General features: G+C 45.6%; 75 protein-coding genes and 1 tRNA gene (1 of these 76 running past the window's edge). 47 read left to right on the top strand and 29 right to left on the bottom strand.

What is annotated here, in order from left to right; translation table 11 throughout:
- Together sthA and N480_RS10510 are read right to left on the bottom strand one after the other, a co-directional pair.
- Positions 1-85 carry the 5' portion of a Si-specific NAD(P)(+) transhydrogenase gene (gene sthA / locus N480_RS10515; protein WP_063372454.1) on the bottom strand. 1352 nt of this gene lie to the left of the window's left edge, so the window shows 85 of its 1437 coding nt (coding positions 1-85); its start codon is at positions 83-85; its stop codon lies beyond the left edge, outside the window.
- A gap of 44 nt (positions 86-129) precedes the next feature.
- Positions 130-1263: an acyl-CoA desaturase gene (locus tag N480_RS10510; RefSeq protein ID WP_063372453.1), complete on the bottom strand. Its 1134-nt coding sequence runs from the start codon at positions 1261-1263 to the stop codon at positions 130-132.
- 111 nt (positions 1264-1374) lie between these two features.
- Here N480_RS10510 and fabR point away from each other — a divergent pair, with 111 nt between their 5' ends.
- From fabR to N480_RS10480, 6 genes are all read left to right on the top strand, one after another.
- The gene (gene fabR, locus N480_RS10505; protein WP_063372452.1) at positions 1375-1995 is read left to right on the top strand and encodes an HTH-type transcriptional repressor FabR; all 621 of its coding nucleotides are present in this window, start codon (positions 1375-1377) and stop codon (positions 1993-1995) included.
- 410 nt (positions 1996-2405) lie between these two features.
- Positions 2406-3953 carry a 2-isopropylmalate synthase gene (gene leuA, locus N480_RS10500; protein ID WP_063372451.1) on the top strand — a complete coding sequence of 516 codons (1548 nt, stop codon included), beginning with the start codon at positions 2406-2408 and terminating at the stop codon, positions 3951-3953.
- Positions 3950-5026 (top strand): 3-isopropylmalate dehydrogenase, encoded by a 1077-nt coding sequence (gene leuB, locus N480_RS10495; protein ID WP_063372450.1) that lies wholly within the window; start codon positions 3950-3952, stop codon positions 5024-5026. The genes leuA and leuB overlap by 4 nt, the downstream gene beginning before the upstream one ends.
- A 49-nt stretch (positions 5027-5075) precedes the next feature.
- Positions 5076-6479 carry a 3-isopropylmalate dehydratase large subunit gene (gene leuC / locus N480_RS10490; protein WP_063372449.1) on the top strand — a complete coding sequence of 468 codons (1404 nt, stop codon included), beginning with the start codon at positions 5076-5078 and terminating at the stop codon, positions 6477-6479.
- On the top strand, positions 6476-7075 hold the full coding sequence (gene leuD, locus N480_RS10485) for a 3-isopropylmalate dehydratase small subunit (RefSeq protein ID WP_063372448.1): 600 nt from the start codon (positions 6476-6478) through the stop codon (positions 7073-7075). The genes leuC and leuD overlap by 4 nt, the downstream gene beginning before the upstream one ends.
- Positions 7076-7163: 88 nt before the next feature.
- Positions 7164-7766 carry a hypothetical protein gene (locus tag N480_RS10480; protein ID WP_063372447.1) on the top strand — a complete coding sequence of 201 codons (603 nt, stop codon included), beginning with the start codon at positions 7164-7166 and terminating at the stop codon, positions 7764-7766.
- 60 nt (positions 7767-7826) lie between these two features.
- Here the strand turns inward: N480_RS10480 and N480_RS10475 are convergent, their stop codons facing one another.
- Entirely contained in the window at positions 7827-8189 is a 363-nt protein-coding gene (locus N480_RS10475; protein ID WP_063372446.1) for a hypothetical protein, read from the bottom strand.
- An 83-nt stretch (positions 8190-8272) separates the two neighbouring features.
- Here N480_RS10475 and N480_RS10470 point away from each other — a divergent pair, with 83 nt between their 5' ends.
- Positions 8273-8731 (top strand): TerB family tellurite resistance protein, encoded by a 459-nt coding sequence (locus tag N480_RS10470; RefSeq protein WP_063372445.1) that lies wholly within the window; start codon positions 8273-8275, stop codon positions 8729-8731.
- A gap of 7 nt (positions 8732-8738) precedes the next feature.
- On the opposite strand, the gene N480_RS10465 is transcribed toward N480_RS10470, so the two are convergent.
- On the bottom strand, positions 8739-9263 hold the full coding sequence (locus tag N480_RS10465) for a sigma-70 family RNA polymerase sigma factor (protein WP_063372444.1): 525 nt from the start codon (positions 9261-9263) through the stop codon (positions 8739-8741).
- 281 nt (positions 9264-9544) lie between these two features.
- On the opposite strand from N480_RS10465, the gene N480_RS10460 reads away from it, so the two are divergent.
- From N480_RS10460 to N480_RS10405, 12 genes are all read left to right on the top strand, one after another.
- Entirely contained in the window at positions 9545-11977 is a 2433-nt protein-coding gene (locus N480_RS10460) for a penicillin acylase family protein (protein ID WP_063372443.1), read from the top strand.
- A gap of 56 nt (positions 11978-12033) precedes the next feature.
- Entirely contained in the window at positions 12034-12237 is a 204-nt protein-coding gene (locus tag N480_RS10455; RefSeq protein WP_063372442.1) for an MbtH family protein, read from the top strand.
- Between the two features lie 184 nt (positions 12238-12421).
- Positions 12422-17677: a non-ribosomal peptide synthetase gene (locus N480_RS10450; RefSeq protein ID WP_063372441.1), complete on the top strand. Its 5256-nt coding sequence runs from the start codon at positions 12422-12424 to the stop codon at positions 17675-17677.
- A 2-nt stretch (positions 17678-17679) separates the two neighbouring features.
- Positions 17680-22053 (top strand): type I polyketide synthase, encoded by a 4374-nt coding sequence (locus N480_RS10445; protein ID WP_063372440.1) that lies wholly within the window; start codon positions 17680-17682, stop codon positions 22051-22053.
- Between the two features lie 330 nt (positions 22054-22383).
- The gene (locus N480_RS10440; protein ID WP_196761473.1) at positions 22384-34548 is read left to right on the top strand and encodes an amino acid adenylation domain-containing protein; all 12165 of its coding nucleotides are present in this window, start codon (positions 22384-22386) and stop codon (positions 34546-34548) included.
- Positions 34549-34860: 312 nt separating this feature from the next.
- Entirely contained in the window at positions 34861-38031 is a 3171-nt protein-coding gene (locus tag N480_RS10435; protein WP_231102249.1) for an amino acid adenylation domain-containing protein, read from the top strand.
- Positions 38032-38099: 68 nt separating this feature from the next.
- On the top strand, positions 38100-43691 hold the full coding sequence (locus N480_RS10430) for a non-ribosomal peptide synthetase (RefSeq protein ID WP_063372438.1): 5592 nt from the start codon (positions 38100-38102) through the stop codon (positions 43689-43691).
- A complete protein-coding gene (locus N480_RS10425) occupies positions 43688-47491 on the top strand; it encodes a non-ribosomal peptide synthetase (protein ID WP_063372437.1) in 3804 nt (1267 codons plus the stop codon). Before N480_RS10430 ends, N480_RS10425 begins: the two co-directional genes overlap by 4 nt.
- 196 nt (positions 47492-47687) lie before the next feature.
- Positions 47688-49202: a PepSY-associated TM helix domain-containing protein gene (locus N480_RS10420; RefSeq protein ID WP_063372436.1), complete on the top strand. Its 1515-nt coding sequence runs from the start codon at positions 47688-47690 to the stop codon at positions 49200-49202.
- The gene (locus N480_RS10415; RefSeq protein WP_063372435.1) at positions 49202-49510 is read left to right on the top strand and encodes a hypothetical protein; all 309 of its coding nucleotides are present in this window, start codon (positions 49202-49204) and stop codon (positions 49508-49510) included. The genes N480_RS10420 and N480_RS10415 overlap by 1 nt, the downstream gene beginning before the upstream one ends.
- Complete coding sequence (locus tag N480_RS10410) at positions 49507-49782, top strand: hypothetical protein (protein ID WP_063372434.1); 276 nt, start codon at positions 49507-49509, stop codon at positions 49780-49782. The genes N480_RS10415 and N480_RS10410 overlap by 4 nt, the downstream gene beginning before the upstream one ends.
- Before the next feature lie 203 nt (positions 49783-49985).
- On the top strand, positions 49986-52091 hold the full coding sequence (locus N480_RS10405; protein ID WP_063372433.1) for a TonB-dependent siderophore receptor: 2106 nt from the start codon (positions 49986-49988) through the stop codon (positions 52089-52091).
- 229 nt (positions 52092-52320) lie between these two features.
- Here N480_RS10405 and dhbA read toward each other — a convergent pair whose 3' ends face one another.
- From dhbA to N480_RS10380, 5 genes are read right to left on the bottom strand one after another with little or no spacing between them, the layout of a single operon-like run.
- Positions 52321-53085 carry a 2,3-dihydro-2,3-dihydroxybenzoate dehydrogenase gene (gene dhbA, locus N480_RS10400; protein ID WP_063372432.1) on the bottom strand — a complete coding sequence of 255 codons (765 nt, stop codon included), beginning with the start codon at positions 53083-53085 and terminating at the stop codon, positions 52321-52323.
- A gap of 10 nt (positions 53086-53095) precedes the next feature.
- Entirely contained in the window at positions 53096-54409 is a 1314-nt protein-coding gene (locus N480_RS10395) for a condensation domain-containing protein (RefSeq protein ID WP_063372431.1), read from the bottom strand.
- On the bottom strand, positions 54409-55275 hold the full coding sequence (locus N480_RS10390) for an isochorismatase family protein (protein WP_063372430.1): 867 nt from the start codon (positions 55273-55275) through the stop codon (positions 54409-54411). The genes N480_RS10395 and N480_RS10390 overlap by 1 nt, the downstream gene beginning before the upstream one ends.
- A gap of 8 nt (positions 55276-55283) precedes the next feature.
- Positions 55284-56885 (bottom strand): (2,3-dihydroxybenzoyl)adenylate synthase, encoded by a 1602-nt coding sequence (locus tag N480_RS10385; RefSeq protein WP_063372429.1) that lies wholly within the window; start codon positions 56883-56885, stop codon positions 55284-55286.
- Between the two features lie 5 nt (positions 56886-56890).
- Positions 56891-58120: an isochorismate synthase gene (locus N480_RS10380; RefSeq protein ID WP_231102248.1), complete on the bottom strand. Its 1230-nt coding sequence runs from the start codon at positions 58118-58120 to the stop codon at positions 56891-56893.
- Between the two features lie 336 nt (positions 58121-58456).
- On the opposite strand from N480_RS10380, the gene N480_RS10375 reads away from it, so the two are divergent.
- Together N480_RS10375 and N480_RS10370 are read left to right on the top strand one after the other, a co-directional pair.
- Entirely contained in the window at positions 58457-60082 is a 1626-nt protein-coding gene (locus N480_RS10375) for a cyclic peptide export ABC transporter (RefSeq protein ID WP_063372428.1), read from the top strand.
- 277 nt (positions 60083-60359) lie between these two features.
- Positions 60360-62729, top strand: coding sequence for a TonB-dependent receptor (locus N480_RS10370; RefSeq protein WP_081231824.1), 2370 nt, complete (start codon positions 60360-60362; stop codon positions 62727-62729).
- Positions 62730-62782: 53 nt separating this feature from the next.
- Here the strand turns inward: N480_RS10370 and N480_RS10365 are convergent, their stop codons facing one another.
- The 5 genes from N480_RS10365 to N480_RS10345 all read right to left on the bottom strand — a co-directional run bounded on the left by N480_RS10365 (position 62783) and on the right by N480_RS10345 (position 67177).
- The gene (locus N480_RS10365) at positions 62783-63469 is read right to left on the bottom strand and encodes a 4'-phosphopantetheinyl transferase family protein (protein WP_063372427.1); all 687 of its coding nucleotides are present in this window, start codon (positions 63467-63469) and stop codon (positions 62783-62785) included.
- Between the two features lie 111 nt (positions 63470-63580).
- Complete coding sequence (locus tag N480_RS10360; protein WP_063372426.1) at positions 63581-63970, bottom strand: hypothetical protein; 390 nt, start codon at positions 63968-63970, stop codon at positions 63581-63583.
- Positions 63963-65585: a S41 family peptidase gene (locus N480_RS10355; protein ID WP_063372425.1), complete on the bottom strand. Its 1623-nt coding sequence runs from the start codon at positions 65583-65585 to the stop codon at positions 63963-63965. Before N480_RS10355 ends, N480_RS10360 begins: the two co-directional genes overlap by 8 nt.
- A 199-nt stretch (positions 65586-65784) precedes the next feature.
- Positions 65785-66405 carry an endonuclease gene (locus tag N480_RS10350; protein WP_063372424.1) on the bottom strand — a complete coding sequence of 207 codons (621 nt, stop codon included), beginning with the start codon at positions 66403-66405 and terminating at the stop codon, positions 65785-65787.
- Between the two features lie 64 nt (positions 66406-66469).
- A complete protein-coding gene (locus tag N480_RS10345) occupies positions 66470-67177 on the bottom strand; it encodes a PepSY domain-containing protein (RefSeq protein WP_063372423.1) in 708 nt (235 codons plus the stop codon).
- Between the two features lie 190 nt (positions 67178-67367).
- Here N480_RS10345 and N480_RS10340 point away from each other — a divergent pair, with 190 nt between their 5' ends.
- Together N480_RS10340 and N480_RS10335 are read left to right on the top strand one after the other, a co-directional pair.
- Complete coding sequence (locus N480_RS10340) at positions 67368-67748, top strand: hypothetical protein (RefSeq protein ID WP_063372490.1); 381 nt, start codon at positions 67368-67370, stop codon at positions 67746-67748.
- A gap of 619 nt (positions 67749-68367) precedes the next feature.
- Complete coding sequence (locus N480_RS10335; protein ID WP_063372422.1) at positions 68368-69552, top strand: DUF3103 family protein; 1185 nt, start codon at positions 68368-68370, stop codon at positions 69550-69552.
- 189 nt (positions 69553-69741) lie between these two features.
- Here N480_RS10335 and N480_RS10330 read toward each other — a convergent pair whose 3' ends face one another.
- Positions 69742-71379 (bottom strand): endonuclease, encoded by a 1638-nt coding sequence (locus N480_RS10330; RefSeq protein ID WP_063372421.1) that lies wholly within the window; start codon positions 71377-71379, stop codon positions 69742-69744.
- A 270-nt stretch (positions 71380-71649) separates the two neighbouring features.
- Here N480_RS10330 and N480_RS10325 point away from each other — a divergent pair, with 270 nt between their 5' ends.
- From N480_RS10325 to N480_RS10310, 4 genes are all read left to right on the top strand, one after another.
- Positions 71650-73467: an assimilatory sulfite reductase (NADPH) flavoprotein subunit gene (locus N480_RS10325; RefSeq protein ID WP_063372420.1), complete on the top strand. Its 1818-nt coding sequence runs from the start codon at positions 71650-71652 to the stop codon at positions 73465-73467.
- A 54-nt stretch (positions 73468-73521) separates the two neighbouring features.
- Complete coding sequence (gene cysI / locus N480_RS10320) at positions 73522-75246, top strand: assimilatory sulfite reductase (NADPH) hemoprotein subunit (protein WP_063372419.1); 1725 nt, start codon at positions 73522-73524, stop codon at positions 75244-75246.
- A 36-nt stretch (positions 75247-75282) separates the two neighbouring features.
- Positions 75283-76023: a phosphoadenylyl-sulfate reductase gene (locus N480_RS10315; RefSeq protein ID WP_063372418.1), complete on the top strand. Its 741-nt coding sequence runs from the start codon at positions 75283-75285 to the stop codon at positions 76021-76023.
- 184 nt (positions 76024-76207) lie between these two features.
- Positions 76208-76720, top strand: a complete 513-nt coding sequence (locus tag N480_RS10310; RefSeq protein WP_063372417.1) for a DUF4124 domain-containing protein — start codon at positions 76208-76210, stop codon at positions 76718-76720.
- A 52-nt stretch (positions 76721-76772) separates the two neighbouring features.
- Here N480_RS10310 and N480_RS10305 read toward each other — a convergent pair whose 3' ends face one another.
- From N480_RS10305 to N480_RS10295, 3 genes are all read right to left on the bottom strand, one after another.
- Positions 76773-77882 (bottom strand): NAD(P)/FAD-dependent oxidoreductase, encoded by a 1110-nt coding sequence (locus N480_RS10305; RefSeq protein WP_063372416.1) that lies wholly within the window; start codon positions 77880-77882, stop codon positions 76773-76775.
- A gap of 111 nt (positions 77883-77993) precedes the next feature.
- Positions 77994-78440 carry a PaaI family thioesterase gene (locus N480_RS10300; RefSeq protein ID WP_063372415.1) on the bottom strand — a complete coding sequence of 149 codons (447 nt, stop codon included), beginning with the start codon at positions 78438-78440 and terminating at the stop codon, positions 77994-77996.
- Between the two features lie 18 nt (positions 78441-78458).
- Positions 78459-78842 carry an RNA-binding S4 domain-containing protein gene (locus N480_RS10295; protein ID WP_063372414.1) on the bottom strand — a complete coding sequence of 128 codons (384 nt, stop codon included), beginning with the start codon at positions 78840-78842 and terminating at the stop codon, positions 78459-78461.
- 163 nt (positions 78843-79005) lie between these two features.
- On the opposite strand from N480_RS10295, the gene N480_RS10290 reads away from it, so the two are divergent.
- Positions 79006-79278, top strand: a complete 273-nt coding sequence (locus N480_RS10290) for a hypothetical protein (RefSeq protein ID WP_063372413.1) — start codon at positions 79006-79008, stop codon at positions 79276-79278.
- Between the two features lie 93 nt (positions 79279-79371).
- On the opposite strand, the gene N480_RS10285 is transcribed toward N480_RS10290, so the two are convergent.
- Complete coding sequence (locus N480_RS10285; RefSeq protein ID WP_063372412.1) at positions 79372-80352, bottom strand: extracellular solute-binding protein; 981 nt, start codon at positions 80350-80352, stop codon at positions 79372-79374.
- A gap of 51 nt (positions 80353-80403) precedes the next feature.
- Between N480_RS10285 and N480_RS10280 the strand changes: the two genes are divergently transcribed.
- Complete coding sequence (locus N480_RS10280; protein ID WP_081231829.1) at positions 80404-83133, top strand: putative bifunctional diguanylate cyclase/phosphodiesterase; 2730 nt, start codon at positions 80404-80406, stop codon at positions 83131-83133.
- An 80-nt stretch (positions 83134-83213) separates the two neighbouring features.
- Positions 83214-84035 (top strand): arylamine N-acetyltransferase family protein, encoded by an 822-nt coding sequence (locus N480_RS10275; protein WP_063372411.1) that lies wholly within the window; start codon positions 83214-83216, stop codon positions 84033-84035.
- A 26-nt stretch (positions 84036-84061) separates the two neighbouring features.
- Here N480_RS10275 and N480_RS10270 read toward each other — a convergent pair whose 3' ends face one another.
- Positions 84062-84724 (bottom strand): DUF2959 domain-containing protein, encoded by a 663-nt coding sequence (locus tag N480_RS10270; RefSeq protein ID WP_063372410.1) that lies wholly within the window; start codon positions 84722-84724, stop codon positions 84062-84064.
- Positions 84725-84810: 86 nt separating this feature from the next.
- Here N480_RS10270 and N480_RS10265 point away from each other — a divergent pair, with 86 nt between their 5' ends.
- From N480_RS10265 to dtd, 3 genes are read left to right on the top strand one after another with little or no spacing between them, the layout of a single operon-like run.
- On the top strand, positions 84811-85683 hold the full coding sequence (locus N480_RS10265) for a virulence factor BrkB family protein (protein WP_063372409.1): 873 nt from the start codon (positions 84811-84813) through the stop codon (positions 85681-85683).
- 8 nt (positions 85684-85691) lie between these two features.
- Positions 85692-86642 carry an alpha/beta fold hydrolase gene (locus N480_RS10260; protein ID WP_063372408.1) on the top strand — a complete coding sequence of 317 codons (951 nt, stop codon included), beginning with the start codon at positions 85692-85694 and terminating at the stop codon, positions 86640-86642.
- A gap of 1 nt (position 86643) precedes the next feature.
- Positions 86644-87081, top strand: a complete 438-nt coding sequence (gene dtd, locus N480_RS10255; protein WP_063372407.1) for a D-aminoacyl-tRNA deacylase — start codon at positions 86644-86646, stop codon at positions 87079-87081.
- On the opposite strand, the gene N480_RS10250 is transcribed toward dtd, so the two are convergent.
- Positions 87078-87773 (bottom strand): spermidine synthase, encoded by a 696-nt coding sequence (locus tag N480_RS10250; RefSeq protein WP_063372406.1) that lies wholly within the window; start codon positions 87771-87773, stop codon positions 87078-87080. The two genes, dtd and N480_RS10250, sit on opposite strands and share 4 nt — an antisense overlap.
- 164 nt (positions 87774-87937) lie before the next feature.
- On the opposite strand from N480_RS10250, the gene N480_RS10245 reads away from it, so the two are divergent.
- Complete coding sequence (locus tag N480_RS10245; protein ID WP_063372405.1) at positions 87938-88834, top strand: bifunctional GNAT family N-acetyltransferase/hotdog fold thioesterase; 897 nt, start codon at positions 87938-87940, stop codon at positions 88832-88834.
- A gap of 45 nt (positions 88835-88879) precedes the next feature.
- Here N480_RS10245 and N480_RS10240 read toward each other — a convergent pair whose 3' ends face one another.
- From N480_RS10240 to cysG, 7 genes are all read right to left on the bottom strand, one after another.
- A complete protein-coding gene (locus N480_RS10240) occupies positions 88880-89899 on the bottom strand; it encodes a phospholipase A (RefSeq protein ID WP_063372404.1) in 1020 nt (339 codons plus the stop codon).
- Between the two features lie 182 nt (positions 89900-90081).
- A complete protein-coding gene (cysQ, locus tag N480_RS10235) occupies positions 90082-90852 on the bottom strand; it encodes a 3'(2'),5'-bisphosphate nucleotidase CysQ (RefSeq protein WP_063372403.1) in 771 nt (256 codons plus the stop codon).
- 12 nt (positions 90853-90864) lie between these two features.
- A complete protein-coding gene (gene cysC, locus N480_RS10230; RefSeq protein ID WP_063372402.1) occupies positions 90865-91461 on the bottom strand; it encodes an adenylyl-sulfate kinase in 597 nt (198 codons plus the stop codon).
- An 11-nt stretch (positions 91462-91472) separates the two neighbouring features.
- Positions 91473-93167 (bottom strand): SLC13 family permease, encoded by a 1695-nt coding sequence (locus N480_RS10225; protein ID WP_063372488.1) that lies wholly within the window; start codon positions 93165-93167, stop codon positions 91473-91475.
- A 64-nt stretch (positions 93168-93231) separates the two neighbouring features.
- A complete protein-coding gene (cysN, locus tag N480_RS10220) occupies positions 93232-94647 on the bottom strand; it encodes a sulfate adenylyltransferase subunit CysN (RefSeq protein WP_063372401.1) in 1416 nt (471 codons plus the stop codon).
- Positions 94647-95546, bottom strand: coding sequence for a sulfate adenylyltransferase subunit CysD (cysD, locus tag N480_RS10215; protein ID WP_063372400.1), 900 nt, complete (start codon positions 95544-95546; stop codon positions 94647-94649). Before cysD ends, cysN begins: the two co-directional genes overlap by 1 nt.
- Positions 95547-95581: 35 nt before the next feature.
- The gene (gene cysG, locus N480_RS10210; protein ID WP_063372399.1) at positions 95582-97003 is read right to left on the bottom strand and encodes a siroheme synthase CysG; all 1422 of its coding nucleotides are present in this window, start codon (positions 97001-97003) and stop codon (positions 95582-95584) included.
- 398 nt (positions 97004-97401) lie between these two features.
- On the opposite strand from cysG, the gene deoC reads away from it, so the two are divergent.
- The gene (deoC, locus tag N480_RS10205; RefSeq protein WP_196761472.1) at positions 97402-98163 is read left to right on the top strand and encodes a deoxyribose-phosphate aldolase; all 762 of its coding nucleotides are present in this window, start codon (positions 97402-97404) and stop codon (positions 98161-98163) included.
- 43 nt (positions 98164-98206) lie between these two features.
- Here the strand turns inward: deoC and N480_RS10200 are convergent, their stop codons facing one another.
- The gene (locus N480_RS10200; protein ID WP_063372398.1) at positions 98207-99004 is read right to left on the bottom strand and encodes a hypothetical protein; all 798 of its coding nucleotides are present in this window, start codon (positions 99002-99004) and stop codon (positions 98207-98209) included.
- Positions 99005-99420: 416 nt separating this feature from the next.
- Here N480_RS10200 and N480_RS10195 point away from each other — a divergent pair.
- The 12 genes from N480_RS10195 to fusA all read left to right on the top strand — a co-directional run bounded on the left by N480_RS10195 (position 99421) and on the right by fusA (position 115265).
- A tRNA-Trp gene (locus N480_RS10195) sits at positions 99421-99497 on the top strand.
- A gap of 127 nt (positions 99498-99624) precedes the next feature.
- The gene (gene secE / locus N480_RS10190; protein WP_023400589.1) at positions 99625-100002 is read left to right on the top strand and encodes a preprotein translocase subunit SecE; all 378 of its coding nucleotides are present in this window, start codon (positions 99625-99627) and stop codon (positions 100000-100002) included.
- Between the two features lie 4 nt (positions 100003-100006).
- On the top strand, positions 100007-100564 hold the full coding sequence (gene nusG / locus N480_RS10185; RefSeq protein ID WP_023400588.1) for a transcription termination/antitermination protein NusG: 558 nt from the start codon (positions 100007-100009) through the stop codon (positions 100562-100564).
- Between the two features lie 186 nt (positions 100565-100750).
- Positions 100751-101179 (top strand): 50S ribosomal protein L11, encoded by a 429-nt coding sequence (gene rplK, locus N480_RS10180; protein ID WP_010387320.1) that lies wholly within the window; start codon positions 100751-100753, stop codon positions 101177-101179.
- 6 nt (positions 101180-101185) lie between these two features.
- The gene (gene rplA, locus N480_RS10175) at positions 101186-101890 is read left to right on the top strand and encodes a 50S ribosomal protein L1 (protein WP_063358452.1); all 705 of its coding nucleotides are present in this window, start codon (positions 101186-101188) and stop codon (positions 101888-101890) included.
- A gap of 335 nt (positions 101891-102225) precedes the next feature.
- The gene (gene rplJ, locus N480_RS10170; protein WP_023400586.1) at positions 102226-102720 is read left to right on the top strand and encodes a 50S ribosomal protein L10; all 495 of its coding nucleotides are present in this window, start codon (positions 102226-102228) and stop codon (positions 102718-102720) included.
- Between the two features lie 72 nt (positions 102721-102792).
- The gene (gene rplL, locus N480_RS10165) at positions 102793-103155 is read left to right on the top strand and encodes a 50S ribosomal protein L7/L12 (RefSeq protein ID WP_023400585.1); all 363 of its coding nucleotides are present in this window, start codon (positions 102793-102795) and stop codon (positions 103153-103155) included.
- Positions 103156-103418: 263 nt separating this feature from the next.
- Positions 103419-107444, top strand: coding sequence for a DNA-directed RNA polymerase subunit beta (gene rpoB / locus N480_RS10160; RefSeq protein WP_063372397.1), 4026 nt, complete (start codon positions 103419-103421; stop codon positions 107442-107444).
- A 104-nt stretch (positions 107445-107548) separates the two neighbouring features.
- Positions 107549-111730: a DNA-directed RNA polymerase subunit beta' gene (rpoC, locus tag N480_RS10155; RefSeq protein WP_063358451.1), complete on the top strand. Its 4182-nt coding sequence runs from the start codon at positions 107549-107551 to the stop codon at positions 111728-111730.
- A 446-nt stretch (positions 111731-112176) separates the two neighbouring features.
- Positions 112177-112551, top strand: a complete 375-nt coding sequence (gene rpsL, locus N480_RS10150) for a 30S ribosomal protein S12 (RefSeq protein ID WP_010387308.1) — start codon at positions 112177-112179, stop codon at positions 112549-112551.
- A 101-nt stretch (positions 112552-112652) separates the two neighbouring features.
- Positions 112653-113123, top strand: a complete 471-nt coding sequence (gene rpsG / locus N480_RS10145; protein WP_063372396.1) for a 30S ribosomal protein S7 — start codon at positions 112653-112655, stop codon at positions 113121-113123.
- Positions 113124-113150: 27 nt separating this feature from the next.
- The gene (fusA, locus tag N480_RS10140; RefSeq protein WP_063372395.1) at positions 113151-115265 is read left to right on the top strand and encodes an elongation factor G; all 2115 of its coding nucleotides are present in this window, start codon (positions 113151-113153) and stop codon (positions 115263-115265) included.
- Positions 115266-115343: the final 78 nt, after the last annotated feature.

Genomic DNA, 115343 nt, shown 5'->3' with positions numbered 1-115343 from the left:
CACCTGGGCCTGTACCGATGATTATGGCGTCATATTGATATGACTTTGCGGGAGTGTCTGTTGGTTTATCTTTTGATTTTGTCACGGCCTCGCCTTACTTGCTATTGGGAGGCCGTAGGCAGCATAGGGCTAACTTGCTGCGCCTTTTAACAGCCTCGAGTTAAGTGCTAACCACGCCTGTTTTTGTGTATGCCAAGCCTGTTCTAACTCCAAATATTGTTTATGGAGTGCAGATTGCTCGCATTGTTCTAACACGGCATGCTTTTTCGCTTCCAGTACTTGCTTCTGTATTGCACAGAAGTGCTGAAGCTTTTTCAGAAGTAAATCATATTCTTGTTGTAACAATGTAAGCTTATCTTGAGCTAAAGGCAATTTTGCTAGCGTAACTTTTGTTTTGTTCAGCAGTGTTTCTGCCTTGGCTTTTTCAATTCGCTCGACAGGTGTACGTTTTAATTTGCTGGCTAAACCAAGATAGGCTAATGCGCGGATCATCCACTTGGTTGGATCGTAATGATACCAGCGAATACCATTGCGATAGTCACTGGCAAAAATATGGTGGAAGTTATGATACCCCTCGCCATATGTTAGTAGTGCTAAGAAACCATTGTCTCTGGCGGTATTTTTTTCAGTGTATGGGCGGCTGCCCCAAATGTGTGCCAAAGAGTTAATAAAAAAGGTGAAATGTTGGCTTAGAACTAAACGTAGTACACCAGCAAGTAGCAGCATGCCGAAGATATCGCCAAGTGCTAGACCTAAAAGAAGCGGGATACCAATGTTCGTTAGCAGAACCAATTTTAAATAATGCTTGTGTTGCCACATCACAATTTTATTGCGCTGTAGATCTCGCGCGTTGTTATAGTCGCCGTAGTTGTCGCCTTGATAGTCTCTTAGCATCCAACCAATATGGCTATACCAAAAGCCGCGCGTTGCCGCATAGGGGTCTTTAACTGGGTCGTCAACCTGACCATGATGAACTCTGTGATCACTACTCCAGTGCAAAATACTATTTTGCAGGGCAAAAGCGCCACCCAGCGCAAAAAAAACTTGGATGATGGGATGTGTTTCATAGGCTTTATGGGCCCAAAGACGGTGGTAGCCAGCGGTAATAGACATACCTGCGTAAAACATGCAGGCAACAAAGGCAACCCAGTGGGTCAGGGTATAACCATACTCATACCCATACCATGGAACGAGGGTGACAGCGGCTAAAAAAGACAGACTAAAAAATATTACATTAGTCCAAATAATCGGCGGTTTATTCATTTTATAAAATCTCAGCGTACACTTGTACGCTAAAATAGTATTTCATTCTTGCGCCGTCAAGTATTAGACTGCCCAAAGAGCACAATAGAGCGAATTTAGTAGGGGGCATTCATGTCGGGTGTGCGTGCACAACAAAAGCAAAAAACGCGACAGGCGCTAATTGAGGCGGCATTTAACCAACTAAGTGCGGAACACAGTTTTTCAAATCTGAGTTTACGTGAGGTGGCACGTGAGGCGGGTATAGCGCCAACTTCTTTTTACCGTCACTTTAAAGACATGAATGAACTTGGCCTTACATTGGTTGACGAGGCTGGCCTGACCTTGCGTCAGCTAATGCGTCAAGCTAGGCGTCGCATTGCAAGTGGAGGAAGTATTATCAATACCTCGGTATTGACCTTCATGGAGTTCATTGAAACTTCCAGTAACCAGTTTCGGTTGTTGTTGAGAGAGCGCTCAGGTACGTCACCGGCCTTTCGCGCCGCCGTCGCACGTGAAATTAAACACTTTATTCTGGAGTTAGCACATTACCTAGAATCGGAAACAAAAATGGAAGCGCACCATGCTTATATGCAAGCTGAAGCTATGGTCACCATTGTATTTAGCTCAGGTGCAGAAGCACTGGATCTAGACCTACAACAGCGAGAAGAACTAACCGAACGCTTGATATGGCAATTGCGTTACATTGCCAAAGGCGCATCTGGGTATCAAAAAGAGTCTGATAAAAGCTTATAGCGCGTTCTGTGTTTGATTGAAAAACCGCCTAATGGCGGTTTTTTTTCGTCCACAATTTTTAACCACATGATGTCCAATATTGATCAAATTAAAATCTAAAAGAAGGAATATGGAAGAAAATAAAATTTAATATTTATTTGGAATGTGGATTTTATTTTCTTTTTGATCCTGCTTTTTGGTGTTGGTGTGAAAAAATTATGCTTGATCTGTTGTTTTTTCACGTGTTAAAACATAGTCAATTCATCAACAGGTATGATTGCTCAAATGAAAAACATCACGCTACTGTCAATTTTGCTTAACCTCTTACTGATTACTTTAAGTAAGGGCGGGGCTTAGTTGCGTGTCGTGAGCAACCAAATAGCAAACCCCGCCATTGAGCGGGGTTTTTTATTTTGCGCGAGGAAATAGGAATGCAGGACAAGGTCTGGATTTTTGATACAACATTAAGAGATGGCGAGCAGGCTTTAAAAGCCAGTCTAACCGAAGAAGACAAGATTCAATTAGCGCACACCATTAGTCGACTCAATGTTGATGTGATGGAAGTTGGTTTTCCAGTATCTAGCCCTGCGGACTTCAGAGCGGTACAGCGCATAGCTAATGAGGTTAAAGGCCCTGCTATTTGTGGGCTAGCACGTGCGATGCCAAAAGATATTGAGGCCTGTGGCTTGGCGTTAAAAGGCGCTGACCAACCACGCATTCATACGTTTATTGCAACCAGTCCATTGCACTTAAAACACAAGTTACGCAAGTCGTTAGACGACGTGATAGAAATGGCAGAGCGCTCGATAAAGCAAGCACTTCAGTATACCGATGATGTTGAGTTTTCTTGCGAAGATGCAGGGCGAACTCCTTTCGATGATTTATGTAAAGTCGTCGACCGTGCGATTAGTGCGGGTGCAACAACCATCAATATTCCAGATACAGTGGGCTACACCACGCCAGATGAATACGCAGCAATCATTCATCACTTGCGTAACAATGTCGCGAATATTGATAAAGCGCGTTTGAGCGTACACTGTCATAACGATTTAGGCTTAGCTGTGGCCAACTCTATTGCTGCAGTGCAAGCCGGCGCAAGACAAATTGAATGTACCATCAATGGTATTGGTGAGCGCGCGGGCAATTGTTCGCTAGAAGAAGTGGCGATGATCATGCAAATGCGCCAAGACCACTTGAAGGTGCACACTGATATCCGCAGTGAAGAGATTTATCGCGCATCTAGGCAGGTTGCAACAATATGCAATATGCCAGTTCAACCCAATAAGGCCATTGTTGGAGAAAATGCGTTTGCTCATAGCTCTGGAATTCACCAAGACGGTGTTTTAAAAGCGCAAAATACCTACGAAATTATGGCACCCGAAACAGTGGGTGTACCAAACAACCAACTTAACATGACGTCTCGTTCGGGACGTCACGTTATCGAACATCGCTTGTCAGAATTGGGTTATCAAGCTGACGATTACGATATGGATCAGCTCTACACCAGTTTTCTTGAGTTGGCAGATCAAAAGGGAACCGTGTACGACTATGACCTTGAAGCCATGATCCACTTCAATAAGTTAGCCGAACAGGATGAGTTTTATCAGCTGCAATTTGTTAACGCATCGTCTAACTCTCAATCTATTGCCAGTGCAACGGTGGGCATGAGTTTAGGCGATGAGTTGTGCCAAGAAGCTGCGACGGGCAATGGCCCAGTTGAAGCCGCGTTTTTAGCCATTGAGCGCATTACAGGACAAGCGGTTGAAGTGATTGAATACAACTTAGAAGCAACAGGTCAAGGTGCAAGTTCGCTGGGCCAAGTAAATATCATTGCAAAATTTGATGGCCGCCAATATCACGGAGCAGGTCTAGCTGCTGATGTTGTTGAAGCATCAGTAAGAGCAATGATACGTGTATACAACTTAATTGATAGGGCACGCAAAGTGTCGGATCTAAAGCAACAAAGGAAAGCAGGATGAGTCAGAAAAGTTATCAGGTCGCAGTTTTAGCGGGGGATGGCATTGGCCCTGAAGTGATGGCAGCTGCAGAGCTGGTGTTAAAGCGAGTAAGTGAAGAATTTTCATTTAACTTAGATATGGCACCTCAAGCTATTGGCGGTGCTGCGATTGATGAATTTGGACAAGCACTACCTGCTCAAACGCTAGCAGCATGTGAAGCAGCAGATGCGATTTTGTTCGGCTCAGTAGGTGGACCAAAGTGGGCTGATTTACCACCAGAGCAACAGCCTGAGCGTGCGTCATTGCTTCCATTACGTAAGCACTTTGGTTTGTTTTGCAACCTTAGACCAGCACAGCTGCTTCCCGCTTTGAGTGCAGCATCACCACTGCGTGCTGATATTAGTGCACAAGGCTTTGATATTTTATGTGTTCGAGAACTGACCGGTGGTATTTACTTTGGTGACAAAGGGCGTGATGGCAGTGGCGCAGAAGAGTATGCGTTTGATACGCAAAAATATAGCCGCAAAGAGATTGAGCGTATTGCGCGATTTGCCTTTGAAGCTGCAAGATTACGCAGTAATCATGTGACATCGGTAGATAAATCTAACGTCTTGGCGTCCAGCGTATTGTGGCGTGAAGTAGTTGTTGAAGTGAGTAATGATTACCCAGATGTCACTTTAGATCATATCTATATTGATAATGCAGCGATGCAGTTGGTGAAACAACCCAGCCAATTTGATGTGTTGCTGTGCGACAACTTGTTTGGTGACATTTTATCGGATGAATGCGCCATGATCACCGGCTCAATGGGGCTGCTACCTTCTGCCAGTTTGAATCAATCTGGTTTTGGTTTGTATGAGCCTGCGGGTGGTTCGGCTCCTGATATTGCAGGACAGGGGATCGCCAACCCCATAGCTCAAATTTTGAGTGCAGCATTAATGCTACGGTATTCACTTGGTGAAGATGAAGCAGCTAGGCGTATCGAAAAGGCAGTAGCTGAAGCGGTAGCACAGGGGATTGGTACGCCCGATATTTACCCGCAAGCGGCTTATACGACCCTTGATGTTGCTCAAGCGATTGTGAATCGCATCTAGTCATAAACCATGAATGCGTTATTTAGCGTTTAAAGGAAGGATGTAGCAAGTGGCACAAACTTTATACGACAAAATATGGCAAGCCCATGTGGTTGCCAAAATTAACGAGCAAACCGACTTACTTTATGTGGATAGACATTTAGTCCACGAGGTTACCTCTCCACAAGCATTTGCAGGATTGCGTGAAAAGAATCGCCCGGTGCGTTGTCCAGAAAAAACCTTTGCGACAATGGATCACAATGTATCGACAAAAAGCCGCTCGATTGATGCCGCCAGTGAAGTGAGTAAAAACCAACTGCAAGCGTTGGCAGAAAACTGCAAAGAATTTGGTGTGCGACTGTACGATTTGGAGTCAATAAATCAAGGAATTGTGCATGTTATGGGGCCTGAGCAGGGGATCACTTTGCCGGGCACAACCATTGTTTGCGGAGACAGTCACACTTCAACTCATGGCGCTTTTGGGGCATTAGCGCATGGTATAGGTACCTCAGAAGTTGAACATGTGTTGGCAACCCAAACGTTGCAGCAGAAAAAAGCGAAGTCTCTAAAAATCCAAATAAATGGTCAATTGCGTCCAACCGTCACTGCAAAAGACTTAATCATGGCGGTTATTGGTGAATTGGGTACTGCTGGTGGTACTGGGTATGTGGCTGAGTTTTGTGGTAGTGCCATTGAATCTTTATCAATGGAGTCTCGCATGACGCTGTGCAATATGAGCATCGAAATGGGCGCTAAAGCCGGTTTAATTGCACCAGATGAAACCACTTACGCATATCTTGAGGGACGCCCATTCGCGCCAAAAGGCGAAGAGTTTGCTCAGGCGGTGACCTACTGGAAAACACTCCACTCAGATGAAGGGGCGAAGTTCGATCGTGTGGTTGAAATGGCCGCAGAAGATATTCAGCCACAAGTGACGTGGGGCACAAGTCCAGAGCAGGTGATAGGCATTGATGAACCTATCCCAGATCCTGATAAAGAACAGGACTTAATTAAAGCTGACTCAATGCGCTCAGCCTTGAAATATATGGGCCTGGAAGCTGGGCAAAAACTATCCGATGCCAAAGTAGATACGGTATTTATTGGTTCTTGTACCAATAGTCGTATTGAAGATTTGCGCGCAGCAGCAGAGATTGTAAAAGGTCAAACAGTGGCTGATGGCGTAGAAGCTTTAATTGTGCCTGGCTCTGGCTTGGTCAAACAACAAGCCGAAGAGGAGGGGTTAGCTGATATTTTTGTCGCCGCTGGGTTTGAATGGCGAGAACCTGGTTGTTCGATGTGCCTAGCTATGAATGACGATAGACTGGGCGCTGGAAAACGCTGCGCCTCAACTTCAAATCGAAATTTTGAAGGGCGTCAAGGGCGCGGCGGACGCACTCACTTAGTGAGCCCAGCCATGGCAGCGGCGGCGGCAATTGCGGGACGTTTTACTGATATCCGAGGAGCGCAAGCATGAGTATTTATCACACTGGATTAATGGCACCTTTGGATAAAAACAATGTAGATACCGACCAGATTATTCCAAAACAGTTTTTGACTTCGACCAGCCGGGACGGGTTTGATGAGGCGCTATTTTATGATTGGCGCTATTTGGATAGTGGAGATGCAGACCCTGAGTTTGTTTTAAATTATCCGTGCTATCAAGGTGCGACGATTCTATTGACCCGTGATAATTTTGGTTGTGGGTCGTCGCGTGAACATGCACCGTGGGCTTTAAAACAGTATGGTTTTACGGTTATTTTGGCGGAAAGCTTTGCAGATATTTTTTTCAATAACTGCGGTAACAACCAAATGCTGTGTATAGCACTAGATACCCAAACGTTAGATAGCCTATTTGAAGTGTGTGAACAGCATGAGCAAGTGCATGTCGAGATTGATCTTGAAAGTCAGCACATTATTAGCGACCAATTTGCACCAATCCCATTTTCAGTTCGCCCAGATATTAAAGCCAGATTATTAAGCGGACTGGACTTTATCGGTGAAACAGAGCAACTTAATCAGCATATTGATGCATTCGAGCAGCAATTAGCAGCCGCTAGGCCTTGGCAGTAATCTTAGCAGACGCTGCAACCATCGCATTTTTTTGCCATTAAGCCAAAGGCCATTTAGCCTTTGGCTTTTCATATTTAGGAACACTTCAATGAATAAGTTCTCTGCTTCTCTTATGGCTGCGGCAACCTTAGTTGCTAGTAGCACAGCTATTGCTCGACCTGCACCACTGGTGTCAATCCCTACGCATGATGCATTTTTCGATAAAATTAAAGCGCACTGCGGTAAAGCTTACGAAGGCAAAGTGACGGTTGATAACCAAGGTCCAAGTTCATTTAGTGAAGCGCGACTTGTGATGCATGTTCGTCGTTGTAACGAACGTGAGCTACAAGTGCCATTTCATGTTGGGAAAGATGCATCGCGTACGTGGATCATCACTAAAACTGGCAGCGGGCTAAGCTTAAAACATGATCACCGTCATAAAGATGGTAGTGACGACGCGTCAACGATGTATGGCGGTCACACTGTCGATGCGGGCTTTGACACTGTTCAGTCATTCCCTGCTGATCAGTATTCAAAAGAACTCTTTATTGCCCAAGAGATCCCTCAATCGATTGGTAACACTTGGCAAATGTTTATCTATGACGATAAGTTTACTTATCGATTAGTACGTGAAGGTCGCGAATTTAGAGTCGACTTTGATTTAACGAAACCGGTTAAAGCGCCAAAAGCACCTTGGGGTTACAAAGACTAAGGTCAGATGTAATTTATGAGCGCACAGCATTTCAACGCAGTGCGCTCGCCGCATTAATTATTATTGGTTGCCTTTAATGCAGGTAACTTCAACGCTTAAGTCCGGCTCATAGGCACGTGGTGTTGTTGGTAAGCGATCAAATTTTTGTACGCCTCCGTGCAATAATAGTTGTGGTTTTCGACCTTGGCAGAGTGACTGACTATGGCGTAATAAAAACACACTTTGTTGCAAAAAATGATTGTAAGAGTCTGACTTTATCTTCAAATAATAATGGTCATCGCTATACTTTATTTGTTCGTAATGTACTTTATGATCAAAGTCATAGTATTTTTCTGAGACACCAATTTTCCCAGGTGTAAATTGACAGGCGCTGAGTAGCATAGCAGAGAGAAAAGTCAGCAGGGTGAAAACACGTTTAAGCATGTATGAAGCCTTGAAATGCTTGGGTCATATGAATAAAAACCACTGTTTGAATGATACCTCAAGTGTATCAAAAGGAGCGACAATTGTTAGAACGAGTTAAAGAGTTTTTAGCGAGCTTAAATAATTCTCAAGAAGAACAAGCGTCTATGAGCTTTGCTACAGCACTGGCGGCACTGATGGTTGAAGTGATGCGTGCAGACAATGAGGTGATGCCGCAAGAGTTAGAAATGGTCGCCAAGCTGCTTCAACGTCAATGTCAGCTAAGTGCGCAAAGTAGTGAATTAATTCGCTCAGAGGCACAGCAGTTGGTAGATACGGCAATTGACCTGCATCGCTTTATCAAAGTTGTCAATGAACATACTGACGAGCTCGCACGCATCGAAGTCATTGAGCTGATGTGGATGGTGGCCTTTTCGGATGGAAAGTTAGACCCACAAGAAGATTACACGGTGCGTAAAATTGCGGGGTTGATGTATGTTGCTCATGGTGATTTCATTTCGGCTAAACTGCGCGCCAAAGACGCGCTAGGTCTAGCTGAATAAGGCGCTATCAGTGTGCGACAGCACCAGCTTGCAATTCATTCTGACAAGACTGAATGGCTTCTTTAATCATAAAATTCACTAAAGTTGGAGAAATATGATACATCTTGGCGATTTCTTTTTGCTTTAAACGACCATCACGATAGAAGCTAACGACATTTTGATGGCGTTGTGAGAGCTTACCAATGGTATTATTCACCTTATCTGACAACTGTGCATCAATGTACTTTTCTTCAATGTTTGAGCTTTCGTCGTCAAATTGTTCCGTTTGAACAGATTCTAAATCAACAAGAGATTCTCTATTTTGTTTACGGATCATATCAATGGCGATATTCCTTGCGACTTGATAACAGTAACTCTTGGTATTCTTAACTTGGCAATCCTGACATTTTGACATCCCTGATAAACGAATGAATGTGTCTTGTAATGCGTCCTCGGCTAGATAAGGGCAGCGTAAAATATTGTTCAAATAAGCAAGTAATTTAGCTTCATTTTCAGCAATAACCTTTGACCACTTAACACAGAGCTGCTGCACTGTTTTTACTCCTATTTGTCCTGAATGTTGATCCGTAATAGAGAATGATAATAATTATCACTATTATGTTATTTTGATCTTGCATTAGCAGTCAAGTCTTTTGTGCGCCTTTGCTAATTAAACTGTCATTAACTTGTAATTAAACAAGCTTTCTTTTTACTTACTTTTGTTCTGTTTTTAACAACAGTGTGAGGTGTTATTTTCAGTTTTTTTTTTCTGTTTATATCCGTCATGTCTGCACGGGTTTGAATTTTTAACAGCGTAAAAAATTAAGGAAAGCTATGAAGTTAAAATCTACGGTAGTGCCTGTACTGGCCGCATTTGCCATTTCTGGGTGTCATTTCATCGCGCAAGCGAGTACCTCTAATAAGAGCCTAAGTGAAGATGTTAAAATTACGCGCACAGAGCATGGTATCCCGCATATTCAGGCTAAATCTTTGTATGGACTCGGGTATGGTAACGCCTACGCGCAAGCACAAGATCATGCGTGTATCTTGGCTGATGGGTATGTTCGTGTCAGAGGTGAGCGTGCTAAATACTTGGGACCGCATAAAAATGGTCAGGATAACTTTTTTGTAAGTTTAGACTTAGGTTATAAAATCATCGACCTCCATGGCAGAGTTGCCCGAGAGTACGCTAATTTGTCAGCAGATACTCGCGCATTGGCTGACGGATTCGCAGCGGGGTATAACCAATATCTGCAAGATGTACAGGCGGGTAACGCTGAATTAGCACCTGCTTGTAGTGGCAAAGCATGGGTAAAACCAATCGATGGTGTTGATGTGGTTGCATCGGTGCTGGCGTCTGCGACACAAAACAGCATTGGGCGTTTACTCGTCCAAATCTTACAGGCCAACCCTGGGACCGGTAACGAGTGGCTACCGACAATTGCAAAACAAGCGCAGCAATCTGAAAAACCATGGCTAATGGCCAGCAATACGGATTACAAACCCAAGCAGTTAACACAAGGTTCAAATGGCTGGGCTTTAGGTCATGAAGTGACCAGTAATGGTCGCGGCTTATTGCTCGCAAACCCGCACTTCCCATTCAATGGCAATTTACGTTTTTGGGCTAACCATGCCAGTGTTGAAGGTGACTTTAGCACGATGGGGGCGTCGGTCATTGGTGTACCTGGCATCGTGAATATCGGTTTTAATGAAGATTTAGCTTGGACACACACTTATTCTGCTTCAAGGCACGAAGTGGTTTATCAGTTGGAATTGAACCCGCAAAACCCGCTGCAATACAAGTTTGATGGCCAGTGGGTAGATATCGAGAAAAAACAAGTCAATGTTGAAGTACTCACCCCAATGGGTGTACTCACCATGAAAAAAGACTACTTTACGACCCCAATTGGTTACGTCATCGAAGATCAGAAAAACTTTCCTTGGGATAGCAAGAATGCCTACGTGGTCCGTGACACCAATATTGATAACTTAGGCGGTATCGATCATTGGTTGGCAATGAACCGTGCAACAAATCTAGATAACTTTATCGAGACCTTCAAAAACCACGATGGACTTGCGTTTAATAACACCCTAGTGGCCGACAAGCTTGGTGAAGTGTTCTTTGTTGACGACTCAAATGTGCCAGATGTGACCCCTGTTGGCGAGGAGCTACTGCGCAACCACCCGTTGATTTCAGAGGTTTATAAAAAAACCAAACTAGCTGTGTTACCGGGCACTAATAGCGCATTGGTATTTCAGCAAGAAGTACCGTATGAACGTGCCCCTAAACTGCGTCGTCAAGATTATGTGCAAAATGCTAATAACTCATACTGGTTAACGAACTTACACAGCAAGCTGAGTGGTTATTCGCCGCTTTATGGCCACGTTGATTACAAACAAACACGCCGTACGCGATATAATATTAACCTTATGCGTTTTGCCCGTGGTGCAGATGGTAAGTTTGACCGTCATGAATTGGAAAGCATTGTGACCGGTACTAGCGCATCATTCGAACTATATAAACCTACGGTGATGGCGACTTGTGCATTGTATGCGGGGCAAACGTTGGCAGTCACTGACACGCTGAGCATGCCAGTTAACCCAGCTTGTCAGGCATTTGCAAAGTGGGATGGTAAGTTCAATGCCAATTCTAAATCGGCGCCCCTTGCCAAAGAGTTTTTTAACTTGCTAACGGATGAGGATCTTGTTGTGCAGTTCAATGCTGCGTTCCCAGCGGTGACGCCGAGCATCGTTAAAGCTGAAAAGTCGACCCTGATTAAATTACTCGCTGCGAGCAAGCAACTTGAGAATGCTGGTTTTGCCATTGATGCGACATTGGGTGAGTTGCAATATTTACAGAAAGGCGAGCGTCGTATCCCATGGCCGGGCTCTGATCACCACAGCGGTGGATTCAATATCTTCTCAACGACCAATGCGATGGACTTAACATCATTCGCACCGACCATGGCTGCACCAATTCGTGAAGTTTTAGACCCAACTTGGCCAACCAGAACGGGCCTGAGCACAGATGGTTACCCAATTAACTATGGATCTAGCTGGATGATGGTGGTTGGCTTCAATGAGCACGGTCCACAGGCACGTGGCTTATTGACTTATTCACAGAGTAACAACCCTAATTCGCCGCACTTTACCGATGCCAGTGAGCACTATGCCGCAGGTAAAGGTCTGATTGATTTGCCGTATACCGATGCGCAAATTAAACAGGGCAAAATTAGTGAAATGACACTTACTGTGAAAAAAGACTAAAAATCTTAGACTGTCGCGCGTCACAGTGGCGACAGTCTAAATTTTGGAAAAATGTGATGAGTTTCGATAACGAAAACGGCACTTTTAAAGTGATCATGAATCACGAAGAACAGTACTCTTTGTGGCCAAGTTACAAATCAGTCCCCGGCGGTTGGCAAGACACGGGTGTGAGTGGTGACAAGGCTACGTGTCTTGAGCATATCAAAACACATTGGACAGATATGCGTCCCTTGAGCCTCAGAAACGCAATGGCTCAATAAAACGTGTACGCGACAATTGAGCGTCTTGCAAGCAAGCCGCTCTTTTTCAACGCCTCACTTCATAAATCCGAATCGTGGGCAGCACCCATTTAATCAAGCGCATCAGCTTGGCGTAATCAGACAAAAAATAGCCAAAATTAAATTCAGCATGCGCAATTGCTAGATAACTTTCATGGAGTAAATCATGACCGCCATCACCATTATGGATCACTTAGCGCGGCACGCTGCGCAGCAGCCGGACAACATCGCGCTAGTCTGTGTGGATAAAAAAGCACAGACGCCATGGAGCTTTGGGGAGCTATATGCTCAGAGCTTGATGGTTGCCAGCCATTTGAAAAATCACGTGGTGGCAGGCGACAGAGCGCTGATCTTAATGGACACCGGTATTGAGTATGTGACGAGCTTTTTAGCATGTCAGTACCTTGGTGTAACGGCCATTCCAAGCTTTCCACCTGAGTCAACCAAAGCACAGCATATTGCGCGTACGGTAGGTATTGCAGAAGATTCAGAAGCCGCTGTGGTGCTCACCACGGCACGATTTACCTCGACCGTGGAAGCGCTGGTTGAGCAAGTTGATGGCAGCAAAATGCTGGTGATTGATGAGTTCTGTGAACAACATGAAACAGTCGAACGCCACTCAGCCAAGTCTGAAGAAATCGCGTTTTTACAATACACGTCAGGGTCAACTGCGAAGCCCAAAGGCGTCATGGTCAGTCATGGTAATTTACTTGGTAATGAAAAAGCCATTGCAGAGGGCATGAATATTACCCAAGATGATGTGCTCGTGAGCTGGCTACCTCTGTTCCATGATATGGGGTTAATTGGTGGGTTGCTGCAGCCGATTTATACGGGATATAAACTCGTACTGTGCTCACCTAGGTACTTTATGGAGCGCCCAGCGCGATGGTTACAACTGATATCTGAATACAAAGCCACTATGAGTGGCGGCCCTGACTTTTCGTATCGCTTGTGTATTGAGCGCGTGAAAGATAAGCAGGTCGCCGATTTGGATTTGAGCAGTTTACGGGTATTTTTCTCTGGTGCTGAGCCTATTCGCCACGATACCTTACTAAGTTTTGCACAAAAATATGCGGCGCAAGGGTTTAAACCAACTGCGCTCTATCCATGTTATGGCCTCGCCGAAGGCACTCTATATGTTACCGGTAGCATACCATCGCAAGGTGCAGTGATTGAGGCGTTTGATACGCGTGAGTTGGCAGCGGGTAAAGCGGTATTGCAGCACGCTAAAGACTTGCGCGATAGTGACGAATATACCCATCAGGTTGGGTGTGGCGTTGTCGCCAGTGAACACCAAGTGCGTATTACTTGCCCAACCAGTTTTGATGAGATGGCACCGGGTCATATTGGTGAGATTTGGGCGAGTGGTCCAAGCATTGCGGTAGGCTACTGGCGCAATGAGCAAGCAACCCAAGAAACCTTTGTGGAACATGATGGGAAACGCTGGTTAAGAACGGGCGATGTGGGCTATATCCACGGTGGCCAGTTGTTTATATCTGGTCGTCAAAAAGACCTGATTATCATGAATGGCCATAACGTCTATCCACAAGACATCGAGCGTGCCATTGAAGGGGCACTGAGTTTTGTGCGTCAGGGTCGCGTGTCTGCTTTCCCTGTCCCAAGTGAGCAAAGCGGTGAGGGCATTGGTGTGGCGATTGAAACCGCCAATGTATATCGCAACGACGTGCCCGCTGAACAAACGGCATTGATTGTCAGAGATTTTATTATTGCGCAATTTGGCAATTGTCCAGAGCTTGTGGTGTTACTGGACCAAGGTGGACTGCCCAAAACCTCCAGTGGTAAATTGCAGCGCAGCGCGTGTATGAAGTTACTGCAAGCCGAGAAATTGGCAACTTATGGGGTATTTAACCTGACACAATTGCAACAGCTTGCAGTGAGTCATGGCGGTGATGACCAACACACATGGGATGAGGTGGCGCAACGTTTAGCTGTATTGTGGCAAAGCGTGTTGCACTACCCAGTCAATAGCGATAACGCGGACTTCTTTGCCTTGGGTGGCAGCTCGATCAAAGCAGCTCTGCTGTTGGCAAAGGTACAAGCAGCGTTTAACTGTCAGATTGAGCCAACGGCGGTATTTGCCGCCCATAAATTTGGCGACTTTTGCCAGTTGGTGCGCGAAAGTATCGCAACTAACCAAGAACAGACGTTTATCCCCGCGCTAGAGCAAGCAGCTTACCCTTTGAGTGCTCAGCAACAAAGACAGCTATTTTTGTGGCAGTTAGAACCATTGAGTAGTGCTTATCACATCGGTGCCAGCTTGACACTCAAAGGGGAGATCAATGCAACGTATTTGCACCGCGCCGTGGCCCATATCTTTGCGCAGCAGGGCATTTTACGTCACGCCTATGGCAAAGATGAATCAGGGCAGTGGCAGCAACAGTTAAGCGCACAAGCACTCAATTGGCAACAGGCCGATTTTAGTGATAGCTCAGATCCAGACGCCGCAGCTAAAGTATGGCTTAAAACCTTCTACAAGCAGCCCTTTGCATTAGAGCGCGGTGAAAACTTTAGAGCCGCACTGATTCAGTTGCCAGATAGTCGTACGCAGCTGGTTTTAGTGATGCACCACATCGCCAGTGATGCGTGGAGTTTCGATCTGGTCTTGGCAGATATTAGCCGTTATTACGCGGCATTGGTTGGCACACAGCCCTTACCTAGCACCGACCATACCGTGAATTATGGTGACTTTGCGGCTTGGCAGCAGCAGTGGCTTTCAAGCTCAGAGGCTCAAGCACAATTAACCTATTGGCAGCAACAATTACAGGCCAATGATGACGAAGAGCTGCTTGCGCCTCAGCATCCAAGGCAACCTGATATGCCAGCGCCTATGCAAAGCGAGGTTTTAAAGCTATCTTATCAACAGGTTGAGCAATTACAGGCCTTAGCACATCAGCATGGCGCAAGCTTATTTATGCTATTGCTCAGTAGCCTACAAGTATTCTTCTATCGCTTTTCTGGTAAGCGTACCCCACGAATTGGTGTGCCAGTGGCGAATCGCCGTTTTTCGCAAGTACATTCACTGATGGGCTTTTTCATCAACACGCTGGTACAACGTAACGCGCTGTCAGCGGAGCAAAGCTTTATTGAGGTGTTGTCGTCTACAAAAACACACGCCATTGAGGCGCAAAAAAATCAGGATTTACCGTTCGAAAAACTCGTCGAGGTGATGAACCCAGATCGTAGTCTTGGACAAAACCCGTTATTTCAAGTCATGTTCAATCACCTAGAGCAAGACGTTCAGCAGGCGCTCGAATTACCGGGTGTTGAGGTTGAGCAAGTTGAAGCGCTACAACAGCAAGCGCAGTTTGATTTAAGTATCGACTCTCGGTTATTAAACGATGGCGCCTTATTGCTAGAATTCCAATACAACGCAGCTTTGTATGACGCCGATTATATTGCGCGTGTGGCGAGTGCCTTTAATACTCTGTTGAGTGGCATTGTGAATGCACCAAAGCAAGCCATTGGCAACTTTGCGCTGCACACAAAGCAAGTTGAATCTGCTCAGTTAGGGCGTGGCGAAGACATTGATTTGCCTGCGACACCTTGGCTGCATACAATCAGCGAGATTGCAGCGCAAACGCCAGCGCGCACAGCAGTGATTTATAACGACCAGCACTATAGTTTTGAATGGTTAGAGCAGACTGCAAATCGTTTGGCCCATGGGCTAATTGCCAATGGTTTTGGCACCGAATCTGTTATTGGCGTGATGCAAAACAGAAAGCCGCTGATGTTGGCAAGTACGCTGGCGTGTTTAAAAGCAGGCGCGGCTTATTTGCCTCTAGATAAACAATTCCCTGCAGACAAATTACAGCATATGCTGCAAGACAGCGGGTGTGGCGCGATCTTAAGTGATGAAGCGGTATTGCCGGTGACCTTTGAAGGTGCACTCTTGTCTCCTCAAACTCTGTTGAGTGAGCAGCACCTCAATACCGCATCGCCAAAGGTGCACCATCACGACAATCAAACCGCGTATTTAAATTACACCTCAGGTTCGACTGGTAAAGCGAAAGGCGTGGCCATCGAGTTAGGCGCATTGTCGCGCTACATTGAGTCAGCTAAACGCTTTATCAACCTACAAGCCGATGACGTTGTGTTGCAGTTTGCAACCGCCAACTTTGATGCGTTTGTTGAGCAGCTGTTCCCAACTTGGGCGGTTGGGGCGGCCGTGCTGTTGCGCGGTGATGCGTTGTGGGATGCTGACACACTCTACGCACAGGCACAAAAACACCATGTGGCCGTGATGGATTTAAGCGCCGCTTACTGGCGCAGTATCAGTGCGAGTTGGGCACGAAAAGCACAGCAAGCACCGCTCAATCTACCTAAATTAAGGCAGGTGCATTCGGGCGGTGAAGCCATGTCTGTAGCTGGGATCCAAGATTGGCAAAACACAGGCCTTGCTCAGGTGAGATTGCTCAACACTTATGGACCAACCGAAATCGTGGTGGAAGCGGCGATCCATCCATGCCAAGACATGAATGTCAGTGATGACGGGCAACAGTCCGTGCCGCTTGGGCACGCATTGGCTGGTCGTCAGCTTTACATTTTAGATGACAACCTCGAGACAGTCCCTCCTGGTTATGTGGGCCAGCTCTACGTGGGCGGCGATATTCTGGCCCGTGGCTATTGGGCACAGCCTGACATGACGGCGACTCGTTTTATTGCCGACCCGTTCAGCGACACTGGCGCCCGCATGTATGCCACGGGTGATTTAGTCAGCTGGCAAGGTGGCGAGTTGATGTATCACGGTCGTAACGATCACCAAGTGAAAGTACGTGGCTTTAGAGTCGAGCTTGGTGAAATTGAACAGCAGTTCAGTCAGCTACCTGATGTTGACACGGCGGTGGTCGTCACCGAGCAGCAGAGTCATGGTCTCGGTTTAATTGCCTACATACAAAGCCCCAAGTTCAGTGAGCCAGCATTTGCCGACAAGTTAAAACGCGCGCTAGGCGAGCGTATGCCCGCTTATATGGTGCCAAGTGATATCGTCGTGATGGAAAAACTGCCCATCAATGCCAGTGGCAAATTGGAGCGTCAGCAGCTGCCAAAAGTGGCGCGTGTCGCCCAGCCTGTTTCATTGGCAGAAAATGACACGGAGCGTGCCATTGCTGAAATTTGGCAAAAACACTTAAAGACTCAAGAGATTGACCGTCATGCCAATTTCTTTGACGTTGGCGGCCACTCCCTGTTGTTAATGGCTGTTTATGAAGAGCTAAAAGTGCAATACCCCAATTTACAAATGACAGAGCTGTTTGCGCACCCAAGTATAGCCAGTTTGGCGACTTTACTGGGCAGTGCACAGGCAAACGCAGCGCCTGTTACCTCGAATAAACCAAGTGGCGCGAAACAAAAACGCGGCATGGGCGCGATTGCCGCGCGTAAAAGAAAAGCAAGAGAATCATAACAATGTCAGAAAACAATTATAGCGAATTAGATATTGCCATTGTGGGCATGGCGGGCCGTTTCCCAGATGCCGACAACGTTGATGCGCTGTGGCAAAATGTACGAGACGGCAAGTGCGCCGTGCAAGATTTAACGGATGCAGAGTTGCGCGCTGCGGGTGTCAGTGAAGATGACTTGGCGCACCCTGATTATGTAAAACGCGGTGTGCCTTTTACGGGCATGGCGCAGTTTGATGCGGCATTTTTTGGTTACACGCCAAAAGAAGCGGCGCAACTTGACCCACAGCAGCGGGTCTTTTTGCAAACCTGTTGGCATGCTCTAGAGCATGCTGGCATCACGACCAATAGCAGTAATTTTACTGGGGTGTTTGCAGGATGTGGCGTCCCTGCTTATTTATTACAAAACCTGCTGACAGATAGCCAACAAGATATCACCAGTTTGCTGGCACTTACCAATGGTAACGATAAAGATTCGTTGGCGACACGTGTCAGCTACGAGCTAGACCTAACGGGTCCTGCTGTGACGGTGCAAACGGCATGTTCAACCTCGCTCGTGGCTGTGCATATGGCGTGTCGGGCTTTGCAGAACTACGAATGTGACTCGGCGCTTGCCGGTGGTGTTTGGCTCAATCTGAATAATGAGCAAGGCTACCATGCACCAGCGGGGGGGAGCTTGTCTCCTTCAGGTCAGTTAAGCGCGTTTGGTGAGCAAGCCGATGGCATCTTGATTGGCAGTGGCAGCGCAGCGGTGGTACTCAAGCGCGTTGACGATGCCATTGAAGAGGGTGACCATATTCTTGCGGTGATCAAAGGCTCTGCTATCAACAACGATGGTAAAGAAAAAGTTGGGTACACGGCACCGAGTGTGACAGGTCAGGCGGGCGCGATAGAAGCAGCCCTTGAGTTTGCTGACATTGACCCGAGCTCGGTGGGATATATTGAAACACACGGTACGGGCACAACGCTTGGCGACCCTATTGAAATCGCAGCATTGAGCCGAGCATATGGGGCGTGCGACAAGCAGCAAATCGCCATTGGCTCAATAAAGGCCAACATTGGCCACTTGGACTCGGCAGCAGGGGTAACTGGGCTTATCAAAGCCGTTCAAGCCCTGCGTCATAAAACGCTTCCACCCAGTTTGCACAGCAGCCCGTTGAACAGCAAAATCGACTTTGCCAATAGTCCGTTTTACGTGAATACCGAACTTAAGTCTTGGCAAAGCGATTCAGTGCGCCGTGCAGCGGTTAGCTCATTGGGTATGGGCGGCACAAATGCCCATGTCATTTTAGAAGAGTACGTCGCACCTGAGGTGGCGTTCAATCAGGCTGCACCTTGGCACATTTTACCGCTGTCAGGCAATAGTCAATCCGCGTTGGAAGCACAGCGTCAGGCATTGGCAATTAAGCTCCAACAATCACCAGAGCAGCTCCCTTTGATTGCTGCACAGTTGCAACATAGCCGCACGGCGCAAGCCATTCGTCATGCGGTTGTGGTGGACAGTGCTGAGCAAGCACAGCAACTCCTTGTCCGCGATATCAGTGGTGACAAGGCAAGCAATCATAAGATTGGCTTGATGTTCTCAGGTCAGGGGTCGCAATACGTGACGATGGCACAGCCACTGTTAAAACATATACCCGCATTTAAGGCGCATTTTGAGGCTGTGACGGCGTTATTCAACACAGAGTTACAGGATGAATTGCGTCGCGTGTTTACCCCAAGTGACGATGAGCTATTGGCGGCTAACCAGTTGCTTGGCCAAACGCGAGTGACGCAACCAGCCCTGTTCGTGGTGGCCTATGCTATGGCCAAGAGTTACGAGAGTCACGGTGTTCACATCGAGGCGATGTTGGGACACAGTATTGGTGAATACGTGGCGGCCTGTTTGAGTGGGGTGATGAGTTTAGAGACGGCTGTTAAGCTGGTCACGGCACGTGGTGAGGCGCTACAAAACATGGCTCCGGGCGCGATGCTTTCGGTGATGAGCGATGCGCAAAGCCTGACTCCTTATTTGAATGAACAGTTAGATATTGCGGCATGCAACAGCCCTAGCAATACGGTGGTTGCGGGCACCAAAGAAGCAATTAAAGCCCTGCAAGGTGAATTGAAAGCCGCTGATATCAGTGTGACGCGTTTACACGTGTCTCATGCATTCCACAGTCATCTGACAGAACCGGTACTCAACGAATTTGCTGAGGTTCTTGCGCAAGTTCAGTTAAATGCGCCTAGCACGCCTTTCGTTTCTAACCTCTCGGGGACTTGGATCACTGCTGAGCAAGCAACGTCAACGCAATATTGGCTGGATCATATCCGCCAAGCCGTTAATTTTGTCGAGGGCGTGAACACGCTAGCGCAGCGCTGTGATGTGTTAATCGAGGCAGGCCCTGGCGATACGTTGCAAAAGCTTGCCAAACAATCGGTATCTGACACCGTGACCGTGCTTAATTCCATTGCACATGCACGCGACCTCAAAGCGCCTATTCCTCCTTTTGTGAAGACCTTGGCAAAGCTTTGGCAGCTGGGTGTGCAAATCGAGTGGTCACAGGTGAGCGAAGTTGTACAGGGCGCTGAAACGGCATTCCCGGCGTATCAATTTGATAAAACGGAATTTTGGGTGGATGCCAAAACGGTTAGCGCTGCAAACACACGTGTCAGTGAAGATACTGGCCCTGAGTTATTAGAGCCAATTTGGCAACAACAGCCTATTACTGCCTTGTCATCTATTGATTTGCAGGGCCAAAAGGTGGTGTTGCTTGCCTCGGATGCACCGCTGACAGCACAATTAAGCTCTGCGCTGGCTGCAAAAGGCGCGACGGTTATCCAAGTTTGGCAAGGCGACGCATTCTCTGCCCTTGACCAAAATCAGTATCGGTTAGATTGCCATGATGCGGGCCAATTAAGCATGCTTCACGAGCAAATCGACGGATTTAAGCGCATTGTTGATTGTCGTCTATTGGATCAGCACGCCTGTGGCTATCAATTGTTGTTACCACTGTCGAAGTGGTTACTAGGGCAAGATCAAATTCATTGGACTGTGGTGGCAAGTGAGTTGTTTAGCGTCTTGGGTGATGAAACAGTATCTGCCGAAAAAGCCACAGCCCTTGGTATGACGCGTGTTGTCGCCATGGAACAATCGACAATTCACTGTCAGTTGCGTGAAGTATCACACACCCATCGCGATAGCAGCCAATTGCAATTTGCCAATCAGTTAGTGGCTGATATGGCAATTGATGTGCAAGAAATCGCCTATCGTGGTCGCCAGCGTTTTGTACTGACGCAGCAAGCTTTACCTGCAATCGCGGCGCAGGTAAATGCAGCATCGTCATCCGCTGTAACCTTTATTACCGGTGGTTTAGGTGGCGTCGGTTTAGTCCTTGCCAAGCTTTTAGCTGCCCAAGGTCATGCCTTGGTGTTACAAACCCGCAGCGCGCTGCCAGCAAGCGAACAATGGGCTGCATTGATTGCGGATGAGTCCAGTGACGCTAAGTTGGTGGGCCAATTAAGCGCACTACAAGCATTGCAAGATGCTGGTGCACGTATCGCGGTCGTGCAGGCAGATGTATTAGACATTGCGAGCTTAAATGTGGCTATTAGTCACGCTGAGCAATCATTGGGACGAGTTACTCAAGTGATCCATGCAGCGGGCCTGCCGGGTGGGGGGATGTTGGCGCAGGTTAACGCAGAGCAGGCGGCACAAAGCATGGCTGCGAAAACCCGAGGTACTGATAACCTCTTGGCTGCGTTTAAATCTCATCAACTTGAGCGCATGATCCTATGTTCGTCATTGGCTTCGGTACTCGGTGCACTGGGTCAAAGTGATTATTGCGCGGCCAATAGCTATTTAGATGCGGTGGCCATGCAGCCACAGCCTTTCTTGGTACAGTCGGTTAACTGGGATGCATGGGCAAACATCGGTATGGCTGCGGGGCACAGTGTGGGTGAAGAGTTTGGTATTGATGAAGCCGCTGCACGAACTTTGCTTGCGGGTATTGGTCAATCTCAAGCACCGCAATTGTACGCTGCGAGCTTGTCTTGGCAAGCGCGTGCGGACAAAGTGGCAGAGCTAACTGAGCGCTTGATGCAGGCTAAATCGCCAGTACCTAAAGGCCACAAGCGACCTGATCTAGATACGGAGTTTGAAGCGCCAGAGAGCGAACTCGAATTGCAGTTGGCTGCAATTTGGAGTGAATTCTTGGGCTTTGACGAAATCGGTATTTTCGATAACTTGTTTGAGCTTGGTGGTGACTCACTGATAGCAATTCAAATGCTGGCAAAGGTGAAGCAGCAGTTCGCAGTTGAAGTTGAACCGGCAACCTTCTTTGAAGATCCGAATCTAGATAACCTGATCTTCCTAATTGAAGAGCAGTTACTGAGCGAATAACGTCGCGCTACCTATCCTATCATTGAATTTTTTGGAGGCCATTGCGGCCTCCTGCTTTATTTTTTTCATTTCCCAACGTCTAGCTGGCATCAAGGGCAAATTTACCAACACATCAAAATCATAAACGATGTACAAAACTCAGTCATAAAACTCATTTAAGCAAATTAAAACAGCACCTTACTTTCATGTAAGCCGCGTAGTTTTGTGTCTGCCAGTAGGTAGAGAATGCCAAATAATTGCGATGTGGTGGAACGGAGAAACGTTGAACTCCATTTCACTCAATCAACCAGATTAGCAGTGCATAATAATCGAGATCCAGGTGGAATCAGCATGAGCGAGCAAAAGCGCAGAAGAAGACGCGAGCGCGGTGGCGCATTAACTGAAGAACAACAGCTAAAACTTAAAGCCAAATTGGCTGACAGTCAGGCCAGAGCGCAACAAAATCAGTTGGCAGTGCGTCAAGATAGAACGGCCAAAGTGCCTTTAACGCCCGCCCAGCAACGTCTTTGGACTGCGTGGCAATTGGACCCACAAGACAGTGTTTATAACTTGGCGGGCACGCTGACGTTTCAGGGGCAACTGAACAAGGCGTGGGTGCAAGCTGGCTTTGCGCACTTGGTCGCGAAACACGGGATCTTGAATAGCCGTTTCAGTGAAGAAGCAGGCACCACCGTACAGCAATTGCAAAACGACAATGCATTTACCTTTATCGATATACCAACGCAAAGTGATATAGCGCAGCAGGCGTTTGAAATTGCAGACAAACCCTTTGATTTAACGGCTGAGCCTTTGCTACGCGTGGCCTTATTAGAAGTCCAAGGCGAGTGTACCTTGCTGGTGGTGATGCATCATATCGTCACTGATGGCACGTCGATGCAGCAGTTATTTAATGAATTTATTCAAGCGTATGCGCTGTTGCAATCTCAGCAAGATTTACCAGCAATTGAATCTAAAGCTGACTATTTAGATTATGCATTATGGTTGGACAAGCAAGACCATTCAGAGTTATTGGCCAAGCAATTAACGGACTGGCAAGGCGCACTTGGGGATGATTTTGAACCACTGCGCTTGCCTGCGAATAGCTTGGCGAGACAAGGGGGTAACTACCCAATTAGTACGCAGTCCTTGGCGTTACCAAACGCATTGTGGCAACAAGTGCAAGGGCTGACCAAGCAGCATCAAGTGACACCATATTTGGTGCTACTGAGCGCCTTTCAGTACTTATTACACCGTTATAGTGACCAAAACGATGTCAAAGTAGGGGTCCCAATTGCCAATCGCCACCATGCACAAACCCATGGTCTCATCGGCTTCTTTATTAATACTCAAGTAGTGCGGCTAGAGGTTGCGCCAGAGGACTGTTTTGCCTCACTGTTGGAAAAAGCCAAAGCGTTTTCACAATTTGCACAGGCTAATCAAGATTTGCCGTTTGAGCACCTTTTGGATGCCATTAAACCTGAGCGTAGCACTGGCAGTCACCCACTTTTTCAGGTCATGTTTAACTACTTGAAACGTGATAAAGGTGCCATGGATGCCTTGCAAGGCGTATCACTCAAAGATACCCAAGCGCTGCGCTTTTCGATGCCGTTTGATTTGCAATTAGATGTGATTGAAGAAGTCACGGGGGATACCACACTACATTTATACTTCGCCAACACACTTTACAGCGAAGCCTTTGCCAAACACTGTTTAGATGAACTTGCGGCCTTATTGTCTGCGGTTGCGAACAACCCTCAGTCGCCGTTGCAATACTTAGATTGGTATCCGCAGCAGCGTCAACAGTGCCTAGAAGCATTTTCCAAAGGTGCGGAGGCATTTCCATGGCAACGATCTATTGCTGATATCATCAGTGAACAAGCCAAGCAAACACCGCAGCACAGTGCCCTGATATTCGCAGGTGAGCACCTGAGTTATGGAGAGTTTGAACAGCGCACCAATCAGTTGGCAAACTGGTTGATTGCCCAAGGTGTTGGCGCTGAAGACCAAGTAGGCGTGTATTTCGACCGCAGTTTCGAGATGGTGATAGCGTTGATTGGGGTGATGAAAAGTGGCGCGGCGTATGTGCCCCTTGACCCTAATTTACCGGCCGATCGGGTTGAATATATTGCACAGAATAGCACCTTCAAACTGGTGCTGGGCAATCGCGAAAATAGTGCGTTTTCGGTACCTTATTATACGTGGGCGACGCTTGAATCGGCGATTGCTGAGCAAAATGATGATTACCCTAATGTGACTATCATACCCGCGCAGGCGGCGTATGTGATTTACACGTCGGGTTCAACGGGCAAGCCCAAAGGAGTGGTCAATAACCACCACGCTCTTTATAACCGTATTAGCTGGCAGGACCAAGCTTACCCAATTGACGCAACAGATCGTGTCTTGCAAAAAACACCGTATGGGTTTGATGTGTCTGTTTGGGAGTTTTTCTGGCCATTGATGCGTGGTGCAACCTTGGTTGTGGCGGAACCAGAAATCCACAAAGAGCCGCGTGATTTGGCCGCGCTTATTCAAGCACAGCAGGTGACTTTGCTGCACTTTGTACCTTCGATGTTACAGGCCTTTATCAGTGAACCTTTGGCGCAGCAATGTGACAGTATTAAACACATTATTTGTAGTGGTGAAGCGCTTCCTACGGCCCTGCAAGCAGACACTTTGAAGTTACTACCAGCACTTGAAATCCACAATTTATATGGTCCGACAGAAGCGGCCATCGACGTCAGCTATTACGAATGTGATGGTCGCACCGACAAGGCTGTCCCTATCGGTAAACCGATAGCGGGTTGTGAGTTGTGGGTGCTTGACCAACAGTTAAATCTCAGCCCGATTGGTGCCGTGGGTGAGTTATATATTGGTGGGATTGGCCTTGCGCGAGGTTATGCTAATCGTCCAGATCTGAGTGCTGAGCGTTTTGTGGCAAACCCATTTGCCAATGACGGTAGCCGCTTGTATCGCAGTGGAGATTTGGTGCGCTGGAGTGAATTGGGTGAGCTCGAATATTTAGGGCGAACCGACCATCAAGTTAAGATCCGAGGTTTACGCATTGAGTTGGGTGAAATCGAAACCCAGTTATTTGCCCAGCCGGGCGTAAAAGAAGCGGTGGTTGTGGCCATCTCTGGGCCCAATGGTGGCGCGCGTCTAGCCGCCTATGTGAGTGGCGAATCATTAGATGAAAGCCTGTTACATCAAGGGCTCAGTGATGCGCTGCCGGATTACATGGTACCGAGTTCGATTCGGGTACTGGATGCTTTACCGCTGAGCAGTAACGGTAAAGTGGATCGCAAAGCGCTACCTGAACCTAGTCTGCCAAATCAAACAACCTATCAAGCACCACAAGGTGAGCGCGAAGAGTTGCTGTGTCAAGCTTGGCAGCAGGTCCTTGGTCACAGCCAAATTGGTCGTGATGATAACTTTTTTGCCCTAGGCGGCGACTCGATTCTGAGTTTACAAATTGTGGCTGCAATGCGCCAGCATGGATTTGCACTGAGTGCCAAGCAGGTGTTTGAAGCGCCAACCATTGCGCAATTGGCCAAAGAGCTGAATGAATTAAGTGACGCGGATAAGATCCCGCAGAGTGTGAGTGGCGAAGTGCCCTTGTTACCCATTCAGCAAACATATTTTGCAAGGCAGCCTAAACACGTTAATCACTGGAACCAAGCGATCCGCTTAACACCGCCAGCAAGCATAGGATTAGCAGCGCTAACAGAAAGCGTGCAGGCTCTTATTGAACACCATGACGCTTTGCGGCTGCAATATCAGCAGCAGGGCGAATGGCTACAATCTTATCGTGACTATGATGAAGCGGATTACCGTGAAGTGGTGTGGTATCAGTCGACCACCGAGCAAGCGTTTGATAGCTACTGTTTGCAATTGGCGGAGCAAGCACAAGCGAGTTTAAACATCATGCGTGGTGATTCATTGCGCGTTGTATATGTGCATAGTGAAACCCGTCAGCAGTTGCTGTTAATTGCCCATCATTTGGTCATTGACGGGGTATCTTGGCGTATTTTGGTGGATGACTTATTGCAGGGGATTGCGCAGTCAGCAGCTGGTAAAGCAGTGGCATTTGCAGCAAAGAGCCACAGTTATCAATACTGGGCACAACAATTACAAACTTACCCCAGCGCCCACGAGGACGAATTTGCAATTTGGCAATCACAGCATAGCGATGCGCTAGATTTACCGAATTTTGTTGCCGATGGCGATGACACCATGGACCGTGCACAAACGCTAAATATCACGCTCAGTGAGTCACAGACACACTCCCTATTAACGCAGGCGCAACGTCCTTATCGCACACACATTGATGAGCTTCTATTGGCGGGGTTAAGTGTGGCCTTGAAGCAATGGACGGGTGCTGATGACGCGCAGGTATTCCTCGAAGGACATGGTCGTGAGCCGTGGCAGTCACAACTAGATTTAAGTCGCACGTTAGGCTGGTTTACGTCTCTGTACCCCGTTAAATTGGTTAGTTTTACGGACATTGCAGAGACCATTATTCATACCAAAGAGCGTTTGCGTGCACTGCCGAATAAGGGCATCGGTTACGGTGCTTTTAAATATTTTGGCAACGAGACGCAAAAGCAGGCGCTTTGTAGCACGCGCAAACCACAAATAGAGTTTAATTATTTAGGTCAGCTCGATGCTAATGGCAATGCGCAATTGGCGCAATGGCAAATGAGCACCGATGGTGTTGGCCGTAGTATTGCCCCTGAAAACCCACTCAGTGCAGACATTACCATCAATGGTGGCATTCAAAATGGTCAGCTGCAATTGGCTGTGACATACAGCAGCGCATGCTTGCTACAGGCTGATATGGCCGAGTTTGGCCAATTGCTTGAACGGGCGTTTGGTGACGTCATCGCGCATTGCCTCGAAGCCCAGTTGCGCTTAACACCTGCCGATGTGCCACTGCTGGCCTTGTCTCAAGCAGAGCTGGATGCATTGCCTATCTCACAGCAGGACGTTACCAGTATTTATCCTCTTTCACCCATGCAGCAGGGTATGATGTTCCACACCATGGTGGAGCAAAGTGCCGCGTATCTCAATCAGCTGAGATTGGATATTAGTGGTCTTGATGTGGCGCGCTTTAAAGCGGCTTGGCAACTGGTTGTTGATCGTCATGAGGCATTGCGCAGTGGCTTTTTGTCGGCGGCAAAGCAGCCTCTTCAGTATGTGGTAGAAGGTCACCAGATTGCGTTAACAGAACTAGATTGGCAAAGTGAACCAGCACAATCGACACATACCCTTGCCAAGTCACTGCTTGATACAGGGTTTGCAGTTACAGAGCAAGTGGGACTGATGTCTTTCACCTTAGTTCAGCAAGCGCCAGCGCAGCATCACTTTATTTGGACCTATCACCATATGCTGTTAGATGGTTGGAGTAGCACGGCGGTGTTGGCTGAAGTCATGGCCGCTTACCAAGCGCAAACATTACCAGCACCTGGGGGTCAGTTTAAAGATTACTTAGCGTATTTGGCGAACCAAGATGACGCCGCGGGAGACAGTTACTGGCAAAGTCGCCTTGAACGACTGGGTGATGCCTCTTATTTAACGCAGTTGCAAGTACGTGAACGCTTGGACGAGTCGCAGGGCTACGCGCAGCATACGTTGCAATTAAGCGAGCAACAAGCTGCGCAATTACAACGCTTTGCACAACAACAACAGCTCACGGTGAATACCGTTTTACAAGGCGCTTGGTCGCTGTTATTAGGGCGTATGCTGAACAAGTCAGCGGTTTGCTTTGGCGCGACGACATCAGGCCGCCCTGCTGACTTGGTTGGTAGTGATCGCACAGTGGGTCTATTTATCAATACCTTGCCAGTGATCAGCACGCTAGACGATGAACTGACCGTGGGGCAATGGCTCAAAGCTCGCCAGCAAGACAGTATGGCAAGCCGAGAGTTTGAACACACGCCTTTGTATCAAATACAAAAACTAGCTGAAGGGCAGGTGGAGTTCAATCAGCAAGGCTTGTTTGACAGTTTACTGATTTTCGAAAACTACCCAATCTCGGAGACTTTGGGTGCCTCAGAATTAGGCGGCGCGCGCTTTAACTTAGTTGAAAACCGTGAGGAAACCAATTACCCGCTGACCGTGTTTGTCGAGACAGCACAAGGTTTAACCATTAACTTTGCTTATCAGAGCTGGCAGCTTAGTGCTGAGTTGGTGGCGCAATGTGCCAATAACTTAGCGTTGCTATTAGAGACAGTGCAAACGCAAGTAGATCAGCCGCTTGGCCAGATCCAGTTGTTAGATAAACAGGCACAGGCTGCTCTTAACCAGTTGGGTCAAGGGCACAACGAGGCGCTGCCTGACTTTGATGCATTGGCCCTATTTGAAGCGCAGGCACAGCAATCACCACATGCGATAGCGGTGCGCAACGAACAAGGCGAATCACTTAACTATGAAGAGTTGAACCGCCGCGCGAATCAATTGGCGCAGGTGCTCATTCAAGCGGGGGTAGATATCGAAATGCCCGTCGCCGTAAGTATGACCCGCGGCCTTGATATGATTGTGGCGATGCTCGCCATAGGCAAGGCGGGCGGCGTGTATGTTCCAATTGCTTTGGAGTTGCCAGAAGCACGTCGCGATTATATTTTTGAACACAGCGGCGCAACGCTTGTCTTGACTAATACGACTGCAACGTTTGGCAATTCAGTCAGGTGTTTAAATGTCTCACAAATCGCACTAGATAATTATTCAGATAGCACGCCAGTCAAAGCTCGTCATCAAGCACAACTGGTGTATACCCTGTATACCTCTGGCTCTACCGGATTACCCAAAGGCGTGGCGATAAGCCATGGTAACCTACTCAATTTCTTGTTGGGCATGCAGCAACAACTGGGGTTGCATGAGGCGGTCAATGCACTGGCACTGACTTCCTTGTCGTTTGATATTTCCGGACTAGAAATTTACTTGCCGCTGATAAGCGGTGGTGCCGTGACCGTTGCAAATGATGCCACGACACTCACGCCTGAATTATTAGCACAGCAAGACCTACTGCAAGCGACTCCTGCGGGGTGGCGCAGCCTGTTGGCGCTTAATTTACTGACCGACGTGGCTGGCAAATTGGCATTGTGTGGCGGCGAAGCGCTGCCTGCAGAACTCGTGGCTGATTTAACCGCAACGGGTGTTGAACTTTGGAATATGTACGGGCCAACCGAAACGACCATTTGGTCGAGTTGTTATCGGGTTGCGCAATCGCCAGTGCACCTTGGCGCTGCGACGTTAAATACCCAGATGTATGTGCTTGATAATCAGTTAAACCTATGCCCACAAGGTGTCGCTGGGGAACTTTACATTGCTGGCGCAGGCCTGGCTCGTGGTTATTTAGCGCGGCCTGAACTCAGCGCAGAGCGCTTTGTGGCCAACCCGTTTGCAGCGGATGGTAGCCGTTTATATCGCACCGGAGATCTCGTACGTTGGAATGAGCGCGGCCAGCTTGAGTATTTAGGTCGTACCGACCATCAGGTGAAGATCCGTGGTTACCGTATCGAGCTCGGTGACATTGAAGCGCAGCTCTATCGCTGTGATGGCGTCGTTGAAGCCGTGGTGGTGGATGACAACAGCACTGGCAGCACACAATTGGTTGGCTATGTGTCGGGCGCAGCGCTAAATGGTGACGAACTCAAAAACCACATTGCGCAGTGGCTACCAGATTACATGGTGCCAGCACTGGTTATCGCATTGGACGACATGCCACATAACAGCAATGGCAAGATTGACCGCAAAGCGCTGCCAAAACCGCAGTGGCAAGCTGACCAAGCATTTGAAGCGCCACAAACCGAGACGGAGTTACGCCTTGCAGCAATTTGGCAGTCTGTATTGGGTGCAGAAAAAGTCGGCCGTGGTGATAATTTCTTTGCCCTTGGGGGAGATTCAATCAAGGCATTGAGTGTTGCCAGTCAAAGCCAGAGCAATGGGTTAAACTTTGAAATTGCGCAGCTATTTAGCACCGAAGATCTTGCGCAATTGGCTTCATTGATTGATGGCAACAGTGCAACCAATCGCTTAGCGCTGGTACGCAATGCTGAGACTTACACTGGGTTATCGTTTGCCGAACAACGTCAGTGGTTCTTATGGAAGCTCTCGCCACAGAGCAGTGCATATCATATTAAGGGCGCGTTGATGTTGGATGGGGAGCTCAACACCCGCGCATTGCAACAGGCATTGGATTACATTAAAAACAGTCATGATGCGCTGCGCACTGTGTATGTGGAAGATCAAGATGCGCAGGTATCTCAATATATTGCCACTGAAAGTGCGTGTATTTATCAAGAGTTTGATGCATCCGAGGGCGCAGATAGTCGCACGTGGCGAGCAAACTTTGTCGCTCAGCCGTTTGAATTGACTGAGGGCAACCTGTTTAGAGTCGGGCTTATCAAGCACAGTGACACGCGCCATGAGCTGGTGGTCGTCATGCACCATATTATCTCCGATGCGTGGTCACTACAGATCATTATCAATGATTTTGCCAAGGCATATGGTCAAGCACAGGCGGGCGCATTGCACTTAGCTGAAACCACAAAAATACGTTACAGCGATTACGCTCAGTGGCAGCGCGCATGGTTGAATGACGAGGTGAAAGCCCAGCAGTTGGCTTATTGGCATAGTGTCATTGGGGATGATTTATCCGCACTGCGCCTGCCCAGTGATTTAAATTCTGAGCAAAGTACTTACCAAGCCATAACGGAGCAAGTGGAGCTTGATTCGCAATTAAAAGCAGCCTTAGTGGACTTTGCTAAAGCGAATAATACGAGCTTATTTAATGTCTTGATGGCTGCGCTCAAGGTGTTACTGCATCGCTACAGTGGTCAGTCTACGATCCGCGTTGGGATGCCAATCGCCAATCGCCATACCGCAGGCACTGAATCTTTAGTGGGCTTCTTCGTTAATACCCAAGTGATCACCACTCAAATAAGCGGTGATACGTTATTGAGTGAAGTGCTAGCACAGGTCAAAACCCATATGTTAGGCGCACAAGCGCACCAAGATTTACCCTTTGAGCAGCTGTTAGACAGTCTTGATCTAGACCGAGACCTCGCTCAGCCGTTATTTCAAGTGATGATTAACCACCAGCGTGTGGACGGTGATGCCCTGCTTACATTACCCGAACTGGATGTGAGCCCTGTGACCATTGATGCCAGCGAAGCGCAGTTTGAACTCGTACTGAACTGTTATGAAGACAGCCATGGCCTGACGAATATTGAATTTGAATTTGCCAAAGAACGCTTCAGTAAAGCGCGTCGTGTAGAGCTGGCAAGCGCGCTTAGCACACTACTGACCGCTTTAGTGAGCGCACACGCTCAGCGCGTTGCAGACTTGCAATTACTTCCTGATGCAAAGCAAGCGCAATTACATGTGCTTGGTCAAGGCCAATCGCATCCAGCAGCTCCTTTAGTGACAGCGCAACTGGACGAAATTGCGATGCAGTATCCGCACCATATCGCATTGAAATTTGCGGATACTGAGCTCAATTACCAGCATTTGACAGCGCAGAGCAACCGTGTGGCACATTATCTTTGCGCACAGCAACACAAAGTAGTTGCAGTGCGCTTCGAGCGTGGCACAGACATGGTCGTTGCTGCGCTGGCGGTACTAAAATCAGGTGCGACCTATGTGCCAGTTGATCCGAGCCTACCAATCGAACGCCAGCAGTATATTGTCCAACGAAGTGGCGCCAGTCTGGTGCTCAGTGATGACACGAATACCCAGCTGCAAGGTACTCAGATTCAGCGCTTAGAGGACGGCTTAGTGGCTGACTATCCTGCTACCCCACTAAATCAAGTGATTCAACCTCAGCAGTTGGCGTATATGATCTTTACTTCCGGTTCGACGGGGCGACCAAAAGGAGTGGGCGTGTCTCATCAAGCCTTGGCAGATCATTGCTACGCGATGCAGCAGGCATACCAGTATCAGCATCTTGATCATGCGTTATTATTTGCTTCGATGGGCTTTGACGCCGCGCTAGAGCAGTTGCTTATGCCGCTTCTGAGTGGTGCGCAACTGAGTGTGGTGGACCCGAAGGCACTCAGTCCCGATGCACTGGTTGAATACGCCGCCACAGCAGGAGTTACTGTTGTCGACCTGCCACCTGCGTATTTACGTCATGTATCAACATTGAAATCGGTGCGTTTGTGTATCGTTGGCGGCGAAGGCTGGCACCAGGGGGACTTTAAGTTAGCACAGCAAAGCTTGCCTCAGGCACAGTTTGTCAATGCCTATGGTCCAACCGAAGCAGTCGTAACCCCAACGTTGTGGATAGGCGATGCACAGTCACAAGTGGCTGGTCGCTACGTCCCGATCGGGTTGCCTGTGGGTAACCGCCAAGTTTACGTGTTGGATGAGGCCCTTAATCTGCTGCCAAAAGGCGCAACTGGTGAGCTGTATATCGGTGGCAGTTGTCTTGCAGAAGGCTACATTGGCCAGCCAGAATTAACAGCCGAGCGCTTTGTGGCCAACCCATTTGGTGACCAAGGCGGGCGTTTGTACCGTACGGGTGATTTGGTGCGTTGGAACGAAGATGACCAATTAGAATATCTTGGTCGTGTGGATGATCAGATCAAAATACGTGGTCATCGTATTGAGTTGGGTGAAATCGAAGCGCAGCTCAGCGCACTCGCGGGTGTAGAGCAAGCTATTGTTGCGGTTCAAAATGCGAAGGCACAGTCTGTTTTAGTGGCGTATGCGGTCACTAAACTCACCGCGCATGACGTGCAGGCGCAACTGCGTGAAATCTTGCCCGAGTACATGATACCGCAAGCTATTGAAATCATGGCACAGCTGCCACTTAACCAAAATGGTAAGGTGGACCGTAAACGCTTGCCTGAGGTGGACTTGGCGGATAACGCCAGCGACTATGTTGCACCACAAGGCGAACTCGAGCTGCAAATCGCGCACGTTTGGCAGTCATTATTGCAGGTTGAACAGGTGGGACGTCACGACAACTTCTTTGCGCTTGGAGGGGATTCGATAACGGCACTGCGCTTGGTACCACGCATCAATGAACTCGGCGAGTACGGTATCGCAGTGAAAGATATCTTCAGCGCGCAAGACTTAGCAGCGCTTGCTCAATGTGTCTCAGCGTCTTCGCAGGGGGTTGAACGATTGGCATTGACACATGTTGAGCGTACTGCGCTTATGCCAGTATCTCCTGCGCAACAAAGCTTGTGGCTGACGGATAGACTCAGTACCAGCGACGCCGACAAAGCGGCTTATAATATTGCGGGGGCCGTTGAACTGACGGGCGAGTTGAATGTGGTTGCCCTTGAGCAAGCATTCAATGCGTTACTTAAGCGTCATGAGGTTTTACGCTCACGGTTTGTGGATGTAGAAGGTGAACCGCGTGTTGAAGTGCTTGATAACGAAACCCTTAAATTGACTGTTGAGCAAGTAGATAATGTTCTGCTGGCGCAGCACCAACGCAACGAGTTCGAGCAACAGCACTTTGATTTAAGTACCGCACCACTCATGCGCGCTAAGGTATTGCAGTTGGGTCAGCAACATTATCAATTGTTGGTGAGCATGCATCATATCATCAGTGATGGTTGGTCGATTGCCAATCTGGTTCAAGAGCTGGGGGTATTCTATGCTGAGCAGTTGGGGGACAGCAGTTTAGTCGCTCAGCTTACGCCTTTGCCAGTTCAGTATGCTGACTATGCAAGTTGGCAAACTGCACGTTTGGCGTCGCCAGAAGGTGAACAAAACAAGACTTTTTGGCAACAGCAGTTACAGGCCGCTCCGCCGGTGAGTGTTTTACCCCTGCACTTACCGCGTCCAGATAAACCGAGCAGTCAAGGTGAGCAGGTGGTGTTTGATATTGCACCACAGCTCACAGCGCAATTACACGCGTTGAGCGAAGCACATAACTTGTCGTTATTTGCCTTATTAAAAGCCAGTTATATGGCGTTTTTAAGCCAGCAAACGGGGCAGCAAGACCTAGTGGTCGGCACGGATTTGGCTGGGCGTGAAGAGGCGGCTTTGGAACCGCTAATTGGTTTCTTTATTAAGGTGTTACCTGTTCGTATTACGCTACAAGCCGACGAGAGCTTTATTAGCCTTGCACGACAGGTGCAGCAGCAGCTGTTGGCGATTCAAGAACATCAACTTCTGACGCTGGAGAGCATTGCGCAAGTGGCAGATGCTCCGCGTCAAAACGGGGTATCGCCGATCTTCCAGCAGCTATTTGTAATGCAAAATACGCCGCAACCGCGTTGGCCTGTTGCAGGCGTTGAAATCAGCGAATTACCGAGCGAGGGCGTTACCAGTAAATTCGACTCGGCCATCTTTATTGAACCAACAGCGCAAGGTTTGAGTGGCAATATGGTGTTTAAGCGTGCGCTCTATGTGAAAGATAAAATGCAAGCGACTATCACCGAGTGGCTTAATTTGTTGGCAACTTTAGCGTCTCAGCCTGAACAAGCACTGCCAAAACCGAAACGCAGTGGCGGCATGAAAAAACGTAAAATGGCGAAATTTGGTAAATTGAAAAAATAGTCATTCGACCATTACCGTCTACCCAAAAGCCAAGTCGCGTTATTGCACTTGGCTTTTGTTATTTAACCAGTCTTGATTTTGATCAACAAAATATGGTTCGGTCATGGCGCTCACAGAAACTTACGGGTTTTCCTTAAAAAAACTAGGGCTTTGCTCGTCATTAAGACACATCCCTAGGTTGTGGGTAAAATAGCCTCATTTAATGCATTTTAGAACGCCCTATGCGTTCATGTTATTGGCACCAAACCTTGAGGGACATGCACATTATTGGTTTTTCATAATGGGCTATTTGGATGCAATCACGTGTGCCAAATGGCTCTAAATTTACTGCAAGAGACATTTGGCATGATCCAAGAATATATCGATGCGTATCCGCAGGGCCTTGGCCTGAGTGTTCAACAAAAACAACATGTATCAAAACAAGATGATGCCGCCATTGCCGTGCACAGTGTTTTGGTGCCAATCGAACCCAGCCTAACAGTGGCTGAGCTGACGCAGCGTGCTGAGGTCATTGCGCAGCAACAGCTCATATTGCAGTTTGCATTCACACAAGTAGAAGGCTTCAGAAGTACGCGTCAGGTGCCAAGTGCACAACATAGCCTAATCTGTGAAGCGGTTACGAGCCAAGCAGACTTAGTGGCAACAGAGCAAGCTAAGCTGATCCCTATTACACTGGATACGGCACATGGACAAAACATTCAACTCAGCCATTTTGTTTGTCAGCAGCAGGCGTATTTGTTGATCCATGCCAATGCATTAGCGTTAGATATTGCCAGTGTTTATGAATATATTGGTCAATTACTCAACGGTGTGGAAGACGACGTTGAAGCCATTCAATATCCGGACTTTTTAGCTTGGCTTGAAGAAGTCAACGAGGCACCAGAAGCGGCCCAAGGGGCGGCGTATTGGCAGCAATTCAGCGCAAAATTACAGCCTTTAGATAACCACTTTCAATTGCCTTATCACAAGGCGCCTGCCGCCACTGATTTGCGCACGCAGCAAAGCTGTGCGGTGCCACTGAGTGATTCAGTTCTGCAAAATATTGATGGTTTGGCGGAGCAACTTGAGCTAGACAGTGAAGTGATTTTACATGCGATGTGGTGGTTATTACTCGCGCGTATTAGTAAAAGTGCGGGCTATAGCGCTGCACTTGGTTACGACCCTAGACAAATGAGTGAAGAACTGGAAGGGGCGCTTGGCGTTTACCAGTTACATTTACCGATTGCCATTGAAGTGGATCCTGCGCAAACATTGACTGCGTGGCTAAGTCAGTTTGCTTTTCAATGCGAACAACACCTTGAATGGGCTGAAGCTTATCAGGGCACTGAGAAGTATGAATTAAACTGGTCGCCGAACTGTATTATGCAGGTGTGGCATGGCGAGTCGTATGGCCAATTATTACGCTTGGACGATAGCAGCGAATTACATTTAACTTGTGTACTAAAAGACACGGGCGCACAACTGGCGCTACGCTATGATAGCCAAGCCTACAGTGACGCAGCGGCACAAACCTTGTTAGCGCAATATCAGCAATTATTACAGCAACTGGGTAGTCAACTAAATACGCCAGTGGGTGAATTACAGCTTGCCACAGAGCAAGAGCAACAGCGTCACTTGGGGTTAAACCGCGCTGCCACGGAAGTGCCGTTACTGTTTGATAAAATTGCACACTTTGCTGCGACTCAGCCAACACAACTTGCCCTAACAGACGGCCAACAAAGCTTAGACTATGCCGCTTTGGATGCGCGTTTACTGCGTATTGCTAATGTTTTGCAAGCGCAGGGCGTTGCTAGCAACGATATCGTTACGGTTGCGCTGCCACGCAGCTTCGAGCAAGTCTTGGTGATTCTAGCGATTCAACGTCTTGGTGCTGCATATTGTCCAGTGGACCCTGTATGGCCACACTCGCGCCAACAACAAATTATTGCAGCTGCTGGTGCAACCCGCCACATTGCAGCACAAAGTGATGAGCATAGCATAGGTTTAGTTGAGTTGTTGGCTGCAGCAGAGCAACTCACTGTCGCGGACTCAATTGCGCTGCCTAACGCGCAACAAGTGGCGTATGTTCTATTCACATCGGGCTCTACGGGCACGCCAAAGGGAGTGGTGATCGAACATAGCCAGTTGGCACATTACTGCTTTGGCTCAAGTGAAGCGATGCACCTAGGCCAACAGCGTTATGGTTTAACTTCAACGGTTGCCGCTGACATTGGTAACACGTGTCTATTTAATGCCTTTTACAATGGCGGTAGTTTGGTGGTTGCTCCTGAACAGGCCGTTATGGAAGGTCAGGCTTTTGCCCAATTTGTCAGTGCGCAGCACGTAGAAGTGGTTAAGATTGTGCCTTCACACCTGCAAGCGCTGTTAGAGAGTGAGCCAAAAGTCCTACCAAACAAGCTGATCCTTGGTGGTGAAGCCAGTGCACCGACATTACTGCAAAAAATCCATCGCTTGAGTCCAACTACGGAAGTATTTAACCATTACGGACCGACCGAAGCGACGGTCGGTGTGCTGTCTCATCAGTATCATGATTTATCGAGCTTTGCAGGTACCGTGGCAAAGTTAAGCCAAGTCTTTGCTGGCTCGTCGATTTATATTCTTAATGAGCATGGTGCGTTGTGTGCGGTTGGTGAGCAAGGTGAATTGCACATTGCGGGTACGCAACTGGCACGTGGCTACTTAGGTAAGGCACAAAGCGAAGGGTTTGTCAGCGATAGCCAATGGGCACCAAGATTATATCCAACGGGTGATGTCGCACGTTATATGCCTGATGGCACCATCAGTTTGTCAGGCCGAAAAGATGACCAAGTACAAATTCGCGGCTTTAGGGTTGAGCCCAATGAAGTTGCTGCAAGTGTAAGCCGTACGCTTGAGTCAGTAGGATGTTATGTCATGGCGCAAAATCTTGGTGGCCAAACTGCATTAGTGGCTTATTTAACTGGGTTTGAATATCAAGGTAATCAGGTATCTGGCCTACTAGATGGTGACGTGAATCAATACTTGCAAACGCACCTGCGCGACCATTTACCTGAAGCCATGGTGCCGCAATTTTTCATCGCGCTAACGCAACTGCCACTGTTGGCCAATGGCAAAGTTGATCGTACTCAGTTACCTAAAGCAAATGAGCTGCAAAACGTGGCATACGTGGCGCCAAGTTCACAGCTAGAAAAATGGTTAGCAGACTCGCTGGCCGATATTTTAGAAGTTGAAAAAGTCAGCTGTGATACCAGCTTCTTCGACCTAGGCGGCCACTCTCTAGCCGCTATCAAATGGGTAACACGGATTAAAAAGCAACTGTTAATGGATGTTGATCCAGGCATTATTTTTGATAACGCCACCATCGTGAAGTTAGCGGCCGCATTGAGTGTTAAGCACCCTGATGCGCAAAAGCTAGAAAAAATCGCCATGACCCAATTAAAGCTGGCTACGCTCTCGCCAGAGCAGCGCGAAGCACTACAACAAAAGTTGGGTTTAAGCAGCTAATCGCTTAATCAAATCAATCTTTACATTAGGGAGTCTGTGACTCCCTTTTCCCTTTTTTAGAGATACACATGAACAACGACGATATTCTTGACGCACTGGCCGATGAATTAGACCTAGACTTACTTGGTGAACTATTTGCTGAGCAACCAGAAACACACAGCGAGATCCCTCGTCATGCGGATAACTTTGGCCACCTATCATTTCAGCAGCAGCGATTATGGTTGCAGCAACAGCTGACACCAGAGTCTATTTCCTACAATGTGCCCCGTGCTTACTACATTGAGACAGCGTTGGATTTAGCCAAGCTACAACAGGCCTTAAATGTATTAGTCCACACCCATCAGGCACTGGCGACACGTTTTAGCGATGACAATTCGCCAGTTCAGTACCTCGTCGACCATGCGCAAGTACCACTTATTGAATTGGCACTACCAGAGGCACAGCAAGTAGAGTCAGCCGTAGAGGCATTATCGTCAGATGTAGTGAAAAACTGGTTTGCCCAGCCTTTTGACTTATCTCATGCCCCACTAATGCGTGCCGCTTGGCTAGCATTTGATAAAGGTGGGATCCTGCTTTTAGACAACCATCACATCGCCAGTGATGGCTGGTCGGCAAATTTGATTTTGCGTGACCTTGCTCGCGCCTACTTCGGTGAACATATTGCGCCAACGGCGCTACGATATCTCGATTATGCCCAATGGCAACGAGATGCGCTTGAGGCCGAAATGGGTCAAAAGGCCTGCGATTATTGGCGTGACTACGTCAATTTTGAGCCGCAGCAACTCAATATACCGAAGGCGACACAAGAGGATGATGGCCGCTATGCCATTTTGGCAAAAACGCAGCTATCGACTAAGATGACGCAGTCTTTGCGCGGCGTGTGCCAGCAATACAGCTTGACGCTATCATCGTTGACGATGGCGCTATACCAAGTTGTTTTATCGCGCTTTAGCGATGCGCAGCAGTTTTTATTAGGGGTGCCAACCGCGGCGAGAAACCACCCTGACATTAGTGACATTGTCGGTTTTTTTGTCAACACCCAGTTGTATAAAAATGAGGCTTTACCGGCGCGTTCATTAGTAGAGGCAGCACGCGCTGTACAGCAGCACACCTTGGCTGTAATTGATCATCAATTGGTGCCTTACGAATGGTTGGCAAGAGAGTTGGGGTGGCAGCAAACGGGAGAGCAAAGTCACTTCCAAGCCATGTACAATTTCTCAGAGTATCAACCAAGTAGCGATGGGCCGATGCCATTGCCGTTGACGCCGATCATTGTGGATCAATTCGAGGCCAAGTTTCCACTTTCATTGGAAGTGGTCGAGCAAGCCGATTCGATTTTGATTCAGTTTGAGGGCGACCCCAAGCACTATGAAGCAGAGGTACTAACCCATCTTCTAGAGAGTTTCTTAGTGTTGACTGAGAAATTGGCAGCGCAACCAGAACAAGCAATGGGTAACGTCTCCTTGGCTGTACAGCAACCCCTCGCCCCCATTGAGCCAATGGCACCCGCGCAGAATTATCTAACCAAGTTGGCCGAGTGTTTTAGCACACATGCCGAGCAAGGTGCGGTGATGGAGCCTCATGGTCACTCCCTGACTTATGGAGACTTGGATAAGCGCAGTGCGCAGTTAGCGCATTACTTGATTTCGCAAGGGTTACAGGCAGAGCAAACCGTGGCACTGATGTTTAGCCGAGGCGTTGACATGCTAGTGGCGATGTTAGCGGTAATGCGTGCTGGGGGCACGTATGTGCCGGTTGATCCTAAGTTACCACAGTCACGCATTGACTATATTTTAGAGCACAGCGCGTCTTTGCTGGTGCTGCACAATACGCAAGTGGCGTTGACAGACAAGGTCGTGGCGATTAATACCGCGACACTTGCGCTAGATTCACAACCTGAGTCTGCGCCTGTTGTGAATATTCACGGGGCGCAATTGGCGTATGTGATTTATACCTCAGGCTCCACAGGCAAACCAAAAGGGGTGGCGATTAGCCATGAAAATCTCAGTAACTTTTTAGCCGCGATGCAAAATAAATTCACTCTGCAATCGAGTGATAAAGTGCTGGCCCTGACCTCGTTGTCATTTGATATCTCTGGCCTTGAATTACATCTGCCACTTTATGTGGGCGCACAGGTGCTGGTTGCAGAACAGCAAAGTGATTTAAACGAATCGATATTGGCGGAGGTTTCTTTAATTCAAGCAACCCCAGCTGGTTGGCGGGCACTATTGGCTGAAAACCTGATACAGCGTCCCGTGTTGGGATTGTGTGGTGGCGAAGCGCTGCCAGCAGAGCTTGCCGAGTCGCTGCTGGCCCATGATGTGACGCTTTGGAATATGTATGGGCCGACTGAAACAACGATCTGGTCGTCCTGTCAGCGTGTGGTTGATGGTCAAATACATCTCGGGGAAACCGTTCGCGCTACCCAGTTTTATGTCTTGGATGATGCGCTCAACCCTGTACCAAATGGGGTGGCCGGCGAGCTATACATCGCTGGAGCAGGCCTGGCGCGAGGTTATTTAAATCGTCCAGAACTCAGTGCTGAGCGCTTTGTGGCAAATCCCTTTTGCGATAACGGCAGCCGACTGTATCGCACCGGAGATTTGGTGAAATATAATGTACAAGGCCACTTGGAGTATCTTGGGCGTACCGATCACCAAGTGAAAATTCGTGGTTTTAGAATTGAGTTGGGTGAAATTGAGGCGCAGCTGTATCACCAATCGAATGTCACTGAGGCCGTGGTAATCGCTGAAGAACTACCAACCGGCACACGTTTGGTCGCGTATGTGGCAGGCAGTGATATTGCAAGTAGCACGCTGCAAACCCAGTTAACGCAAGTACTTCCGAATTATATGGTGCCCAGCGTGATTGTGGTGCTCGAGGCATTGCCGCTGAATAACTCTGGTAAGATTGACCGTCATGCGCTACCTAAGGTACAAGACAGTCATCGTGAAGCCTTTGTCGCACCCGCTGACGAACAAGAGCAGCAATTAGCGGACATCTGGCAAACGGTCCTGAAGTATTCACCGATAGGGCGTGAAGATGACTTTTTTGCCCTTGGTGGCGACTCAATCATTGCATTGCAATTGGCAAGTCGCATTAGTGAGTCATTAACGCTCAATTGCGCTGTGAAAGATATTTTTGACGCGCCTACCGTGGCGGCTTTATCGGCACGGTTAACCTCAGCACCTGTCAATGTATTCCCTGTACTTGAGAAAGTAGACAAACAGCCTAGCTATGATCTTGCCCCAGCGCAGATGAGCTTGTGGTTGTCTGATCAAATGGTGCAAGAACAAGATAAACATGCCTTTAATATTTCAGGTGCCGTGACACTGCGCGGTGACTTGGATATCGCTTTGTTACAGCAGGCATTTTCTCTGGTGGTTGCTCGTCATGCATCACTGCGTATGCGTTTTGAAGAGCATTTAGGCGAAGCAAGCATGGTCGTCGCCGATGACATCGAGTTTAACTTAGCCAGCCATGACCTATCTCACCTTGCGCAAACGCAGCGGGATGAACACACGCAAAAGTTACAAACAGAATTCGAAAATCAGCCGTTTAATTTAGCGTCAGCGCCACTACTACGTGCCATGGTGGTGAAACTCGCGGCGAGTGAGTTTCTGTTGTCTGTCAGTATGCACCACATCATATCGGATGGTTGGTCGACGGGCGTGTTAATTGACGACTTAGGCAAGGCCTATCAGGCTCTGACAGGCCAACAGTCACCAAATTGGCAGCCACTAGAGATTGACTATGTTGATTATGCGCACTGGCAACAGGCTATGCAAAGCCAAGAAGCCGGTCAGTTGTTACGTGATTATTGGCGCGACCATCTCGCGGCCGCCCCGGCAAATAGCGCCTTGCCAAACCATTATCCCCGCCCAGCACAATTAAGTAATGAAGGCGGTTTGGTAACGGGGTCATTTGATGCAGATCAAACCAAGCGTTTAAAAGCATTTGCCAGTGAGCAGCGTCTTTCTCTCAATGCACTGTTGTTATCTGGGTACTTTTTGTTCTTGCATGCCATCAATGACAAGCCAGATGTGGTTGTGGGCAGTGACTTTGCAGGTCGTGAAAATCCAGCACTTGAAGCGCTCATTGGTTTCTTCGTGCGGGTTTTACCGCAGCGAAGCAAGCTTGATGACGAATCTTTAGTTCTTGATTTTATTAAACAAACTCAAGATTTATCACTGCAGGTAATGGCCCATCAAGCCTTGGGGCTTGAGTCTCTCACTGAGTTGGTCGATACACCTCGCGTGAACAATATTCAGCCCTTGGTGCAGCAATTATTTGTGATGCAAAACACGCCACAGCAACAGTGGCCAATGGCCGAAATTAGCCTAGAACCTGTGGAGAGTTTAAGTGCGATTAGCAGTAAATTTGATAGCGCGCTCTTCGTCATTGAGGCGGATGAGTTGCAATGCCAGTGGGTGTTTAGAAAACAGCTTTATAACCCAGAGATTATGCAGCAATGGTTGGGGCGTTGGCAGCAATGCGTGTTGCAACTCATAGAGATGAGCGAACAGCCTGTTCGCAATGTAATTTCGCCAATGATTCAGGAATTTAAAACTATGCAAAAAGCAGCCCGAGGAAATTCATTTTCAGGATTAAAAAAAGGTCTTAAAAAACGTGCAAAGGCACCTGCTGCGCCGATAAAAACATACTTTTTACCCGAGACTGAGCAGTTTCCAATTCTCGTAGAGCCGACGTCCCCCGATCTTGACCCAATAAATTGGGCAAGCAATAACCGCGATGTGATAGACGGTTATTTACAACAATACGGTGGGATCATTTTTAGAAATTTCGCGCTTCAGTCGCCGCAAGAGTTTGAATCTTTTGCTGATGCCATTCAACCTGGCCTCTATGGTCAATATGGCGACTTACCGAAAAAAGAAGGTGGTAAAAAAACTTATAAATCGACGCCTTACCCAGAGCGCCAGATGATCCTTTATCACAATGAAAGCTCGCATTTAGGTAAATGGCCACGCAAGCAATGGTTCTTCTGTGAACTGCCTTCGAAGGTAGGGGGCGCGACGCCAATTGTGGATTGCCGCCGTATGCTCAAAGAGTTGCCAGAAGAGCTCGTTGCAAAAATCAAAGAAAAAGAGCTGTTATACGTGCGTAACTTTATTCCAAACCTAGATGTGGCTTGGCAAGATTTTTATAAAACCGACGACAAAGCTGAAGTAGAAGCGCGTCTGACGGCAAGCAACACCGAGTTCCGTTGGCTGGACAATGGTGGCTTGCAAACACGCACTAAAACGCATGGTGTGATTAAGCACCACTTGAGTGGTGAGGAGTCGTTCTTTAACCAAGTGCAGCTGCATCATGAGTCTTGTTTAGAGGCGAGTGTACGTGATGATCTCCTAGAGATGGTTGGTCACGAATATTTACCACGTAACGTGTTCTTTGGTGATGGGACGCCGATCAGCTATGAAGAAATGGCGATCATCGGTGAAGCATACGAGCGCTGTGCGGTGAGATTTGACTGGCAAAAAGGCGATGTGGTGATGCTGGACAACATGCTGGCTGCTCACGCCCGTGACCCCTATGAAGAGCCGCGTAAAATTGTAGTGGCTATGGGTGATATGGTATCTCAAGCGCAATTATCTGCAGCGAATGCAGAGCAGGCGAAAGCCAGTCAGGAGTGTTTAGCATGATCGCTGAATACATTGAAGAATATCAGCAAGGGGTTGTACTGACGGCCAATCAGCAGTGTTTCACTGCTGATATTAACGCATCACTACCACTTGTACAGTTGCTGGTGCCGTGCTCAGCGTCACATCAAAGTGTCCAGCACTATGCTGACGAATTAGTCCAATCTCACATCAGCTTAGCATCAAACTATCAACCCGTTGCTGGCTTTAAAGGTCTGCGTGCACTGCCTAATGAAAGTGCAAAAATTGCCGTGGATGGCATTGAATGGTCTCAATCGGGTGTCCCAAGTCTGGCGCAACTAGCATTATTGTCACCTGTAGATTTGGCACCGCAAAATGGTTGTAACTTACAGCTTACATACGTGCAAACGGGCGAGCAAAACCTGCTCGCATTGCGTGGCTTTGCGGGTGCTGTAGATTTACCTTCGCTTGAGCTCATCGCTGCGATTATTAATGGCCAGCCAGATGATGAAGAAGCGCTTCAATTCCCAGACTTTGTTGCTTGGCAGCAAGAGATGCAGAGTGAAGATGAAGGGTTGGCGGGACAAGCTTTTTGGCAAAACTACATGAGTGGTGATGTGCCTTCGGTATTGCAGTTGCCTTATAATATGGGGGCTGTTAGTGAAGGTGAATACAGCGTTAGTCAAATACAACACACTGTCAATGCGGACGTGTGGCAAGGGGCGAACCATTACGCCGAGATTTTAGGTGTATCTGTACAAAACCTTACGCAATACGCTTGGTGGTGGTTGATGGCGCGTTTAGCAACCACACCACGCTTTTTAACAGCGTTACACTACGATCCTCGCCAGGAAGACGAGGCGTTTGAGGGCGCCATTGGCCGCTATGCAAAAACATTACCTTTAATCGTTGAATACCAGCCGGAGCAATCGCTAGAGAAATGGTTGAGCGATTTAAATGAACAGTGCGAAAGCCTGCGCCAATATGCGCTGAGTGCCAACGAATCTCAACTGCAAACCGCATTGACCAGCACGGATTACGTTGTACCACGCGACGAGCTGCCGTTTGACTGGCATACAGGTCATGGTCATGGTTTAAATATCGTGGTTTCTCAAAAGGGTGTGCTGACCTTAAATTACATCCAAGGCAGTTACTCAGCTGCCGCAGTGACAAGTTTACTGGCGCAATTGGAACAAGTCCTCCGTGTTATTGCCACAGGCAATACTCAGGACAAATCTGCTGATATCAGCATACTAAGTGATATTCATAAATCTCAGTTGTTAGCGATTAATGGTACAGAACTGAGTGAGCAATTGGAAAGTGTCGTACAGCGTGTGTATGGGTTTGCCCAAAATCAGCCCACACATACCGCACTGACAGACGAAGTTGGGTCTTTGAGCTACGCAGTACTTTGGCAGCGAGTCGAGGAAGTAGCCAAAGGCTTGATAGCAGCACAACCGGCGTCTTTACAACCCGTTTTATTACTGCTCCCAAGAAGCACCGATTTAATCGTTGCGATGCTGGCAAGCATGCGTGCAGGCTTTGGTTTTGTGCCTTTAGATCCCAGCTGGCCGCAGGCGCGCATTGATAAAGTGTTAGCCCAATTTGACAATGCAGTGGTGATTGCTGCATCGACTGACTTAGGTGTCACGTTAGACACACTGAAATCAGGTAGTGATGCAACGTTACCGGCACTTGAATCGATAGCAAGCAGTCTGGCTTATACCATTTTTACTTCGGGCTCTACAGGCACACCAAAAGGCGTTTGTATTGGTCAGCAGCAATTAAGTGCTTACTGTCATGCGTCGAGCGAAGCGTTGAATTTAACGGCGCAACAAAACTTTGCCTTAACCGCAACCGTGGCCGCCGACTTGGGTTATACCTGCTTGTTTAATGCCCTTTATTTGGGTAAGCAGCTATGTATTGCTAATGAGCAACAAAGCATGGACAGTGCCGCGTTTACGGCCTTTTTACAGCGACACCAGATTGACTGTATCAAAATTGTCCCCTCGCATTTGCAAGCGCTATGCGATCTAAAAGCATTGCCTTACTTCCCGCAAAAGATAATTCTTGGCGGTGAAGCGTGTCCAAATACGTTTTTACGCTCATTACAACAGTGGGCACCTCAAAGTGAGATTTATAATCACTATGGACCCAGTGAAGCCACTGTCGGTGTAATGTGTCACCGCTATCAGGTAGGTGATGGTGGCGTGGCTAAGTTGAGCCAAGTATTTACGGGTACTCAAACTTACATCTTAAATCAAGCTGGGCAGTTGTGCAGTTATGGTGAAGTGGGTGAATTGTACATTGCCGGTGCTCAGCTGAGTGAAGGTTATCTCGCGCAGCCGGAACATCCGGCATTTTCGGTGCATGATGAATTGGCGCGACGTATCTATGCAACGGGCGATCTCGCGCGTTATATGCCAGACAATTCAGTGATGATTTTGGGTCGTAAAGATGACCAAGTTAAAGTGCGCGGTTTTAGAATTGAACTGGGCGAAGTAGCAAATAGCATTGAGCAAGTTGAGGGCATCGAACATTGCTTGGTGATTGCCGATAAAGTCGATGGACAGATCACTCTACAAGCGTATATCGTCGCTAACCAGTTTGCTGAGGGCGCACTCGATAGCGAGGCGGCGGCAGCGCTGCAAGTTGCCTTATCACACAAGCTGCCCGAGGCGATGGTGCCTTCAGCATTCATGGTGGTTGCTCTGTGGCCACGCCTAGGTAATGGCAAGGTTGACCGCAAAGCCTTGCCTTCGTTTACTACACAAGTTGCAGCTTATGAAGCGCCGCAAGGTGAGTTAGAGGTACGTTTGGCTGCCTTATTTGCTGAAGTATTGGAGCTTGAGCAGGTAAGTCGTAGTGTCTCTTTCTTCCAGTTGGGTGGGCATTCTATTTCAGCGATTAAATTGGTGAAGCGCTGGGCAGACCGAGAAGCGGCACCATTACATTTTGATTTAGGTGTTCTATTCCAAGCCCCCAGTGTGGCACAACTGGCAAAGGCTTTGACGAGCCGCGATGCACAGGCTATTACACCGTTGAATGCGCATAAAGTAGGTAACCGTCAGGTTATTTGTTTCCATGATGGGCTGGGGCTCACTTTGAGTTACCGTGCGTTGGCAGAGCAACTGGCTGAGCAGGTGAACTTGTTTGCCTTAGTGCCGAGTCAAGCGGACCTTGAAGCGGCCGATTTTGATCAGCTTGCGACGCAATATGCAGAAAAAATTACCGCGCAGTTTAGCGGTGAAAGCATTGAGCTATTGGGCTTTTCTATGGGCGGACTTTTGGCTGCAAAAGTGGCGGTATTACTCGAAGCTGCTGGTCAATCTGTTACGCATCTGTATTTGGCAGACCCCTGGATCCCGACAGTCCAGCCAAGGATTGCCACGCAATTAGACGCTGTGCATGAGTTCTTAACATTGGTGGTAGACAACGGTGAAGAAGCTTGGTCAAACCGCGTTGATGCACATTTCAAGCCGTTGCTGGAAAGCGCTGAACTTGACGCAGATATGCTTAAAGCGCAGTTAACCGCGTTTTGGCAAGCCGAAAGCGTTCAGTTACCACTGCCTTATAGCGCTATTGATAGTGCTCAATTGGCTGCGACGTTTACCAAGAGCGAAAGGCTTAAGGCACAGCGTGAAAAAGGTTGTACGTTGCCAAACTTACCAGCAGGACTGACGACGCAGCTATGGTGGTCAAATGAGCGCCTAGCCAGTGATATCGCGTCTTTTAGCAGTCATTTATCTGCAAATGGCGCGCAGTTATCTGAGCAACAGTTAGCCTGTAACCACCAGCAGGTGGTGAGTCATGTGCAATTGTTCAAAGCTGTAGCGGGCTAGGTCAATGATTGGGCCAAATTAAAGGCCCTAGCAACATAAATGTAAGGGGTGTTGGGAAACTAACGCCCCACTTTTCGTTGTTTATCTTATTTTCTTAAATTTTTCTAAACTGCTTTCGTCGATCTCAGTGGTGCATTTTTGGCGGTCTATTATGTCACGTTATCTAAGCGGCCGTTGAGTAAACAGGAAGGAGTTTATGGACAAAAAAACGCTGACCCGATTAACTAAGCAACATTCTGTTTTAGGTGCTATTAGCGCCTGTATTCTTACCATCGTTTTTGTTTGTGGCAGCTTACTTTTTTTCCGCGGTCAATTGCTGAATTGGCAGTTTGCTTGGCAGCAAGATAGCCAGTTAGAGCGTGCAATGTCTTGGCAAACAGCGGTGACGGACTTGACCGAAAAAGTCCCTGACTTTGTTGATAAACGTATTACATTAACGACAGATCCGCAGCACAACCATTTGTTTCAGATTTATGTTGGCCACGACGATCGCCTGCTCTACAACAATCAAACTCAACAATTATTCGGACAAGACTCAGCGCAACAAGCGGTATCTGACTTCTTGTATTTTTGGCACATTAATTTTACCACCCATATTGGTACGGACATCATTGCACTCGCTTGTATCTTCTTGATTATGGTCACCATTAGTGGGATATGGATCCGCTGGAAAGATCTGCTGAAAAAATTTCACCAGTACCGTGCCAAAGGCAAGTCTCGCGATGTGTTTAAAGACAGTCATGTCTTGTTAGGGCTTGGCGTAATGCTGTTTATGCTGATGTATGGCTGGAGTAGTGCATACTTCAACGTTGGCTACGAAATTAATGGGCCAGTGTATCACGAGTATGCAAAAAAGAGTGGCGATAGCTACTGGGATGAATTGGGTTTTCCACGCAAGCCAGAAAACTATGATATGGATACTAAGCTAACCGCAGAGCGGCTTAATCAAGTCATTTCTGATTATCAGCAAGCTTACCCTGAGATGCGTATCGCGCGCTTTGATATATATCCAAGGCCTTGGGTTCGTTTAAGAGTGAGTGGGGAGTCGGACCGCAGCTTTGAGTTTGTCACCGCGTTTTATGATGTGCATGGTAATTTATTGTATGAGCCGCAGCGCAAGCCATTAAATGATGTGTATAACATTATGGTACAGTTGCATGAAGGGCACTTGTTAGGTAAGTCATCGCATTTACTTTATTTCGTACTGTCTATGATGGCCATTGCAGCGATGCTGATAGGAAACCTGTATTGGTTAGCTATCCGAGAGCCAAAACGTGCTGGACAAACGCTATTTAAGTTACAGCGTTTTTGTTTAGAGGCAGGCACATGTGGCGCCTTATTTGCCGTGGCGCTGCTGCTGGTATGTACACGTTTGTTTAGTCAAGGTGAACCATTACTGGTGCTGACAAATCAAGTTATCGTGATCTGTAGCCTGCTCGGCTGTGGGGCACTGACACTGTATTTTTCGCAAGCGAAGGATTCTGCCCATGCTGTGCTGCAAGGTGCGGGGGTTTTATTCTTATTGTTGCCACTCATTGATTTAATCCGGTTTGCTTCAGGCCATGAGTTATATAGTTTTGTCGGTAGGGACATGATCACAGTGAACATCGCATTTATTGCGTTGTCTGGTTTGAGTTTTGGTTTGGCAACGGTGGTGGTACGAGTAACTGATAAGGTGAAAAAACGCAGTATTGAATTGGAGCCTGCCTAATGATTGCGTGGTTTTGCTTTGTGTTATTAGGTTTTATGTTATTCAGCCAATCTAAATATTGGCCGTATGCACCTGTACGCGTGTTTGATCGAGGGTTTACGTTGGTGAGTGCGAAGCAAGTACTTTTAGCAAGTGTGATAGTACTGACAATTGTTTACTACCTGCAAATGGGGTTGATCGCCGCACTATTTTTAGTGTTATTTGCACTGAGTATCGGTCTGCCAATCGTTGTTATGATGGGGCATCACAGGGGGACGGCACCAGTCCTGATGCTGCTGACACTCGCTGCACTTGGTGGGGTTTTATGATGCGAGTGTTGAACTTTGGCGTGGTACTTGGCTTACTGGTTGGCTGGTTGCTCGTAAGGGGTGGCATTTGGTTGAGCCTCGACTTATTTGGTTTTGATTTTCATAGCGTACTGACTATTTCAGAGCTATTTAGCATCGTCATAATTGCAGGCGTTGCTTTTCATTTTACGATGCTAGGTGACTACAAGTCTCAATTGCTGCTGGCAGCCAAGTATTTAGTCCCTATGGGTGGATTGTTTGTTTTGTTATTTGGGATTAATTTACTCGCCTAAATTGCCACCATCTATTTTGTTATTAATATAATCATAAATATTTTACATCACTTAAGGTGCTGATAATTATTAAGTTTAATTAAAGCTGTGGTGCTTTTAACTACAAATGCCACCACGGCGCTAAATTTTTTGAATATTGCATCGTCTGCCCTTCAGTAATTAAGAGTTTTTACTTCGACTAGGATAAGGGAGTCAAACGACGTATGAAGCAATATTCTACGATTGCAAAAGCGGTATGTATTGGACTATTGGCAAGTAGTTCTTCAGTAGTATTCGCAGATGATGCGAAATTAGATCTAGAGCGCATCGAAGTAGTGGGTAAACACCATCGTGATGTAGGTGCTACAGGTCTGCCACTGGCAATTGGCGATACACCTCAGTCAATTTCGATTGTTGATAGCGAATTTATGTCTTTTCACGACATTAACTCAGTAGGTGATGCACTGTCACACAGTGCGGGTGTATTTGCTGAAAACTCATTAGCTAACCGCTCTCGTTTTGTTTACTCACGTGGTTTTGAAATTAACCGTTATCTTATCGATGGAATGGGTGCTGGTAGCAGTCCAGTAAATAGTAACTTATTGGATACCAGCATATTCCAAAGTGTTGAAGTGATCCGTGGTTCAACCGGTATGCTTCAAGAGATTGGGCAACCTTCTGGTACTGTTAACCTTGTACAGAAACGTGCTTACAACACAACGGGTGGATCCGTTTCTGCAGAATATGGTTCTTGGGACAAACGCCGTGTTGACGCGGATGTGAACGTTGCCCTAACCGCTGATGGTTCTGTTCGTGCACGTACTGTGCTTGTTTATGATGACGCTGAGTCATTCGTTGAGCGCTCAGGCTCATTACGTAAAGTCATGTATGGCACTTTGACTGCTGATTTACGTGATGATTTACAAGTTTCTGTATTTGCTAGTCAACAAAGTGATGACTTAGATGCGATGTCCAATGGCTTACCGTACAGATTCATTACCGGAGAGCGTGTCACCTCAGGTATTGAACTGAACTTTTACCCAGATTGGGCGACGCAGAGCACAGATCAAGAAAACTTAATGGGTGAAGTACGTTATCAGATCAACGATAAATGGAATGTGGTTGCCCGTACACACAGATCAGAAATGCAAGATGATCACCTATATACCGATCTGGATTTCCACTTAGAACGCAACGGCGATTACTTCTTATATCTACGCGACAACAGACGTGATTACACTTCAGAGCGTACTGAGTTCAACTTAAATGGTCAATTTAGCCTATTCGGTCGTGATCATGACCTAAACTTTACGTATGCGGACACCGAGTTTGAAGAAGAGTATTGGAGCTATCGTCCTGTTGGCGGAGCTGGTGGTAACTTCTTCGCCGAGCACGCACAGCAACCAGCACAAGCTAAACCAGAAAAGCCTGCGTTCGATTATGCCAATGGCGCTTTAACACACAGTCAGCTAGAGTCACAAAGCTTGCGTTTGGCGTTGAATTTAAATGTCACAGACAGCTTGAATTTCTTGGTTGGTGCTAACTACAAAGACATCAAAGCTGAAGGTGTGTCTCGTAATGTTGCGAGTAAACGCGATTTCTCTGACACCAACATCTACTTCGGTGGTGTGTATCGTTTCAATGAGCAAACGATGGTCTATGCGAGCTACACAGATATTTCTGATCAGCCAGCACACTATGACAAAAACAACCAGTTACTTGACTCTCCTGTAGGTAAAAATAAGGAAGTCGGTGTTAGGTATGCAACACAAGACGATGCTTTCACAGTCGATGTGGCTTACTTTGATATCAGTCAGGACAACTACCCTGTGCGTGTTGCTGCGCAAGATGACTCTGGCGAGATTTACTATGTAGGTCAGAGCGGCATTGAGTCAAAAGGTTATGAGGTTGAGGTAACGGGTCATATTACGGATCAATGGTTCGCTTCAGCATCTTATGCAGATATCGATGTATCAAACCCGAATGCTTTGATTGATAGAACCATCATTATTCAACCAAAAGAAGTCTTCAAGTTCAGTTCTTTCTATGACTTTGAAGGCGGGTTACAAGGCTTACGCGTTGGTGGTTACCTCACGTATGCCGGCGACCGAAAAGGCTTTAATGGCCTTGGCCGTGGCACAGAGTACTTTGATGTGAGCTCGAATACTCTACTTGGTTTCTCTGCCTACTATGAATTCAGTGAAGCATTGAGTGCGAAGTTCAATATTCACAACTTACTGGACAAACAGTATGACGCTAAAATTGCGTTCTTGACGGTTCGCCCTGGCGACCCGCGCAATTACTCGCTACAGCTGACATATTCGTTCTAAATACGCGATATAAGTGCCTAGTTTAATGCTAGGCGCTTAGCAGTGTATATTCGCAGCACAAAGCCCCACTCATGTGGGGCTTTTTTGTGGGCACTTCAATTCTGCATATTTAGGGGTCATCAGTCAGGTATTGAGGTTCGTTTCTAAATGGTATGAGAAGATAAAAGCCACCCGCTAAGGAGAGGTGGCTTTGGGTTGTGTGGTCAAAGTAGGACACCACCATCGGTGGTTAAAATGTTGCACCACCATCAATGGTTAACACTTGCATGGTGGTATGTGAAGAAAGGTTAGAGGCCAAAAATACAGCACTGTTGGCAATTTCTTCAGGTGTTGCGATTTTTTGTAGAGGAATACCAAGTTTATATTGCTCAGCGAATCCTTTGATGACACGCTGTGCGCCTTGGTCGTCCTGCCACATACCTGTTTGCATTGGGGTGAGGGTTGAACCCGGAGCAATCACGTTACAACGCACGTTGTAATTGGCCCATTCAATGCCTGCGGTCAACGTTAATTGCGTTGCCGCGGCTTTAGAGGCGCAATAGGCGGCCATTTGTTGACGTGGCGTATCGGCAGCGTTGGATCCGATGGTCACTAAACTGCCCGTGCGCTGCTGTTTGAAATGTGCGCCACAGCACTTAATAAACGCGAAGAGGCTGGCTGCATTTACATTGTGACAGTGCTGCCATTGGGCCAGGCTTAATTCTTCGAGTGCACCCATCTCAAGCACACCAGCAACGTAAATTAAATTATATGGAGCAAGTTGTTGTTCAATGAGCTCTGCAAGTAATTGCTCTACTTGCTTTGGCTGTGAAAGGTCACAAACCACTTGCTTGTGCAGTGCATCGGTTTCGGTAAATTGACGGTCAAATCCTATGACTTTGGCGCCGAGGGCAGCAAACTGCTTTGCGACTGCAAGGCCGATACCTTGGCCTACACCGGTGACCCAGATAATCTTGTCGCGGTACTCTTCCTGTAAGGTTTGTTCAAACTGCATTATAAATTCCTCAGAGGTCTTTTTTGCGAAGTAAGTCTGCAACCTGACTGAGCGTTAGTTTAGGCTGCGTGGCCCAAATTTCTGCCGCAGCAAAAATACGCGCTTGAATCATCAAAGTATCTGCTGCTGTATAGCGTGCAATATTGCTATCAAAATCGACCGTGGCAGGTTTATCTGCCAAAAGGTGAATTTGCAACATAATATCGTCAGTGGTGCCCGCGCTCAGAATATGGCTGTTTGTTGCTACGCCTGCGTATTTTGGGGCACTAGCAAAAGGCAGTAAGTTCACTGTTGGTCCTAGAATGCTCAGTGATTTGCCCTGCTTTTGTCTGTCTCTTTTGAGGGACTCAACGCGATAACTCTGTACTTTCTTAAGTGCTCTTATTTGATGATTGATAAGTGCGGCAGCAGCACTTAAATCGATGTTTTCATTTAAATTCAGAGGCAGAGGTAACACGTTGCTCTGAACACACGGGCAGCTCAGCTCTGGTATTGCTTGGCGATTCATCATCACCATGCCTAATGTCACATGGTAGTTTTGGTGCTGGGCTACTAGAGACGCCGCAATCGCTGCCAGTAGTATTTCGCTGCTGGTTGTATCGGCAATCTGCGCTGCGGATTGAATGGTATGCCAATCCGATTGCTCAAAGGTGCTTGTCAGGCGCGTATTTGGCTCTGCAACATCAGCCTTAGAGTCACTGAATGTATTTACCGCAGGTACAGCATCAAGCCATTGATTAAGCGTTTCTTTGGCTTGTTTTTGCTGTGCCAAATAAGCGTCACTGTTGTGTAGTTCGAGTAATTGCTGTTGTTGAGTGAAACGCAGTTTAGGTAAGGGTTTACCTTTGCTGAGCGCGTTGTAACAGCGATTGAGTGATTGCGAAAATAAGCCAAAACCATAACCATCTAGAAGTAGATGATGCGCTACTATTACCAAGTAGTCTTGCTCAGGAGCGCGCAGTAAAAACAATTTCATCAACGCTTCTTGGTTAAGGTCAAAGGGCTTTGCCAAATATGGCTTGGCAAAGTTTTGTGCGAAGGCCAAAACATCTTCAGGGTCATGTTCTAATTCTTGGCTGATGATTTCAGGCACAGTGTCATCGGGGAGCAATTTTGGCGTGTAGTCATCACTGCGTATAAAGCGACAAGCAAGCGTATCGCTTGCCTGCCAAACATGGTGCAATGACTGTTGTAGCCAGTTTGCCGAGATCTTACCTTTAAATTCTAAGCACTCGGCCACATTGAATAGCTCACCTCGACCACTGATGGTATCGAGCAGCCACATAGCATGCTGCGAATCAGTAAGCGAGAGAGGGTGGGTCATCAGTCTTCCTTACGTTCTTCTAACAACTCTACCCAAGCGGCCAAGGTTGGGATCTGTGCTAATTCAATAAAGTTGGTTTCGATCCCTTGTTGTTGCCATAAGGAGATCAAGTTCATCACTTGCACTGAATCTAACCCGTAGTCGATCAGACTTTCGTGCTCGTCAAATTCATCTTCTTCACAATCGATCAAAGTGAGAATGTGTGCTTTAAGCCCTTCAAGCGAAGTGAGATCCTGACTCTGAGTGCCTAAGATCTCCGACATCGCGATCACTTTACCGCAGCGTTTTGCGACAAAATTAAGCGCCATCATATGTTCTTCTTTACTGAAGTCGGCGATCGCATCGGCCACTAAAAATGGTTCTATGTCACGCATGAAAGCATCAACGGCTGTGGTCATGACACCGATATGGCCGTAGATCCCCACAATTAACAACTGATCGCGTTGTTGATCTCGCAATTGTTGCTCAAAGTCACACTTTTGAAATGCGCTATAGCGCCACTTTGTGAGCACTACATCTTTTTCAGTTGGCGCAAGTGCATCGACAATCGGTTGCTGCGTTGGATCTTGCAGGCCCGGCCCCCACATATCCGAAAGTAAACCGCGCTCGTGTTTACCCTGCTTGATTGGCTGAGCCGTGTAATAAACTGGAATATTGTGCTCATAACAGTATGCTTTAAGTGCCTGAATATTCTGGATCATGGTCTCGATCAATGGATTGTCTTCGCCATAGAAACCCACAAAGTAATGTTGTACATCATGGATCAACAGTGCCGCACGAGTGGGATCTAATTCCCAGTCAACACGGTTTTGTGGCAACTCTGCGTCACGTGGCAGCGGGTAATGGTTTAACTTTGGAATGCTCATGTTGTTCTCTATTGTTCGAAAGTGGCACGCAGGGCTTTTTTATTCACTTTACCCACGGCTGTTAACGGTAGTTGTTCTACAAATTTAAATTTGTCAGGCACTTTGTAGTCGGCGATGCCGAGCTGGCGAAGATACTTACGTAATATTAAGGTGGTCAGCTTTATGCCTTGATCTGCGACGACAAAGGCACAGCTTTTTTCTCCAAGCGCTTCATCAGGCATAGACACAATCGCGACTTGCTGGATGTGCTCATGGCCCAGTAAGTGGTTTTCAACTTCTTCGGCTGCTATTTTTTCTCCGCCACGGTTAATTTGATCTTTGTCGCGGCCTTCCACGATTAAATGACCCGATTGTAGTTGTTTAACAATGTCTCCTGAGCTGTAAAAACCGTCCTCATCGAAAGCATTGGCATTGTGCGTCGGGGATTTGTAGTAACCTCTGAATGTGTATGGGCCACGGGTCATCAGCCGCCCTGATTCACCCAAGGGGACTGGTTGCCCGTTTTCATCCACGATCTTTATCTCATCCAGATCACTAATAGGGCGGCCTTGGGTCGTGAGGATCAACTCCTGATCGTCATCATATCGGGTGTAATTCACAAGGCCTTCAGCCATACCAAACACCTGCTGCAGTTGGCAGCCAAGTACAGGCGATACCTGTTCGGCAACACTGCGACTGAGCTTTGCGCCACCGACTTGGATCACTTGTAAGCTCGATAGATCGGTCGCAGACGCGTTGGCATGTTGAAGCCAAAGTTGTAGTGCGGGTGGCACCAAAGCGGTGTGTGTGATGGCAAAACGTTCAATCAGTGGGAAACACACCGTCGGGCTTGGATCATTGGCCAAGATCACGGTACCACCAGCGATAAACACTCCCAGCGCACCAGGAGAGCTGAGTGGAAAGTTATGCGGCGCAGGCAGCGCACAAAGATAGCGCGTATCACCGTCGAGCTCGCAGATCTCCTTGCTTGCTACCACAGAATAGAGATAGTCATTGTGTGTGCGCGGGATAAGTTTTGGTGTGCCCGTGCTGCCACCCGATAATTGGAAGAAAGCAACATCTTCAGGATTAAGATCGTTCGCGCAAAAAGAGTGTTTTTGAAGGTAGCCCTGTTTTAGCTCGCTGTTACCCTTGCTGTGATCTGTGATGATCTTGCTTAAACAAGAAAAGCGACTGAACAGTTCATCTATAAACTGCTCATCACCGAATAAAGCGTGTGCTGAGGAAACTACCATCGCTTTGGGTTGCAAGATCTCACAATAACTCTGCAACTCAGTGCGCTGATGATTAAACAAAGCGCAAACCGGAGCGACGCCCAATTTTAGGAGGGCAAAATAAGTAATGTAAAACTCGACGTTGTTAGGCAGTTGAACAACCGCGGTATCACCTTGCTGGAGGCCCTGTGACTCAAGATAACCAGCAAGGTTATTACTGTAGTCGTTAAGCTCTGCATAGGTAATTTGACGTTGGCCGTCAGCAACGGCGATGCCTTGACTATTATTTACCAACTGATCCGAGAGGATCGTAGTCAGTGGTTTATCTTGCCAGTAACCTTTGGCGCGGTATTGTGCGGCCAGCTCAGCTGGCCAAGGTGTGTATTCGATGCTCATATATTTTACTTGTTAAAACTGGAATAAGCTTGCTGTACCGATAAGGCATTCAGCATCGTTTTAAGTTTGGCTTCAGTTTCTAGCCATTCGGAGCTTGGATCAGAAGCGGCGACAATCCCCGCTCCTGCAAACAGGCGGGCAACGTGTTCTTTTAACTCACCACAGCGGATCACAACCACCCACTCTCCGTTACCATGCTGATCGCACCAGCCAATGATCCCAGAAAACAACCCGCGATCATGACCCTCTAAATCGAGAATGTGTTGGTAGGCCGGTTTAGTGGGTTTACCACACAATGCGGGTGTTGGGTGTAACTGATTCGCCAGCCCTAGAATATGGGTTTCAGGATCTTTTAAGTGCCCAGAGATCACGGTCGATAGATGCCACATGGTTGCGGTACTGAGCAGATCTGGCTCAGCGGGGATCGCGAGGTTGTCACACACGGGTTCAAGCAATTGGCGCATGTCTTCGATCACCACGGCGTGCTCGTAACGATCTTTTTTCGAACTAAATAGTACTGCGCGACGTTGCGCCTCTACTTTCTCGCATGGATCGCGCGGGATCGAGCCTGCCAAAGGGTTACTAATGACTGTTTGATCTTGCTTTCTTAACAATAACTCAGGACTAACCCCCATTAACACCGCATTACTTTGGGTAGGAAATGCAAAGTGATAACCAGATTGGCTTTGCTGCAATAGTTGATTCAGTACATGCTTGCGGTTGAGCGGTTTTGAAAACTCTAAATCGACCTGTTTACTCAGTACGATCTTTTCGAGTAAATCGCTGTTAAACAGGGATTTCGCATCCTTAACTGTTTGCTCAAAATGGCTTCTATCTTGCAGATAATTTATTGCCTTTAGCGAATTGCTGTCAGTGTCCGCCTCAGTAACTTGGGCGTTAAGCCACTGACTAAACACGCTCTTGTCCCAGTGCGCGACAGTTTTTGGAATAATGAACTGGGCATTCTGGTGTTTGCAAAAAGGCAAAACACCAAAAGCGATGGCATTGTCGCTGTCACCTTGGTGTGCACGCATTTGTGACTGAAGTTCCTCAACTAAATACTCGGTATTAGCAATGGGAATACTAAAGCGGTGCTTGATACCATGACCAAGTAAGCAGTTATTGCCTGATACAAAAAGACAATCTTGATCTAATAGGAATTCGCCCAAAGACTGAGCTTGCGCTAAGTTGGATATTTCGCCAGCATGCATAATGTAACCTTTTTGCGTTGTCATTCGACTGCTGCAATAAATGCGGTCAGCCCTCAATGTGTGTTCAAGACGTGTCAATCACAAAAAGATTTAGTGCTGTGTAAGATTGTTCTGTTCTGACTATTTTACGGACAGCGGCGATGGGGTCTCGACGCACGCGTTGTGAAAAAACACAGCTAATCAGAAAGAGTCAGTAAATAGGGGCTTAGACACAGCAATTGCTACTCTCAGACATGACAATGGATCAATTGCGCGAGTTGTTTGCACTCTTTTCATAAATGCGCTGGGGATTATGAATTTTTTTGCACAGCTCTCGTCCTGTATCTAGTCCTAGTCTTAAATAATCAAAAGAGAAGTAACGTGCTTGCTAATCTAATCCGTGCCACTTGGTGGCGTTTTGTTGCAACGGCCGTCACCAGTACTTTGTTTGGCCTTGCCAGTGTTGCGCTAGTTGCGCTGATCAATGAAATTATCAATAGCTCCGCGGAAGCGCGCTCTGAGCAGTTTATCTACTTTGCCATTTTGGCAATTTCAGGTGTTATCCTGCAGTTATGCTCAAAAATATTTGCAGAGCAACTGACGGAGCAAAGTCAGGCAACGGTAAGAAATCAAGTTGCTGAACATGTCGTCAATGCTGAGTTCAATGATGTGGAGGCGCAAGGTGCTGGTAAAATTAAATCGTGTTTAACGGAGCACAGCCTACGTGTGTCAGAGTTTTTCCAGCGTTTACCTGGGATTTTAACTAATGCCATGATAGTACTGGGCAGCTTTGCGTACATGGCTTGGTTAGATTGGCGCGTGTTTATATTTGCCGTGCTAACTCTGGTTGTGGGCTCTATCGGATATAGCCTTGCCAATGCGACGGCATTTAAAAAAGTGACTGAAGCGGCACGTGTTCAAGACACGTTGTATAGCCAATTTGACTCAATTTATGATGGTGCTAAAGAACTGAAGTTGCATAAATCGAAGCGTCGTATTTTTGTTGATCAGGTGATTGGAGACACCATAAAGTTACTGCGCACACGTCGCGTGCAAGGTGCAACTATTTATCATTATGCAGCATCTTGGGGTGGGTTCAGTATCTTTGCATTCATAGGAGGGGCACTGTACTTCTTATCTGGGCAAGGGAATGAAGCGACCAAGGTCATGTCTGGTTTTGCCCTGTTGTTCCTCTACATGCTGACGCCGCTTGAGGTGATGTTAGCCGCGATACCAAAAGCTGCAGCGGCTAAAGCTTCGGCCAACACCATTAGCGAAATGACGTCAAAAATGCATTTAATTGCGCAAACGCCTCAAACTCAATTGACAGCTTTCGACAAAATTGAACTAAAAGCACTTAGTCATGGATATTATCACGAGCAAAGTGACGAAGTGTTTGCATTAACCCCGATTGATTTGACGTTAATTCGAGGAGAGATAGTTTATCTCGTTGGGGGCAATGGCAGCGGAAAAACGACGTTTGCTAAGCTGCTATGTGGCTTATACCCTGCGAATGAAGGGGATCTATATGTTGACGAGAAACACATTAGTGCCGCGCAGTTAGACGGTTATCGCCAATTATTTAGTGCTGTATTCAGTGATTTTCATCTATTTGACAGACTACTTGACTGCCAAGACAAAGTCTTGCAAGAAAAGGGTAATGCGTTGATTAAAAAACTGAATTTACACCACAAAGTGGCAATTAAAGATGGCGCGTTTACCACTCAAAAGTTATCTCAAGGGCAGCGCAAGCGCCTAGCCTTGGTCGTGACATATCTAGAAGATAGGCCTTTCTACATTTTCGATGAATGGGCTGCCGACCAAGATCCCGTGTTTAAGGATGTATTCTACAAAGAATTGCTACCGGAACTCAGTGCAAAAGGCAAAACGATCTTTGTCATCACCCATGATGATAAATACTTCCACCTCGCCGATAGGCTCCTGCGGATGGAAAATGGCTGCCTAACAGAGTGTACCAATCACCTTGCTAGTAAAATGGTAGGGTAACGAGCAGAGTGAAAAGTCTTTGACGATGTATATTGAAGCGCAGGCTGTCAGTGTGCATCGTCAACGGCGGTCACATCATTTCCTTTTTTTAAAGTGTCGTATTTATCCATAACTCCTTACTTTTTCTCTAAAACCCACATTTATGTAATTTTTATTACTGAAATTTCGACTTTTTAAATAGAAAACAAATAAAAAGAAAATAAACGCTTTCTTAATTATGCAATTAATATGTACAATGATAATGATTATCATTGTTTATTAATTTAAGGAGGATGCTGTGTCTGCATCATTGGGTCGACTAGGTCGTTTTTCTCCACTTTATTGCGGTGTTGCTTTGGCACTGAGCGCACACAGTGGCGCTGCGCTAAGTGATGAGCAGCAAGAGTTGGAAAAAATAGTTGTTACCGGGCAGAAAATCGATAGAAGCTTGCAAGAAACGCCCACCAGTGTGGCTGTTATCACGTCAGCAGCTATGGAAAAAGAAAATATTCAAGACTTCTATGACATTACGATGCGTACCCCGAACGTATCTGGTGATCCGAGCACTGGTTATCGTATTCGTGGTATCGATTCATACACGATTACCGGTGGTGGCAACGGTGGTCTAGCGCGTATTTACGTTGATGGTGCAGCATTGTCTGAAGACATGACGGCAGCCGGTGCGTTTTCAACATGGGATTTACAGCAAGTTGAAGTATTACGTGGTCCTCAATCTACACTGCAAGGGCGCAGTGCACTGGCGGGTGCCGTGGTCGTTAAAACACGTGAAGCAGAGCATACTCCTTCTGGTAAAGCGCGCGTAATCTACGGACAAAATGGCGAACAGCAAGCAGCTGTGGCATTTGGTGGTAGTTTAATCGAAGATGAGCTGGCATTTCGCGTAGCGGCTGAGCATAAACAGCAAGATGGCCAAATATACAACCCTGTGCTGAACAAAACAATGGATGACAAAGAAAGTGATTTTGTGCGTGTTAATTTAGCGTACACACCTTCTGCAATGACCGAGCTAACGGCGCGTTTAAGTTATTCAAATTTCAGCAGTGAGAATGGCACGTTATTTCAGTCAAATACTTCGCCAGATGCCAAATACCCAGTAAACGATTTATTTGATAAAAGATATCTGTTCATTAATACCGATGCATACACGGAAAATGATTCTGAGCGTTGGGTACTAAACGTAGATTATGATTTGTCAGCTCAGTGGCAGGTTTCGTATACAGGCTCTTACAGTGACAGCGATTACACGCGTTTAAATGACAGCGATTTTGGTATTGTTAAGTCGGATGTATGGCAACAAAAAAATGATGACAAACGTCGTGGTCATGAGCTTAAGTTCACTTATTCAGGTGATAAGCTGAGTGGTATATTTGGGGCGTTTGTTGCAAATGATGACCGTAACATGACGACCGCATCTCAAATTAGTTATGGTTTCGCTGAGACTGGTGTGCGAGATCAGCTGATTGCCCAATTTACAAAATTAGGGTTACCAGCAGAAGTAATGGCTGATCAAGTGATTGGTATTTATCGCGCGGCAGGTGCTGATCCTGTGATGGTGAACGGCGCAACAAACCCAATTGAGGAAGTTGAAAACCAAGCGATCTTTGGTGATTTTGTCTATCAAATTAATGACCAGTGGTCGGTATTTGGTGGCGCGCGTTGGGATAAAGAAACACGTGCAAACTCATCCGTTGCAAGCCAAACCTTAGCACCTGAAACAACATTGCCGGATCCAAAAAGCTTTGCACAAAATCCTTTGATGGTTGAACTTATCACGGGTGTTAACCAGCTGATTGCAGCGAATGCACAGCGTGCATCTGGTGTTCAGCCTCGCGCTGAAGAGTCATTTACGACCTTCTTACCTAAAATTGGTTCGACTTTGCACATCGACGAAGATATGTCAGTGAGCTTGAGCTATCAAAAAGGTTACCGCTCAGGTGGCTTAGGTGTAAATACCACTAAAAATGAGATTTACACTTATGATCCTGAATATACACATAACTATGAGCTAAGCCTGCGCAGCACATGGCTTGATGAAACTTTGGTACTTAATGCCAATGCGTTCTATATTGATTGGCGTGATCAGCAAGTGCGTGTGCAGCTGTCTGGTAACCTATTTGACCTAGAAGTGGTTAATGCGGGTAAGTCTGAGGTAAAAGGCTTCGAAACCAGTCTCGATTATGCTTGGTCAGATACAACGAAGGTATTTGCTGGGCTAGGGTATGCCAAAACTGAAATCACGGATTTTGAATTTAATCGCTCAGAAGTTGTAACGGGTGATGATTTTGTTGGCCGTGCATTTCCAAAGAGTCCAAACTGGACTGCAAACCTAGGCGTTGACTATGACTCAGGCACTGGTTGGTTGGCAAATATCAATGTGAACTATCAAGACGGTGCGAAACAGTTTGCAGCGCCAGTTTATCAGACTGTTGATGAAAATGGCGACCGCGTATTGGACGACCCAGAAATTCCAGGTCGTACAATTGTAAATGCGCGCGTTGGTTATAAGCCGGCTGATTGGGGTGTCTTCTTAACGGTTGATAACTTACTTGATCGTGAATATATCAATTCACAAGGTAGTCGCCGTTGGAATTATGTTGAGCTGGGCCAACAGAGACAAGTGGCATTACAGTTAGAATACAGCTTCTAATCATTTAACCATCAAAAAAACGGTGCCATAGCACCGTTTTTTATGCCGAATTGTTATTGTCGCAAATGCACACACTCGGTTAATACCATATTGTGTGCGTACTGATAAAACACTGTGATTTCGAAGCCTTGTGGTAGCGTTTCATGAAGTGCCGATGTGAGTGCAAAACGTAACGAGTTTTCACTACAGTCTATTAGGCGTGCAGCATCGAATCCAAAAAACCTTTGTACTTGGCCGTAGAGGGCTTTGTAAATGCTTTCTTTGGCAGAAAAAACCAGTGTGAGCGGCTTGTCATGTAGCTGACCAAGCTGTGCAAACGCTTCGCTTTCATCTTCTCTCAGAATTTGACTTTGTAGCTCCAACTCTTGTTTGTCAGCCATGTAGTGCTCTATATCAATGCCAATGCCCAAAACATTTTCGGCATCGGTAACCATAGCCATTGCAATTCCTTTGCTGTGAGTAATGGCACCACGGATTTTTGCAGGCCAAATGGGCGCGCGATCTTCACCACTGTGAACTTCAAAATGGGTGATGCCAAGAGGAATCATTGCTTTTGCAGCACATACTCTACCTGCTAAGTATTCAGCTTTGCGTTTCGCTACTGCGCGTTGCAGCTTGTTGGGCAATGGTTGATGAAAATATATGTAATCGTCATCCTGATATTGGCTTGCATCAAATGCTCTAGAGTGAAATGAGTAAGGCAATATGGGTGTAAAAGGTGACTGTTCAGTGATGTGCATGTACAACTCCTCGGCTAAGCCAACGTAGTTTGGCTTATCCCAAAAGAGGATGCAAGTTTACTAACATTAACAAAAGCTTATTTGCCACTAACTGTGGCAAATATAGCAGGGTTAGTCAGGCTTATAGCGGATACATTTAGCATGTTGTAACGGCACAAATTTGTCTGCTCGCGAAAAATAGAGTACACATAAGTCATCCCTTATTTGCAGCTCAAATGCACTAATGGGCAATTGCGAAAGCTCAGCAGTCATCATAGCTGGGTTATCTTGCAATTTAGATTGCCCGGCTGTGATTATTAGCTGGGGTGTATGGGTAAGTACACTGTGAGCAAGTGTTGGCGGCTTGCCGCCTTTTAAGGTAACAATCGCTTGCTGTAACTCTGCAATTACCGAAGGCGACGTTTCGCTCAGTAAGGCCGGAGCAGGCTGAACTTTGTCGTTACTATGACAAGCACTCACAGAGAGTGCTATTGCCAAAGTAGTAAGCCATGATCTAGTCATTGGAAGACTCTTTCACTGGTGTATAGATGGCGCCCTGTCTCAATGGGTGATAAGGCAACGCAAAATCGTTACTTATATTTTGCTCTACAGTATTTTGAGTATCAGCAGTGCGCGACGCACGTGCCACAGTTACTGGGCAATTGCCTGTAGAAATATGATGCAACGCGCCAGCCAATAACCCTTCGGATTGGTCACCCAGTGCTTTGCTAAAGTCATCTGATATTTTGCACCCAGGTATTCTTGCGTCAAGGCCTATTTCGCCTACTAACTGTTCACTAGGCGTAATAATAAAACCGTCTTCGTAATCACCAAAGCCTTTATTGTTGGCTGACTTATTCTGGATAGTATAGTACACAGTCCCACAGTTTTGTTGTGGTACAAAGCCATATGGTTTACCGCGGGTATTACCACCAATTAATATCACTTCGACATCAATACCACGTAGTGCGTTAATAACACTTTCACTGGCTGAAGCTGTACCGCTGGTCGTAAGCAAGTACACACGTTTCATATTGGCTGCGGGTAATTTGTCGTCGTTATAGGTCAGTGTACTCCAGTTGATAGATTGGTCGACAAAACCCAGCGGTTCGTTTTGGGCACTGAGCTTATCGTTATGGGTTTTTACTGAAAAATTGCGGTTATTATGTTGATCTCCAGCAATCATATAGGCGACTTGTGAAGCTTGAAACACCAGGCCTCCGCCGTTATAACGCATGTCTAGCACCAACTCATCGAGGTTATTAAACTGATTAAAACCGCTGATGAGCTCAGGCTGTGCACTGGCAATAAATTGGTTAAATTGCATATAACCTATTTGCTTACCTTCAAATTCAAAAACTTGGGTTTTGCGCACAGGCTCTAATTCGAGGTCCAAGGCAGTTAAAGAAAGCTGTTTTTCTTCACCGTTTTGCCCGAGTAATGTGAGCGCAACCGTTTGGTCTTTAGCGGGAGAAAATGCGCTAATAATTTGATTGAATTGGGCTGGATCTTGGTTGTTGAATGTCGCAAAATCTAGATCTCCGACTTTGAGTAACCTGTCTCCACGCTCAACGCCCGCTTCGGCAGCTGGAGAATTTGCTGTGACATAGGCGACATAGGCCATACGAGTTTGCGGAATCGTCCAGTTAATACCAAAGCTGGCAGATACACCGTCTTGAGATTCTTTCTTAAAATCTTCGTAGCTTTCGCTAAAGTGAAACTCGTCTTTGTCCCTGCCACTAGCCGTGGTCAAAGGTGTTTTTAATTGTGCGAAATATGCCGCGACAGTTGAGAACTGATTAGGGTCATTGTCAATAATTTCGTCATACCAAAGGTAGGTCTCGTTACTGAAAGAGCGCAACCACATTTTTTCATGCATCGCTGTGCCAGCTGCATCTGGATAAGGGGTGTTCTCAAATGGGTCAATGCCCGAACGAGGTGTGGCACACAAATTTGCGAATTCACTGGAAGGGCGAAATTGACCAGCTTGCCAAGTTGGCGGTGTGGTTTGTGGGTCAGGCGGGACAATCGGGTTATTATTATTCGATCCGCCTCCTGAAGAACCCCCACATCCCGCGAGAAAGGCTGTCGTCATTGCTAAACCGATAGCAAGGTAGAGCTTATTTTTTTGTCTCATATCCCGTTCCTAATTGCTGCAGTGGTACCACTTCTAATAAAGACCTTATTAATTGGCACGCACTTTCAGTATGTATGTCCAATATATTTATTATGGGCTCAAATTATCAACTGTGATGCAAGATTACAATGAAAACACCTTAGATCTGTACCTATTTATGATAGATATTAGGATTTTCATTTTTTTCTAGGAACGCGTTTTATTCTGCCCAAAGAGAAAAGAGTTTACGCTGGCGCTCACTGAGTTTAAGGCCATAGGTTTTTTGCATATAAAAGTACGCCTGCGCGATTTGCTTTCGAGCATAATAGGGCGGTTCGATAACACGCTGCTTGAAGTCGATTTTTACTTCACATGCACCATGTTGATAAGGCATGTGGGGAAGTAACCCAAAGCGAAAGTTACTGCGGTCGGCATTGATTTCTCCGATTGCTGGCGCGAGGTTATGTATGTCGGCTTCCATTTGGCGAAATAGGGCGCTGACTTTTCGGCAGTTTTTGCGTCCACCATTTTGCCAGCACTGGAGCTGGTGGCCAAACTCCCAAGCAGGCACGATGTGCTCCCATTCTATTCGGGTTGCGCGCACATTTGGCTTGCCATTACGGGTAACGGGCTTTCTCGGTTCATAGCCGCAGCTAACAGGATCAGGGATAAGTTTCTTGCCCTGCTTTTTGATCTCACAACCGCAGTATATGGTTGTATCATGTGGAGCTAGCTGACGCGCTAAATATTTTTTTGCTTTATAAAAGCTTTCAAAAGATTGGGCGTGGACAGCTGTGGTGAACAGCAGTAATACCACGCCCAAAGGGATAACTTTGAGCATGCCTCTCACCTATGGTGGACTTCAGGACTGTACTCATAGTAACGAAATAAACGGAAATATGTGATTAATTACGTTGAATGCGCCTGCGTCGCCAAGGTGGTGATTGCAAGAGCAATATCATGCCACTGATACAAAACAGAACACTGGTCGCTGAAAACGAAATGAGCAATGGGTTGTTAAAGTCATCGCGCTCGTCGTAATCCATAATGTGCAGCATCCAGAAAAAGTCGAAAATTCGCCACAATGTGCTGCGTACCGTAATGACTTGGCCAGTATTGCTGTCTAGATATATTGTTGTACTAACCCAATCTTCATATTCAACGCGCCAAATATTCTGACGATATTGCACCTCTCTGGGACCTTTCTCTAGCAGCTTAACAGTTGCTGGTTGTGCGTTACCCAAATAATGGGCGTTTGCTTGTTGGCGAATTTGAGACTCAGAAGGTGGTTTCACCGGCATACCACTTTGTCCATCGAAAAAGTGGATGCTTTTGCCTGTGACTTTGATAATTGGGCGTTCAAGAAAGTGCGTATATTCAATTTTTTGTAAATTGACGATAGCGTGTTTAATGCTGTCTAGGCTCGCGGTGTAATCTGTAGCTTGAAAAGGGTTTTCCAACTGCCTCTGAGCTAAATGTTTACCGTGCACCATTTCTAGTGGAATAGCACTCATCACAAAACCACCAAGCAGCCAAGCAAAGATCTGCAGTGCAAGTAAATAGCCAAGGTATTTGTGTATTTTTCTGGCAGGTTTTAGGGCTGTTTTGTTCATTACTCTATTTTTTAGTCAAAATTGCTGATAGCTTATTGAAATTAACGTAAAATCCAAGGTGACAAATTGTCGCACCCAAAAGTATGACTTTGTGGGCTGGGCTGACGCCCATTATGTGGCAGTTTGCAGTTTGAACATTAAATTATTAGCGGGCTTAGGTCCCATCACAAAGCAAGGTAACGCACTCGCAATGTCAGAAATCCAATTTTTAAATGTCGATTTAGAGCTAGAGTCCAAACACGACATCTCCGCTTTGGTTGAGGATCTAAAGCGTAATGCTGTTGTATTACACTATGATAAAGATGAATATAGAGAGCTCGCTAGAATTGAATCTAGTGCTGAAGTCACCAGCCCTAATAAAGCGATTAACCACTTATGTGAGTTGATCGAGTCATGTTCAAAGGCTGCATTGAAGCAATGGCTGGGATGTAAAAAACGTACCTTTGATATTGGTTTTACTTCAGGCACAGCTCCCAAGTGTTACTCTCAGGCAATTGACGTTGATACGCTATTACGTATTTCTGCTATTGGTGCAGGTATTGAGATTACACTTTATCCCCTAGAAAAATAACTTCTCATCATGCGCAATATTGCTGTCAGTGCTGATCGTGGCCTGACAGCAACAAGCAACATTTTCCCAATCTTAATGTGCATTTAAGCGACATTTATTGAGCTTTTACTTAAGAACAAGATTTTAGTTCACGTTATGTTTAATTAAAAACCTATAATAGGTAAAATGTTGATATTAATTTAATTATTCAAAATAACTGAATAGGTTGTCTAAGTAACCATTCTAAGCTTGATTTCACATTTCTGAAATATTCTAATTTACAGCGTCAAATCCATTTCCAGAACTAATTTTAATTGCTTGTAATATAAAAGATAAATTAATTTTCAAGCCAATGCCTGTTGCAATATTTTAGGTGTGATTTAGAAGCCAAATTGACTTGTTTTTGCTGAATTCACAGTTTTGTAATCCTTATTATTGCGATAATTTATTATCCAGCTTTTTGATTAAATACTCGATAAAGTCTTATATATCATCGCGATAAGGGTGTTATGAATTTTTTCATGTTAATCTGTTATTAATATCTTGATAAATCTATTGTGCTGTTTTATCGTGGTGTTGCACACATAGTTGTTTATCTTAGGGTAAATAATAAACACACGGATTATTTCAAGGAAATGTTATGAATAAGTTACTTAAGTTTGCGGCGCTGAATTCAGCGATACTGATGACCAGTTCGGCGGCAATTGCCGATCAACTATCGAGCGTTAATCACGCTGCTTTGGGTTCATTAGAATCGATAGATAGGTTTAATTCACAAAGTGTACAAGTTGCAGATATCAAAAGAGTTGTGGCTCAGACTGTCGCTTTGGAATTAAGCGCTAAGCAAGCTGGTTGGTTAAATCAATTGAATAGTGCGCACAAACTGAGCTTTTCGGATTTAGACCTACCAGCAACGAGTGCGCAATTAAGCGCACAAGCCAGTGCACAAACTCGACAGTTAAAAGGATTATCTAGTCAAGGCGCCAATGTATACCAGCTGCGTTTAGCGGATGAGTCAATGTTATCGCAATGGCAAGGTGGCCAGGTACCTCTAATTGCTTTTGCACCTCGCGGTGAAGATACTGAATGGGTTCATGTTGAAGCATTCGATGCAAATGGTGAGCTACATTTGCTAGACGCACAAAAAATGCCGACACGACCAGTATTGGTTGTTGAGTTAGATAAACAACTCGTACAACGCGAAGGCATTGAAGTGATGCGTAGAGTTTTCAATCAAAATCGCGAACTTGTTGATGGCAACAGCAATATGCAGTCTTTAGGATTTGTGGAGCAACAAACAGCGGCGATATCTACTTCTGTCATAAGCCGTATTCGTTTGAATGATGACAAAGAGCCTTGGATCTCTGGTGCCGCAGAGGTCTATGCCGTTGTAAATGGGGTGAGCCCAACCCGTGACGAGCCAGCATTAGACGTCGTGGATTTACCTTACTTAGATCATGATGGTCAAGATTACACGCCGAATCAGATACTTATTCATTGGGAAAGATACCGTTGGCAGGCTGCTGACGTATTGTTGATGGAGCATGATGACAATACGAACTATCAAGAGCTTGCGACTACCTTTTTGAATATTGTGACGCAAGTAATGAGATTAATACCAGATCCTAACGTGCAAGGCTACGCGATTATTCCTCAGTTAACGAATGAGTTAATCAAGGCAATGCCGAGTCACTGGTTCACCAATGATGATGACTATGTTGATGTATTTTATACGTTATTTGAAAACCGCCAATACAACAATGTAATGGGCGCAAGCAATAACGCGAAAATGACTTTATCTCCCTTAACGATAGAGCCAAGGTAAGTACACTTGTAAATCGCGGCGGTGGTGGAAGATCAAAACGGTTTACAGGATAGGAAGAAGGTTAGCTTACCTTTATTAAACACTCACGTAGACTCTGCGCTGAGTATGTTGCGCGGCCTAATGGATTAGGCCGCTTTTTTCTTTACAGCTGTTTTAACACCTTAAAACAGCAACAGTATGTCTTACTAGTTACCAAATTTTCTCAACAAATTCTGGGTGGTCAATATACGGGTTACGATTGCCTTGGTATTCATAGGCCGCTTGGTTACGCGCACGTTCAACATCATCTACAGGATCCTGTTGATGCCAGCGTTTAAGCAGTGCAATTACCCAAGGTTCAAAAACCACATTCGTGGTGCCATTTAATACATCATTGCCGTAGCTAGACTTATTTTGCCAACCTGCAATGACATTTTCGTAGCGCGTCGCCATGTAGAAGTAAATACGTGCGATGTCTCCTTTGAACTGGTCGATGGGCTCAAATACCGTACCTGAGTAATTGATACCTGTGGCACTGCCTAACTTACTACCATTACTAGAGGTATAGCTGGCACTACCAACTTCACCAAATGGATAGCTATTGCGCTTTGCGTTTACAAACCCGTCTGACGCAAAAATATGATGCACATCAGAGTTCATTGGTTCTACTTTGCCACCAAACCAGCTCTTGGGGAATGAGTGTTCTCGGTTGTAGCAATCACCTTCGCCTCGGTAGCTACCACATTGATCGCCTACCGCTGTAAAGTTCACGGTATCGGCAGCCGTTGGCTTTTCAGAATATCTATCCAACACGGTATTGTCTTTCTCGAAGAAGCTGTCGCGTTCGTACTGATCAATAAAGGACCACAAGGCACTGTAACCTCGATTGTTGTGATCTTTAATGATCGTATGTAATTGAGATTTTAATGTAAACCCAGATAGGCCTGCGGCTGATGCGTAGTAACCTGTTGGGTCTTGGCCACCGCCTCCGTCACCACCATCATTGCCTAAAGTGAATTGTTTTTGCTCTTGATTGCTAAATTGACCACCAGAAACCAGCACTTGATTATTGTATGTAAATTCATAACTACCATTGCCCTGTGAACAGCAAATACCATCTCCATAGCTATCAGAAATGATGAAAGTGTAGGTATCATCTGCTAAACACAATGACTCGGTGTATGTCGTGGTATTAGCATAGCCATTACCACTTTTTACTACTTGCCCTTGCTTGTTCTTCAACTCCCAACTTGTTTCGCTAGCGTAGTTATCGGTTACAAGCTTAAATTGGACTGAGTTTAGTTGGCACTGGGCTGGAGGAGGTGGGGGAGTTGTTGTTGCATCACTTGGGGTAAAGTGGTCTACATATACCACTTCTGAGCCATCAAACCCGCTTGTGTCATAAAATCGCAAGCCTACTTCAATGTTTTTGCTGCTGCTAGCTGTATATTGATAGGTTAATTGTTGCCATTGGCCAGTTTGATTTTCGTTGGAGTAACCTCGATAACCATCAACATATAACCTTGCCTTTACATTGCCCTCAGTATGGTAAACCCATGTACTGAATGTATAACTTTGTCCACCTGTGACAGAAATCGTCTGTCGCAAGTCGGTACTGCCCTGTGTTGCTGTATTTACAGTAACCGCAGCGGCGCTTTGACCGTCCTTTGTGGGTGAACTTACTTGGCCAAGTGTAATTCCAGTGTCAATGGTAGACCAATTACTCGGCGTACTTTGTTGCCAATTTTCGAAGCTACCATTACTGATTTCAGCGCTTACTGTTGGGCAAACTAACCCAATTAAAACAGCAGTCTTTATACTGAACCTGTGATTTTTACGGTGTTTCATTTTTCTCTCTTATTGTTTTGAGTAGGTTAATTAAGGTCAGATAATGTACTTGATGGTTATTAAAATGTTAAATAACTTTTGATCAAAAAATGATCGCCACTTTTAATCTGTTTTATTTGGAGTTTTTTTCTTTTCATAACTAAAAGGAATAACAAAGCAGATACTGTTCTTTTTTTTGTGAGATAGGAACAGTATCCTGCATGCTATAAAATGACCTGAGCAATCAGGTGCGAGAGCAAGTAAATCGAAATGGGTTACGGGGAATAATCAATGTTGTTAAGTCAACTGAGTGCTGCGGCAAGTCCGCTTTCACAAGAACAACTGCAAAAGTTACAAGGGTTGGTGGCTGAGCTCAATCCAATTCAACAGGCTTGGGTGAGTGGTTACTTGGCTGCAAATGCCAATACTGCGGCGCTCGGTGGCGTGATCGGACAAGCGGCTACACCTGCACAAGAAGCTGCACCACTTACTATTTTATATGGTTCGCAAACAGGTAATGCCAAAGGTGTTGCAGCGCAACTTGAAGCACAGGCAAAGGCACGTGGTTTAACGGCGAAGCTTGTTAACATGGCTGATTATAAGCCGGGTAACTTGAAAAAAGAAAAGTTCATCGCTATTGCTGTATCTACATATGGTGAGGGTGAGCCACCTGAAGACGCAGAAAATCTGCATGAATTTTTGGTCGGCAAAAAAGCGCCAAAGTTAGATGATGTGAAAATCGCCGTACTTGGCTTGGGTGATTCTAGTTACGAGTTTTTCTGTCAAACTGCCGTTGATTTTGAAGAGCGCTTGCAAAAATTAGGTGCGCAAAGCGTTGTGGCAAGAGCTGACTTAGATGTCGATTATGATGAGCAAGCCGAAGCTTGGATCGCATCCGCTTTAGATGCATTTGAACCAGAATTAAAAGCTCAACAAAGTGCGGGTGGTGCAAATGTCGTAAGTGCTCCGTTTGGCGCACCGCAAACTGCACACAGCCAATATACAAAACAAAACCCTTTTACCGCTGAAATTTCGTCAGCAGTTAAGATTACTGGGCGTGATTCGACTAAAGACGTACGTCATATTGAAATCGACCTTGAAGGGTCTGACATCAGCTATCAAGCCGGTGATGCACTTGGTGTGTATTTCTTAAATGACGAAGCACTCGTTGATGACGTGCTCAAGGCTTTAAATATTGCAGCTGAAGACGAAGTAAAACTAGGCGAAGATACGTTTAGTGTTCGAGATGCATTAGTTGAAAAGCTCGAGTTAACACAATCTTACCCTGGTTTTGTCGAAAAATATGCTGCGGCAACTGGGAATGAGGAGCTCGCACAGTTGGTGACCGACAAAGCGGCACTACGCGAGTATCTAGATGCCCGTCAGATATTTGATGTGATTAAGCAAAACCCAAGCGACATTGCAGCCCAAGCTCTTGTGGACTGTTGTCGTAAAATCCAAGCGCGTTTGTATTCAATTGCTTCAAGCCAAGCAGAGGTAGAACAAGAGGTACACTTGACCGTGGGACTCGTTGAATTTGAAGCCTTTGGTGAACAACACTATGGTGGCTGTTCAGGTTTCTTAGCACATCGTGTGGAAGAAGGCACAAAGGTCAAAGTATTCAGCGAACACAATGATAACTTCCGTTTGCCAGCAGACGATAACACGCCTGTAATCATGGTTGGCCCTGGTACGGGTATAGCACCTTTCAGGGCGTTTTTACAGGAGCGTGATGCGCGTGAAGCGGAAGGTGAGAACTGGTTGTTCTTTGGTAACCCACACTTTACACAAGATTTCTTATACCAAGTTGAAGTTCAAGGGTATGTGAAATCTGGATTGCTAAATCGTGTTGATTTGGCATTTAGTCGGGACCAGGCAGAGAAAATTTACGTCCAAGATCGTATTCGTGAGAAGGGCGCAGACGTTTTTGCTTGGTTAGAGAAAGGTGCACATTTTTACGTATGTGGTGATGCCACACGTATGGCTAAAGATGTACACCAGGCACTGTTGGACATTGTTAAGACCCATGGTGGAAAAGACGATGAGCAGGCCGAGCAATATTTAAAAGAGCTGCGTAGTGCTAACCGTTATCAAAAAGACGTCTATTAATAGACGTCATCACGCACTTATTTTCCGTCACAGCATACGATTTTAGGAATGACAATGAGCAACCAAGATTACAAGCCAAATAGTAAGCACGATCCCGATGCTAAATTTGCTGACAACGAGCGATTAAAAACCGAAAGTGAACACTTACGTGGGACCATCGAAACTGATTTAGGTGATCAGTTAACAGGTGGTTTTACTAAAGATAACTTTCAGCTGATCCGTTTCCACGGTATGTATCAGCAAGATGACCGTGATATTCGCGCTGAGCGCGCTAAGCAAAAGCTTGAGCCGCTACATAACGTCATGCTACGTGCACGTATGCCTGGTGGGATCATCAAACCAGAGCAGTGGTTAGCAATTGATAAATTTGCAGAAGACAAAACCTCTTACGGAAGTATCCGTCTTACAACGCGTCAAACTTTCCAATTTCACGGTGTTTTAAAGCCGCACATTAAAGAAATGCACTTAACACTTCACGATGTTGGTATTGACTCGATCGCAACGGCGGGTGACGTAAACCGCAATGTGTTATGTACAACGAACCCTGTTGAGTCTGAGTTACACCAAGAAGCGTATGAGTGGGCAGCTAAAATTTCTGAGCACCTCCTACCTAAAACGCGAGCTTATCTAGAAATTTGGCTTAATGGTGAGCGTAAAGACTCGACAGAGTTAGAGCCAATTTTAGGTTCAACGTACTTACCGCGTAAGTTTAAAACAACTGTTACGATTCCACCAAACAACGAAGTTGACGTACATGCGAATGATTTGAACTTTGTGGCAATCGCGGAAGAAGGCAAGTTAGTTGGTTTTAACGTGTTAGTCGGCGGTGGTTTGGCAATGACGCACGGCGATGTGAATACTTATCCACGTCGTGCCGATGATTTTGGTTTTATCCCGCTAGAGCACACTTTAGCCGTAGCTGAGCACGTAGTGAGTGTGCAGCGTGACTGGGGTAATCGTGTAAACCGTAAAAATGCCAAGACCAAATATACGCTCGATGCGTTTGGTATTGATGCTTTCAAGGCGGAAGTAGAAAAGCGTGCGGGTGTTGAGTTTGCGCCAAGCCGTCCATTCGAGTTTACCCATCGTGGCGATCGTTTTGGTTGGGTTGAAGGCATTGATGGCAAGCACCACTTAACGCTGTTCTTACAAAGCGGTCGTATTCTTGACTATCCAGATAAGCCGCTAAAAACAGGTTGTCGCAAAATTGCAGAGATCCACAAAGGTGATTTCCGCATGACTGCGAACCAAAACCTGATCATTGCTGGCGTGGCAGAAGAAGACAAAGCACAGATTGAGCAAATTGCTCGCGAGCACGGCTTGATTGATGACACACACACAGAGCAAAGAAAGAGCTCTATGGCGTGTGTTGCACTACCGACGTGTCCTCTTGCAATGGCTGAAGCAGAGCGCTACTTGCCAGACTTAGTTGAAAAAACGGAAGCATTGCTTGCGAAACATGAAATCGCCAACGACGACATTATTTTACGTGTTGTTGGATGCCCGAATGGCTGTGGCCGTGCCATGTTGGCGGAAGTGGGCTTGGTAGGTAAAGGTCCAGGTAAGTATAACGTATATCTTGGTGGTAACCGTGAAGGTACGCGTGTACCTAAGCTTTACTTGGAGAACGTTGGTGAAGAAACATACCTACCTGCATTGGATGAATTAATTGGTCAGTGGGCTTCTCAGCGCAACGAACAAGAGTGTTTTGGTGACTTTGTGATTCGCAAAGGCATTGTTGCAGAAGTGAAAGTTTCTAAAACGGATTTCCACGCTTAATTAATGGGCGCTTAGCGCCCGACAATAGGACAAGCTATGAGCGAGTTTAAGCAAATATTGACGTTAGATAAGGCAACACAACAAGCATTGCTTGCTGATGCTAACGGCATGTTGGTACAAAAAAGTGTCGAAGAGCGTGTTGCTTGGGCACTTGAAAACTTGCCTGATACCCATATGCTGTCATCCAGTTTTGGTATTCAGGCAGCAGTGATGTTGCACCTGGTATCACAGCAAAAAAATGATATTCCTGTGGTCTTAACTGACACCGGTTACCTATTCCCAGAGACGTATCAATTCATTGATGATTTGACACAAAGGTTAAACTTAAACCTTCAAGTTTATCGCAGTGACTTTAGTCCAGCGTGGCAAGAGGCTAAGTTTGGCAAATTGTGGGAGCAAGGTGAAGAAGGGATTAAGAAATACAATACACTAAATAAAGTTGAGCCCATGACACGAGCTTTGAAAGAGCTGAATGTTGGCACCTGGTTTAGTGGGTTACGCAGACAGCAGTCGTCCTCTCGTGCTGACAAGCCAGTTTTAGAGATCAGCCGAGGCAGTGTTAAAGTGTATCCGATAATTGAATGGAATAATCGAGATGTATATCAATACCTAACGAAACATGACTTGCCATATCACCCTCTTTGGGAGCAAGGCTATGTGTCAATGGGGGATGTACACACAACCCGAAAGCTTGAACCGGGTATGACCGAAGAAGAAACACGTTTTTTTGGGTTAAATCGAGAGTGTGGCCTTCATATTGATGGTGATGGGATTTAAATACTTGTAATACTGTTACTAATTTTTTTGCTCAAACAGCTGCTCTTATCGAGTGGCTGTTTTTGTTTGTGTGTCACTAAATATTGTTATTTAAGGATTGATAATTTTCTACTCAATTGTCAAACTCTAGCTCAGAAAGGGCTATACTTTAAGGGTGTGGCCTCAAGAAACAGGGAGTGCCTAAATGAAATATTCCAGTTACCTTATGATTATGATCATGCTTATCGGGCTTGGTTCGCTGTTTATCATTAAACGACCGGATGGAAAACCGTGGCTTAGTGTCGATATGATTTTTGGCGATGCGCAGCAGCAAGCTAGTGCACTGTTAGATCAGTCAAAACGTGAGTTAGGCAAGGCGGTCGATTCAGCTAAGAAAGTGCTTAATGATGAAGAGCAAACAGCAACTTCACAAACAACAATTTATAAGTGGCAAGATGCAAAAGGAAATTGGCATTATTCAGACAGGCCAAATAATCGAGTAAACAGTCAAGTTCACACGCTTGATCCTACTAAAGTGACGATTATGGCTGCTGAAAATACTGAGATCTTGGAGCAACTACGTCAAGAAAAAAGCCCCACTGAAGGCAAGATTGATGTAGATAATATGAAGCCTACAGATGTGAAAAAGCTGGTTAAAGATGCACAGAATGTGCAAAAGCTCATGGATCAGCGCGCCAAAACGCTCGAAGATATTTAACACTAGAAGGTGCGATGAAAAGGCTGCATGATGCAGCCTTTTTTATGTCAGACTAGCCAAGGTCGGCCTTGAGTTGTGTTGCCACTTTGTCTGCAATAGATAAGCTTGCTGTAAGGCCAGGAGATTCTATACCGAATAAGTTTATCAATCCTAAAAGACCATGTCGCTGAGCCCCCTCGATTTGAAAGTCTTGTTGGCCTTGGCGCTGAGTTTTTGGCCGTATGCCTGCGTAGTCTACTTGTAAGCGGCGTTTATCGACTTGTGGCCAATATCGTTTTATCGTCTGATAAAAGGTGTCTATGGCATTGGCGTCAGTATCGTAATTGAGTTCATTGATGAAATGTGTGTCTGGGCCAAATCGCAGTTGTCCTGCTAAATCTAAAGTGGCGTGAATGCCCAAGCCATGCTCTTCTGGAACTGGGTAAATCAAGTGTTTAAAGGGGTGTTTACCTTGATAGCTAAAATATTGGCCGCGGCAAAAGTGAAGCGGCGGCACATTAATGGGCACCACCCCCTCAATTAAGCTTGCGTTTTTCTGAGCAAATAGCCCGCCTGCGTTGACCAGCTTGTGACAATGCAATTCAAAACGCTCGCCATCACAGCTCAGTGTTACACTGAACCCGCCACCTGTTTTGGGGGTCGCGGCAAGGAATGTCGTGCATGGTACATACTGCCCTTGATTGCGCTCTAGTTGCCCAAGAAGTGACAGCATAAATTGATGGCTATCTAGAATACCGGTAGAGGGAGAATATAAACCAGCAATGGTATTTAGTTCAGGGGCTTTTTGCGATAGCTCTTTGTTGCTCAACCAGTACAGGTCATCAACGCCATTGTTTTGAGCCTGCAACAATAAAGACGCTAACTTTTCTTCTTCTTGGGGAGTTTGGGCGGTGAGGACTTTGCCTATTTTAGCATGTGGAATGGCGTATGCCTCACAGTGTTGGTAGAGCTTCGCCTTCCCTTCAACGCAAGTTTGTGCTTTTAAACTGGCGCTTGGGTAATAGATACCTGCATGGATAACCTCGCTATTTCTGCTACTGCTATGCTCACCAAAATGGTGTCCTTGTTCGATTAGGATGACCTCACTATGCTGGCTTAACCGAGCGGCAATGGCCAGCCCGATAACACCAGCACCGATTACCAAAGTATCTACTTTTTCCATTTTTATTTACTCCAAAATCGGATGCCTTGTTATTCACTGTGTCGCAACATTAACATAAGTAGGCTTATGATATTTCGAGGCATTTATCAGTATGCTAAGGTGGACCTGAGCTTACTTAACAGCACGTTCAATGACCGCTGCGGTCATTCTTGAAACACAACATAGCTCGCCTTTAGCATTGGTTATTTTGACTTCCCAGACTGAAGTACGCTTACCTAAATGAAGCGGCTTCGCAGTTGCTGTTAAAAGGCCATTGCGAGAGGCTTTGAGATGATTGGCATTGATCTCTTGTCCTACACAATAAAAGCGCTCAAAATCAACTACGAAGTTTGCGGCATAACTGGCTACGGTTTCGGCTAACGCGACATTGGCACCGCCGTGGACCATGCCTATTGGATTGTGATGGTGTGGGGTGGCAGGCATTGTTGCGACAAGGTAATCATCGCCAATTTCGCTAATTTCTATTCCAAGTGTCGCCATTAAAGAGCCTTTCCCATGAAGCCCTTTATCTAAAGACTGACAGAGCGTTTTAGTGATCGGTCTATACCAAATACTCATGAATAAATACTACCTAAGTTAGCCAAAAGAAATGGGCTTTCGGCCCGTTTTACTGTCAACCTGAGGTTGTTTCTTGCGTTTCTTGTTGGACTGCTTTTTCGTTGGTGTTTGGCTTGAACTTGTGGCCTTTTGTGGTTTTTCGACAGGAGTAGCCGGTTTAGGGTTTGGTGTCGCCCCTTCAGCTAAAGTCAGTAAAAATGTATCGCCATCAAAATAGAGGCTATCGCCTGAGTACATTTTTTTACGCTTTTGAGTACAGAGCTCGTTATTGACCGCGACATACCCCATCGCTATTAGCTGCTTGGCTTGTCCACCGGTCTCAGCAAAGTCTAGTACCTTTAGTAGGTTACAAAGTTCAATCGGCTCTTCTTCGAGTTCAATTTCGATGTATTCTTGATTCATATCACAACTCTAAAAACGTCTTTGCGACAGTATACCGCGCAGACAAGATGAATGACGAAACTTTTTCGTGAATGTGCTGGTCTTTAATGTAAATGCAGCAATTGGTGTGTATTTTGCTTGCAGTTTTAATTAATTCCATTATGACAACACAGGGAGACCTACGATGGGTATTCGCTCTGCATTAAAAAAAGAATTAATGAATTTAGATGCGCTGGGGTTAATGACCGCAGATGATGTGCGCGCATATCTAAATGCTCACCTTAAGAGAGCGAAAGACAAAATCGCGTTGATTTCGCGGTTTAACACGCATCATAGCCAAGTTCAGGCGGGGCTGCCGAGCACCGAGAAGGGCTTAAAGTTTGAAAGGCACCGCTTATTTAAAGACGTCTTATACCCTAAATCTGTAGTGCAAAAGTGGGCAGCGCAAACCCAATAGTTTCGCTTTTATAGTGCGCTATGATGATGCATATTGGCACTCATTTGGCGCGCTATAGGCAGAACATCTGTTGCTTTAAACTCAACAAGTCCGTTACGACCTAGGCAGTACCTCTTGTACCTTCTGTGTGTAATGTAAGCTTTTATTGATATTTTCCAGCGCAGGCTCGAAAGGAAGCACAAAACCACTCATGGTGATCACTGGAAACTCATTGATAAGATTCGCATACATTTTTTGGGTTTCAGGTAACAGTAAAAAGTCGATAAATGCCAATGCGTTTTTCCTGTTTGGCGCATGCTTAGCGATGGCTGCCGTAGTCGTCGAAACCGGTGTCTTACCATTTGCCATTTGCAAAAAGTGCATTTCAAGTTGCGTTGCAAGTTTGACATCTTGTTTGTTAGAAGACTGCTTCATCATGTGCCAATAATAATGGTTTGCCAATGCAAATTGACACTGGCCCTTTGCTAAAGCCCGCAACTGATCTCTGTCTCCTCCTTGAGGGCGCTTGGCTAACAATTTGTTTGCCTTTTTTAGCCAGTGGGTATTAGCGGGGTTATCACTTGCTAATAGACTGGCAAACAAAGTGCGATTGTAACTGTGGTGCCAATCTCTAACACAAAACTGCCCCGCAATCTGAGGATCGCTGAACTGTGTAAAATGATTCGGTATACGGGTTGTTACGCTGCGCTTTGAAAATAGGGCACGCGTGCGCATAGAAAGGCTTACCCAGCGCTGATCTGGATCTTTAAACTCCCCTGGGACTTCGGGCCATCCTTGCAAGCCAGTCATCGGTTGCAGTAGATCCCGATGTGCACTGAGTTGCACGAGGTCTGAACTCAATATGACATCGGCTCGAGAGTCTTTTCCATCACTACTGAGCCTAGAAAGTAAAAACTGTGATTTGCCGTTTACGAGGTTAACGCGTACGCCACTTCGCTCTTCAAAGGCGTCTAACATCGGTTTGATTAATTCATATTTTCGAAACGAGTAAACGTTGAGTTCTTCGTTTTTGGCTAAAACTTGGGTACTTAGTAGCAAAATGGGGTAAAAATAGCAAAGTTTACTTTTAATCATCGCGAATAAGAATTATTATCAAGTGGTGCAATGGTACAGTGTTATGAGCGTATGTCTAGAGTAAAAAAGTGGGATAAAGTATTTCAATCGCCAGCCAAGTTTGGTGGGTGGGTATACGGGGTATATTTGTGTGTAATTTGTTATGTTGGGTTTGAATTTAACACACACTTTAAACAGCGCTCCCATCACCAACTAGAGCAACATGTGTCTCAATATCAGTCTCGCTTAAATAATCAATTGCAGCGATTTGCACATTTACTTTATTCCATCGAAGCTTATCAAAGAGCAAGTACAGACATCACACCAGAGCAGTTTTACCATTTAGCACAGTCTCAACTTGCAGGCTTAGAGTTGGAGCTGAGTTTAGAGTCCTACGCCATTATTGAACGATCGCAGGTGCCTAGTTTGGAACAAAAATACCGCTCGTTGGGTTTTTTTGACTTTACAATACGTTTGCCTAATCGTGACCGAGGTTTGTTTTTGACCACGCTTAAAGCCGCGCCAGTGTCTGATTTTGGTCACCTATTGGGCTCTGCAGTGGCCATAGAGGACCCCTTTATAAAGCGGATAGGGAATAATGAGCTACAAGCTGTAAAGTGGCATCAGGCACAGCGATGGAGTGTTGTGATTGAACAGTTTGATTTGCAGAAGCCACAAGCACTGCGCGCTTTGGGCATTGGGTTTCAGTTAAATCATCTGCTGGAGGGGTTGTTTGGTCAGCTGTATCAAACCAGTGGCCATCATATGCAGGTGATTGCCAACGAACACTTGGTTTTTTCTTCGGATTGGCAAAACAAGTTTCAACTAACAGAAAAGCAAGCGGGCATTACTGAAGAAATTGACTTTTTCGGTATGCCGATATCTATGCACCTCTACACGCAGGCACAGCTTAACCCGTCGTTGTTAAACAACTATACCTTGATTATTCTGACTGTGATTTTGATTGCTGCGGCCTTGGGTTTCATGGTGTTGATGCAGGTGCGATATTTAACGGCTCGGCACGATACGATTAATAACCTCGTTGAAGAGCGCACAGCCAGTCTGGCACAAGCCAATCAACAAATTCAACATGAATCTAATAAGCGTCTTGCGGCGTTGCAACAACATATCGTCGCAGAGCGTAAATACAAGAGTTTATTTGTGAATAGCAGCGAAGGTTTATTTGTCTTAGATAAATATGGTGTTTTAGTCGATGCCAACCCTGCATTTAGATCGTTGTTGCTCGGTGATGCACACCTTAATACGAAGTTGACTTTGCGTGACTTGATGCTAGATAGCGATGTCGCTGAGCGTTGGCAAAAAATGGTTGAGCAGCTACAACCACATGAAGAATTGGAGTGGTTAGCAGGGTCGGGACAAAGTCGCGGTGTTTGGGTAAGACAAACGGGCTCATGGATCTGCCATAGCCATGAAGTGATCTATGAAGGGCGCATTACCGATATTACCGCACTTAAATTGTTTAACGAGCAGCTTAAATACAAAGCACAACACGATAGCCTAACAGACTTACTTAATCGACAAACCTTTTTGCAATTGGTAGAAGCCAGCCGTGCGGAATCTACAGGACAATTTGTTTTACTCTACCTAGATTTAGATCGTTTCAAGTTAATAAATGACACGTTAGGCCACTTAGCGGGTGACAAATTATTGATTGAATTTGCCGCGAGAATGCGGGAATTAGTTGGTGGAATTGGAGATATTGCCCGTTTAGGCGGAGATGAATTTGCAATATTGCTTGATGTAGAGAAATTAAGCGCGCCCCTTGAGCTATTGCTTGAGGATATTTTGGCTGCCATTCGGGTGCCATTTGAGTATCAGGGTATGGCCCATACCGTCAGTGGTAGTGTCGGCGTTAGACGTTTTACCGCGCCGTGCCTGAACTATGAAGCGGAGAAGCTCTTACATGATGCCGACGTAGCCATGTATGAGGCAAAGAAGCGTGGTAAGAATGACTACCATATATTTACATCTGAGATTGCTGGTGAAGCGTCGCGAAGGCTACAAGTTGAACGAGAGCTGCAAACACTCGATATGGACCAAGAGCTGTCGCTGCGATTTCAACCTATTTATTGTCGTTTTGGTAAGCGTATTGTTGGCTTTGAAGCTTTGGTGCGATGGCATAGTCCTCAATTAGGTGTGGTGAGCCCCGCGGAGTTTATCCCTATTGCAGAAGAGTGCGCGCAAATTGTAAAGCTAGGCCAATGGGTATTTGCGAATGCTATGCTATTTAAACATCAACTACCCGATGATGACCTTTTCATCAGCGTTAATGTATCGCCCATTCAACTGCAACATAAGGGGTTCATGAGTTGGTTGATAGCGCAATTTGAGGATGCTAAGTATCTTCCATCTCACTTTAAAATAGAATTGACAGAATCCGCGATGATGACTGAAGAGAATTCATTAGTCGCGCCGCTGCAAAAACTCCATGGTCTTGGGTTTGGTATTTATATTGATGATTTTGGTACTGGGTATAGTAGTTTATCTCGACTGAATGTATTGCCAGTAGATGGTGTGAAAATTGATAGAGCGTTTATCAATGGCATAGAAGGCGTTGGTAAGCCAAGACAGTTGATAGAAGCTATTTGCGCAATGGCAAAAAGTTTTAATTTAACCGTCACAGCAGAAGGCATTGAGCAATTTGCTCAATTGCAGACATTATCTGCGCTTTACTGCCAACAAATGCAAGGCTACTACATGAGTAAACCGCTCTGTGATTTTGAAGCGCTTCAGCTACTGTATCATCAGGCGGGAAAAAATTTATTAAATGAAGTGAGTTAAGTATTGACCTCAACTTAACTTAAGGTTTTAAGGTGCAGTTATTCGATTCAGGGAAAAACAGAGTTACATTGAGGAATAACATGAACCAAGCACAATTAACCACTTATTTAGCAAAGTTAGAGATTGAGAATCTTGTATCCTATGATTTAGCGCTAGTTAGTCAGATAGTGCAAGCGCATATCAAGCGCTACAGCTTTAGCAGTTTTAATGCAATGCAAAACAAATTATTGAGTGTAGATAATGATGATTTGTTTGAGCGTTTGATTGTGCAGCAACAAGGCGGCTATTGTTTTGAACATAACAAAATTGCCATGTTAGCACTGGCAGCCTTAGGCTTTGAAGTATCTCCATTACTTGGGCGCGTGCTGTTAAATGGCACCACAACTAACCCTCGAACACATCGTTTAACGCATTTGAAGTATAAGGGAGCAGCTTATTTAGTGGATGTCGGTTTTGGGGTCAAAACACCGCGTATACCTATCCCAATTGACTGCTCCGCCCAAGTGCGCGAAGGCGCAAACCTATATCAAGTAGAAAGGACAACCCACAGTGTCACCGTTTCATTGGTACAGCCCGAGCAGGTCACGTTATATCAAGTCGATTTGCTAGATACCTATGAAAGTGATTGTGATGTGGGTCACTTTTACAGTCACCAACACCCTGAAGCGAGTTTTGTTAATAATCTCGTGGTTTCAAGGATTTCCGAACATGAACGCTTTGTGTTACGCAATCTGACCTACATGTATTTTAATGAGCTGACGGGTGAGCAACGAGAAATATCGATAGAGAGTGTTGGGCAGTTGCTTGAGTTGCTGAGTAACTTATTCTATCTAGAGCCTGCGGTAAGCGACGTGAGATGGGTATTTGATAAAATACTTACAAAGCGACAACAAGCCAACTAAGCTTTTGCTCAGTTGGCTCATCTTTTTTAGCTTTTATTCAATTGTTCAATAAAGCTAGATGAATCCGCGATAGAGCGATTCATATCTGTGATTAAACTCTGTATATCACGTTTTAAGTTGGTGAACTCGCCTTTGATTGCAGCAATAGCTTGAGCATTGAGGTTATGTTTCAGGTATAAAACATTGTCTTTCAATGAATCTAAGACTGGTTGCATTTTTGCCTCGCTTTTGCGCATCGAGCGGATTAGTTTATTGTATTGTTGTTGAGTTTGCTGCAATTTCTTTTCACTGCTGCGCTTAAGTTGCGGGTTAGAATACTGTTCTAATTCCGTTTGCCACTCTTCAAATAACGCTCCTGCTACAGATTCAACCTTATTGATATTGGCCGTGACGGTTTGTGCAGACTTTTGGCTCGCTTCATAATCACTATTCAACTGCTCGTATACGGTTTGCAATTCTCCGCCGTCAAAGTCAATCAATACAGAGAGTCTTTCAAGTGCACTTTGAAACTCTTGTTGAGACGCTTGCTGTGAAGCTTGCGTATCTTCAACACGGTCAACGAGAATGTCTCGCTTGTGCACACCCACTTGCTCCCACGCCGCATAATAGGCATTTTGAGCGCTTTTACAGCCGCCCAGAAGAGAGACAACTAAAATTAAAATGGTTATTTGTATATATTTTAGAGGCATACTTTATCCCTTAACTTTAAATGGCTACTTTAAATTATGAAGCGGATTGGTAATATGTGCAAAGCAATCATTATCATTGAATCATCATGAAGCAACATTGGCCAAGTGTGAAAGCGCAATTACAAACTTATATAGCGGCTCAACCGAGCTGGTGGAAACGCTTTTTTGAGCGCTGTAAAGAAGACCAACTGACGATCAATGCTGGGTATTTGGCCTACGTTACGCTTTTGTCTTTGGTGCCCTTGATTGCAGTAGGTGTTGCGATATTTACCGCATTTCCCGGATTTGAAAATACTCGGCTGGCAATAGAAAACTTTATATTCACCAACTTTGTGCCGACCTCAACCGATACCATTAAATCTCACATTAGTGCATTTGCCGGTAATGCGAACCAAATGACAGCTGTGGGGATCAGCTTTTTGGCCGCGGTGGCGTTATTACTAATTCGCAATGTAGACAGTGCACTGAATCGAATTTGGCGAGTTGAAAGTAAACGGCCATTAATGATTTCCTTCGCGATTTACTGGATGGTTTTAACCTTAGGGCCTGTCCTACTGGGGGCAAGTATTGGTGTGACCTCGTATATAGTTTCATTGGTATCATTTGCCGATCAGGGGATCCCTGGGTTTAGTGGCTTGTTACTTAAGTTACTGCCTTATGTAATTTCAATGGCGGGCTTCATTATGCTCTATACTTTAGTACCAAATACACGTGTGTCGTTTCAAGCCGCGATACCCGGTGCGCTGTTTGCCGCTTTTCTATTTGAGTTAACAAAGCGGGGGTTTGCAATGTATATCAGTCACTTCCCGTCTTACGAAGTGATTTATGGCGCATTGGCGACCATCCCTATTTTGTTTGTATGGGTGTATTTATCGTGGATAGTGGTATTACTAGGCGCAGAATTTACTGCTTGCCTAGAGGAGCACCATGGCAAGGAGACTGACACACCTCAAGAATGAGGTAAGTCATGACCTTACTTTATCAGCCAAGTGCTGTGTTACGTAGCTTTCATTTACCCGTCTCTCATGGTCATCAGATACATGTGGAAGAGTATGGTAACCCCGATGGGGTTGCTGTTTTAGTGTGCCACGGAGGCCCTGGTGGCGGCTTACACAAGCTGACTCAGACTTACTTTAATCCTGCCCGTTATCGCATCATCTTATTCAGCCAGCGAGGGTGTGGTAATTCATCTCCGCATTCGTTAGAGCACAATAACACCGATCTATTAATCGCCGATATGTTGGCATTGCTGGACTACCTAGACTTACCGAAATGTGTAATTGCTGGCGGTTCATGGGGAGCAACTTTAGCATTGTTGTTTGCGCAGCGTCATACCGATAGGGTAATAGGGCTTATCATATGGGCGAGCTTTTTCGCCGCCAATGACGACTTGGCATGGCTTTATGGTGCAACGGGAGCGGGTGCGCAGTTTTATCCAGAGCGCTTTGCAATTTTCTCCCATGGTGAAACTGACCATGAGCGCGTTCTAGAAATCTACAGAGAGCAGCTGTTTGGTGAAGACGAATTATTGCAGCATAAAGCAGCTCAGTTGTGGTTCGACTGGGATAAGCAATTGAGTGTCGAAACTCAATTACAGCGTTACCAATTACAGTCCAGTTGTCATTTAGTGACACAGGCGAAGCTGATGGTGCACTATATGTCGGCGCGGTGTTTTATCGACGAGCTGCAAATTCTCCATAATGCGCAGCGTATTACTCAGTTGCCTATTTGGATGATACACAGCCGCCAAGATCTTGTTTGTCGATTTGCTTCGGCTCAAAAGTTTGCCGAGCAAGTACAAGCACGCTTTTTAATTTTAGAAGGTGTTGGGCACAGTGCGACAAATAAAGTATATTCGGAGGCCATTCGAAGAGCAGCAGATCTATTGCTGTGTAAAATAGACAAAAATAGAGGTTGATGTGCAGGGACTCATTCAAAGGGTTAAGTTCGCAAAAGTTGAAGTTGGCGGTGAAGTGGTAGGTGAAATAGAGCAAGGGATATTACTACTACTTGGGGTAGAGAAGTTGGATGACGAAAATCACGCCGATAAATTACTTCACAAAGTCAGCAACTATCGTATTTTTACTGATGACGCGGGTAAGATGAATTTGAGTCTCAAGGATATTAACGGTGAGTTGTTAGTGGTCTCTCAATTTACGCTTGCCGCAGATACTAAAAAAGGTATGAGACCAAGTTTTTCTTCCGCTGGCACACCTCAACAAGCCCGGTCTTTGTATGAGTATTTTGTTGCGCAAGCCAAAGCATCTGGATTAACTGTAGCAACAGGGGAGTTTGGTGCTGACATGCAAGTGAGTCTATGTAACGACGGGCCTGTAACATTTAATCTATCGGTTTAGCGCTCGATAACGATTATGTAATTTGAATAGCCGGGCACATTATGGATATGTGGTTTCTTACCAAAATTAATAATGAGCAAATGCTCCAGCTGCTTTAGCTGGGATTCGTGTTCGGCAAGAAAATTAATGAATAATGTACCTTGTTCAGAGAGTGTATTTCGCAACAAAGTATAAAATTTGTGTTGATATAAAAATCGTGGTGCATCTAACTCACTGAACAAATCCAATATTATCCAGTTGAAAGGCGCTGTACTTTCTAATTCCAATACTTTGTAGGCATCGTTGCAATTAACTTCACTAATATGATCGCCTCCAAAGTAGCGCTTATAGCAGTGAATAATGTCCGGATTGTTATCGACAGAGATAACCTGGCAATCATCATGGACACTGTGTAAATAGTCCCGTATTGCGCCGGCGCCTAATCCCAGCTCTAATACGCGCTGGGGTGGTGGGCATTTTTGCCATAAGCTCTCTAGCACTTGCAAGTGGGGAAACAGCAAGTGTTCTGGGTGGTTCAGTTCAACGATTGACTGTAACGTATTGTTTATTAGTAGCCAACGGAGCGTTTTTTCTTGTCTAACTTGAATGCTCGTTTTTCCATGCTTATGCCAATATAACAAGTGACCTAGCTGGTGGCTTTGGGTTACAAAATCGCTGCTGACGGTTCCTGATTCAGTTAAAAATTCCTGCATAGTTACATCAGCATAGCCAAGGATTGAGGTAATTCCACTGTGTTTAGATGATTTTACACATTTAGTCGATGATTTTCCCCTGAGCATTTCCTGTTCAGAGTTTTTCTTGTAAGGTAGAAAATAAAAATTGGCACTAACGCAGGTGTGCTCAAAAAGGAGTAAATATGTTTCCAGTAACTTCACCTCAAAGTAGTCAGGATTGGCAGGATTACTATCAATTACGTTGGCAAGTGCTTCGTGCACCTTGGCACCAGCCTAGGGGGTCTGAGCAGGATGACCTAGAGCAAGAGTCTGAACATCGATATATCAAAAACAATGAAGGCGAAGTGCTGGCGGTTGCGAGGTTGCATTTCAATAACCATTTACAAGCCCAAGTACGTTATATGGCTGTTGACGAATCGCACCGTGGTCAACATTTAGGTAGCCGATTATTACATGAGCTTGAGAAAATAGCGTGGACCCAAGATGCTCAAGAGCTAGTGCTCTTTGCCAGAGAACGTGCATTGGCATTTTATGAGCGCCATGGGTATCAAGTGTTGGAAAAGGCGCATCTGGCATATGGTGATGTTCAGCATTGGAAGATGGTTAAGCAAAAACCGTCCGAGCCCGGTTGGTTCCGTCATCCTGATTGGACACAAGTACTGCAAGACACATGGCGTGAGTCTATTCCTATTAGTGACGCGATGGGGATCAAGGTTGAGAGTTATACCGATTGGCAATTTGCAACCAAAGCCGATTTAAAAGCGAACCTAAATTTACATAACTCAATGTTTGCTGGCTCGGTGTATAGCATGGCGACACTAACTGGTTGGGGCGCGACTTATTTAGCGCTTAAAGAGCATAATTTGGCAGGGGATATCGTATTAGCTGATGCTAATATCAAGTACCTTAAGCCTCTGACCACGGCGCCTGGGGCGACAGTTACTTTGTCTGAATGTGAAGGTGAATTGTCGGAGTTAGAAAGCGCTGGCAAAGCAAGGTATACCGTACCGGTAAATGTATATGATGGCGATGTACTAGTGGCAAAATTCTGTGGTGAATTTGTCATCATAGCCAAGTAAGTGTAAGGCGATCAAGCTACTTAAACGCTTGGTCGCCAAAATGGCTTAAAGGAGATCTGTAATTGCAATACCAATCCCTAGCCTCTGAATGTGTGCGTTGTAATCAATTAGGCTTTCGCCATAACCATTAAAGTACTGAGCATAACCTCTGACCCTGCCTGTGATTGGGAAAGACCAGTCCAATTGAATCGCGCCCCGATTATCTCCGCCAGCATTATTTCTAAGCATCATGCCAACTTCGTGGTCATTGCTAAAGCGATATGCCCCACTGAGTTCGAAATAGCCCATGTATTTATGGATATCAGGGTTGTCATCCCCTTTGGCTGAGGTTTCATCAGGCTTATCATCTTCAGGTAGTCTATACCATGGCTTGAAGCTAAAGACGAAGCCATCGTATTCCCAGATGAAATTCGCATAAATGCGGTTCCATGAGCGAGAATTAGGCTGACTGCGGCCATTGGATTGATGTGAGATCCCAAGAACGAATGCCATTTCATCTCCCCAAAGGACATTTTCATCATCTAAGAAATTAATCCAAAAGATTTCTGGTTCGTAATTTGTTTCACGAAATGGAGACGAAATGTCTTTGTTATAAACTTGCCAGTAGGACTGTAAAGTCACGCCCATGTAGATTGCTTGATCCTTGTCTTCAAAATCGTGATAAATAGGCAATTTTAAAGAAATCTGGTACTTTGCCTCGACATTGTCAAGCGGTTCACCCTGTTGATCGCCTTTGTCCATAAAACGGTCAAAAGGGCGGTTATTTGGGTTTTTAATATACGAAACTGGCAATATATAGTTACGATGGTGTGGTGTCAGTACATTGCGGTTTTCTTCAGTAACACGCTCTCTGGCAATTCGTTTATCAAGTTGACTCAAGCCACCGATTTGTTGCTCACAATACTGACGAACCTCTTTCATGGTTCTATTTTCGTCCCCAGACATAGCTTGACTAAGGATACATTGGTTGAGGGCTTCTATTTCGTCCGCAGAAGCTTTTTTGGCAACGGCTTGCTGCGTTGGAAGCATTATAAGTGCGGCCATAGAGAGCTGTTTAAAGTCCATATTACTTTCCAATTTTTAAGCTGTACGTGTAAGCATGTATAAGAAGCTGGTAGCTTATGATTTATAGCATGTCGAGTTGAGCGCTATAGTATAAGTAAGTGGACTAAAATCCTAGCCTAAAAGGCATAAATTAAGTTTGAAGGGAGGGCATCACGCAGGGTGCTGCGTGATGCAATCAATAACTAGTCATCCAGTCTTGATACAATGAAATAAGGGTTTAAGTATGACTCTTTTTGGTTGTATTTTAGAGGAGAGCCGTCTTGTTGCGTTACTGTTGCACCTGCAATTTCAGCAACGGCATGTCCGGCGCCTGTATCCCATTCACATGTTGGACCAAGGCGAGGGTATACATCAGCTTCACCTTCAGCAACTAGACACAGCTTAAGGGAGCTGCCTTTGGGAACCATTTCAACATCATCAAATTGAGCTAGGTAATCAGCCAATTCAGGAGACGGGTGTGAGCGAGAACCGACGACTTTTATTTTACCCTGTTTACTTTTACGTGTAACTTTAAGTTCAATACGCGCTTCATCACACTCTCTGAACGCGCCAATTGTTTTTGCGGCAAGGTAACAGGTTTTGAGTGCTGGCGCATATACCACCCCCATTGTCGGAACGCCATTTTCTATGAGCGCGATATTAACTGTAAACTCACCATTCTTTTTGATGAACTCTTTAGTCCCATCAATAGGGTCGACGAGCCAATAACGCTGCCAAGTTTGTCGCTCTTGCCAGCTGATATCGGCACTTTCTTCACTCAGTATGGGAATATTCGGAGTCAGACGCAGCAAACCCGCAGTAATAACACGGTTTGCAGCAAGATCTGCTTCTGTTACAGGGCTGTCATCACTTTTATAATCAACTGCGAAATCTTTGGCGTAAATGTGCATAATTTCTTCGCCTGCGAGTCGTGAAAGTTCGACAAGTTCTTCTAGCAGATCTGTATCGTTCATGAGTATTCCTTATTACTTTATGATTTTTTTATTTTTTAAATATTCAATGAGTTGTTGTACTGACTCTTCTAGAGAATTTTCACCTGTATTGATTTTCACTTCTGGTGAGACAGGTGGCTGATAGTCAGAGTCGATACCAGTGAAGTTTTTAATTTCTCCAGCGCGTGCTTTTTTATACAGACCTTTAGGATCTCGTTGCTCGCACACTTCTAATGGAGTATCTAAAAACACCTCGATAAACTCACCTTCTCCGACCAATTCACGAACCATATCTCGTTCGGCTTGAAAGGGGGAGATAAAAGCGGTTAGTACAACCAGCCCTGCATCAACCATTAATTTACTTAACTCGCCAACACGGCGAATATTTTCTATACGATCTTCATCGCTAAAATTCAGGTCTTTACACAGGCCATGCCTTACATTATCACCATCTAGTAAATATGTATGTACGCCAATTTGATGTAAAGCACTTTCTAGTGCATTTGCGACCGTACTTTTTCCAGAGCCTGAAAAACCAGTAAACCACAAAATAACGGGCTTATGACCTTTAAGCTCGCCACGATGTGCTTTTTCTACGGCATAGTTATGCCAAACAATGTTTTTATCCATGAAACTGTCCTTTAAAAGGGAAAGACCATTGGGATCAAGGTTAAAACAGTGATGGAGTAGATTATTGAGAGCGGAACACCAACCGTAACGTAATCTCTGATACGATAATTTCCGGCACTATACACCATCAAGTTTGTCTGATAACCAAAGGGAGAAATAAAGCTAGCCGAAGCACCAAATGCCACAGCCATGATAAACGGTAATGGGTCGACGCCAAAGCCTACAGCGAGTGCATAGGCGACTGGAAAAGACAGTGCAGCAGCAGCGTTATTGGTAATGAGTTCCGTAAAAACCACCGTCATTACAAATATGGCAATGAAAGCACCATAAGGGCCAAAATCACCGAGTAATAAAAAGAGCGCATCTGAAATTTTGCTAGCAAGCCCAGTATCAATCATGAGTTTTGCTAGGCCAATAGCGCTGCCCACAATAGCCAGTAACTCTATTGGAAAGCGGCGTTTCATTTCACTGACTTTAATGGTACCCAAAGCAACCAATGCCAAGAGTAAAACCAGTAGCCCTTTAACCAGAGGGACAATATCAAAGATGCCCAACCCGATAACGGCTGCAAAGCCGAGCAGAACTTGGCTCGACTGCTTTTGGTTTAAATGTGTTTGTAAATCTAATCCAGAAATATATACAAATTCGCGCTTTAAATCTGGTAGCTCGTAAAATTCACAGCTTGGGGCAAGAATAAGTGAGTCGCCAGCTTGTAGCTGTACCTTACCCAAGCCGCCTTGGAGGCGGTCGTGGCCACGGCGAATCGCAATCACCGCAGCATGAAATTGTTCTCTGAAGCGAATTTCCTTAATGGTATTACCCAGAAATTTCGATGATTGACTTACGACGACTTCGACCAAATGTTCGGCATCTTTTTCATGTTTGTCATGCACTACTTGCAGACCATCGAATTGTCTTAATAAAGGCACTGATTTAATGTCGCCGACAAAAAGCAGTACATCACCTTGGCGAATTTCTTGTTGTGGTGTCACCGCACTGATACGTCTTTCACCACGCATTATTTCGGCTAGAAAAAGGTCTTTCAAATCTCGTAAGCCATTCTCTTCTACTGTACGCCCAATAAGTTTTGAGCCTATTGCGACTTTTCCTTCTAAGTAAAAAGGGACGACTTCTTCGCTTTCAGTACCATGATCAGGCAGAAACTTTAATAGCAATAGAATCGTCAATAAGCCAACAGATAACGCCCCGATACCGACTAAAGTAAAATCAAAAAAGCCCAGTGGTGCCATGCCTGCATCTACGGCAAACCCATTGACTATCAAATTAGTGGAGGTGCCAATCAATGTTAATGTACCACCCAATATGGCGGTGTAAGAAAGAGGCAATAGCAATTTAGAGGGGGAGTGCGTTTGGCTTTCTTTAATGGTACTTATTAATGAGGCGACAACGGCAGTATTGTTTGTAAATGAGGACAATAAGGCCGTGGACAATCCCAGCTTCATAACTGATTTAGATAAGCTACCACTGGCCAATGTGCTGGCTAATTTTTGCACTAAGGTCGTTTTTTCTATGGCAATAGATACGATGATCAATAGTACCAAAGTAATTAACGATGGGTTGGCATAATTTACCAACATAGATTCCAGCTCGATTAAACCAGTTAAATAGCTGACGCCAATTGCACTGACAAATAACCAAGCTGGGTTAAGCCGTGTGCCGAATAAGCACACGACTAAAGCGAGCATAATGCCTGTTAAGATGATCTGATCAACTAGCACGTATTTCTCCTTATAACAGGCATAGAAGCGATTATTTTAACTTGCTAATATCAAGCGCTTGCCAATGTGGGAAGTGCTTACGTACTAGGGCATTAAATTCAAGTTCAAATGCACTGAACTCGCTTGGCTTTACAGACTCTTCTGCTAACAGGGCTTCAATCATGCCCGCACCAATAGTTAAGTTGCTGATGCGGTCAATGAGAATAAAAGAGCCAGTTTCGTGGTTGTTGCGATAGATATCTGCGACAATGCTTTCAGTCAGTTCAAGTGTCACAATCGCAATCTCATTTAATTGAAGTTGTTCAGCTTGACCTTTCTCAAGGGTGTTCACGTCAATTGTGTGATCAATCTTTCGCACGATAGCAGAGGTATTTTTACTACCTAATTTAAAGTTGTAATTCTTACCTAGCACAAGCGGTTCTTCATGCATCCAAACCAGTTTCGCCTGGATCAAGTTTGTAACAGCCGCTGTAGATTGTGCTGGTACTATGACATCACCACGGCTGACATCTATTTCATCCGCCAGTGTAATCGTAAATGCTTGACCTGTTTGTGCCTGTTCAAGATTACCATCAAAAGTTACTAACTCTTTGATAGTAGACTGCTTGCCTGAAGGCAACACCTTAACCGCTTGACCTGCTGACAGAGAGCCGGAAGTTAAAGTCCCTTGAAAACCTCTAAAATCAAGGTTAGGACGTACGACATACTGAACAGGGAAGCGAGCTTCGAAGTTGTGGTTTGCTTCAGCCGCTGGCGAGTCTTCTAATAACTCTAATAGCGGCTTGTCAGTGTAATATGGCGTATGTGCAGAGCGGGTAACAACGTTATCGCCTTTCAATGCAGACATGGGTACAAACTTGATATCTGATACATTTAATTGCTCAGCAAACTTCAAATAGTCAGCTTTGATTTTTTCAAATACTGCTTCATCAAAGTCAACAATATCCATTTTATTGATTGCTACCACAAACTGTTGGATACCTAGAGAGTCACAGATAAAGCTGTGGCGCTTAGTTTGAATCTGCACACCATAACGCGCGTCAACTAGGATAATGGCCAAGTCACTCGTTGAAGCACCCGTCACCATGTTACGAGTATATTGCTCATGTCCTGGTGTATCCGCGATAATGAACTTACGTTTTGCCGTTGAGAAATAGCGATACGCAACGTCAATAGTGATACCTTGTTCACGCTCAGCTTGTAAGCCATCAACCAGCAACGCAAGATCCAACTCTTCACCAGCGTTACCTACTTTCTCATTGTCTTTGTGCAATGCAGCCAATTGATCTTCATAGATTTGGTGACTGTCATGCAGTAGACGACCAATCAATGTTGACTTACCGTCATCAACACTACCGCATGTCATCATGCGCAATAGGCTTTTACCTTGTTGACGAGAAAGGTATGCTTCAATCCCTAACTCTCTTACTTCATTAGCTGTAGACATTAGAAATACCCCTCACGTTTTTTCTTCTCCATTGACCCTGCTGAGTCATGGTCAATTACACGACCCTCACGCTCTGATGATGTGGATAGCAACATTTCTTCAATGATGCCTGTCAGCGTATTTGCTTCTGATTCAACGGCACCTGTGAGTGGGTAGCATCCCAAAGTACGGAATCGTACTGACTTCATTTCTGGTACTTCACCTTCTTTGAGTGGCATACGCTCGTCATCCACCATGATCAACGTACCATCACGCTCAACGACTGGACGTTTTTCAGAAAGGTAAAGTGGCACAATCTCAATATTTTCTTGATAGATATATTGCCAAATATCTAGTTCGGTCCAGTTAGATAGTGGGAATACACGGATGCTTTCACCGGGGTTAACTTGGCTGTTGTAAGTGTTCCATAATTCTGGACGTTGGTTTTTCGGATCCCAGCGGTGGTGCTTGTCACGGAAAGAGTACACGCGCTCTTTTGCACGAGACTTTTCTTCGTCGCGGCGTGCACCACCAAATGCAGCATCAAAACCATATTTATCCAATGCTTGCTTCAAGCCTTGTGTTTTCATGACATCAGTGTGCTTGGCCGAACCGTGTGTAAACGGCCCTACGCCCATGGCTATACCTTCAGGATTCTTATGCACAATCAGGTCAAAGTTATATTCTTTCGCAAGGCGGTCGCGAAATTCAATCATCTCACGGAATTTCCAATCTGTGTCTACGTGCAGTAGAGGGAAAGGAATCTTCGCTGGGTAAAATGCCTTACGCGCCAAGTGAAGTAACACTGAAGAGTCTTTACCAATTGAGTAAAGCATCACTGGATTGTCAAACTCTGCAGCGACTTCGCGAATAATCTTTATACTTTCAGCTTCAAGTTGCTGAAGGTGGGTTAAAGCCATTGTTCGTCGTCCTACTGTTAATTAAATTAAAACTGTTAAGCTACTTTTGTTATTGGTTGAGCAAAACTATTCACTTGTTCGCTTTGTCCAAACCACGCTAATTGTTCATGCAGTGCCGCAACTTCCCCTATGATCAATAAGGCGGGAGATTGAATTTGATGTTGTTCAATCTTTGTTGCGAGTTCACTGAGTGTGCCTCTGACCACTCGTTGGGATTTGCGAGTGCCATTTTCAACTATCGCTATCGGTGTTTCTGGGGATCTACCATGCTCAAGCAGTTTGGCCTGAATATGTGGCGATTTAATAACGCCCATATAAATCGCAAGTGTCTGGTTTGTTTGCGCTAACCCACGCCAATCGAGCTCTTGGCCATCTTTTTTACAGTGGCCAGTAACAAACTGGATAGCTTGTGCATGATCTCTGTGTGTTAGCGGTATGCCTGCATAGGCACTACAGCCAGCAGCTGCGGTGATCCCAGGAACTATTTGGTACTTAACCCCATGTTTAGCAAGAACTTGGACTTCTTCGCCACCTCTTCCATAAATAAAGGGATCGCCTCCTTTGATACGACATACTTTTTTACCCTGTTTAGCAAAATTGAGCAACATTTCATTTGTATCTTCTTGTTTTACACTATGATTTCCTGCTCTTTTGCCCACACAAACAAGGTCTGCATCGCGCCTTACTAACTCCATAATTTCGTCCGAAACTAAGTAGTCATAAACGACGACATCTGCTTGTTGCATTAACTGCAAGGCCTTAATTGTCAGAAGCTCAGGGTCACCGGGCCCTGCGCCCACAATATATACTTCCCCTTCCGGTTTAGGCGTACTCGTGAGTAAATCATGAAGTTGTTGCTCTGCGCCTTGTGTATCACCCACTTGCACCTTACGTACGACGCTGGAATCGAATACGCGTTCCCAAAATTGGCGACGGTCAGCAAACGATTTAAAGCGTGCCTTTACTTGCTCTCTGAAGCTTCCAGCTAAACGAGCTAGAGCACCGGTATGATGCGGTATAATCGCTTCTAGCTTTTCGCGGAGTCGGCGTGCTAAAACTGGGGCAGTACCAGCACTTGAAATTGCAATCGTTATCGGGTCTCTATCAACAATCGAAGGAAAGATAAATCCACACTTGGGCTGGTCATCGACAACATTTACAAAAATATTGTGAGTATTTGCGGCATCACATACTGCTTTATTTACTGCCTCATTGTCAGTTGCTGCTATGATGAGCATCATGCCAAGTACATGGTGTGCTTCGAAGTACTCCTCGACTAATGAGACTTTATTTTGTTGTGATAGTGCCAATAACTCATTGCAAAAGCTGGGCGCGACAACTGTGACCTGTGCGCGCGCTTTTAAAAACGCTTGGCATTTGCGCAGTGCTACATCACCACCGCCAACAATAAGCACTGGTTTGTCGTCTAGTTTTGTAAATATAGGTAAATATTGCACAACCTTTGCCCCTTATGCATAACCTTGGTTTAAGCCTACATCTCTGGCTTAGCTGAAAGGCAGAATATATTGACCCGGAAAGACTAAAAAATAATATTAACCCAAAATATATAACAAAAAGTTATATACCAACTTCAATTTTGGTTTAAGGCTTATAATTCAAGGGTTAGAAAGCTAAATGTATCGATATTAGCAACTTATAGCGATTGGTTATGAGATATAATTGAAAGCGGTTTAGCAGCATACATGGTGGTTAAGTGCCGAAAGAGTTTAATGTGCGGACAAATGTCCTGTAGGGAGGGCGTTGAATCCATTTTACTGGCAATGGTATATAACAGGATAATAGAGAGCGCGATATGCGGTCTTGCGAAGACTGCACGACGCGTTAAGGAGACGTAATGGGTTCAACTCGAGTGAATTTGCATAATGAGGCAAAGCGCGCGCTTGAATTAATGGATTTAACATCGTTGAATGCGCATGATACTAACGAAAGCATTGTCGCGATGTTGGACGAAATCGACGCAGAAGTAGGATTGCCAGCGGCTATCTGTGTGTATCCACAATTTGTGGCGTTGTGTAAAGCACAACTGGCAGAGCGCGGTTTTAATAGTATTAAGATAGCAACGGTAACGAACTTTCCATCGGGTAAAGAGCCCTTAGAGGTGGTGCTAGAACAAACACGCCAAGCGATTACAGATGGTGCGGATGAGATTGATCTCGTGATGCCATACAATCAAGTGATAATGGGTGACCCTGATACACCCTGGCAGTATGTGCGTTCCAGCAAAGATGTATGTGGTGAAAAAGTACAACTTAAAGTGATCATTGAAAGCGGAGTCCTTAGTGAGCCTGAAATGATCGCACAAGCGAGTGACATTGCGATTTTAGCGGGCGCCGACTTTATAAAAACAAGCACAGGTAAGGTGCCAGTTAATGCCACTTTACCAGCGGCTGAGATTATGCTTTCTCGAATTAAGGCCAATAACAAGCCTGTTGGATTCAAAGCGGCCGGCGGTGTAAAGACCGTTGCCGAAACCCTACCTTTTTTAGATGCTGCTGAGCGAATATTGGGTCAATCCTTTATAGATGCAGAACACTTCAGGTTTGGTGCTTCGAGCTTACTTGCAGATATAAAAGCAATTTTGGTAAAAGAGTCTTGATTATCAGTGAGGGAGTAGCGAATGCTACTCCTCTTTACCCTTGTTAAAGGGGGGTTGTAAAGTCAAGAATTTGCTGTCCTATCTGGCCGTTGAAGTAGTTAAATGTGATGTATATGCGCCAAGGCTTTTCGCACTCAGCAAGCTTAGAAAGGTCTACAGTAAGCTGGTGATTGAGCTCAGAATAGTGCCTGTCTTCGGGTTGCTGCTTTTCACCATTTTGTGCTGACTTAAACCAGCGCTGATGAATGCGTGCTGGACAAGGTCTATGCTGTTCTGGTGTTTGAATAGATAGCTCTATATTTTTTAAATCGCTATCGGTTTGGGGCTGCCAACTCATTGTTAGCTCATCATTATCCAGCGTAATGGCTGCTAGATCCTGTTCGTTACTTGGATAAATAAACTCGACCAATTGAGGAAAAGTGACAGTGTCAAATGACGTGATAGACTCATTTCTAGATAATTTAACTTTAAAGCTATCCTGTGCTTTCAGAGGCTCTTTTAGCACTGTTGAGATAACACAGCAATGCTCAGGTGTTGCGCCTAAATTTGAGCGCTGTTTATTAGAGAAAGTATAGGTTTCACCACTCGTAGCAACGAGCTGAAGGCTGTCCGCGCCCGTTAACTTAATTAACTTCCCGTCGTTATCCTGAAGCGTTACGGTGCCTTCAATGGTCGCTTGAAGATATGGCTGATAGTTATTTCTATTTGTATAGAATTGAGAGATTATAAAACCCTCTTGTGATAATGAGGTGGTCGATAGATCTTCAACCTTATCTGAGTCCTTACTTTCACAACCGACAATTAAAATGGCAGTGAGTGCCAACGTATATCTCTGAATCATTCAATATCCTTTGATTGTTATTATTTATCCTGCAAGTTTGCAATTGGTACTGATAGCCAAACTTTTCTGGAGCGCCTTGAAGTTTCACTCCTTAGCCCAACATATATGTTCAGCATGAGATTAACAATACAGTTGTTTTTTAATAAAATGGCTACAGCGCTGCACAACTATAAGTTAGTGCTTGAGCGCAAAATTTTGGACATACTCATTTTGACTGAAGTGTATCTTTTTTAGCCAGTGATGCAATAATAAATGCTTGTTATTGAGCAAAATTTTAGCTAAAAATGTGCGTGTCGATGAGCGTAAAATAGGGTGTCTATTTCCGTTAATAGAACAAAAGCAGGGAAAATAATGCGATGTATAACTTTTACACTTGTTTTCAGATTGTTCGTCAGTATAATGGGCATCCACTTTGCAGGGGCGTAGTTCCAATTGGTAGAACAGCGGTCTCCAAAACCGATGGTTGCGGGTTCGAGTCCTGCCGCCCCTGCCACTCAATACTTTTTAGTCCAAATCTAAAATAATGTGTGTTTTCTTGTCGCTTATTTATAAATTTGGATTTAATGGATTAACCCTGTCAGCGACAGGGTTGTTGTGTCTGTATTTAAGGTAAAACAATTATGAGCACTAATGTTGAAAACCCGTCTAGCTCGATGGACACGGTAAAATGGCTAGTTGCAGTTGTACTACTCACTGGCGCAGTAGTTGGTAACTACATGTATGCAGATATGTCTGCACTGGTACGCGCCGTAGGCGTTGTGGTTGCAGTTGGCGCTGCTTTAGGTATTGCCGCAACAACGGAAAAAGGACGTACTTTTATTGCTTTTGCAAAAGAGTCTCGTATTGAGGTTCGTAAAGTTGTCTGGCCTACGCGTCAAGAAGCAACGCATACTACAATTATCGTGATGGCAGCAACAGTAGTGATGGCACTTATCCTTTGGGGATTAGATGGCTTGCTATTCCGTGCTGTTGGCTTTTTAACTGGATTGGAGATCTGATCCCATGTCGGATGAGAACAAAGAAAAGAAATTACGTTGGTACGTAATTCAAGCGTTTTCTGGTTTTGAAAAGCGCGTTGCTCAAACTATTATCGAGCATATTAAAATTGAAGGCTTAGAAGAAGACTTCGGTGAAGTACTAGTACCTACAGAAGAAGTTGTAGAGATGCGCGCTGGTCAAAAGCGTAAATCTGAGCGTAAGTTCTTCCCTGGCTATGTGCTTGTTCAGATGGTGATGAACGACGCAACTTGGCACTTGGTGAACAGTACACCTCGTGTTATGGGCTTTGTCGGTGGAACGTCTGATCGTCCTGCACCTATTAGTCAGCGTGAAGCTGATCGTATTCTTAACCGTCTACAAGAGAATGCTGAAGCGCCTAAGCCAGCAACTCTATTTGAGCCGGGTGAAGTGGTTCGCGTTATCGATGGTCCATTCGCAGATTTCAACGGTGTTGTTGAAGAAGTGGATTACGAAAAGAGTCGCTTAAAAGTGTCTGTACTTATATTTGGTCGTTCAACACCAGTTGATCTTGAGTTCGGTCAGGTCGAGCAAGATACTTAATTTGCAGTATTTTTGTACTATTGCAAAAAATAATTGAAAAAGGCCGCTGATTAAACTATAATCAGCGGCCTTTTTGTAGGTAGTGAAATACTACCGCAAAAAGTAAGAATTTTTTAATCGGGAAGCCGTTTGAGTACGCGTCCTCGCGCGCACAAGGCTAAGACCCATCTAACGAGGTTATTTAACATGGCTAAAAAAGTTGAAGCTCTAATCAAGCTACAAGTTGCTGCTGGTATGGCTAACCCTAGTCCTCCAGTAGGTCCTGCACTAGGTCAACACGGTGTGAACATCATGGAATTCTGTAAAGCGTTCAACGCACGTACAGAGTCTATCGAAAAAGGTGCACCGGTTCCTGTAATCATTTCTGTTTACAACGACCGTTCATTCACTTTCGACATGAAAACTCCGCCAGCTTCTTACCTTCTTAAGAAAGCTGCTGGTATCAAGTCTGGTTCTGGCCGTCCTAACACTGAAAAAGTTGGTACTGTAACACGTGCTCAACTAGAAGAGATTGTTGAGACTAAACGTCCAGATCTTACTGCTGCTGATATGGACGCAGCTGTACGCACGATCGCAGGTTCTGCACGTGCAATGGGCTTGAACGTAGAGGGGTAATTGAGAATGGCTAAATTAACTAAACGTATGCGTACTATCCGCGAGAAAGTGGAAGTAACTAAAGAGTACGAAATCAACGAAGCTGTTGCTCTTCTTAAAGAACTAGCTACTGCAAAGTTCGTTGAAAGTGTAGACGTTGCTGTAAACCTTGGCATCGATGCTCGTAAATCAGACCAAAACGTACGTGGTGCAACTGTACTACCTCACGGTACTGGTCGTGAAGTTCGCGTTGCAGTTTTCACTCAAGGTGCTAACGCTGACGCTGCTAAAGAAGCGGGTGCTGACTTAGTAGGTATGGAAGAGCTTGCTGAGCAAGTTAAGAAAGGCGAAATGAACTTTGACGTTGTTGTTGCTTCTCCAGATGCAATGCGCGTTGTTGGTCAGCTAGGTCAAATCCTAGGTCCACGTGGTCTTATGCCTAACCCTAAAACTGGTACTGTAACGCCTAACGTTGCAGAAGCAGTTAAAAACGCTAAAGCTGGTCAGGTTCGTTACCGTAACGACAAGAATGGTATCATCCACACTACAATCGGTAAGGTTGACTTTGACGCTAACCAGCTTCAAGAAAACCTTGAAGCACTTATCGTTGCTCTTAAGAAGGCTAAGCCTTCTCAAGCGAAAGGTACTTACTTGAAGAAAGTAAGCATCTCAACGACTATGGGCGCGGGTGTTGCTGTAGACCAAGCTACTCTAAACACGCAAGTAGCGTAATTTAGATTTTAGCGTTTACATGGCGTAAAAATTAGACTATAATTTTGCGCCATTTCGTTGAGAAGTGACTTCCAGCGAAGCAAAGAATTCGGGTTGAAGCGCATAATTTCGAACTGTTGTTTATCAAATTTGGTCTACAATAAAATCGATAAATTGCGTTTCCGTCCAAGACCGTAGGTGTAACTTTGTTACTTAATCTTCCTACGTAGACGGTGTGAATCCCAGCTAGATTTTCCTAATCTTCTGGTTCTCGCCGTAAAAAGCAGCTCAAAGTCATTTGGCTTTGAGTAAAGTAGAACTAGGGACATGTTCCCTATCAACCAGGAGTAACACCCATGGCTTTAAATCTTCAAGACAAAAAAGCAATTGTTGCTGAAGTCAACGAAGCTGCCAAAGGTGCTCTATCTGCAGTAGTTGCAGATTCTCGTGGTGTAACAGTAGATGCGATCACTGCGCTTCGTAAAGAAGCTCGTGAAGCTGGCGTATGGATGAAAGTTGTCCGTAACACGCTTGCTAAACGCGCTGTTGAAGGTACTGATTATGAGTGCCTTAACGAATCGCTAGTAGGCCCAAGCCTAATCGCTTTCTCTTCAGAGCACCCAGGTGCTGCTGCTCGTATCTTTGCTGATTTCGCAAAGAAAAACGAGTTGTTCGAACTGAAAGCGGCTGCATTTGAAGGCAATGTTGTTGACGTAGATATGCTTGCTAAGCTACCTACTTACGACGAAGCTGTTGCACGCTTAATGAGCGCTATGAAAGAAGCGTCAGCTGGTAAATTGGTTAAAACAATTGAAGCTGTACGTGTTCAGAAAGCTGAAGAAGCTGCTTAATCGCACCTTTTACACTTTCATCAATAAATTTTTTTGAACCTCATGGGTTCGTGATTAATTAGGAAACTTAAAATGTCTGTAACTAAAGACCAAATCCTTGACGCGATTGCTGAAATGTCAGTAATGGAAGTTGTTGAACTAGTTGAAGCAATGGAAGAAAAATTCGGCGTAACTGCAGCTGCTGCTGTTGTTGCTGCTGGTCCAGCTGAAGCTGCTGAAGAGAAGACTGAGTTCGACGTAATCCTAGCTGGCGCTGGCGGTAACAAAGTTGCTGCTATCAAAGCTGTACGTGGTGCAACTGGTCTTGGCCTTAAAGAAGCAAAAGCTCTTGTTGAGTCTGCTCCTGCGCCAATCAAAGAAGCTGTTTCTAAAGAAGAAGCTGAAGCACTTAAGAAAGATCTTGAAGAAGCTGGTGCTGAAGTTGAGATCAAGTAATCTAGCATACGCTAGGTTCGCTGCCTGAGAAATCAGGCAAGGGCTGGTGATTTTTTAATCACCGGCCCTTTTGCGCTCTAGAGCGAAAGTATTACTATTGCGCAATAAAAACCTGAATTCTTCAAGTTTTTCAATGGCTTAATCTTTTTGGGGACTGTCGAATTTGGGAAGACAATTTAGATGTTGTTATCATGGCTTAGATGCCAATGAATGCTGTTCTGCATGAACAGGTTGGGTCAAAGATCAGCAAGCTGAGGAACCCCATGGCTTACTCTTATTCTGAAAAGAAACGTATCCGTAAGGATTTTGGTAAACGTCCACAAGTTTTGGATATACCTTTCCTTTTGCAAACGCAGTTGGAATCGTTCAAAAAATTCATTACTCCGGACGCGGATGGCGATACTGGATTGGAAGCTGCATTCCGTTCTGTGTTTCCAATCAAAAGCTACTCGGGCAATTCTGAACTTCAATACGTGAGTTACCGTATCGGAGAACCAGTATTCGATGTAAAAGAATGTCAAATTCGCGGTGTGACTTATTCTGCTCCACTTCGCGTTAAATTACGTCTTGTGCTAATGGACAAAGAAGCGCCAGGCACAGTAAAAGACATTAAAGAGCAAGAAGTTTACATGGGCGAGATCCCGCTCATGACAGACACAGGTACTTTCGTTATCAACGGTACCGAGCGTGTTATCGTTTCTCAGCTACACCGTTCACCTGGTGTATTCTTTGATAACGACCGCGGTAAATCTCACTCTTCGGGTAAAGTGCTTTATAATGCACGTGTTATCCCTTACCGTGGTTCATGGTTAGACTTTGAATTCGATGTTAAAGATAACCTATTCGTTCGTATCGACCGTCGTCGTAAGCTACCAGCTTCAATCATTTTACGTGCACTTGAATTCACAACTGAAGAAATTCTTGAGTTGTTCTTCGAGACAACAGCGTTTGAAGTATTAAACGGTAAAGTGATGATGGAACTAGTACCAGCTCGCCTGCGTGGTGAGACTGCTGCATTTGATCTAAAAGATGCAGAGGGTGAAGTACTGGTTGAACAGGGCCGTCGTATCACAGCTCGTCATATCAAAAACATCGAGAAAAAAGGTATTACACAACTTGAAGTACCGCATGAGTACATCATTGGTCGTGTTATAGCTAAAAACTACATCGATGAGTCAACAGGTGAAATCATCGCTGAAGCGAACGCTGAATTGTCGCTTGAGTTGATGGCTGAGCTTGTGAAGGCTGGCCACACTAAGATTGATACTTTGTATATCAACGAAGTAGATAGCGGTGCGTACATGTCTGAGACAGTGCGTATTGATTCTTCTTCAAACCGCCTAGAAGCATTGGTAGAAATCTACCGTATGATGCGCCCAGGTGAGCCACCAACAAAAGAAGCTGCAGAAGCTTTATTTGACAACCTATTCTTCTCTGACGAGCGTTATGACCTATCAACTGTTGGTCGTATGAAGTTCAATAGCCGTGTTGGTTATGACTCAGACACAGGCCCAGGCACGCTGAGCAAAGAAGACATCGTTTCTGTTATGAAAGTACTAATCGACATTCGTAACGGTAAAGGTGAAGTGGATGATATCGACCACTTAGGTAATCGTCGTATTCGTTCTGTTGGTGAAATGGCTGAAAACCAATTCCGCGTTGGTCTAGTACGTGTTGAACGTGCTGTTCGTGAGCGTCTAAGTCTAGGTGATCTAGATAACGTGATGCCACAAGACCTGATCAATGCTAAGCCGATTTCGGCAGCTGTTAAAGAATTCTTTGGTTCTTCTCAGTTGTCACAGTTCATGGACCAAAACAACCCGCTTTCAGAAGTAACGCACAAGCGTCGTATTTCTGCATTAGGTCCGGGTGGTTTGACACGTGAACGTGCAGGCTTCGAAGTACGTGACGTACACGTAACGCACTACGGTCGTGTTTGTCCAATCGAAACGCCTGAAGGTCCAAACATCGGTCTAATCAACTCATTGTCAACGTATGCGCGCACCAACGACTATGGTTTCCTTGAAACACCATATCGTAAAGTGGTTGACGGCATCGTTACAGACGAAGTTGATTACCTATCTGCAATTGAAGAAGGTCAATTTGTAATCGCACAGGCGAATACAAACTTAACTGAAGAAAACCAATTTGCAGAAGAGCTAATTCCATGTCGTTATAAAGGTGAATCAACCTTTATGCCAAGCGACAGCATCCAATATATGGATGTATCGCCTCAACAGGTTATCTCTGTTGCTGCGGCACTTATCCCATTCCTAGAGCACGATGATGCGAACCGTGCATTAATGGGATCGAACATGCAACGTCAAGCAGTACCAACGCTACGTGCTGATAAGCCGTTAGTAGGTACCGGTATCGAGCGTACACTTGCAAAAGATTCAGGTGTAACAATCGTTGCTAAGCGTGGCGGTGTCGTTAAGTATGCTGATGCGAGCCGTATCGTTGTAAACGTTAATGAAGATGAGCGCGTTCCAGGTGAAGCGGGTATCGACATTTACAACCTAACTAAGTACACGCGCTCGAACCAAAACACGTGTATCAACCAAAAGCCAACTTGTATGGTTGGTGAGCCAGTAGTACGTGGTGACGTACTTGCCGATGGTCCTTCAACAGACTTAGGTGATTTGGCACTTGGTCAGAACTTACGTGTTGCGTTCATGCCTTGGAATGGTTACAACTTCGAGGATTCAATCCTACTTTCTGAGCGAGTTGTACAAGAAGATCGTCTAACTACGATCCATATCCAAGAGCTTCAGTGTATTGCGCGTGATACTAAGCTTGGTCCAGAAGAGATCACTGCTGATATCCCTAACGTCGGTGAGTCTGCACTTGGCAAACTAGATGAATCAGGTGTTGTATACATCGGTGCTGAAGTTAAAGGCGGCGACATCCTAGTAGGTAAAGTAACGCCTAAAGGTGAAACGCAACTTACACCTGAAGAAAAGCTACTACGTGCTATCTTCGGTGAGAAAGCATCTGACGTTAAAGACAGCTCTTTACGCGTACCTAACTCTGTATCTGGTACAGTTATTGACGTTCAAGTATTCACACGTGATGGTGTGGAGAAAGACAAGCGTGCACTAGAAGTTGAAGAGATGCAGCTTCGTGAAGCGAAAAAAGACTTCAACGAAGAATTTAAGATCCTTGAAGGCGGCATCTTAACGCGTGCACGTAAACTACTTGTTGAATCTGGTCAAAATGAAGATGCAATTGCGCTTCTAGGTGCAGAGAAACTATTGACTCAGAGCCTTGCAGACGAAGGACAACAGGCAGAACTTGAGCAACTTGCAGCTCAGTATGACGAGCTTAAAGCTGAATACGACAAAAAGTTTGAGAACAAGCGTCGTAAGATCACACAAGGTGATGATCTAGCGCCAGGTGTTCTTAAGATTGTTAAAGTTTACCTAGCTGTTAAACGTCGTATCCAACCAGGTGATAAGATGGCTGGTCGTCACGGTAACAAAGGTGTTATCTCGACAATCGTACCAGTAGAAGATATGCCTTACGACGAAAGAGGTCGCACGGTAGATATCGTTCTTAACCCACTAGGTGTACCGTCTCGTATGAACATCGGTCAGATCCTTGAAACGCATATGGGTCTGGCAGCACGTGGTATCGGTGAGCGCATCGAAGACATGATGAAAGAGCAAGCGGAGCTTCATGAGCTACGTGATTTCATCAAGAAAGCGTATGAGCTTGGTGACTGCCGTCAAGAAGTAGACATTGCTAGCTTCTCAGATGACGAAGTTCGTCGTCTAGCTAACAACCTTAAAGGTGGTCTACCAATCGCGACGCCAGCATTCGATGGTGCTAAAGAAAGCGAAATTAAAGAGCTACTAGAGCTGGGTGGTTACCCGTCAAGTGGTCAGGTTACGCTTTATGATGGTCGTACTGGTGATGCGTTTGAGCGTCAAGTAACTGTTGGTTACATGTACATGCTGAAACTAAACCACTTAGTAGACGACAAGATGCACGCGCGTTCAACGGGTTCTTACAGCCTAGTTACTCAGCAGCCGCTGGGTGGTAAAGCACAGTTCGGTGGACAGCGTTTCGGTGAGATGGAGGTATGGGCATTAGAAGCATACGGTGCTGCCTATACACTACAGGAAATGTTGACAGTTAAGTCGGATGACGTAAACGGTCGTACGAAGATGTATAAGAACATCGTAGACGGTAACCATAAGATGGAACCGGGTATGCCAGAGTCATTCAACGTATTGTTGAAAGAAATCCGCTCGCTAGGTATCAACATCGAGTTGGAAGAAAGTTAATCCGACCGGCAGCTCTTGAGAGCTGCCAACCCGGACTGTAACTGTAAAGAATGAAGGGGTGAGCACTGCTTGCCCTCAAGATTAACTCCGACAGGAGAGCTAAGGTGAAAGACTTACTTAAGTTTCTGAAGCAACAAAATAAGACCGAAGAATTCGATGCAATTCGCATTGGTCTTTCTTCGCCAGACATGGTTCGCTCATGGTCATATGGTGAAGTAAAGAAACCTGAGACAATCAACTACCGTACTTTCAAGCCTGAGCGTGACGGCTTATTCTGTGCCCGTATTTTCGGCCCAGTAAAAGATTACGAATGTTTGTGTGGTAAATACAAGCGATTAAAGCACCGTGGTGTTATTTGTGAGAAGTGTGGCGTTGAAGTTACACTAACTAAAGTGCGTCGTGACCGTATGGGTCACATTGAACTTGCGAGTCCAGTTGCGCATATTTGGTTCCTTAAATCACTTCCATCTCGTATCGGCTTAATGCTTGATATGACACTACGTGACATCGAGCGTGTACTGTACTTCGAATCTTTCGTAGTAACAGAGCCTGGTATGACGACGCTAGAGCGTGGTCAGCTATTAGGTGAAGAAGAGTACCTAGATGCACTAGAAGAGCATGGTGATGAATTCGAAGCGAAGATGGGTGCAGAAGCTGTACTTGATCTACTTCGCGAATTAGACCTTGGTCAATTAATTGCAGAAATGCGTGAAGAGTTACCAACGATTAACTCTGAGACTAAGCGTAAGAAGATTACTAAGCGTCTTAAGCTTATGGAATCATTCCACCAATCAGGTAACAATCCTGAGTGGATGATCATGAGCGTACTACCTGTACTACCACCAGATCTACGTCCACTAGTTCCACTAGATGGCGGTCGTTTTGCGACTTCAGATCTGAACGACTTATACCGTCGTGTTATCAACCGTAACAACCGTCTGAAGCGTCTACTAGACCTAGCTGCACCAGACATCATCGTACGTAACGAAAAGCGTATGTTACAAGAAGCGGTAGATGCACTACTTGATAATGGCCGTCGTGGTCGTGCGATCACGGGTTCTAACAAGCGTCCACTTAAGTCGCTTGCAGACATGATCAAAGGTAAGCAAGGTCGTTTCCGTCAGAACCTTCTTGGTAAGCGTGTTGACTACTCAGGCCGTTCTGTAATCACAGTTGGTCCAACGCTTAAACTTCACCAGTGTGGTCTTCCGAAGAAGATGGCACTAGAGCTATTCAAGCCATTCATCTACGGTAAGCTAGAGCGCCGTGGTATGGCAACTACCATCAAAGCTGCGAAGAAGATGGTAGAGCGTGAAGTACCAGAGGTTTGGGACGTACTTGATGAAGTGATCCGCGAACACCCAGTTCTATTGAACCGTGCTCCTACACTTCACAGGCTTGGTATCCAAGCATTTGAACCGGTACTTATCGAAGGTAAAGCGATTCACCTACACCCGTTGGTGTGTGCGGCATATAACGCTGACTTCGATGGTGACCAAATGGCGGTACACGTACCGTTAACATTAGAAGCACAGCTTGAAGCACGTGCACTAATGATGTCTACAAACAACATCCTTTCACCTGCAAGTGGTGAGCCTATCATCGTTCCTTCACAGGACGTTGTATTAGGTCTTTACTACATGACGCGTGACCGCATCAATGCAAAAGGTGAAGGTATTGCGTTTAAAGACCCGAAAGAAGCAGAAAAAGCGTACCGTACAGGCACTGCTGAGCTTCACGCACGCGTAAAGGTTCGTTTAACAGAAACTATTGTTGACGAAGAAACAGGCGAGCGTTCGGAGAAAACTCATATTGTTGATACAACAGTAGGTCGTGCGATCCTTTCATTGATCATGCCAAAAGGTCTACCGTTTGAGCTTATCAACAGAGCACTTGGTAAGAAGCAGATCTCTGGTCTTCTTAATGAGTGTTACCGTCGTCTAGGTCTAAAAGACACTGTCGTGTTTGCTGACCAAGTGATGTATACAGGTTTCCACTACGCGATGAAGTCAGGTGTGTCTATCGGTATTAACGATATGGTTATTCCACCTACTAAGACTGAAATCATCGAGCGCGCTGAAGCTGAGGTTGCTGAAATCAACCAACAGTTCCAGTCTGGTCTTGTAACTGCGGGTGAGAAGTACAACAAAGTTATCGATATCTGGTCACGTGTTAACGAAAACCTTTCACGTGAAATGATGGCAAACTTATCGAAAGACACAGTAGTGAATGCGCAGGGTGAAGAAGAGCAACAAGACTCTTTCAACTCAGTATTCATGATGGCCGACTCGGGCGCACGTGGTAGTGCAGCTCAGATACGTCAGCTAGCGGGTATGCGTGGTCTAATGGCACGTCCAGATGGTTCAATCATCGAGACGCCAATCACAGCTAACTTCCGTGAAGGTCTAAACGTACTTCAGTACTTCATCTCAACGCACGGTGCACGTAAAGGTCTTGCCGATACCGCACTTAAGACAGCGAACTCAGGTTACCTAACTCGTCGTCTAGTAGACGTTGCGCAAGATTTGGTTATCAACGAATCAGATTGTGGCACGTTAGAAGGCCTAGTAATGAAGCCGCTTATTGAAGGTGGTGACGTTGTAGAACCACTTCGCGAGCGTGTTCTAGGTCGTGTTGTTGCTGAAGACGTATGTAAGCCAGGTACTGACATCGTACTTGTTGAGCGTAACGTAATGCTTGACGAAAAACTGTGTGACCTTTTAGAAGAGCACTCAGTAGATGAAGTTAAAGTACGTTCTGTAATCACTTGTGAAAATGACTTTGGTGTTTGTGCATTCTGTTACGGTCGTGACCTTGCACGTGGCCACATCATCAACCCGGGTGAAGCAGTCGGTGTAATCGCTGCTCAGTCAATCGGTGAGCCAGGTACACAGCTTACGATGCGTACGTTCCACATCGGTGGTGCGGCATCAAGAGCATCTGCTGAAAACAGCGTACAAGTTAAAAACAACGGTAGCATGAAGCTACACAATGCCAAATATGTATTAAATACTGATGGTAAGATCGTTGTAACTTCACGTTCGACTGAAATCACGGTTATCGATGAGCAAGGTCGTGAGAAAGAGCGTTATAAAGTACCTTACGGTGCGGTTCTTTCTGTACAAGATGGTGCTGAAGTTAAAGGTAATGATATTGTTGCTACGTGGGACCCGCATAGTCACCCAATCGTTATCGAGCATCAGTCAAAAGTATCGTTCAGCGATATCGATGACTCAAACACAGAAGCACAGACAGATGAGCTTACTGGTCTAACGCGTGTTGTTGTTAAAGACTTAGCTAAGGTGAATGCAAAAGAGCCTAAGTTAATCATTGAAAACGAAGAGCGTGGCCTACAAGAAATTCGTCTACCTTCATTCACCACGATTGAAATCACAGACGGCGCAACGGTTCAGCCGGGTGACGTATTAGCACGTATCCCGCAAGAAGGTTCGAAGACTCGTGATATCACGGGTGGTCTACCTCGAGTTGCTGACCTGTTCGAAGCGCGTAAGCCGAAAGATCCTGCAATTCTTGCAGAGATCACAGGTACTGTGAGCTTCGGTAAAGAGACGAAAGGTAAGAAGCGTCTAGTAATCACGCCTGATCAAGGTGATGCTTACGAAGAAATGATTCCTAAGTGGCGTCAGCTGAACGTGTTCGAAGGTGAGCAGGTTGCTAAAGGTGAAGTTATCGCCGATGGTCCTGAGTCTCCACATGACATCCTACGTCTACGTGGCGTGACTGATGTATCAAACTACATCACGAACGAAGTTCAGGAAGTTTACCGTCTACAAGGTGTAAAGATTAACGATAAGCACATTGAGACGATTGTTCGTCAGATGCTGCGTAAGTGTATCATCCTTGATGGTGGTGACACTGAATTCTTAGCAGGTGAGCAAGCTGAAGTGGCACGCGTAAACATCGCAAACCGTGAGCTTGAGAAGCAAGGTAAGATCCCAGCTAAATTTGAAATTCAGCTAATGGGTATTACTAAAGCATCACTTGCAACTGAATCGTTTATCTCTGCGGCATCGTTCCAGGAGACAACGCGTGTTCTAACAGAAGCTGCTGTAAATGGTAAGAGCGATGAGCTACGTGGTCTTAAAGAAAACGTAATTGTTGGTCGCTTAATCCCAGCGGGTACTGGTTTCGCGTATCACCAAGATCGTATCAACCGTCGCAAAGAAAGCGAGCTACCGGTTGAAGAGCAGACAGTAAGTGCAGAAGAAGCGTCTCAAGCGCTGACAGATGCATTGAATGCTGATTTGCTTGGTGGTAACAAATAAGCCATGCTTAAATACTGATTTCAGTATCGTTAAAAAGCCGTCCTAGGGACGGCTTTTTTGATTTAAGGCGCATGCAATCCATACCATTCGTTTTAGTTAAGAGGCTAGCTGCAAAATATATTGCCATCTAACAATCTATTTCGTGTGATATATTCACTTCTCAACGTTGGTTGTCGAGTTGATGAAGCGTGACTTCTTATAGTTATTCAACGTCGTTTAGATTCAGCTTTGTGATACACCTCTGCGTTTGTACCCACCCCAGCACTTTATGCTCTCAAAACAACAAAATTAGCGAAAAATACCGCCGTGAAATGGATTTTTATTGACAGGTTAATCTTTGCTCATTAAAATTCGGCCACCCATTTACTCGTTCTATCAAAATGGCACGAATAATTGGGTCGATTTTATTTTTTCAGTAGTAATTTTAACTAATCAGGAGCTATTTAATGGCAACTATTAACCAGCTAGTACGTAAGCCACGTCGCAGCAAGGTTACAAAGAGCAACTCTGCTGCTCTTAAAGCTTGTCCACAAAAGCGTGGTGTATGTACTCGTGTATATACAACTACACCAAAGAAACCAAACTCTGCATTACGTAAAGTAGCGCGTGTTCGTCTTACGAACGGTTTCGAAGTAACTTCTTACATTGGCGGTGAAGGCCACAACCTTCAAGAGCACAGTGTAATCCTTATCCGTGGTGGTCGTGTTAAAGACTTACCAGGTGTGCGTTTCCACACTGTACGTGGTGCGCTTGACTGTGCGGGTGTTAACGATCGTAAACAAGGTCGTTCTAAGTACGGTGCAAAACGTCCTAAGGGCTAATGGTTCTCCGTTAGTAAGGCCAAGCACTTAAGTTTTAATATTGAATAATTTGTTTTGGGGATTCGTTGAAGAAACGAACCTGAAGATATCGGAGAGATAAAATGCCTAGAAGACGCGTAATAGGTCAACGTAAAATTCTTCCAGATCCGAAGTTCGGATCAGAACTTCTTGCTAAATTCGTTAACGTAGTAATGTTAGACGGCAAGAAATCTACTGCTGAAAAAATCGTATATGGTGCGCTAGACGTGGCTGCTGAAAAATCAGGCAAGTCGCACCTAGAAATCTTTGAAGCTGCACTTGAAAATGTACGCCCTGCGGTTGAGGTTAAATCTCGCCGTGTTGGTGGTTCTACATACCAAGTACCAGTTGAAGTACGTCCAGTTCGTCGCAACGCATTAGGTATGCGTTGGTTAGTTGACTCTGCACGTAAGCGTGGCGAGAAATCAATGGGTCTTCGTCTTGCACAAGAGATCATTGACGCTGCGGACAACAAAGGCACTGCGGTTAAGAAACGTGAAGACGTTCACCGTATGGCTGAAGCGAACAAAGCATTCGCTCACTACCGTTGGTAATCTGCCCAAGACCTTTAAGAGGATATTATGGCACGTACTACTCCAATTGAGCGCTACCGTAACATCGGTATTTGTGCTCACGTAGATGCAGGTAAAACCACCACGACAGAACGTGTACTTTACTACACGGGTCTTTCTCACAAAATTGGTGAGGTACATGATGGTGCTGCAACTATGGACTGGATGGAGCAGGAGCAGGAGCGTGGTATTACCATCACTTCTGCTGCGACAACGTGTTTCTGGAAAGGTATGGATGCTCAGTTCCCTGAGCATCGCATCAATATCATTGATACTCCAGGACACGTAGACTTTACTATCGAAGTAGAACGCTCTTTGCGTGTACTCGATGGTGCAGTTGTTGTTCTTTGTGCTTCATCAGGCGTACAACCACAAACAGAAACTGTTTGGCGTCAAGCCAATAAATACGAAGTTCCTCGTATGATCTTCGTCAACAAGATGGACCGTACAGGTGCGGACTTCTTGGCAGTTGTGGATCAGGTGAAAGAGCGCCTCGGTGCGACACCTGTGCCTATTCAGTTACCTATTGGTGCTGAAGACGAATTTAAAGGTGTTATTGATCTCATCAAAATGAAAGCTATTAACTGGAACGAAAGTGACCAGGGCATGACTTTTACTTATGAAGAGATCCCTGCAGAACTTCAGGATTTAGCTGAAGAGTGGCACTCTCACTTAGTTGAAAGTGCAGCTGAAGCGACTGAAGAACTAATGGACAAATATTTAGAAGAAGGTGAGTTGAGTGAAGAGGAGATTAAGTCTGCTATTCGTCAACTAACATTGAGCAACGAAATTGTGCCAATGTCATGTGGTAGTGCATTCAAAAATAAAGGTGTTCAAGCAGTGCTTGATGCAGTTATTGAATTCATGCCATCACCAACAGAGGTTAAAGAGATTCAGGGTATCCTAGAGGATGAATCTGAAGCTACTCGTCCAGCTAGTGACGACGCGCCATTTTCGGCGTTGGCGTTTAAAATTGCGACAGACCCATTTGTTGGTACATTGACTTTCTTCCGAGTTTATTCTGGTACGGTTGGTCAAGGTGACTCTGTTTATAACCCTGTAAAGGGTAAAAAAGAGCGTTTTGGTCGTATTGTTCAGATGCACTCAAATTCGCGCGAAGAAATTAAAGAAGTTCGCGCCGGTGATATTGCTGCTGCGATTGGACTTAAAGACGTTACCACTGGTGACACGCTTTGTTCTCAAGATTCAGTGATCACATTAGAGCGTATGGAATTCCCAGAGCCTGTGATCTCAGTAGCGGTAGAGCCGAAAACAGTCGCTGATCAGGAAAAAATGGGTGTTGCACTAGGTAAACTAGCAGCAGAAGATCCTTCTTTCCGTGTTGAGACTGACGATGAGTCAGGTCAAACGATCATCTCTGGTATGGGTGAGCTTCACCTAGATATCATTGTTGACCGTATGAAACGTGAATTCAACGTTGTTTGTAACGTTGGTAAGCCACAAGTAGCATACAGAGAAACCATTCGTGGCTCTGTAGAAGCTGAAGGTAAGTTTGTACGTCAATCTGGTGGTCGTGGTCAATATGGTCACGTATGGCTGAAATTGGAACCAATGGATTTTTCTGATGAAGACGCGCCAACTTACGAATTCGTGAATGAAATCGTAGGTGGTACGGTTCCTAAGGAATATATCCCAGCGGTTGATAAAGGTATTCAAGAGCAAATGAAACAGGGTGTGCTTGCGGGCTATCCTCTGTTAGGTGTGAAAGCAACGTTATTTGACGGCTCTTTCCACGATGTTGACTCGAATGAAATGGCCTTTAAGATCGCCGGTTCAATGGGCTTCAGAAATGGTGCTTTAGAAGCGCAACCAGTGCTTTTAGAACCTGTTATGAAAGTTGAAGTCACTACCCCTGAAGAAAACATGGGTGACGTAGTAGGCGACTTAAACCGTCGTCGCGGCATGATCGAAGGAATGGAAGACGCTTTTGGTGGTCTTAAGCTTGTCAATGCACAAGTTCCACTGTCTGAAATGTTTGGTTATGCAACCGATTTACGTTCTGCAACGCAAGGTCGTGCTTCGTACTCAATGGAATTCTCCAAGTACGCAGAAGCGGCGAAAAACGTTGCTGACGCAATAATTGCAGCTCGCGCTGTTAAGTAATTTTAGTTCGGTCCGGTCTTAGGACTGGACTTTAATTTCTTTATAGGAAATTTTAAAATGGCAAAAGAAAAGTTTGAA

This window comes from Pseudoalteromonas luteoviolacea S2607 (assembly GCF_001625575.1).
GTDB lineage: Bacteria > Pseudomonadota > Gammaproteobacteria > Enterobacterales > Alteromonadaceae > Pseudoalteromonas > Pseudoalteromonas luteoviolacea_E.
This window is presented reverse-complemented; position numbering and strand designations above follow the sequence as displayed.

Excerpts from the sequence above, each read along its gene's own strand:
- N480_RS10510 (WP_063372453.1), bottom strand. The coding sequence starts at position 1,263 with ATGAATAAACCGCCGATTATTTGGACTAATGTAATATTTTTTAGTCTG.
- fabR (WP_063372452.1), top strand. The coding sequence starts at position 1,375 with ATGTCGGGTGTGCGTGCACAACAAAAGCAAAAAACGCGACAGGCGCTA.
- leuA (WP_063372451.1), top strand. The coding sequence starts at position 2,406 with ATGCAGGACAAGGTCTGGATTTTTGATACAACATTAAGAGATGGCGAG.
- leuB (WP_063372450.1), top strand. The coding sequence starts at position 3,950 with ATGAGTCAGAAAAGTTATCAGGTCGCAGTTTTAGCGGGGGATGGCATT.
- leuD (WP_063372448.1), top strand. The coding sequence starts at position 6,476 with ATGAGTATTTATCACACTGGATTAATGGCACCTTTGGATAAAAACAAT.
- N480_RS10480 (WP_063372447.1), top strand. The coding sequence starts at position 7,164 with ATGAATAAGTTCTCTGCTTCTCTTATGGCTGCGGCAACCTTAGTTGCT.
- N480_RS10475 (WP_063372446.1), bottom strand. The coding sequence starts at position 8,189 with ATGCTTAAACGTGTTTTCACCCTGCTGACTTTTCTCTCTGCTATGCTA.
- N480_RS10460 (WP_063372443.1), top strand. The coding sequence starts at position 9,545 with ATGAAGTTAAAATCTACGGTAGTGCCTGTACTGGCCGCATTTGCCATT.
- N480_RS10455 (WP_063372442.1), top strand. The coding sequence starts at position 12,034 with ATGAGTTTCGATAACGAAAACGGCACTTTTAAAGTGATCATGAATCAC.
- N480_RS10450 (WP_063372441.1), top strand. The coding sequence starts at position 12,422 with ATGACCGCCATCACCATTATGGATCACTTAGCGCGGCACGCTGCGCAG.
- N480_RS10445 (WP_063372440.1), top strand. The coding sequence starts at position 17,680 with ATGTCAGAAAACAATTATAGCGAATTAGATATTGCCATTGTGGGCATG.
- N480_RS10440 (WP_196761473.1), top strand. The coding sequence starts at position 22,384 with ATGAGCGAGCAAAAGCGCAGAAGAAGACGCGAGCGCGGTGGCGCATTA.
- N480_RS10435 (WP_231102249.1), top strand. The coding sequence starts at position 34,861 with ATGGCTCTAAATTTACTGCAAGAGACATTTGGCATGATCCAAGAATAT.
- N480_RS10430 (WP_063372438.1), top strand. The coding sequence starts at position 38,100 with ATGAACAACGACGATATTCTTGACGCACTGGCCGATGAATTAGACCTA.
- N480_RS10425 (WP_063372437.1), top strand. The coding sequence starts at position 43,688 with ATGATCGCTGAATACATTGAAGAATATCAGCAAGGGGTTGTACTGACG.
- N480_RS10420 (WP_063372436.1), top strand. The coding sequence starts at position 47,688 with ATGGACAAAAAAACGCTGACCCGATTAACTAAGCAACATTCTGTTTTA.
- N480_RS10415 (WP_063372435.1), top strand. The coding sequence starts at position 49,202 with ATGATTGCGTGGTTTTGCTTTGTGTTATTAGGTTTTATGTTATTCAGC.
- N480_RS10410 (WP_063372434.1), top strand. The coding sequence starts at position 49,507 with ATGATGCGAGTGTTGAACTTTGGCGTGGTACTTGGCTTACTGGTTGGC.
- N480_RS10405 (WP_063372433.1), top strand. The coding sequence starts at position 49,986 with ATGAAGCAATATTCTACGATTGCAAAAGCGGTATGTATTGGACTATTG.
- dhbA (WP_063372432.1), bottom strand. The coding sequence starts at position 53,085 with ATGCAGTTTGAACAAACCTTACAGGAAGAGTACCGCGACAAGATTATC.
- N480_RS10395 (WP_063372431.1), bottom strand. The coding sequence starts at position 54,409 with ATGACCCACCCTCTCTCGCTTACTGATTCGCAGCATGCTATGTGGCTG.
- N480_RS10390 (WP_063372430.1), bottom strand. The coding sequence starts at position 55,275 with ATGAGCATTCCAAAGTTAAACCATTACCCGCTGCCACGTGACGCAGAG.
- N480_RS10385 (WP_063372429.1), bottom strand. The coding sequence starts at position 56,885 with ATGAGCATCGAATACACACCTTGGCCAGCTGAGCTGGCCGCACAATAC.
- N480_RS10380 (WP_231102248.1), bottom strand. The coding sequence starts at position 58,120 with ATGACAACGCAAAAAGGTTACATTATGCATGCTGGCGAAATATCCAAC.
- N480_RS10365 (WP_063372427.1), bottom strand. The coding sequence starts at position 63,469 with ATGCACATCACTGAACAGTCACCTTTTACACCCATATTGCCTTACTCA.
- N480_RS10360 (WP_063372426.1), bottom strand. The coding sequence starts at position 63,970 with ATGACTAGATCATGGCTTACTACTTTGGCAATAGCACTCTCTGTGAGT.
- N480_RS10355 (WP_063372425.1), bottom strand. The coding sequence starts at position 65,585 with ATGAGACAAAAAAATAAGCTCTACCTTGCTATCGGTTTAGCAATGACG.
- N480_RS10350 (WP_063372424.1), bottom strand. The coding sequence starts at position 66,405 with ATGCTCAAAGTTATCCCTTTGGGCGTGGTATTACTGCTGTTCACCACA.
- N480_RS10345 (WP_063372423.1), bottom strand. The coding sequence starts at position 67,177 with ATGAACAAAACAGCCCTAAAACCTGCCAGAAAAATACACAAATACCTT.
- N480_RS10340 (WP_063372490.1), top strand. The coding sequence starts at position 67,368 with ATGTCAGAAATCCAATTTTTAAATGTCGATTTAGAGCTAGAGTCCAAA.
- N480_RS10335 (WP_063372422.1), top strand. The coding sequence starts at position 68,368 with ATGAATAAGTTACTTAAGTTTGCGGCGCTGAATTCAGCGATACTGATG.
- N480_RS10330 (WP_063372421.1), bottom strand. The coding sequence starts at position 71,379 with ATGAAACACCGTAAAAATCACAGGTTCAGTATAAAGACTGCTGTTTTA.
- N480_RS10325 (WP_063372420.1), top strand. The coding sequence starts at position 71,650 with ATGTTGTTAAGTCAACTGAGTGCTGCGGCAAGTCCGCTTTCACAAGAA.
- cysI (WP_063372419.1), top strand. The coding sequence starts at position 73,522 with ATGAGCAACCAAGATTACAAGCCAAATAGTAAGCACGATCCCGATGCT.
- N480_RS10315 (WP_063372418.1), top strand. The coding sequence starts at position 75,283 with ATGAGCGAGTTTAAGCAAATATTGACGTTAGATAAGGCAACACAACAA.
- N480_RS10310 (WP_063372417.1), top strand. The coding sequence starts at position 76,208 with ATGAAATATTCCAGTTACCTTATGATTATGATCATGCTTATCGGGCTT.
- N480_RS10305 (WP_063372416.1), bottom strand. The coding sequence starts at position 77,882 with ATGGAAAAAGTAGATACTTTGGTAATCGGTGCTGGTGTTATCGGGCTG.
- N480_RS10300 (WP_063372415.1), bottom strand. The coding sequence starts at position 78,440 with ATGAGTATTTGGTATAGACCGATCACTAAAACGCTCTGTCAGTCTTTA.
- N480_RS10295 (WP_063372414.1), bottom strand. The coding sequence starts at position 78,842 with ATGAATCAAGAATACATCGAAATTGAACTCGAAGAAGAGCCGATTGAA.
- N480_RS10290 (WP_063372413.1), top strand. The coding sequence starts at position 79,006 with ATGGGTATTCGCTCTGCATTAAAAAAAGAATTAATGAATTTAGATGCG.
- N480_RS10285 (WP_063372412.1), bottom strand. The coding sequence starts at position 80,352 with ATGATTAAAAGTAAACTTTGCTATTTTTACCCCATTTTGCTACTAAGT.
- N480_RS10280 (WP_081231829.1), top strand. The coding sequence starts at position 80,404 with ATGTCTAGAGTAAAAAAGTGGGATAAAGTATTTCAATCGCCAGCCAAG.
- N480_RS10275 (WP_063372411.1), top strand. The coding sequence starts at position 83,214 with ATGAACCAAGCACAATTAACCACTTATTTAGCAAAGTTAGAGATTGAG.
- N480_RS10270 (WP_063372410.1), bottom strand. The coding sequence starts at position 84,724 with ATGCCTCTAAAATATATACAAATAACCATTTTAATTTTAGTTGTCTCT.
- N480_RS10265 (WP_063372409.1), top strand. The coding sequence starts at position 84,811 with ATGAAGCAACATTGGCCAAGTGTGAAAGCGCAATTACAAACTTATATA.
- N480_RS10260 (WP_063372408.1), top strand. The coding sequence starts at position 85,692 with ATGACCTTACTTTATCAGCCAAGTGCTGTGTTACGTAGCTTTCATTTA.
- N480_RS10250 (WP_063372406.1), bottom strand. The coding sequence starts at position 87,773 with ATGCAGGAATTTTTAACTGAATCAGGAACCGTCAGCAGCGATTTTGTA.
- N480_RS10245 (WP_063372405.1), top strand. The coding sequence starts at position 87,938 with ATGTTTCCAGTAACTTCACCTCAAAGTAGTCAGGATTGGCAGGATTAC.
- N480_RS10240 (WP_063372404.1), bottom strand. The coding sequence starts at position 89,899 with ATGGACTTTAAACAGCTCTCTATGGCCGCACTTATAATGCTTCCAACG.
- cysQ (WP_063372403.1), bottom strand. The coding sequence starts at position 90,852 with ATGAACGATACAGATCTGCTAGAAGAACTTGTCGAACTTTCACGACTC.
- cysC (WP_063372402.1), bottom strand. The coding sequence starts at position 91,461 with ATGGATAAAAACATTGTTTGGCATAACTATGCCGTAGAAAAAGCACAT.
- N480_RS10225 (WP_063372488.1), bottom strand. The coding sequence starts at position 93,167 with ATGCTCGCTTTAGTCGTGTGCTTATTCGGCACACGGCTTAACCCAGCT.
- cysN (WP_063372401.1), bottom strand. The coding sequence starts at position 94,647 with ATGTCTACAGCTAATGAAGTAAGAGAGTTAGGGATTGAAGCATACCTT.
- cysD (WP_063372400.1), bottom strand. The coding sequence starts at position 95,546 with ATGGCTTTAACCCACCTTCAGCAACTTGAAGCTGAAAGTATAAAGATT.
- deoC (WP_196761472.1), top strand. The coding sequence starts at position 97,402 with ATGGGTTCAACTCGAGTGAATTTGCATAATGAGGCAAAGCGCGCGCTT.
- N480_RS10200 (WP_063372398.1), bottom strand. The coding sequence starts at position 99,004 with ATGATTCAGAGATATACGTTGGCACTCACTGCCATTTTAATTGTCGGT.
- secE (WP_023400589.1), top strand. The coding sequence starts at position 99,625 with ATGAGCACTAATGTTGAAAACCCGTCTAGCTCGATGGACACGGTAAAA.
- nusG (WP_023400588.1), top strand. The coding sequence starts at position 100,007 with ATGTCGGATGAGAACAAAGAAAAGAAATTACGTTGGTACGTAATTCAA.
- rplK (WP_010387320.1), top strand. The coding sequence starts at position 100,751 with ATGGCTAAAAAAGTTGAAGCTCTAATCAAGCTACAAGTTGCTGCTGGT.
- rplA (WP_063358452.1), top strand. The coding sequence starts at position 101,186 with ATGGCTAAATTAACTAAACGTATGCGTACTATCCGCGAGAAAGTGGAA.
- rplJ (WP_023400586.1), top strand. The coding sequence starts at position 102,226 with ATGGCTTTAAATCTTCAAGACAAAAAAGCAATTGTTGCTGAAGTCAAC.
- rplL (WP_023400585.1), top strand. The coding sequence starts at position 102,793 with ATGTCTGTAACTAAAGACCAAATCCTTGACGCGATTGCTGAAATGTCA.
- rpoB (WP_063372397.1), top strand. The coding sequence starts at position 103,419 with ATGGCTTACTCTTATTCTGAAAAGAAACGTATCCGTAAGGATTTTGGT.
- rpsL (WP_010387308.1), top strand. The coding sequence starts at position 112,177 with ATGGCAACTATTAACCAGCTAGTACGTAAGCCACGTCGCAGCAAGGTT.
- rpsG (WP_063372396.1), top strand. The coding sequence starts at position 112,653 with ATGCCTAGAAGACGCGTAATAGGTCAACGTAAAATTCTTCCAGATCCG.
- fusA (WP_063372395.1), top strand. The coding sequence starts at position 113,151 with ATGGCACGTACTACTCCAATTGAGCGCTACCGTAACATCGGTATTTGT.